We start from the raw sequence: 115,343 nt of genomic DNA, 5'->3' as shown, positions 1-115,343 counted from the left end.
TACTATTAATCTACATGACTCATTCAAGGCGTACGACGTGCGTGGCATCGTCGGCGAAACCATTACTGCAGAGACTGTTCGCGCTACTGGCGCGGCTTTCGTAGACGTTCTGGGCCTGGAGGGCCAGACCATCCTGGTCGGTGGCGATATGCGCCCCTCCTCCCCCGAATTCATGGATGCATTCGCCCAGGGTGCAACCGCTCGCGGTGCAAATGTTGAGAAAATTGGTCTGATCTCCACTGACGTTCTGTACTTCGCATGTGGCGTTGAGAACGCTGCCGGTGTTACCTTCACCGCTAGCCACAACCCCGCAGAGTACAACGGCATGAAGATGTCCAAGGCTGGCGCTGTTCCGCTGTCTTCCGAGTCCGGTCTGTTCGACATTCGTGACCTAGCTCAGAAGTACCTGGATTCGGGCGAGATTCCTTCGGTGGAGAAGGTCGGCACCGTTTCTGAGAAGGACGTTCTCAAGCCCTACGCAGAGTACCTGCGCAAGTTGGTTGACCTGTCTTCCATCCGCCCCCTGAAGGTTGTTGTTGACGCTGGTAACGGCATGGGTGGTATGACCACTCCCGCTGTTCTGGGCGACACCATCCTGCCGGGCCTGCCCCTGGAAATCGTTCCCCTGTACTTCGAGCTGGACGGTACCTTCCCGAACCACCCGGCTAACCCGCTGGAACCGGCTAACCTGGTTGACCTGCAGAAGGCTGTTGTTGAGCACGGTGCTGACATTGGTCTGGCATTCGACGGCGACGCTGACCGTTGCTTCGTCATCGACGAGAAGGGTGAGCCCGTCACTCCTTCCGCTGTGACCGCTCTGGTTGCTGAGCGCGAGATTACTCGTGCGAAGGCAGAGGGCAATGAAGAGCCCGTCATCATCTACAACCTGATCACCTCGAAGGCTGTTCCTGAGCTGGTTGAGAAGCTGGGCGGCCGCGCAGTGAAGACCCGCGTGGGCCACTCCTTCATCAAGGCTGTTATGGCTGAGGAGAACGGCGTTTTCGGTGGCGAGCACTCCGCTCACTACTACTTCAAGGACTTCTTCAACGCAGACACCGGCATGCTCGCTGCAATGCACGTGCTGGCTGCTCTGGGTGGTAGCGATGAGCCTCTCTCCGAGATCAGCGCGAAGTACTCCCCGTACGTTGCTTCCGGTGAGATTAACTCCGAGATTGAAGACAAGGCTGCCGCTGTGGACCGCGTGCGTGCACACTACGCTAACGCTCCCGTGGTTGTTGAGGACTCCGACGGCACCACCTTCACCAACACCGAAGAGGGTTGGTGGGTTAACCTGCGTCCTTCGAACACCGAGCCTTTCCTGCGCCTGAACCTTGAGGCACCGGATGTTGCGACTATGGAGCGCGTCCGCGACGAGGTTCTGGCTCTGGTTCGCCAGGGCTAAGCACTAGCTAGCTGCTAAAGATCCCGCCCCGCAGATTATTTCTGCGGGGTGGGATTTTTATTTTGAGTTCTAAAAACCCGGCTAGGTTCTCCTATCTCAAAGGAGAACCTAGCCGGGTTTAAGAAACCTAGCGGACGAGCCGACTTACGGGGTTTTTACGCCTCGCGTGCCTGGTCGTGGAGCATCCACTGGTCGGGGCCGAAGATCTCGTAGTTGATGTTCTTGCCGGGAACGCCTGCCTCCACCAGCGCGGAGCGTACGCCCTGCATGAAGGGCAGCGGGCCGCAGAGGTAGACGTTAGCATTGGCGGGAACGTCCAGCTTGGAGACGTCGACGCGGCCGGTGAAGTCGCCGCCCTCGCCCTCGATGAAGGATACGAGGCGTGCGTTGGGCAGCTTGCCGACGAGCTCGGCGAGCTCTTCGCGCAGGGGCCAGGTGTCCAGGCGGCGGTCTGCGTGGACCACGGTCACGGGGCGCTCGGAGCCCTTCTCAACCAGCTCGGAGAGGAAGCTGAGCATGGGGGTGGTGCCGATACCTGCGGAGAAGAGGTACAGCGGTGCCTCGGGGTCGCCGAAGCCTTCCAGGGTCAGGTCACCGTAGGGGTTGGAAAGCTCGACGACTGCGCCGACTTCCAGCTCGTGCAGGATGGAGGTCATCTCGCCGTTGGGGTCGAGCTTCACAGCAATGCGGCGCTGGTTCTTTTCGCTGGGCAGCAGGGTGTACTGGCGTGCCTGGCGCAGGCCGTCGCGTGCGGGAACGATGATAGAGATGTACTGGCCGCCCTTGGACTCGGTCATGGGGGTCTCGTCGGCGGGCTCGAAGGTCAGCACGACGACGTTCTCGCCGGTCTCCTTGCGGTCAACGAGCTTGAAGGGCGCGAACATGACGTCGTTTGCCTGGGAAGCGTACAGGCCCTTCTCCAGCTTGATGAGGGCGTTGCCCATGAGCCAGTAGACCTCGGTCCATGCCTCAACGATTTCGGGGGTAGCCAGGTCGCCCAGGTTAGCGGCGATTGCCTCGAAGAGGTACTTGTAGACGGTGGGGTACTCTTCTTCCTTCAGGCCCAGGGACGCGTGCTTGTGTGCAACGCGGGAGAGGACCTCGTCGGGGTAGGAGTCCGGGTTCTGGACGATGTAGGAAGCGAACACGGCGATGGAGCCTGCCAGTGCCTTGGGCTGGGTGCCTTCGAGCTGGGAGGAGCGGGAGAACATGCCGTCCATCAGGTCGGGGCGAGCGGCGAACATTCGACGGTAGAAGTCGGGGGTGATGTCGTTGATGCGCTCGGCAATGATGGGCAGCGTTGCCTCAATAATGGGGCGGGACTTCTCGGAGAGCATGTCTTGCCTTCTTCCTGTGTGGTCACCTCGGTCGTTGTGATGATGCCCTTGATATGTGTGATGCTGGGGCGTTCACTCGGACAGCTCAGTTGGTGACGGAGTGTTTATAAAGCACCCTTACCGTAGCATTTTGCGGGGTGTTTGCGCTGAGTGCAGGTCACTCCCTGGGGGTGTTGAGGGGTCTAGGCGAGACTTATGGTTCAGCTTGACTCAAAGAGAGAGCCCCGCGTCACACTATATATTTTCAGCACTGTTTTTGAGTTCGCCGGGTGACTAGCCCCGAAGTCTGCATAAAAATTCTGACATGAAAATATATTTACTACGGAAAGTATGCAATGTGATGCAAAAATGAATATGGTCACATTTTCTGCATTTGAAAAGCAAATTTGCAATATTCTGCATTTACTGCACAAATTTAGGACTCACGCGGGTTCCAGCAGTCACGCAAGCAGCGGCAAAATACTCCCCACTCCCCTCGAAAACCCTACAAGAAAGCCGAGAGACCCCCGCGCGAACCGCCCAGCAGCCCCGCATCAACCGCAGAAACACGCTAAACTTCGTGTTAAAAACTCTATGGAGCCTCCCACCGGAAAGCTCCACAGGTACCACGTATTCCTTTAGCGTGCAGGCTTAGCGCACAGGCAGCGCATTCTCCGGAGGCGCAAAGCCTAGCTCCACAAATACCGGACCAACGGGACGTGCACCGGCAGTCAGCTCGCTAATCACAACCGAGTCCACCGAAGCATAGAACGCCTCACGAGCCCTCGCCAGCACGTTGCGCAGGCGGCAGAACTTATCGAGGGGGCAGTGGCCGTTCTCATCCTCACACTCAATCATGGGGATATCGCCCTCAGTAGCGCGAAGAACAGTGCCGACGGTCGCAGAACGACCAGCGTCGGAAAGCATAACGCCACCGGCGCGACCGCGGGTCGAGTCCAGGTAACCCATGTTCACGAGGAAAGCCACAGCCTTTGCCACGTGGTTGTAGGGGGTGTCCACACCTTCAGAGATCTTCTGGGTGGAAAGCTTCTGACCGGGCTCCAGAGCAGACAGGAGCATCAGAACGCGGAGCGAGACATCCGAGAATGCTGTCAAACGCATGGATACTCCTTCTCATCTCTCGTGCCGCTACATATACATGCAGCAGCGGATATGCGCAGCTCGTGAAAGCTGTGAACATTCAAAAATCTTACATTGGAATTGTATAGGGGCGGCAAGAGAGGCAAGAAATTATGGATAACCGCTTCTGCACCAAACCACCCCGGCGAGGATTTTAAAGTATTTCTCAAGAGCAAGTGGACTGCATAGCCTTACACTCACACCTTTGCGAGAAAACTTATCACTCCCCCCAACTGACGAGGATTCAAATTTCCCCAAAACGGAAGGAAGGAGCGGAATCTCACCGAGAGATTCCGCCCCTTCCAAATGCTCAACCATACGGCTCAGCGAAGAGTTTTAGTTCCTTCGAAGGATTAGTCCTCCAGGGCCTTTGCCAGAGCGTCGCGCTGTTCGCGAACCTCAGCGGGCAGCTTGTCGCCGAACTTCTCGAGCCACTCGTCGATGCCGGGCAGTTCAGCAGCCCATTCTTCCTTCGAGACAGCCAGAGCAGCCTTCAGCTCGTCCTCAGAGATTTCCAGACCGCTCAGGTCCAGGTCTTCCTTGGTGGGAACGGTGCCCAGGAAGGTCTCCTGGCCGCCAGCCTTGCCGTCGAGGCGGTCGAAGATCCACTTCACAACGCGAGAGTTCTCGCCGAAGCCGGGCCATGCGAAGCCACCGTCGGGGGTGCGGCGGAACCAGTTGACGTAGTAGACCTTCGGCATGTTCTCAGTGCCGTGCTTCTTGCCCAGGTCCAGCCAGTGCTTGAAGTAGTCACCAGCGTTGTAGCCGATGAAGGGCAGCATTGCCATCGGGTCGCGGCGAATCACGCCGACAGCACCCTTAGCAGCCGCGGTGGTCTCGGAGGAGAGGGTAACTGCGCGGAAGACGCCCTGTTCCCAGCTCTCAGACTCGGAAACCAGCGGGATGGTGGTCTTACGGCGACCGCCCAGAACGATAGCGCTCAGCGGCACACCCTCGGGGTCGTAGTACTCGGGAGCGAGCATGTCGACCTGGGATGCGGGGGTGCAGAAGCGGGAGTTCGGGTGAGCTGCCGGGCGGCCGGACTCGGGGGTCCAGTCCTGACCGGTCCAGTCAATCAGGTGTGCGGGAGCCTCGTCGGTCTTGCCCTCCCACCAGACGGAGCCGTCGTCGGTCAGTGCAACGTTGGTGAAGATGGTGTTGCCCTTGGCGATAGCCTTCATAGCGTTCGGGTTGGTGGAGTAACCGGTGCCCGGTGCCACGCCGAACAGGCCAGCCTCGGGGTTGACCACGCGTGCCTGGTGGTTCTCGTCGAACTCGATCCATGCGATGTCGTCGCCGACCATCTCAGCCTTCCAGCCGTCAATAGTGGGCTCCATCATTGCGAAGTTGGTCTTGCCACATGCGGAGGGGAACGCTGCGGAGATGTAGCGAACCTTGCCCTCGGGGTTGGTGACCTTCAGGATGAGCATGTGCTCTGCCATCCAGCCCTCGTCGCGACCGATAACGGATGCGATACGCAGTGCGTAGCACTTCTTACCGAGCAGTGCGTTACCGCCGTAGCCGGAGCCGAAGGACCAGATTTCGCGGGTCTCAGGGAACTGGACGATGTACTTCTCGGGGTTGCAGGGCCAGGGAACATCTTCCTGACCGGGCTCCAGGGGTGCACCAACACTGTGCAGAGCCTTGACGAAGAAGCCGTTGGTCTCGTTCAGCTTGGCCAGAACGTCCTTACCGATGGTTGCCATGATGCGCATGGAGCAGACAACGTATGCGGAGTCGCTGAGCTCAACAGCAATCTTGGGGTTCTTAGCCTTCAGGGAGCCCATGACGAAGGGAATGACGTACATGGTGCGGCCGCGCATGGAGCCCTCGAAAAGACCGGTCAGGGTCTGCTTCATTTCGACGGGGTCACGCCAGTTGTTGGTCGGGCCTGCGCCTTCTTCAGTCTCGGAGCAGATGAAGGTGCGCTCCTCGACACGTGCAACGTCGTCGGGATCGGAGAAAGCTGCGTAAGAGTTCGGGAATTCGTGATCGCTGAGACGAACGAAGGTACCGGCGTCAACCAGTTCCTGTGCCAGGCGGTCATATTCTTCCTGGGTGCCGTCGACCCAGTAGATGTGTGCGGGCTGGGTCAGGGCCGCAACTTCGCGAACCCAATCCAGAAGGCCCTGGTGGGTAGTGGGTGCGCTCTGCAGCTCCTTTTCGAGCTCAGCAGAGAGAGTACGAGTTGAGGTGTCAGCCATTGACGTTTTCCCCTTCAATCGGTGGCCCGGATACTACGTTGATCCGGTTAGGTCTGCGGTAACAAAGAAGCAGTTAAACACTACAAGCGTGCAAATAATCGTGAATATGCACGCTTGGACAGTCTCCACTTCCTCGTGATGCTTACAGAATAACGCATTAATGGTCTGTAGAGCTTTCTATAACGCCATTTCTTACGTTCTGCGCATCACATTCTTAGAGTACGAGAGGATTTCTGTAAAGAATTTTTAGGGCTTACGGCGGGATCATCCGGGGGATTTCAGGGACCTGCAGCGCCGGTTTTAGGGTGCCGAGAAAATATTTTGAAAAAATTTTGCGAGCACAAAAACCCCGGAATCATGCGGTAAAACGGGGCACTTTCGATTCCTGCGGAGGGGATTTTGGGCAAATTTCGAGTTTTTCGGCTTGCACACCTCTAATGACATCCGTATAGTAGTACCTGTTGCCGCGACGGGTTGAAGAAATCCGAAGCGAGGAACATGCGCCTGTAGCTCAACGGATAGAGCATCTGACTACGGATCAGAAGGTTGGGGGTTCGAATCCCTTCGGGCGCACCACCGATCCCCGGTTCTTCGGAACCGGGGATTTTTTGTATGCCCAGAAGACATGCCCCGGAAGACACGCCCGGGAAGATGTCTTTGGGGAACAAGCGCGCAGAAAACGCTCAGCCACAAGCCCCGGGCAGAGCTCAAGCCACCGCGCAGTACGACATGTTGCAGTACGACACGCTACAGCACGACACGCCGCAGGCTCTAGCTAGGTGCAGCAAGGACGCTCCACCACCTGACGCTGCCCCATCCGTGCCAAAAACCGCATCCAAAAGCGCCCCAACCTGTGAATCCGCAGATTTATGCTCCCAGATGACGTGCTCCGGGGCACACCCGCCAAAAAACGCCTAGGATGGATAGAGGACCCTCCACGCATAGGTTGGAGAGTAGACAACGCAAAGGAGCACTATGGCACAGCTATCCATTCCGCAGTCCCTGATAGGTGCACTCATCGATATAGCCGACCTGGGAACACTCGACTACTTCCCGCCCACCGAACGATGCGCCCACTGGTCCCTCTACGACGCGCAGCGCCAGGAGCTCCTCTGCCCCTGCGCACCCGCCGCCAACACCACCGCGGAGAAGCTCTTTGAGGCCGCGGCGAGGATTCTCTACGAGAATTTCCCGCGATATATCGATTCGCCCGAGGAAATCATTCCTTATACTTCCCGACAGGAACTCGTTGCCGCCCTGCGTCGCGGTGAGAAAGAGCCTGTTGATGAGGAACAGGGTGAGCTGCAAGAGCAGTCAGCTGAAAATACTGTAGAGCCTACGACTGAGGTTGAAACTAGCCCCGTCGAACCTGCAGTAGTTGAGGACGCGGAAGTGAGCGCTTCTGTTGCGCCCAAGTCTGCAGCCCCGAAACCGGCGCCCTCCCCCGCGCTCTTTGCCGCCCGCGCGGCACAGGCACCCACCCCGGCTCCCAGCGTGCCGGAAGAAGCGCCTGTGGAGGCACCCGCAGAGGCGACTACAGGAGAGACGGTTCCGACGCCGGCCACGGTTGCTCCCGCAGCACCCCAGCCCGCTGCACCGAAACCTGCAGCACCCAAGCCCGCTGTGCCGAAGCCTGCGGCACCGACTCCCGGTGCTCCCTCCCCCGGTATGTTCCGCAAGTCCACGCTAACCTACCGACCGCCGCGCATCGAAGAGTACCTGGAGGGTCTGCGTGCCCGCCAACAGGCTGCCGAAGTCGCAGAAGCTACCCATATGGCAGTATCTAGCGAGCAGGCGCCTGTTGAGGAGTTGCCCGTACTCAGCCAGTCCCTACCGGGCGCACCCGCAGCTCCCAAGCCGAGCACGCCGAAGCCCGCTGCACCGGAACCGGGTGCATCGATGCCTGCCGCACCCGCCCCGAGCACTCCGGCAGCAGAACCGGTAGCCGCCGCACCTCGCTCCATTACCTCCGAGGACCGTGAACGCAGCTACCGACTGCGCCCGAGCCTGCGCGCCCGCCTCGAACGCGAAAACATTAGCGAAGAGCTCGTGCGCACCATCCTGCGCGAAGGCGAAGCGGAACGCATCAACGACTGGACCATCCGCTTCACGCACGACGACTACCGCGTTGATGTGAACACCGCCTCCGCAGAAATTATTACCGTCATTGACGAATACGACGCCGACTACAACGAGGCGGCACAGGCATCCCTGGCTCAGGGCGAATACACCTCGCTCAACGCCCTGGAACTCGAATTCAGCGAGCGCGCCCGCACCTTCCTGAAGAAGAACCCGCCGTTCGTTTTCGATCTAATGCTTCAGGCGCTGAGCAGCCCCGAGAGCGTGCGCATGGCTGAAGGCTGGACACGTATCTACGCGGCGCAGGGCCTGGAGATTGCGGTTTCGCCCGATGAGCGGACCGTTCTTGCCCTGGCGAAGACCCCGGATTTCCATGTTCTGCACGCGGAGAACCTGCGCAAGGTGCAGCTCGAGGAGCTCAGCAACACCCTGGCAAAGCAGGCGGAAGATAAGGCAGCCCAGGCAGAAAACACCACCGAGGAGGAGAAATAATGTCCGCTAAGCAGATCACCGTTCCTCTTGAGGTGTACGTTCGCCTGCAGGAGCTTGCCTCCCTCGCCGCCTATAGCTACCGGGATAATCAGGGTTCCGAAGAGAACAGTGCAAGCGATAAGCCGTGGGATTTGCTCTCCAAGGACGGCGCGTCCCTACTCGATGAGAACGGCGCGCTCAAGCCCGAAGCGGCAGAGCTCTACTTCACTCTCCTACCGCTCATTGCCCAGGAATTCATGGAGCAGCAGCAGGCACTCGTGGACGCATACCGTCAGGCGCCCAAGCCCGCCGCCGCACGCGCCAAGATTCGCCCCTCCAACCAGCGCCTCATTCCGCTGACCGAGGTGCCGCTGGAGAACCAGCGTATTGCCGCGCGCATCGAGAAAGAATTCTACGGTGACGTGCCGCCGCGCCGCCGCATCTACGGCGTGCTCCCCGGCGTGATGGATTACATGATGCGCCACGGGCTCACCTACGAGCTGCTACTGGACATCATCGAATCCCCTGTAAGCACAGTGGTTCAAGAAAGCGCGCAAGAGAACCGTTACGGCCGCGAAGTCACCCTCTACACGCATGAAGAGGAAGGCTACCAGGTGGTGCTCAACCCCCTGACCGCCGAGGTGCTCGCGCTACGCCCGCTGCAGGCTCTCGCTGGAGGCTACCAGCTCTCCCCCGATGCTCAGGCACAGCTGAAGGTACTCGGCCTGACCGGCGAGTACATTGCCCGCATCCTGGATGAGGCCGAGGACCGCCGCCCGATTCCCGGCAGTAGCCGCACCGTGTACTCGCTCAACGGCTATCAGGTGGAGTTCTCGCACTCCGACCAGCAGGTAATTCGTATTAGTCGCGGCACCGCGCCCAGCCGCAACCCCTTCGAGTCGCAGCCGAGGATGAGCGGTACAAAGAGGCAGCGCGGCCGCAAGATCCCGCACGATGTGGATGCGTTCGTGCAGCTGTTGCAGGAGCACGGCTTCACCATCACCATGGGCGGTAAGCACTACGACATTCGCCACGAGAAGCTGGCTCCGGGTCAGAAGGCGGTCACCTCCGTGACCCCCTCAGATTCGCAGCGCTGGCACCTGAACTCGGCACGCCAGATCCGCAATACCTTCGGTATCGACCTGCGCTACGCTGATCCGCGCGATAGTGTACGCGGTATTGTGCGCGGTTCCGGGCGGGCGGGTTCCCAGAACATTGAAAGCAACACCGAGAATCCGCCAGGTAACGACCCGCAGGAAGACTCAAACACGGCTGAGCAGAAGCCCGCAGAATAGCATCCCGCCGATACGTAGGCACTCTCACCTTCAACCGGTTCTTTATACTGCCCCCAGCATGTCTTTGCATCTGGGGGCAGTATTCATATTTGCCTATATCCTGCGTTATCAAGGATTTAAGAGGTAGACTAGGGACAATACAGACATGCTATTAAGCATAAAAATTAATATGCGTTCCCGTGATATGCGTGACGGTAGGGTTGGGAATGCACCACAAAGTACGGTGAATAACAGCCCCTACCCCTACAATAGAAACGCATCACTACAGAAGAAGGAGAACGCATGGGCGTAACGATTAAGGTTACTGACGAAGCAGGTGTAAACTACGACATTCAGTGGGAAGACCACCACACCCTCCTGGAAGCCCTCCAGGCTAACGGTGTGCCGGTCCTCGCAACCTGTGGCGGTAACGCATCCTGCGCTACCTGCCACGGCTTCATCGACCCCGAGCACTTCGAAGCTTCCGGTGAACGTACCGAAGCTGAGCAGGATTTGCTCGACATGGTTGACGATGTCGCCAACGAGTACTCCCGCCTGTGTTGCCAGGTCGAGTACGCCCCCGGTATGGATGGAGCAACGATTCAAATGCAGGCGGCGATGTAACTATGTTCAAATCGGCTCAGGTACTCGCATCAACCACCCTCCTCTGCTGCGTGCTCGCGCTCAGTGGATGCGGCGCGTCCCAGGCCGGTCAGGAAGCCGAAGGCACCTCGTCACAACCGAGTGCCTCGGCTTCGGTCAAACCCGGCACGATTCGAGTAGCCTCTGACGGGGCTACCTCATCGGTGACCCCGGGCTCCATTACCGTGGTGAACTCCCCCGAGGCGGAGAACCACGGCTCTTCCTCTGAGCACTCCGAGTCTTCTTCCCACACCCAGACTCGCGAGTCGAAGCAGAACTCTGACTCTCATTCTTCTGAGTCCTCCCACGAGGGTTCCGATCAGAACAAGTCAGACGACTCTGCAGATTCTCAGCAGGAAACTCAGAAGAGCTCGAACTCATCTTCACGATCAGGTTCTAACTCTTCGAGTAACTCATCGAATTCTTCCAATTCCTCGAACTCCTCGGGTTCCTCGGAGAAGTCCTCTAGGTCCTCCAGCAATACTGTTGCTGAGGGCCCGACCCAGTGCGATCTGGATGACCTGAACATTTCGGTTGCTGTGGGAGAAGGCTCCCCCGGCGCCCGAAACTACACCCTGTACTTCCAGAACTCTTCGGATTCTTCCTGCACCCTGCGCGGCTACCCGCGTGTGGTGCATGCGGGTCCTTCCGGCACCTGGGTTGGCCGTGAGGCTTCCACCTCCGGTGAGTACATGAACCCTGCGGGTGTGACCCTCAACCCCGGCGATAGCACCACCGCGGTACTGCGTTCGGTGTACCCGGCACGCTTCGGTGACGATTGCGGTAGCCGACCGGTTCAGGGCTTCCTGGTGGGTCTTCCCTCCGGTTCCGGTGGCGTGATCGTTCCGTTGGATACGGCCGCTTGCTCCTCGTCTGTTCCGCAGCTGTCGGTGGGTCAGTTTGGTGCTCGCTAACGCGGCGTTGCAGATGTAAATACTCAGGCACGTTGTGTGCACCTATAGTTCGCTTGTGCACATATAGTTCAAGGGCGGTTCCCCCGCGATGGGGAACCGCCCTCGAACTATCTATATAGCCTAAATCTAGGGTTTAGCTTTAGCTATACCGTAGCGCGCGCTCTTAGAGAGAGCGAGCAACCTCATCGTGGCTGAAGCGTGCACCGCGCGGGTATGCGGGAGCCTCGCCGTGGCCGATGTTGACGATTAGGAAGGGGATCTCTGCGTTGTCCGCGAAGAATTCCTTCTTGATGCCGGCGAAGTCTGCGCCGGTCATGGGGCCAGCGTCCAGGCCGAGGGCGCGGATTGCGGTGATGAAGTAGCCTGCCTGCAGGTGAGCGCTCAGCTCAGCGGCGGGGGTGGCAAGCTCCTCGGTGGTATAGAAGCCCTTGATGAAGCCGGCAGCGTTGGGGTTGAAGGTGTCGGCGTGCTCTACCCAGTTCGCGTCTGCGGAGAGGATTGCGGTCACCGGTGCCGCCTGGGTCTTAGCCTTGTTGCCGTCTACCAGGTGTGCGACGAGGCGCTCTCGTACCTCGGGGCTCTTGACCCAGGTGATGCGCAGGGGCTGGTTGTTGAAGGCGGTGGGACCGTAGAAGGTCAGTTCCTGGATGCGGCGCAGTTGCTCGTCGGTGACGGGTTCCTCGGTGAAGGAGGAGACGGTGCGCGGCTCGTGGAAGAGGCTGATGAGCTGTTCTTCGGTCAGGCGGGTCATGGTGAGGCTCCTTTGGGTTGTTCCCTCGGTCTATTACTTTACAAGTAAAACATTACATACTCTGTAGAGACACTGTCAAGCACATCTTCCTCCCCCAACCCCCAACAATTCAAGAGGCGCACACCATAAACCCCGCCATAATAGATACATGACCGACGCACTCTCCCACTTCTCCGCCCCCGTACGCGACTGGTTCCGCGCCACCTTCAGCGCACCCACCGCCGCCCAAGAAGGCGCCTGGGAGAGCATCCGCAACGGCAACAACACCCTCATCATCGCCCCCACCGGCTCCGGTAAAACCCTCGCCGCCTTCCTCTGGGCACTCGATGCCCTGCACCGCGAACACGAAGCCGGAACCGCAGGCGGCACGCGCATCCTCTACATCTCACCCCTCAAAGCACTCGGCGCCGACGTCGAACGCAACCTGCGCGCACCACTGACCGGAATCACGCGCCTGAGCGGAAACAACACGGGCGAACCGAACATCAGCGTGGGCGTGCGCAGCGGCGACACCCCCGCACGCAAACGCCGCCAACTCATCAGCAACCCGCCCGACATTCTCATCACCACCCCCGAATCCCTCTACCTCATGCTCACCAGCGCCGCCCGCAACACCCTCGCGGGCGTCACCACCGTGATCGTGGACGAGATTCACAACCTCGCCGCCACCAAACGCGGCGCACACCTGGCGGTCTCCCTCGAACGCCTCGACGCGCTCCTCGAAAAGCCCGCACAGCGCATTGGGCTCTCCGCAACCGTCGAAAACCCGGAGGCGGTCGCCCGGTTCCTCGGCGGCATTCAGCCGGTAACCATCATGAGCCGCCCAGTCGCCAAAGAATGGGACCTGCGCCTGAGCGTGCCCGTACCCGATATGGCGGCACTCGGAGGCGCCAACGACTACGGGCAAGGACTCTACGCCCCGTCAGAATACGCACCCTCGGAATACGCACCCTCGGAGGCGCCAGGCGGCGGGGCTGCACACTCCGCTTCTGCCGGCTCGCCGCAGGGCGCGGCACAGCCTATCTCTAGCGCCGTAGACATCCCGGCAAGCGCACCCTACACGCTCGAAGATGCCATTGGCGTATTCCCCGGGCAGGCAAACCCAGCACAGGAACCCGCGCAAGAAACCGGGCAGGCAAACCCGTTGCGACAGGGCGATAACACCGCACCCAAAAACACCCTCTCCATCTCGGAAGAGGCATTGCGAGAAGGGGCACTGCACGAAAAGACGTTGCGAGACACCCCCGATAGCGAGCGCCTCGAGACCTCCATCTGGCCGCGTGTGCAGGAGCACATCGTCGACCATATTGAGAACAACCGTTCTACGATTGTTTTCGTTAATTCGCGTGGACTAGCGGAAAAGCTCACCGCGGCACTCAACGATATTCACCTGCGCCGCTTCCTCACACAGCAGGGAATCGACCCAGAAGACTACACGGCAGGCATCTGCGACATCACCGAGGTGCCGCCGCTTGCCCGCGCGCACCACGGCTCCGTGTCCAAGGAACAGCGCACCCTCATCGAGGAGGCGCTCAAGGGCGGAACCCTGCGCTGCGTGGTCGCCACCAGCTCCCTGGAGCTGGGCATCGACATGGGCCACGTGGACCTCGTAATCCAGGTGGCTGCCCCTCCCTCGGTTGCCTCCGCACTGCAGCGCGTGGGCCGCGCCGGGCACCGCGTGGGCGAAATTTCGCGCGGATTCTTCTACCCCAAGCACCGCGGCGACCTGCTCGGCGCAACCGTCACCCTCGCCGGAATGCGCAGCGGAACCCTCGAGCCGCTTGCCATCCCCACCAACCCCCTGGACGTACTCGCACAGCAGACCGTCGCCGCCTGCGCATTAGGCCCCATCAGCGTGGACTCCTGGTACGAGGCGCTACGCCGCAGCGCACCCTACGCCGAACTGCCGCGCGCCCTCTTCGACTCCGTACTCGAAATGCTTGCCGGACGCTACCCCTCCGACGAGTTCGCCGAACTGCGCCCGCGCATCATCTGGGATCGCACCCCCACCGAACAGGCGCCCTCCGGCAGTATTGAGGGCCGCCCGGGTGCGCAACGCCTCGCCGTCACCAGTGGCGGCACGATTCCCGACCGCGGGCTCTTCCCCGTCTACCTGGTCAGTGGCGACGAGGAGCGCGGCCCCAAGCGTGTGGGTGAGCTCGACGAAGAAATGGTGTACGAATCTCGCGCCGGCGAGGTCATCACCCTCGGCGCGAGCAGTTGGCGCATCGAAGAAATTACGCACGACGCGGTGCGGGTCTCCCCCGCACCCGGTCAGCCCGCGCGCCTGCCTTTCTGGCACGGCGACCGCATGGGTCGCCCCTACGCCCTGGGCGTGCAGACGGGTACGTTCACGCGCGCCCTCTCCAGCCTGGACGCCACCGATAGCGCCGCCGCCCGCCTGCAGCTCGAACAGCTCGGATTGGACACCTGGGCGGTCGATAATCTGCTCGCCTACCTGCGTGAGCAGCGCGAATCCACCGGGGCGGTCCCTTCCGACACCCGCATGATTGTGGAGCGGCACCGCGATGAACTGGGCGATTGGCGCGTGGTCCTGCACTCACCGCTCGGCTACGGGGTGCACGCACCCTGGGCACTGGCGGTACGCGCCCGCATCGAGGAGCGGTACGGGGTGGACGCCTCCGTCATGGCGAGTGATGACGGCTTGATTCTGCGTCTGTCCGCCATGGAGGATGTGCCACCCGGCGCTGACCTGTTCCTTTTCGACCCGGATGAGCTCGAGGCGATTGTCACCGAACGCGTGGGCGATTCCGCACTTTTTGCGTCTCGGTTCCGTGAGAATGCGGCGCGTGCCCTGCTGTTGCCGCGCCGTGATCCGGGTAAGCGCACCCCGCTGTGGCAGCAGCGTCAGCGTGCGGCGCAGCTGCTGGATGTGGCGCGTAAGTACCCTGATTTTCCGGTGCTTTTGGAGACGGCGCGCGAGTGTCTGCAGGATGTGTACGATGTTCCGGCGCTGGTTCAGGTGCACCGTTCGTTGCAGTCCCGGGCGGTATCCATGCTGGAGGTTGAGACGAATGACCCTTCGCCTTTTGCACGAACCCTGCTCTTTGAGTACGTTGCCGAGCACCTCTACGACGGCGATGCGCCCGCCGCCGAACGTCGCGCCGCCGCGCTGTCGCTGGACCCGGCGTTGCTGGCTGAGTTGCTGGGGTCGAGCGGTCTGCGTGACCTGCTGGATCCGGCGGTTCTGGTGCAGACTCAGCAGCGTCTGCAGCGCACGGGTGAGCGTTACCGCGCCTGCGGCGTGGAGGGCGTGGCGGATCTTTTGCGTCAGCTGGGTCCGTTGAGCGCGCGGGAGTTGAGTCTGCGCTTGCGGGCTGACAACCCGCGGACTGAATCTGCGGCACACGGTTCTCAAGATTTCGGCGAGTCCGAGGATTCTGAAAACTACGGCGAAGAGTCCGGCGAGGAGTACGGCGCGCACGCCAGCACGACTGAGGCGCGTGAGCTGGCGGAAGAGCTGGTGCGCTCGCGCCGTGTGTTCTCGTTCATGGGAGCTGCCGACGGTTCCGCCGAGCCGCAGCTGTACTATGCGGTGGTTGAGGATGCCGCGCGCCTACGCGATGGGCTGGGCATTATGCCCGCCGCGGCGCTTCCTGTAGCCCTTTTGGAGCCGGTCGCGGAGCCTTTAGAGAATCTGGTCTCTCGCTATGCGCGCACCCATATTCCCTTTACGGCACAGCAGGCGGCGGAGCATTTTTCGCGCCTGACCCCGGTTGGTGTGGGCGTGCTGATTCCGGTGTTGCAGCGTCTTCAGCAGCAGCGCCGTCTGAGCTCCGGCGAGTTTCTGCCCGAGGTGCTGCGTGCTTTGGGGTCTGCCGGTGTTGAGTGGGTGGATGCGCAGGTTTTGCGCACGATTCGTGCCCGTTCTCTGGCGGCGTTGCGTGAGGAGATTGAGCCGGTATCGGCGCAGGTCTATGGCGCTTTCCTACCCTCATGGCAGAACGTTCGTTCTTTATCCGTGCGGGTTGCGCAGACCCTGCCGGAGGCGAGCGCCTACGGTGCGTTCATGCCCTCCCGCCGCGCCGCCACGGTGGTGGGCGAGAGGGTGGCGCCCCTCGGCTCGGCGGCAGAGGACGGAGCGGAACATACGGGACAAGATTCGGCCTCCGCCACGGAGGATCTGCTCACTGCTATCGACCAGCTGGCGGGTGTGCGCGTACCGGCTTCCGCACTGGAGACGCTGATTCTTCCGGCGCGCGTGCCCGGCTACCAGCCGCACATGCTGGACGAGCTTATGGCGAGCGGCAGGGTGTTCTTCACCGGCGCCGGGCAGCTCGGCGGCGGTAGCGCGCAGAAGTCTGACGGCTGGATTCGCCTGCATTTGAGCGAGAGTTCCTCGCTGACTCTGGGTGAGGACTACCCGGAGCAGCTGTTGCGCGTGGAGAACCCGGAGCTTTGGGAGGCGCTGCAGGATCCGGGCACGCTGGAGCACGCCATCTATGAGGCGCTGGCTCACGGCGGCCTGTTTGTGCCGGCTCTGCGTGAGCGGGTGGCGCAGCTGATGAGCGCCGCGGCACCTGCCGGTCAGGTGGTGACTTTCCCGGATGCGGCGGAGGTTTCGGCGGCGCTGTGGCGCCTGGTGTGGGCTGGTGCGGTGACGAACGATAGTTTCGCGCCGGTTCGGGCGATGCTTGCGGGCGTCCGCAGTGCGCATCCGACTCCGGCAGCCCCTGCGCGTCTGTCGCGGGTGGGTCGCCGCGGTGCGGGTCGTATTGCGGCAGCGCGCGCCTCCATGGGTAACGGCTTGGCGGGCGGTTACGGCGCTGATAGTTATGGTTCCAGCGGCTACTCTGCGCCTGCCGCCGGGCGCGGTCTGCGTTCCCTGCGAGACAATTCCCTCCGCGGCGGGTTCCATGGCGCCACTCCCGCCGTTGCCCCGCAGGATAGCGGTCGCTTCTCGCGCGTGGACACGCTCCTGCAGGAGCCGGTGGAGGCGACGGTTGCGGCGCTCGCACGCGCCGACCTGCTGCTGGACCGCTACGGTGTGCTGACTCGCGGGTGTCTGCAGGTGGAGGATTCTGCCGGCGGGTTCTCGCAGCTGTACCGGATTTATTCGGCGGCTGAGGATCGTGCGCTGGTGCGTCGCGGCTATTTTATTGAGGGTTTGGGTGCGGCGCAGTTTGCCGCCCCCGCGACGGTGGACCTGCTGCGTTCTACCGCCGATAGCCTCAGTGTTCCCGCAGGTCCACAGGGTTTTGGTGCGACACAGGGGTTTGGTGCCAGCGCCTACACACCGCAGCGTACCGATACGGAACAGGTGTACGGCACGTTCACGGTGACCCTGTTGGCGGCGACCGACCCGGCGAACCCGTACGGTGCGGCGCTGAGCTGGCCCGCGATTCCCTCCTTTGCACACGAGGGCGAGGGCACCGTAAAGCACCGTCCGGCACGCAAGGCGGGTGCCTGCGTGGTGCTGGTGGACGGCGCACCGGTGCTGTATGTGGAGCGTGGCGCGAAGACCCTGCTGGCTTTCACCACCGACCCGGTACTTCTGGAGGCGGCGGCCCCCGCCCTGGCGCGCCTGGTGTCCGCCGGTGGTGCGGAGAAGATTTCGGTGGAGAAGGTCAACGATGTGGAGCTTTTGGGCACCCACACGGTGAGCACATCCAAGCTGGGCGCATCCGGCGGCGAGGTTGTGGAGCATCCGGTGGAGGCGCTGCGTGCAGCACTGCAGGCGCAGGGGTTCTACGCGACGGTTCGCGGCCTGTCGCTGCGCCGTTCCATTTAGGCTGGGCAGAATCCTTAGACTGGGCAGAACCTCAAGCTTAGGCTCAGATTAAATTATTTCTTCAATCTCAACCTGAGCATCATAATGCCCCGCACCCTCACGGAAGGGGGGGGTACGGGGCATTATGTTTCCCTACTCACGAACCAGGTGGTGTTCCCGGAGTCCACCACGTCGCAAGCGGCATAGCGGAGGAATAACCGCCCGGATGTCCACGGCACCTTCGCCCTGGAGCACATAACCAAACATCGGAGCGGGAAGTCCTACGCTGACCTGTCACCTCTTGAGGCGGCTAGTAGCCGCCGGTGAGGGTGTCCACGGCACCCAGGCACAGGTCGATAGCTTCTTCGAGCCCGAGCCCGCGGGAGCGAACGGTGCGCTGATCGCGGGGGTTGAGCTGCACGACGTGCATGGCGAAGTAGTCGACGAGCTGCAACCAGCCTCCGAGGATGACGCGGGTGCGGTCATTAATCGGCATGCCGGTGCGTTCAAGCATCCATTCGAGGTAGTCGGTAGGGTTGTTCGGGAAGTCCTCCCCACCGGGGGTGGGAACGCCGGCTACAACGAGGAAGTACGTGCGTAGCGCATTGCGCAACGCCTCTTCGGGGTTTTCGTGATGCTCGCCCAGGGCCTCAAGGACTGCGTTGGCTTCGCGTCGGGTGACAGCGGCCGCCAGGGAGCCCTTGCCGGGGAAATAGTGGTAGAGCAGGGCGCGGGTAATGCCTGCATCGCGGGCGATAGCGCTCATGGAGGCACCGAGCACGCCGCGGCGAGCGAAATGTTCTGCAGCGATTTTCAGAATTTGCTCCTCGCGTTCGTGCGGCTCCATACGCAGGGCACCGGTGCGAGGCTCCGCATTCTTTTGTGAATGTTCCATAACCTCTCCTATCGCATTTTCCGGTGCTTTGGAATTGTCCGATTGCACCGCTGTATTTGGGAGTGTTCCTTTAACCTCTGCATCCTTGCGCTGTTTCTGCCCCATTTCGACCCATTCGTTCGAAATATCGAACTTCTGTGTCTTAATCGTACCGCTTTAAGGCTACTTTCAGCCTTTATTAAGGCGTTTATGACGTAGGGTGCCCAGGTTAGCATGTCTTTAATTGCTTTACATCTTTTATACTTAGAAAAACCAAAGGGGCTAAATTGAGGGTTATTGATTTATGATTTGACAGCATTTTCGAAAATACCGCACTTAAACGCTGTTTTTTGTAAAATTAATGTAGTTTTTTTAAATTAAATGTCCAATAATTTCAAAAATTTGTGAAGTTTTCGTTTTCTGTTCCACATATTCGCACAAACATTCATGAGTGTCAGACAAAACTGTCTTCCGCAACCCCACACCCAAGCCCACGGCAATATTTCTAGCCGCCCCATCCGGCAGGCGGTCCGGCTCAGCTTACCTCGATTCTAACCCCGCTCAGGCGATAGGGTTCAGGCGGTAGAGTAGAGCCATGCCCGCACAGAACACCGCACACCCACAACCCAGCTCACAGTCCAGCTCTCAGCCCAAAACACAGCAGGGAATACAGTCTGCTGCCTACCAGGCAAAACCTGCACGCCGCACGCATCGCCGTCTGCTGACCCCTCCGCTGGCTCAGAAGAACGGTATCGACCCGATTCAGCTGATTCTGCCGCTCGTGGAGGAACTCCCCGCCGAGCTCACCCCGAGCAACACTGCACCGAACAATACCGCCCCGAACAATACGGCTCCGGCAACCATTGCGGATTACCTGATTGCGCGCTTCTACCCGAACAACCCGCAGATTATTCACACCCGCTTCAACACCGGTGAGGTGCGCCTGGACGACGGCACGATTCTGACCGGCGATAGCCCCTATATGCCGGGCGAGCGCATCTGGTACTTCCGTGAGCTTGCCGATGAGCCGCAGCTACCCTCCGACATGCCGGTGCTCTACGAGGATGAGCACGTGCTGGCGATTGATAAGCCGCATTTTCTGCCGACCACCCCGCGCGGTTCCTATATTGCGCAGACCGCGCTGACCAAGCTGCGGGTGCGTGAGCAAAACCCCCTACTGATTCCGATTCACCGCCTGGATCGCCCGACCGCGGGCGTGCTGCTTTTTGCCAAGACCGTTGAGGCGCGCCGCCCCTTCCAGATGATGTTTCAGCACCGTCAGGTGTCGAAGACTTACCGTGCCGTGGCGCCGGTTCCTGCCGATGCTGCCGCCGCCGAGCAGGCGTTGAGTGCGGAGGGTCTGCAGGTGCGTTCGCATATTCAGAAGATTCGCGATCAGTTGCAGGTTCAGCAGCTTTCTGAGCAAGAGTGCGCGGCGCAGGGTGTGGAGCCGAATACGCTGACGACCGTGAAGATTCTGCGGACTTTGACCCCGAGTGCGCAAGCGGTTGAGGGGTGGCGTGCCGAGCCTATGCTGAACGAAAAACGAGAATGGGCGCTCTATGATTTGGCGCCTCACACCGGTAAGACGCACCAGCTGCGGGCGCATCTGAACCTTTTGGGCTCCCCCATTCTGGGCGATGTGCTCTACCCGCAGGTGCTGCCCGACGCGCCAGACCGCCCGGAGTACCCGCTGCAGCTGCTGGCGTACAGCCTGCACTTTGAGCACCCCATCACCGGCGAACCGGTGGATCTATACAGCGGGCGTTCGCTGGCTGCCGCCTCCTAACCGGTTTTTGAGTGGTGCTCACTCCGTTCCCTGCGGTGCATCTTCTCGGCGGGCTCTCGAAAAGGGGTCACACCCGAGAGCCCGCCCACAGCATCCGGGCGCTCAGAGGGCAAAAAATGGGATAATTTCAGACGTAATACTTCACCGCAACTACAGAGGGTCCATGAATTCCCAGCCGTCTTCCCACAACGAGCAGTCTCTGGAGTCGATGAGCGAGTATGCCCAGCGCACCTCCTCGCACGCCGCTGCCGCAGCCGACAGCGTCACCGACACCTTCGTGCACCGCATCCTCGGTATTCCCGGCGCCCTCATCGGTTCGGTGCAGGTTCCCGACCCGCGCCCGCTGAGCCAGCGCCTGAACGCGTGGCACTACTGGTGGCAGGCACACCTGCTGGACTGCGTGATTGATGCCGGTCAGCGTCACCTGCGCGAGGGCGATATTACTGCCGCCCAGGAGCAGTTGCACCGCGCCCGCGCGCTGTTGCACGGCATTAACGTGCGTAATTACGGCCGCTTCGCGAACGACTACTTCGACGATATGGCGTGGCTGACCCTCGCGGTGGGCCGCATGAATTCCTTCTGCATTGAACTGACCGGCGCTAATGATGTTGCCGCCCAGGATGCTGGCGCCGCCCTCTTCGAGCAGCTGGCGAAGGGCTTCTCCCCGGTGGGTGGCATGAGTTGGCGCAAGTCCAAGCGTGATTTTGTGAATGCTGCGGCAACCGCCCCGACCGCTCTGGCGTATGCGCGTGCGGGCGACCCGAAGACTGCTGCAGCGCTCATGGATTGGATGAACGAAACCCTCTGGGATGCAGAACGTTCGCTCTATATTGACGGCGTGAACGTGCGCGGCGACGAGTACGAGTACGAGTACGAGCGCAGCGAATTCACCTACAACCAGGGAACCGCCCTGGGCGCCCTGCTGAGCCTCGCAGCTTCCGGTGTGCCCTGCGAGGTGGATCCCGCAGAACGCGCCGAGCGCCTCATCGTCGGCATCGTCAAGCACATGACCGAAGAGGTGGAGTTCCTCTCCGGTGCGCGCCGCCGCATCCTCATCTCTCACGGCGACGGCGACGGTGGTCTGTTCACCGGCATTCTCGTGCGTTACCTGGGCATGGCGGCATCCTCGCCGCTGCTCAGTGATGAGGCGCGAGCGCTCGCCTCGACCCTGGTGTACTCGACCGCACGCGCCCTGTGGGAGGGCCGCCGCGAGTTCGACCCCAACCTGCCGATGAACGAGTACGGCATTGACCCGAATGAGATTCGCGGTAAGGCGCTCGTGCAGTTCTCCCCGCGGTTCACCGAGCCGATGAGCAAGGTTGTGAAACCCGGCGCGCCGGTGGAGCTGTCCGCTCAGGTGCAGGCGTGGACTATTTTTGAGACGGCGGCGCGTCTGGCGCATGCGCGGTACCTCGCCTCCCACAGTTTCTAAAGCGCGGCTTCTAAAAGCTACTGCGCTTTACCCCAGCCCTAATCTTCTTCCAGCGGTGCGTTCTCGCATCGGCGCATTCTCCCAGTAGCGCAGAAGGTTAGGGCTGGGTTCATTGCGGGGGCGTGCACACGGGCGTACGGTGAATTTTATGCTTGCTTCAGAATCACAACAGGTCACTGCCAGCCCGAACGCTAACACCATTTTCATGGTGTGGAAGTTCAAGGAAGGCATCAGCCAGGATGCGCTCATTGAGGGGTTCCAGAACCTCTGCGGGCTCGTCATTAACCTCAACCACACCGCCGCAAACCGCTACTCGCCCGAGAACGCCAGCATTGTGCTGGGTATCAGCCACAGCGCGTGGCTGACCCTGGATCTGCCCAAGCCGCTGCCGCAGGAGCTCGTGGAGTTCGAGGAGATTAGGGGCCCTAAGCATACCGCGGTGTCCACTCCCGGTGATTTGCACTTCCACATCCGCGCGACCCAGCCGTCCGTCGCCTACGATATGGCGTCCGCTATTACCGCGGCACTGCGCGATATTGCCGAGGTACTGGATGAGGTGCACGGCTTCCGCTACTGGGACGGCCGCTCCATCATCGGTTTTGTGGACGGCACCGAGAACCCGCAGACCCCCGCGGCACGCGAATACTTCGGCATCATCGGTGACAGCGACCCCATGTACAGGGGCGGCAGCTATCAGTTCGTGCAGAAGTACATCCACGACATGACCGCGTGGAACGCCCTGCCTGTCTCCGAGCAGGAGAAGGTCATTGGCCGTTCCAAGCACGACGACATCGAGATGAGCGAGGATGAGAAACCCGCCAACTCACACTCCGCTATCGCTAATATCGGTGACGACTTCAAGGTTATTCGCGACAACATGCCCTTCGGCACCGTGGGTAACAACGAGCTGGGCACCTACTTCATCTGCTACGCCAGCACCTTCTCGACCGTTCAGAAGATGCTGAAGAACATGTTCCTGGGAGTGGACGGCGCCAACTACGACCGCCTGCTGGATTTCAGCACCGCGGTGACCGGCACCCTCTTCTTCGTGCCGACCGTGGATATGCTCGGCGACTTCGCAGGCTAAGATCAGCTACCCTCAGCTAAATTCTCGTGAACCCCGCCTCCGGCAAGAGAGGCGGGGTTTTCCGGTAGGCTAGGGTGTAGACATTCAGACGGAAAGCAAACAATCGAGAGAAGAATGAGCGTTCTAGATAACTCTTTCCCCACCGAGGACTTTGGCTTCACCATCACCAGCCGCCTGGCGGACACCGCCTCCCCCAGCACTGAACGTGTAGAAGCTAACGGCGGACAGTTCCGCGGACGCGCCGGTATCATCACCACCCCGCACGGACAGATCCAGACCCCCGCCTTCACCCCCGTGGGCACCAAGGCAACCGTCAAGGCGGTCCTACCCGAATCCATGAAGGAGCTCGGCGCTCAGGCTCTGCTCTCCAACGCCTACCACCTGTACCTGCAGCCCGGCCCCGAAATCCTCGACGCGGCAGGCGGCCTGGGTGCCTTCATGAACTGGGACGGCCCCACCTTCACCGACTCCGGCGGCTTCCAGGTCATGAGCCTGGGCTCCGGCTTCAAGAAGGTAATCGATATGGGTACCGTCGCGGACGCTAAAGGTGCCGACGGTCGCCCCCTCGGTGACGACGACGTGGCAAAGGGCAAGGAACGCCTCGCCCACATTGATGACGACGGCGTGAACTTCAAGTCGCATATTGACGGCTCGATTCACCGCTTCACCCCCGAGGTGTCCATGCGGGTTCAGCACCAGATCGGTGCCGACGTCATGTTCGCCTTCGACGAGCTGACCACCCTCTACAACTCCCGCGGCTACCAGGAGGAGGCGCTTGAACGCACCCGCCTGTGGGCGCTGCGCTGCATTGCTGAGCACCAGCGCCTGACCGCAGAGCGCGTGGGCAAGCCCTATCAGGCGCTGTTCGGCGTCATTCAGGGTGCACAGTACGAGGACCTGCGCCGCAAGGCATGCCAGGACCTCGGCTCTATGCCCTTTGACGGCTTCGGCATCGGTGGTGCACTCGAGAAGGAAAACCTTGGCACCATCGTGCGCTGGTGCGCCGAAGAGCTGCCCGAATCCAAGCCCCGCCACCTGCTCGGCATCTCCGAACCCGACGACATCTTCGTCGGCATCGAGAACGGTGTAGACACCTTCGACTGCGTCTCTCCCACCCGCGTGGCACGCAACGCCGCCGTCTACTCCCCCACCGGCCGCTACAACATCACCAACGCGCGCTTCAAGGCGGACTTCTCGCCCATCTACGAGGGCTGCGATTGCTACACCTGCACCCACTACACCCGCGCCTACCTGCGTCACCTCTTCAAGGCGGACGAGCGTCTGGCGGCAACCCTCGCCTCCATCCACAATGAGCGCTTCATCGTGCGCATGGTGGACGACGCCCGCGAAGCCATCAAGGACGGCACCTACTTCGAGTACCGTGACGAGTTCCTCGGCAACTACTACTCCGGCAAGAAGCCCTAAACCCGCTCTTCAACCCGTTTAAGGAGAACCCTATGAGCATCACTCATGTTCCCGATGAGGAGCTTCTCGTCTTCGACCACGAGATCGCAGCCCCGGTCGAGGATGTCTTTGGCGCCTACCTGGACCCCGAACTGCTGGTCCGCTGGTACGGCCCCGCCGGCTGGCACGTGCGCCCCACCGACGTTGTCGTAGAGCCCGTCGTCGGCGGCATTCAGCGCCTGTCCATGATCAACGAGGTTGACCCCTCGGTATCCTGCATTCTGCAGAGCCGCTTTTTGAGCATTGAACCGTTCAAGGAGCTCGAATACGCCGAGCAGCTGCCCGACCACCTGGGCAACCCCGGTAGCGTGCTGGTGTACCAGCGTCACCGTTTCTTCCCCGAAACCGTGATTACCGCCGACGGCGTGGGTTCCGGTACCCGCATCGTCATTGAGATTGGTCCCATGCCCGCCTCGGTCCACGAGGAGGTGCGCACCACCTGGCGTTCGACCTTCGCCCGCCTGGATGACGTGCTCGCCGCCCGTGCCCGCGGAGAGTTCTAAAACCCGCCGCGCCAGCTGCTTGAGATAGCTTCGAGACACGAAAGCGCCGCGTTGACGAATCATTCGTCAACGCGGCGCTTGTGTTTAATACCCGTGCCTTGCGGGGGTGTTTCCTTCTGGGGTGTGCCCTGCCGGGTGTGAGTCGTAAACTAGTTGGTCAGCTTCACGGTAATGACGGTGCTGCCACCATCCAGGGACACGCACTCGGGGGTAGCACGATCCGCGCCGTCGCCCGGCTTCCAGTAGCAACGCGCCGACATGACGGTACGCTCACCATTCGCCTTATCGGTCACCTCGGCAGGGTTCTGCACCACAAACTGGCGGATCAACTCACGCGCAAACAGGCAATCCACCGCACCCGAGGTCACCTGAACCGTAGCGTTGTGCTTCAGGTAGCCGGTAGCGTCCATGCTGCCGCAGCTACCGCCCGCAGACTGAACATCCGAGCTGGACAAGCTTGCGGTGCTCGACGCGCTTGCCGAAGCACTCGACTTCGCCGAAGCAGAAGAGCTCGCAACCGCGCTCGCCTGCCCAGTCGCCGCGGGGCTTGCGGTGGTGATGGTTCCGGGGCTCACGGTAGCCGCCGCGGTGGGGGTGTGCACGGTACCGGCAGTCGGGGTGCTTTCAGTGACCGTTGCGGTGCGGGTGGGGCTGGCGGTTGCCTTCGCGCTCGTAGCGCTGGGGCTAGGGGTTGCGGTGGCACTCGGGGAAGCGGTGGTAGCGCCTCCGGAGCATGCCGACAGCGCCAGCAGGAGCGTAGCACCGAGCGCTACGGGGCTGTAGCGCTGAGCGGTGCGGAGCGTAGTAGAACGAGCCTGGGTAGAAGTCTGGTGCTTCTGTGCCGGATGCATGGTGACCTTTCTGCGTCATCGGTTCGGGTTCCTAACCAGTATTCTAAAGACGCTACCTGTGAGCCAGCTATACGGATATGACATCTCAAGAACTCGCGAGGCAGCCCCAAGAGCACGAAAGGAGGGGCTCCCCGGCATTGCGGGGAGCCCCTCCTTAGCTCTTCACAACTCATTGACTCTGGCGCGGGTGTTTAGCCTTCGTGCCTGCCACGCACCAGAATAGTGTGGCCGTTTCCGTCATGGCAGCTTATCGAGCTATTCTCAATCTCGCCGAAACAGGTCAGCTGATTACCATCAGCAGCGGGCACAGTCACCACATCCCAGGTGTGCATCATCTTCGTGTTTGCGGTGGTGGTTTCCGCGTGCAGAGCCGAGGACTCATTCGCGGTATTCACCTCGCTAGCGCCGGTCAGGAAGTTCATGCGAGTCACCTCCACCGGACCTGCAAAAGTACGACCGACCGCGCCGTTACCGGTCTTCAGGTAGCCCTTGCGTCCGATGTGTCCGCAGCGCTCGCCGGCGGAGGCGCGTTCAGCCTCCACCTTTTCGGGCGCGCGGGGAGTCTCAGCGGCGGTAGGGTTCGCGGCAGAGGTTGCCTTCGCCTCAGCGGGTGCGGAGGATTCAGACGCCTTCGCCTCGGCACTCTCTGCGGGGGCTGACACTTGGGTCTCGGTGACGGTCGGTTCGGTCTTCTTCGTCGGTGACGCGGTGGAGGAAGGGAGCGGGTACTGCGAGTGGTTAGCCGTGCTGGAGGGGCTGGGGCTCGACGAAGAGTTTTCGCTCTGAGAACCTCCAAAGCAGCCGGTCAGAGCAAGGAGCAGGGCGGCAGCGCATCCGGTGGCGCGCATCGTGCGGCACCCCCAGCTGGCGAGGCCTGCCTGAGTGTGGTGAAACGACATTGTTATCTCTCCCGGGAATGAACCTTTTGCACCCTTTGCAGAAGGTATTTAAAGCATACGCTTGACCCCGTTCAAGACCGGTTTATTACAGCGGAGCACCGGTATCTACCCCTAACTTCTGCGGCAGGTAGGAGCTCAACAGCTCACGCTGCTCGGGGCTCAGACGGGTCAAACGCCCCACAGCCGAATCCCAGAACGCCAGCACGGTAAAGGCACGCACGCATTCGCGGCCGTCCACCGGGGAGAGAATCGAGTAGCCAATACGCACGGATGCGGCGCTGACCTTCTCCACGCTCAGGCGCACCGGCACGGGCTCACCAGTGTAAGGCAGCTGAGCCAGGTAGCGGATGCCGTGCTCGGCAATAAGCGCCTGCACACCCTCGGCAACCAGGTCGAAAAGCGGAATCGGAGGCTGCGGTGCCACGGTGGGCTTCTGCCCGGAGGAGGGCGGCGGGCCGAAGAGCGCCACGCGGGCTTCTTCCATGACCGAGAGGATGGCAACGTTGTTGACGTGCCCGTAGGCATCCATATCGCCCCAGCGTGCGGGTACGTGCACCAGCAGTTCATCGGTGGTACCGACCTCAGAGGCGAGGGTCTTTTCAGGGGTGTTTTCGCGGTTCTTTTCCTGGCTTTGCATGGTTTTAACTCTACTCCCCCGCCGCTGTGAGGCGGCTATTCGTACGAATCCGCAAGGTACAGCAAATGAATCAGCTGATGATGATTCGGGGGCTAGAAATATATTTGGTAGTTAAAGCGATGAGGCTCGAAAGCTACGATGCTTTCGAGCCTCATCCAACACACAGACATTTGAACGCATACAAGATCATACGGTTCACTGTCTATGATAGACCCACCCTGAGGGCCAACTGCATTTTTACGGTTTTGTTACGAGGAATTCCAGAAATTTTCCGTATTTTTCGTTTATTACTGTGTTGGAGTCTCTGCAGGCCCCAACACCGACCCTCACGGCAGCCACAGAACCTTAACGGCCCAGCTTCGCCGCAGTCTCCAGGGCATGATCAGCGTCGTACTTCATGGTGTCGTACTCGGCAGTTGCCTGCTGAGCCTCCACAAAGGTCTGCTCATCAATCACGTGAGTGTGGCGGATACGAGCAAAGTACAGCAGGCTCAACACCACAAAGTAGCCCACACCCACAATTGCCGGAACCATAGAACCACGCACCATGAAGAGCGCAACCCACACCGCGAAGAGCAGCAAAACGCCAACCGCCGCGGTGAACTGGCCACCCCACAGGCGGAAACCATTGACTGCAGGCTCAACACGCTTGTACACGATGTAGGCGAACAGAATCAGAACCCACACGGTCAGCGCGCACACCATAATCACGAAAATCATGGAGAGGAACGCTTCCTTCGGGCTGTACAGCGCCAGCAGAATAGCAATGACCATGCCGCTGGTCGACGCCCACACTGCGCGAGCCGGAACGCCAGCACGGTTCACCTGAGCCAGCTGGCGAGGCGCCATGCCGTCAGCCGCCAGGGAGTGCAGCAGACGCGCACCCGCGTACAGGTTTGCGTTCGCGCTCGACAGTGCCGCAATCAGCACCACAAAGTTCACGAAGTGCGCCACGCCCTGAATGCCGAGCTGTTCAAAGACCAGAACGAACGGGGAAGCATCCACCGCATCGCCTATGCCCGAGGCCGAACGCCACGGAATGATAGCAACAACAATTAGCACCGCCAGCACGTAGAAAGTCGCCAGGCGAATCATCATCGCCTTCGCCGAGGAACGCACCGAACGGGAGGGGTCCTTCGCCTCCGCAGCAGAGATCGAGATCATCTCAATACCGCCGAAGGAGAACATCACAACAGCCAGCGACAGCCATACCGACTGGAGACCGTTCGGCATGAAGCCGCCGTCATTGAAGAGGTTCGCGGTACCCACCGCGGCGTGGCCGGGCAGACCGAAGAAAATCAGGCACAGGCCCACCAGCAGGAAGGCAACAATCGAAATGACCTTAATTGAAGACAGGAAGAACTCCAGCATGCCGAAAGACTTCACACTGGTCAGGTTCAGCACAATCAGCGCCACACCAAACGCGGCAATACCCGCCCACAGCGGAAGCTGCGGCCACCAATAATTCAGGTAAGTCGCCACCGACACCAGCTCAACGCCAGCAATCAGAACAGTAGCCGTCCAGTATGCGATGCGAGTCAAAAAGCCCGCGAAGGGGCCCAGATAGCGGGTAGCAATAGTACCGAAACCGCCGCGGACAGGGTAGCGAACCGCCATTTCACCGGTTGCCGCGCCAATCACCGAAGCGAGCGCAGAACCAATAGCGTAGGTGAGAATGACCGCGGGACCAGCCATCGCAATGGCGGTGCCCGAACCCAAGAAGAGGCCCGTACCGAGCGCGGAACCCATCACGATCATGGTCATCTGTCCGTGAGACAGAGAACGCTTCAGGGTGCGCGATCCGGCGGTCCCCGCTGCAGCGTGGCTGCGGGTATCGTCGTTGTGGGACACGAAGGTGCCTTCCGTCAGTACGCCTTAGGGGCGTGATGTGCAATGTGTGCTCGCACCCGGCGTCTGCGGCTTCTAGCCTCGTTGATGGGTACGAATAGTTAACTATTCTACGGGCACACTCACACCGCTCAGAACAGCGCCTTCTAGGGTACAAAAGCGAAAAGGCACCGAACGGGGGTGCTCCCCCCATCCGGTGCCTTTTATGTTTTAGCCTCGCGAGGCTTTCACGCTATTTAGTGCTGTGCCACGCTGGTGTTCTCGTCGGCATGCATAGCGTCCAAATCGGGGCGCTTGTAGCCGCCCTGAACCTTCGACGAGATGGCGTAGCCAATAGAAATCAGCACGAAGAAGACGATGCCGACCATGATCGATTCCTGAACACCCGAGCCGGGCAGCATGAACATTGCCGCCAGGGTCGCCAGAACACCCGCCAGGGCAAGACCAGCGGTGACGCGGCCACCCAGCACGATGAAAGAGGAGGCGTCCTTCTGGTCTTTCTTGTACGCCTGGTAGGTCAGCAGAATCATGATCCACACAATCAGGATGCACAGGGTCACCAGCGCCATGAGCAGGGCAAAGATGTCGCCAATCTTGGCAACAGCCATCACGGTTGCCACGACAACGCCGGTGAAGGAGATGAGCAGAGCCACGACCGGTACGCCGCGCGAGGAGGTGCGGGCAGCCACTGCGGGAGCCATGCGGTCAGAGCCCAGGGCGTGCAGCAGGCGGGTTGCCGCATACAGGGAGGCGTTAGCGCCAGAGAGCGCAGCAACGAGCACCACAAAGTTCATGATGTCCGCTGCGAAGGGGATACCCAGTTCAGAGAAGACGAGCACGAACGGCGACTCGGTCAGCTCCGAGTTCTGTGCGGCGGTCTGCCAGGGCACCAGGCACAGAATAATTGCCATGGACACCACGTAGAAGGTGGACAGGCGCCAAATCATTGCCTTCACGCTGGTTGCCACCGAGCGTGCCGGGTCCTTCGCCTCCGCTGCGGAGAGGGAAATCATTTCCACACCGCCGAAGGAGAACATGACAACAGCCATCGAAATCCAGATGGATGCCGGGCCGTTAGGCAGGAAGCCGCCGTCATTCACGAGGTTTGCGGTACCCACCGCAGTGTGACCGGGCAGACCCACGAACACCAGCAGTACACCAATCACCATGAACACGATGACGGCAGAAACCTTAATCGAAGAGAGCAGGAACTCCAGGGCGCCGAAGGACTTCACGCTCACCAGGTTCAGCACCAGAATAATCGCACCGAAGAGAGCAACGAACACAGCCAGGGGAACGTCCGGGAACCAGTACGCCATGTAGTGGCCAACCGCCACCAGCTCAGCACCAGCCAGCGGCACGGTGCACGCCCAATACGCCCAGCGAGTCAGGTAGCCGCTAAAGGGGTTCAGGTATCGGCTCGCAATGGTGCCGAAACCGCCCTGGACGGGGTGACGCACGGACATTTCGCCCGCGCACGCAGCAATGGTTGCCGCAATCATCGAACCAATAGCGTAAGAGAGGATTGCGCTGGGGCCCGCAATTTTAATGGCGGAGGAGGAGCCCAGGAACAGGCCCGTACCCAGCGCCAAGCCCATCGCAATCATGGTCAACTGGCCGTGGGAGAGGGAACGATTCAACGAGTCGTTCTTCTCCGACTGCTCGGGGGTGTTCCCCTGCAGTTTAGACATAACGTATCTCTTTCTTAGACATGCTGTGTATTGAATAAAGCTGAAATGGCAATGCCGCCCGGTCGTTAGGCCGGGCGGCTCTGCACATCAGCTGTCAGGAGGTTAGCTTATGCCACGTACTCGAGTTCGTGACGTTTGAACCAACCAATGATCGGGTAGCTGATCGGCATGAGGATCACCTCGACCAGGCACTTGTAGATATAGCCGATCAGTACGTAGTTGATGAATGCTTCCATGGTGGAGATGCCGAGCACCGGTGCCGCAATGGAGCAGAAGATGACGGTATCGAGCAGCTCACCGACCAGGGTGGAGACGATCATGCGCAGCCACAGGAAACGGCCCTTGCTTGCCTTCTTCATTGCCACCATGACCCAGGCGTTCAGGGTCTGACCGAAGAGGTAACCGAGCAGGGAGCCCGCAAAAATCTGCCAAACCGGGCCGAGAACCTGCGCGAACGCCTCCTGGCCGGTGTAGAAGCTCGCAGCGGGCAGGTGCACGATCAGCAGGAAGCACAGGGCAGCAAAAGCGGCTGAGGCGAAGGAGGCCACAATCGCGCGGCGGGCACGCTTGAAGCCGTACACCTCAGAAAGAAGGTCGCCAATAACGTAGGCGAGAGGGAAAAGGAAGAAACCACCGTCGGTGACGATGGTGTTACCAATGAGGGGCAGTTCGAAGGGCAGCGGACCGAACTCCACGCCCTTGGTTGCACCAATATTCGAAATGATCAGGATGACGCAGGATGCGCCCAGCAGCAGATCAAAGTAGCCGCGGCGACCAGCCCAGGGCACCGTAACGGTGCTCGTCTGAGCCTTAGATTCGCTAACGGGTTTAGCCATTACTTTCCCCAAGTCTTTCTTCATGCGATGTGTTTCTTCACGTAAGGTACGAGCCCTCACGCGTGGTGGGTGAGCACGCTATGCAGGGCGCTACTCACCGGCTCGTCTGCCACCCGAGCCTATCTAATAGTACCTATATGCCGTGCCGGCGGCAGGTTTGTGGGCTTCGTTCAAGAGTGTGGACGCTATATCCGTCCGGCTATCCGGTGCGGGTGCCTGCGGACCCTCCTCATCCCGGCGGCAGTAGAACCCCCGCACCTACAATGGAGATATGAAGAGTCTGATCCGCAGAGTTCACCGTAGCGGAGCTCACCGTACCGGCGCTCACCATACCGGGCAGGTGGCGTCCCCGCTGGAGGCGGGGCGTGCGCTGCGTGCCTCGGTGCGCCGCTCGATTCGGGGCTCTATACGGCGAGCGCGGAGGCGGCGGCACCGTAACCAGCGGCGGCTGAGCGCGCATATTCCGCGTCTGCATCCGCTGGTCACCTATGCGGCGCAGGCTGTGCGCACCGGTCTTTCCCTGTTGGAGCCGATGTTTCTGGCTTCGTCTGAGCTGCTCGGCTACCGGTCGTTTACGCATCGCGGGCGCAATATCTACTATCGGGTCGACAACCTGCACCTTCTGTCCGAGTCTGAGTCTGCGCCCGGTGTGCTGTTCTATTTTGATGGCGACCATCTCTCCCGTGTGGGTAGCCGCCTGTTGCGCCGTGACTCCCCGTTGCGTACCGAGTTGGCGCAGGTGGCGGCTGAGTTCAACTTGCTGTCGGTGCCGGTGCTGTCGCCGGGTAGTTTGCGGGAGCCGCGGCTGGCCGATGGTGATTCTTATGCGCCTCCGCTGACCTATAACTGGTGGGTTCGTGCCCGCTCGAACGGCAGGATGGTTCGCGCCCTCATTGAGGAGATTGCCCTGGCGTACAAGGTGGATATGAGCCGCGTCTGGCTTGCGGGTTATTCGGGCGGTGCGGAGTTTCTCAGCTACGAGCTGTTGTCGCACGATATTGACTGGATTCGAGGAGGCGGCGCGACCTTCATCGGTGGAGGCGGTGCTGACGGCGTGCCGGTTCGGGTGCGTGAACGGGCTGCGCTGAATCCTTCTTCGCATGCGCATCTGTTGATGAGCTGGCATGTGGGTGTGCTGGATGGGCGTTCGCCGTCGGGTCGGTGGCGTATGGCGACGAGTTCTGAGGGGAGTTGGTCGGCGCGGATTGCGGTGCAGGAGGGTAGCGCGTTCTACGAGGGTTTGGGGGCGCGGACTTTGTTGCAGGTGACTCCGGGGCGTGGCCATACGGGGTATCCGATTGCGTCGTTGGTGGGTGCTGATTTGGCGGCGGCTACGCGTTTGGGCTTCTTGTAGTGCCGGTCGTTCTGTCATATTTGTGAAAATTCGCATGGATTGGGCAAATTTCTTGGTGACACATTCGATAAATTCGTCATTTGCTGACGATTTGGGGTAGAGTGTCACTATGCCCCGTATTTCTGCAGCAACCAACGCCGCCCAGCGCGAAAACACCAAGCGCGCCATCCTCAACTCCTTCGGCGAGATCCTCTACAACCGCGGCCTCTCCGGCCTGACCATGACCGACGTCGCCAAGAACGCCGGCATCGGCCGCACCGCGGTCTACAACTACTTTGCCGACATGGGCGAACTGCTGGTCGCCTACGCCCTGGACGAGACCGAACGCTTCCTCAACGAGCTGCGCGTCGGCCTGGAGGGTATCGAAAACCCGATTGACCAGCTCGCGGTCTACATTCGCTTGCAGATCAACGACCTGGCGCGCCGCCACCTGCCTCCGGGCCCTGCGATGCGCTCCATGCTCTCCCCCGAGTCCTACGCGAAGCTCGGCAAGCACGTTCACGAGCTACAGATGGTGCTCGCGCATATTCTTTCTGCCGCCATTGCCGAGAACTACATTCCGAAGAACGACATTCGCGAACTGGCGATGCTCGTGCACGGTTCCCTCTCTTCAAGCGCCGGTCGCGCCGAGGATGCACCGGATGAGGAAACCCGTGAGCGCCAGATTCTGAATACTATCCGTTTTATTCAGATGGGTCTGGGTGCACGTTTCGATGCCGAAGGTAACCCTGTTCGTCTGGACTCCGAGGAGTCTCTGCCTGAGCAGTCTCCGGTGCAGGAGGCAAACCTGAAGGTCGCTTCCTAATGGTTTAGCGGGCTGAATAGCGACATATAATGCCGCGGACCTGATGCTTCTCGCATCGGTCCGCGGCATTTTCTGTATTCGGGTGGGTTTTTACGCGCCGGGAAACAGTGCCGGGGAGATGGAGTCCAGGTCCAGTACGCGCGCGTACATGACGGCGCGGCAGTGCAGGGCGTTACGCAGTGCGCGGTGCACGCCGTCTTCGAGGTAGAGTTCGCCTCCCCATTTGACCACGTGCGGGAAGAGGTCGCCGTAGAAGGTGGAGTCTTCGGCGAGTAGGGTCTCGAGGTTGAGGGTTTTTTGGGTGGTGATGAGGGTGTCGAGGCGTACCTGCTGCGGCGGGATTCCTCCCCAGTCGGCGTGGGTCATGCCGTGCTGGGGGTAGGGGCGACTGTCGCCTACTTTTTTGAAGATCATGGTGGTGCTTTCTGCAGGTATGGGGCGCCTCGGCGGCACGTGTAACCGTGAGGTTCTGATGTAACCGTGGGGTTCTGAAGAAATAGTACCAAGGGGGTATAAAAAATCCCCGGTCTTAGAATCTAAGACCGGGGATCGGTGGCGGAGGATGGGGGATTTGAACCCCCGAGGGCTGTTAACCCAACACGCGTTCCAGGCGTGCGCCATAGGCCGCTAGGCGAATCCTCCAGCTATGTTTTCTACGCATTGCGTAGGCAACGAATAAAACTTTACTACGCTTTTGCGAAGCATGCAAGCCCTGGATGGGAAAAGTAACAGAAAGCACATTTATGGATGCTCGTGCCCCTGTTTTTGGGCGGAGCGCCAGCGGAGCGGGCACGCAGTGCATAGACGGGTGCATGACTATGTAGTTACCCGTTTTTTGGGTAAAAAAGACCTCCTACGCACCCGTCATAGCTCGAATACCCTTGCTACCTTCCGGTCCTGGGGGAGTTTTCCAAGATAACGCCACGTAAGAGGCAAGAACCAGTGTACCGGATTTTTGGGTTCTTGGGAATTCGGCGCGTCCGCGGTATTTCTGTGGGCGTACCTTGCCACCCGGGTAAGCGTCCATGGTAGGCGTCACGGTGGCGGTGGTGTGGTGGCGTGTTCACCGGTGACTGTCGGCCACTCGGGCCGGGGGTAAAGCGTCTAAAATGGTAGGGATTGTCCTATCCGCACCCCCGAGTTGAAGAGGTTGCCGTGAGCACTGCCCTTTATCGTCGTTATCGCCCCGAAACCTTTGCTGAGGTTATCGGGCAGGAGCACGTGACCGAACCTCTTATGGTCGCCTTGGAGAAGAACCGTGTGAATCACGCGTACCTGTTTTCGGGTCCGCGTGGTTGTGGTAAGACCACGTCGGCGCGTATTTTGGCGCGTTGCTTGAACTGTGCGCAGGGTCCGACTCCTACTCCGTGTGGTGTGTGCGATTCGTGCCGTGAGCTCTCGCGTGATGGTGGCGGTTCTCTTGACGTGATTGAGATGGATGCGGCGAGCCACGGCGGTGTGGATCATGCCCGTGATTTGCGTGAGCGCGCTACTTTGGCACCGGTCCGTGACCGTTACAAGATCTTCATTATTGATGAGGCGCATATGGTGACCCGTGAGGGTTTCAATGCGCTGCTGAAGATTGTGGAGGAGCCGCCGGAGCACGTGAAGTTTATCTTCGCGACGACTGAGCCGAATAAGGTGCTGGGTACGATTCGTTCGCGTACTCACCATTACCCGTTCCGTCTGGTTCCGCCGGAGGTTCTTCTGCCGTTCCTGCAGGGTCTGTGCGATCAGGAGCAGGTGCCGGTTGAACCGGGTGTGTTGCAGCTGGTGATTCGTGCTGGTGGCGGTTCGGTGCGTGATTCGCTGTCGATTCTTGATCAGCTGATGGCTGGTGCGTCTTCGCAGAACGGTATTGAGTATGACCGTGCGGTGGCGCTGCTGGGTTATACCCACGCGCAGCTTCTGGATGAGGTCATTGAGGCATTGGGTGCGAAGGATGCGCCGACTCTCTTTGGTGCGGTATCTCGTGTGGTGGCTACCGGTCAGGATCCTCGCCGTTTTGTGGAGGATCTGCTGGAGCGTCTGCGTGATTTGATTGTGGTGAAGGCTGTTCCACAGGCTGCCGGCCAGATTTTGCAGGGTGTTCCGCAGGATCAGTTGGAGCGTTTGGCTCAGCAGGCTCAGGCTTTGGGCGAGCGTGAGCTGACGGTTGCTGCGGGTACGGCGAATGAGACTCTGAATGGTATGACGGGTGCGGCGAATCCGCAGCTTCAGCTGGAGTTGCTGTGTGCTCGTCTGCTTCTGCCTGCTGTGGAGGGTTCTGCCGGTGGTGCGGAGGTTGCGGCGTTGGCTTCTCGCCTACAGGTTTTGGAGCGTCGCGTGGCTTCTGGTACTGCTAGTTCGGTTCCGGCGGAGGGCGGCATGTCTGCTGCTCGTGCGGCGGGTATGGTGGCGGCTGGCCTGACTCCTAAGACCCAGGCGCCTAAGACCCCGGCTCCTCAGATTCAGGCGCCTAATGCGCAGACTCCTAGCGCCCCTGCTCAGGAGGCGACTGCCCCGCATTCTGCCCCTCAGCAGGACAGTTCTCAGCATGCCAGCCCGAGTGCTCCCCCGCTGGCTGGCGCACCCCTTAGCGCCGCCCCCTTGGCACCGACCGCGCAGGCCCCTGCAACTCAGGCACCTGCAGCTTCGGCTGGCGCTCCCCTGGCGGGTAACGCCCCGGCGACACCGGATACCCCCGCTTCTTCTGTAGCTGATGCCGCTGCGGCGGGTACCCCCTCCGCACCTCTGAAGCTTAACCCGAACGATCCGCTGGCAGCGGTTCAGGGTAATTGGCGTGCCATTCTTAACCGAATGAGCGTTCCGGGTGCGGCGGAGCAGCTGATGAAGGTTCGCCCCGCCCGCATGGACGGCGCGACCCTGTACGTGAGCGCCGACATTGCGACTTTGCGCGCGGTCAAGGGCTTTGTGCCCGAGCTGACCGCCCGCGTGAGTGAGTTCCTGCGCCGTCAGGTGACCATTCACGCTCAGGTGGCGAAGCCCGGCGCACAGGTCAAACCTGCAGCGCCCGCGGCACAGCCTGCGGCTCCGGCGGCTCCCGCCCCGCAGGCGCCTCAGCCGCCCGTTCAGCAGACTCCCCCGTACCCCGCTCAGCCGGCGCCTCTGGCTGATGGTCCGCGCGGCGGTGAGGATGCGTGGCGTCGCCACGGTCAGCCGCTGACCGGTGCAAACACCCCCGAGTCCACGAGCGTGGATGCGCCCCTGGGCGCGTGGGAGGTTGCCCCGATTCCGCAGAGCGCCCCCGAGGAGGCACCTCAGCAGGTTGCCCCGGCTGCACCGGCTGCGCCGCTGGCTCCGGCTGGTCCGCTTGCGCCTGAGCCCCCGGTTACTCCACAGGTTCCGGCAGGTCAGCAGGTTCCGACTGCTCCGGCGGGCGGTTTTGGTGAGCGTGATTCCTTTGCTGCCTCCGGTAGTGGAGTTCCGCAGCAGGAGGGCGTTCCTGAACCCCAGCAAGCACAGGAACCCCCGTTCTCGCAGGAGCCTCCTCACGCGGAGGAACCTCCGTATGAGGAGGAGCCCCCTTTTGAGGATGAGCCTGCCTACACTGAACCGGTTGAGGCACCTGCTGCGGCCGCAATGCCGACTGCACCCGCAATGCCCGCTGAGCCTGTAGCACCGGCAGGTCCCCTCGTTACTCCGGTTGCCCCGGTGGGCGCCCTCGCACCGGCTGGTCCGTTGGCAGAGGTACCGCAGGCAGCTCCGGCCGATACTGCTCCGGCAAGCGATGAGAAGCCGGCATCGCAGGCTTCTAACGCACCTGCCACACCGACTCCTAGCGCACCGGTGGCACCGGCTCGCCCGGCACGCGCCGCATCCGATGAGGACTACGTCTCTGAGGATGATGAGAAGGTCGAAAACAGCACCTTCATCGGTCTGCGCGCTATCGAAAAAATTATTGGTGGCACCGTCATCGATGAACGCCCCCTGCACCAGCCCTAATCCGGGGTTGTAGGTGCCGCGCCCGCCATCGCACCGATGGCGGGCGCACTCATTCCAGCCGCATACTCGCTACGCGATACGCCCCTAAACTGTCAGGGGTTGGGTGCATACTCATAACGTCGCCCAAGAACAGCGCACCAACGCACCAGCACAACGCACCGCATCTGAAGGAGAAGCCATGTACGAGGGAGCAGTTCAAAACCTCATTGACGAGCTCGGCCGCCTGCCGGGTGTGGGCCCCAAGTCGGCTCAGCGCATCGCTTTTCACATTCTGAATGCGGATGCTGTCGATATGGCGCGCCTAGCCAACGCCATTTCCACGGTGAAGACCAGCGTCAGCTTCTGCGAGGAGTGCGGTAACGTCTCCGAGACGAAGCTGTGCACAATCTGCCGCGATGAGCGCCGCGACCCGTCCGTGCTGTGCGTGGTCGAAGAATCCAAGGATGTGGTGGCGATTGAGCGTACCCGTTCTTTCACCGGCCGCTACCATGTGCTCGGTGGTGCTATTAACCCGCTGGCGGGTGTGGGGCCTGAGCAGCTGCGTATTCGTGAGTTGGTGTCCCGCCTGGCGGATGAGCGTATCCAGGAGATTATTCTGGCGATGGACCCGAACCTTGAGGGCGAGGCGACCGCAACCTACCTCTCGCGCATGCTCGTGCCGCTGGGTGTGCGCCTATCGCGTCTGGCGTCGGGTCTTCCGGTCGGTGGCGATCTGGAGTACGCGGACGAGATTACCCTGGGCCGCGCGCTGGAGGGCCGCCGCGTCATTAGCGAGGGCACGGCGGTGGCTCATACTGCCGCCGAGGATTTTGAGCGTGTGAACCGCGAGGAGGAGCAGGAGCGTGAGCAGGCGGCTCAGGTTCAGGCTCAGGAGGCGAAGCAGAGTCGTCGCCGCTGGAATTCGAGCATGTTTGATGACCTGGATTCTGAAGATTCTGCCGGCTCCCGCACGGAGGCGCCCGCCGCTGAGGGTGTGCAGGGCACGGTGGATGAGCAGCTGATTGAGCAGGTTCTGCAGGAGGCTGAGAAATCAGGCGACAAGGAATCCGGTAACGAGGAATCCCGCCGTGAGGGCTCCCCCACCGATTCCGATGCGGGCTCTACACTTGAATCCGCAGAAGCAGAAGCAACCCCCGACCTGGGTGAAGACTCCGGCGAGGAGGCTCCGGCGAGCGCCGCCTCCGAACCGGTTGAGGCACCCGTAGCCGAGCAGGCAGATGATGCGCCGGAGGTGTTCCGCACCCCGGACTATGAGGAGAAGATCCGCTCGATTCAGAACGCCCCGTTGCGCACCCCGAAGCCGGATGTTCCGCCGTTGCCGGGTGTCACGTACGTGAACCCGTGGACCTAAAAACTAGCCTCCGCGGGCGTGCTGTGCCCGCCTCAGCATCCCGCGTCACCACCGCGTAATACTACGTAATATTTCACGGGGCAATACATACGGGTGCACAGTTCGCCGCTTGCACTGAACGCCGTCTACTATAAATGAGGAGCCGGCGTCTGCCGGTGGCACACAAGTAACTGACCTGGAGAATTCTATGAGCCTGATCGTCCAAAAGTTCGGCGGTTCCTCCGTAGCGGATGCGGAGGGTATTAAGCGCGTTGCCCGCCGCATCGTGGACACTCAGAAGGCAGGTAACGATGTGGTCGTCGTGGTGTCCGCTATGGGTGACACCACCGATGAGCTGCTCGACCTTGCCGCAGAGGTCACCAGCAATGTCACTCCTTCCCGTGAGCTGGACATGCTGCTGACTGCCGGTGAACGCATTTCGACTGCCATCCTGTCGATGGCTGTTAACGACCTGGGTGCTAAGGCCCAGTCTTTCACCGGTTCTCAGGCTGGCATGATTACCGACGGCGTGCACGGTTCTGCACGTCTGGTGGAGGTCAACCCGGAGCGTATCCGTGAGTCGATTGAAGCTGGCAATATTGCGATTGTTGCTGGTTTCCAGGGTGTTCACCGTCAGAGCGGTGATATTACGACTCTGGGTCGTGGCGGTTCTGATACGACCGCTGTTGCTCTGGCTGCTGCTCTGAAGGCTGATGTGTGCGAGATTTACTCGGATGTGGACGGCGTGTTCACTGCCGACCCGCGTATCGTTCCGACCGCGCATAAGCTGGATACTGTCACCAGTGAAGAGATGCTGGAGATGGCGGCGAACGGTGCGAAGATTCTGCACCTGCGCTGTGTCGAGTATGCTCGCCGTTTTAATTTGAAGCTTCACGTGCGTTCTTCGTTCTCGAACCTTGAAGGCACCATTGTAATCCCGGAGGACTCCGCGGAACTGACCCCCACCCATCTGAAGGAGATTCCCTTGGAACAGCCCCTGATTTCTGGTGTTGCACACGATCGTAGCCAGGCGAAGATTACCGTTGTTGGTGTTCCGGATGTTCCCGGTTCGGCAGCGAAGGTGTTCGGTCTGCTCAACGAGGCGAAGGTTAACCTGGACATGATTGTTCAGAACGTGCCGACTGACCGCCCGAACGTGACCGATATTTCCTTCACTCTGGATCAGGCTCAGGGCGATGCTGCGCTGAAGGCGCTGAAGGCTGCGCAGGCTGAGCTGGGCTTCCAGGAGGTTATTTACAACGAGTCTGTGGGTAAGCTATCGCTGGTTGGCGCGGGCATGAAGACTAACCCGGGTGTTTCGTTCACTTTCTTCGATGCGCTGTCGACTGCTGGCGTGAACATTGACATGATTTCGACGTCTGAGATTCGTATTTCGGTGATTACTGAGCTGAGCAAGCTGGATGAGGCTGTTCGTGCGGTGCACACTGCGTTCGGTCTGGATGCTGAGGGTGAGGCTACTGTTTACGGTGGTACTGGCCGCTAGGGTTTAGCTCGTTTGTGAGCTGTACGCTTCGGGAGGGGCGGTGCTGGTTTGATCCGGCGCCGCCCCTCCCTTTTGTCTGTGTATTTGTGGGCGTGCGGGTGCTCTACCCTAGAAGCATGAGTAGTGTTGTTTTTTCCCAGGTGATGGATGCCCGCCAATGGCGTGCCGCAGAGGCAGCACATGAGGCGTGTGCCGGCCGCTACGCCGACCCGTTTGCGCAGCGTCGCGCCCGCCACGAAGTGCACCCCGTGGAAGACTTCCTCTTCACCTACTACACACTCAAGCCCGGCCAGTTCAAGCGCTGGCATCCCGGCGCCGGTGTCATTCTGCTGGATGCGCCCGAGCGCGCCTCCTGGCGTTTCTACCGACCCGCAACCGAGCAGGAGCTCCTTGACGCAGGCTGCACCCCCGAGGTTGCGCGTGCCCAGGCGGACGCCGCATCCGCCGTCACGGTGGACGTCACCGATTTTGTGGAGCGCCGCGCTACCGCCCTCGCCTTCACCCACGAGATCCTGCGCAACACCGCGGCAAAGAAGGGTCAGTTTGGTTGCTTCGGCATGCACGAGTGGGCGATGGCGTACAAGTCGGTGGAGAACAATATCCGCCACGACTACCTGGAACTGCGCCTGGGTGCGGAGGGTACGGACCGCGTGGTGGAGGAGCACCGCATCCGTTGCTCGCACTTTGATGCGTTCCGTTTCTTCATGCCGCAGGCTGCGCCGATGAACGAGCTGCAGCCGACCCGCGAGACGCAGCGCGTGCTGGAGCAGCCCGCGTGCCTGCACGCGAATATGGACGTGTACAAATGGGCGTATAAGCTGCTTCCGCTGGTTGATTCGACTCTGGTCATGGATTGTTTCGACCTGGCGTGGGATGCGCGCGAACTGGATATGCGCGCAGCCCCCTACGATATTCGCGACTGGGGATACGAACCGATTCCGGTGGAGACGACCGAGGGTAAGGCTGAGTACGTGCGGATTCAGCGTGAGCTGTCGGAGCGTTCGATTGAGCTGCGTGAGCGCCTGTTGCAGGTGTGCGAGCGCTACCTGCCGCCGCTGATTAGTGAGTAGGCTGTGCGGTGAGTAGCTGGTTGGTGGCGCGGGCTGATTGCGTTTTTGGCGCTGTGGCCTGTGGGTTTGGTGCCCAGTGCGTGAGAAAAGGGTGACTTGGGGCTCTCTATTTGGTAATTGGTGGTCTCGTCATCTCACTTTCCGCTGTACTGGGGTAGAATGAGATACGGCTCATACAGAACCCACGCACCCAAGGAGTGCCCACACATGGCCCGTATTGTTGTTGATGTTATGCTCAAGCCCGAAATTCTTGACCCGCAGGGTAAGGCTATTTCTCACGAGCTGCCCCGTATCGGCGTTGATTCCTTCGTTGATGTTCGCCAGGGTAAGCGCTTCGAGCTGACCGTCGAGGGTGAGGCAACCGAGGAGCACCTCGCGGCTGCCCGCAAGGCTGCTGAAGAGTTGCTCTCGAACCCCGTCATCGAAGACGTTGTGAACGTTTCGGTTCTGGAGGACTAATACCTATGGCAGAGTCCCTCGCACCCACTGAAGTCCCCCTGGTTGGCGACTTCTCTAGCTATTCCCCGAACCCCGCTTTCGCTGACGCACGCGTTGGCGTGGTGACTTTCCCTGGCACCCTGGATGACCGTGACGCTGCGCGTGCTGTCCGTCTGGCTGGCGGTACCGTCGTTGAGCTGTGGCACGACGACGCTGATTTGAAGAACGTTGATGCCGTCATTATTCCTGGCGGTTTCTCCTACGGTGACTACCTGCGTGCTGGCGCTATTGCTGCGAAGGCTCCCGTGATGCGTTCGGTGATTGATGCCGCTAACGCTGCTGGTACCTCCGGTTCCGCTCCCCTGCCTGTTCTGGGTATTTGCAATGGTTTCCAGATTCTGACTGAGTCTCACCTGCTGCCCGGTTCGATGATTAAGAACGATCACCGCAAGTTCATTTGCCGTGACCAGGTTCTGCGCATTGAGAATAACTCCACCTCCTGGACGAGCGATTACGCTACTGGCCAGGAGATTGTTGTCCCTCTGAAGAACCAGGACGGTCAGTATGTTGCTGACCCGAAGACTCTGGAAGCGCTGGAGGCTGAGGGTCGCGTGGTGTTCCGCTACGTTGGTTTCAACCCGAACGGTTCCCGTAATGACATTGCTGGTATCAGCAATGAGCGCGGTAACGTGGTCGGTCTGATGCCGCACCCGGAGCACGCTGTGGAGCCTGGCTTCGGTCCTTCCTCTTCCGGTTTTGGTGAGGTTTCTCTGCGCGGTGGCGCCGATGGTCTCGGCGTGTTCACCTCCGTTCTTGCCAACCTGATTAACGCCCGCTAACGCACGACAAGGATTCTAAGAAGTTATGAGCGAAAAGCAGTTTAACCTCGACACCGTCGAGCACGCGGCGGCAACCCCGGACACCGAACTCCCCTGGGCTGAACTGGGTCTGAAGGAGAACGAGTTCGAGGACATTAAGGAGATTCTTGGTCGCCGTCCTACCGCGGCTGAGCTGGCAATGTACTCGGTCATGTGGTCCGAGCACTGCTCCTACAAGTCTTCTAAGGTTCATCTGAAGCAGTTCGGTGCGAAGGTCACCGATGAGATGAAGAAGGACCTGATGGTCGGTATCGGTGAGAACGCCGGTGTGACCGATATTGGTGACGGCTGGGCTGTTACCTTCAAGATTGAGTCCCACAACCACCCCTCGTACGTGGAGCCCTACCAGGGTGCTGCGACCGGTGTGGGCGGTATTGTGCGTGACATTATTTCCATGGGTGCACGCCCGATTGCTGTGATGGATCCGCTGCGTTTCGGCGCGATTGATCACCCGGACACCGCCCGTGTTATTGGCGGCGTGGTTGCCGGTATTGGTGGTTACGGTAACTCCCTGGGTCTGCCGAACATCGGCGGCGAGGTTGAGTTCGATTCCTGCTACCAGGCAAACCCGCTGGTCAACGCACTGGCTGTGGGCATTATGCGTCACGAGGACATCCGCCTGGCGAACGCATCGGGCGTGGGCAACAAGGTTGTCCTCTTCGGTGCACGCACCGGTGGCGACGGCATCGGCGGTGCGTCGGTGCTGGCGTCCGAGTCTTTCGATGACACCAAGCCCTCGAAGCGTCCTGCCGTTCAGGTGGGCGACCCCTTCGCTGAGAAGGTTCTGATTGAGTGCTGCCTGGAGCTGTTCAAGGGCTCCGTGGTTGAGGGTATTCAGGATCTGGGTGCTGCGGGTATTTCCTGTGCAACCAGCGAGCTGGCTTCTAACGGTGAGGGCGGCATGCACGTCGACCTGACCAAGGTTCTGCTGCGTGACCCCACCCTGACCCCCGGCGAGATTCTGATGTCTGAGTCTCAGGAACGCATGATGGCTGTTGTCTCCCCCGAGAACGTGGAGCGCTTCGAAGCAATCATGAACAAGTGGGGCGTGGAGTACTCCTTCCTCGGTGAGGTCACCAACTCTGGCCGCCTGGTCATCGAGTGGGACGGCGAGGTCATCGTGGATGTTGACCCCCGCACCGTTGCGCACGACGGCCCGACCTACGAGCGTCCTTACGCACGCCCCGAGTGGCAGGATGACGTTCAGGCTAACCACTTCACCGGTTCGGCTGCCGACGATTCCCGCCCGCGCGGTAAGGAGCTGGGCGAGGCAATCAAGGCGTTCATGGCGTCCCCGAACATGTGCTCCAAGTCCTGGATCACCAACCAGTACGACCGCTACGTTCAGGGCAACACCGCCCTGTCCATGCCGGACGACGGCGGCGTGGTGCGCGTGGACGAGAACACCAACCTCGGTGTTGCTCTGGCGACCGACGCCTCCCCGCGTTTCACCTACTTGGATCCGTACGAGGGTGCTCGCGCGTCCTTGGCTGAGGCGTACCGTAACGTTGCGACCGTTGGTGCACGCCCCGTAGCTGTGTCTGACTGCCTGAACTTCGGTTCTCCCGAGGATCCGGACGTCATGTGGCAGTTCGCTGAGGCTGTTCGCGGCCTGGCTGATGGCTGCATGGAGCTGGGTGTTCCGGTGACCGGCGGTAACGTGTCCCTGTACAACCAGACCGGTGGTAAGGCTATTAACCCGACCCCCGTGGTGGCGATGATGGGCGTGATGGATGACGTCACCCGCCGCACCCCGTCGGGTTGGGCTCCTGAGCATGACGGTCAGGCTATCTACCTGCTGGGTACCACTCGCGATGAGCTGGACGGCTCCGAGTGGGCTCGCTTCAAGGGTCACCTGGGCGGTCAGCCGCCGAAGGTTGATCTGGCTCTGGAGCGTCAGCTGGGTGACATGCTGGTGAACATGTCTCGTGACGGCATGATTGATGCCGCGCACGACGTGTCTGCTGGTGGTCTGGCTGCTGCTCTGTCGGAGGCTTGCCTGCGTTTCAACACCGGTGCCCGCATTGGTCTGGGTGAGGTTGCTGAGCGTGACGGCGTGGACCTGTTCACCCTGCTGTTCTCGGAGTCCCTGGGCCGTGTTGTGGTTTCGGTTCCGCGTTCTGAGGAGGTGCGCTTCAAAGATATGTGCACCGCTCGCCAGTTCCCCTTCGCACGTATTGGTGTGGTGGATGCTGAGTCGAACGCTCTGGACTTCCAGGATGAGGTTTCCATTGACCTGGATGAGCTGCGTGCAGCTCACGAGGGTACTCTCGCTTCTTACTTCGGTGAGGTTGCGAAGGGCTAGTTTTCGACTAGTTTGAGACTAACGCCGAAAGGGGCGGATGCTTGTGAAAGCATCCGCCCCTTTTGTTATGCCCGCTGGCTTGTGCCAGCGAACTTGTGCCTTGAGTGTTTAGGCGTTGAGCGTTGAGGTGTTCGGTGTTTATGCCTCGGCGACCTTGCGGCCCAGCTGTGCGAACAGCGAGGCGTTGATGCGGAAGCCTTCGATGCATTCTTCGATGAGGGCTTCGCGCTGTTCGTCGGTCAGGGGTGCGTTGTCGAGCAGTTCGCGGTAGCCGTCCTTGAAGACCTTGGGCTTGGGCAGTTCGGTGAAGCGGTACATGCTCAGTGCTTCTGCGGGGATGCCGTAGTGGCGGGTGACGAGCGCTGCGACTGCCTGGCCGCCGGAGAGGTCGCCGAGGTAGCGCAGGTAGTGGTGTGCGAGGTAGCGTTCGGGGGAGTTGATGGTGGCGCGGATGCGCTCTACGTATTCTGCGGTTGCGGGCAGGGGCGCGTCGATGTCACCTTCCTGGCCGAGTGCGCGGATGTCTGCGCGGATGTATTCTGCTCGGTCGAGGCCGGGGTGGGTGAAGGGTTCGGTGATGGGGCTGGGTTCTGCGCGGTAGTGTTCGGAGACTGCTTCGAGTGCTTCGTAGATGTGCACGTACTGGTTGATGAGGCGCAGGTATGCCTCGGTGTTGAGGGAGCCGCCCATGAGGTCTTCCATGAAGGTGGAGTGTTCGGCGTTGTCATGGACATGTTTGGTGCTTTCCTTCAGGCGTGCGGAGAAGCGTTCCTGGGTGGTTTCGGGGGCGGTCACAGTCATGGTGAGTTCCTAAAGTGGCTTGTGGGTGAACAATAAATGTTTTAGTGACACGATGTCACCAAAACCTGTTAATGACATATTGTCACCAAAAACCGGTTTTGGCAATAGCTCTCACAAAAAATTTGCTAAGGTAAACCTCATACACAAGTCACCCTAGGCATTAAGTTACACAAACATAGGCTAATAGGGCTAGACTTGATACGAACACCACAATCACAGAATCCAAGGAGACACCGAATGTCTACCCCCTCTCTCACCAAGCGCACTTGGGCGTTCTTGGCTTCAGCAACCATCGGTCTCAGCGGCGTCGCTGGCGTACCCGTAGCCTTCGCAGCTGAAACCAACTCCCACGTCAGCGCCGGTGAGGTAACCGCAGCTTCAGAGCAGAGCCTGCAGGACGTCACCGTCAACTGGGGCCTGAAGAAGTCCTTCCGCTCCTACATCAACGGCGCCTTCTCCCAGGGCTCCCAGGAACTGACCGGCGTCACCACCAACGAAGACGGCTCCTACCACTTCACCTCCGCCAAAGGCACCGTAGCTAACGGCGAATACTCGGTCACCTTCACCGGCTCCTCGATTCACTACACCGCTCACCACGGTCTGCTGGAAGTCATCATCTCCGACCTCTCCGTCACCATTAAGGACGGCGTGGGCACCGTGCGCGCCAACGTTCAGTCGCGCCCCTACAACGGCAACACCACCCCGAACGACCTGGTCGAAACCAAGAACATGACCCTCGGCACTTTCAACGCCTCCGGTCTGAAGGTTGAGGGTAACACCATCACCCTGCCCAGCGTTGACGAGGAAAACGGCACCCGCGTCAAGCTTTCCGAAGAGGCAACCGGCGCCTTCGCGGGCTTCTACAAGGCAGGTCAGGAGCTGGATGCACTCGGCTTCTCCGCAACCATCGTGACCAAGGAAGCACCCGCGCCGAGCCCTGAGCCCAGCACTGAACCCAGCGCCGAGCCGAGTGCTGCGCCGACCGCAGAGCCTTCCTCCGCACCGACCAGCGAGGCACCCAAGCCCGCAGAGCCCACTTCTGCAGCACCGAGCGCAGCTCCCACCTCCACAGCTCCCTCCTCCCCCGCCGCAACCACCGAGCCCAAGCGTGAAGAAAAGGTCACCGGCAACGTCGTCGAGTCCGGCACCCTCAGCTGGGATATCCGCGAGTCCTTCCTGAAGTACCTGACCGGCTTCGCGCACGGCTCCGTGAACGTTGAGGGCATGGAGAAGACCGCGGCTGGCGGCTTCAAGTACACTCAGGCATCCGGCGTGTACAACCCCGAGACCAAGACCGGTCAGATCAACTTCGCGGGCACCGCAGAGTTCACCGGCCACAACGGTCAGCTCAAGAGCACCATCAAGAACATGCGCCTGGTCGTCGTCAACGGCAAGGGCACCCTGGTTGCTGACGTTGACGCGCTGACCCGCGACGGCAAGTCCGTTTCTAAGACCGGCCTGGCTATCGCCGAGGTGGACCTCTCCGGCGCGAGCGTGAAGGACGGCGTCTTCTCCGCACAGAACGCAGCAGTCGCGCTCACCGCTGAAGGTTCCGACGTGCTCTTCGCCGGCCAGTACCGCGGTGCCGACAACGCCATGGCACCGCTGAGCTTCTCCGTAAAGCTCAGCGAGCAGACCGCGGAGAACACCGTTGAGGTTCCCCGCGTCTCTGAGAGCAAGTCCTCCGATAACAAGGGTTCTGAGAACGGCTCCTCCGATAACAGCTCCTCGAACGCCTCCGGTAACTCCGGCGCTAACGGCTCCGGTTCTAATGGTTCGGCAGGCACCTCCGGCAGCATTTCTAACGGCGGTTTCTCCTCGAACAGTTCTGTCAGCAACAACCCGGCACAGCCTGTCTGCGTACCCGTCACCCGCACCCGCGAGGTGCAGGAGCAGGGCGCATCCGACGGCACCATTAAGAGCGCAAACCTTGGCTGGGGCGTGCGTGATTCCTTCCGCAACTACGTGCGCGGCGGCATCGCGAACGGTAGCTGGGAGCTGAACGGCACCTCCTACTCTTCGGATGCGTTCAACTGGTCTAACGGCACCGGCACCTTCAAGGGCGGTAAGGGTTCCATCTCCTTCAGCGGTTCGGTTCGTTTCACCGGTCACCACGGCATTCTGGACACCACCATTGCGAACCCGCGCCTTGAGATTAACGGTAATTCCGGCACTCTCTACGCGACCATGAACAGCAATGACCCCTCCGGCAAGGCAACTAACTACGGTGAGGTGGCACTGCTGAAGGTGGATCTTTCGGGTCTGCAGAGCTCCGCTGACGCTGTGAGCGTCAACGGTGCGGCAACCACCCTGACCGCTGAGGGCGCGAAGGCGTTTGCTGGCTTCTACGACGCCGGTAAGGACATGGCTCCGCTGAGCTTCTCCGCGGCGATTAACGGCGCGAAGACCACCACCAAGACCGTGTCCGAGACCGTCTACGAGGGTGAGGGTTGCGACCCGGTCACCGGCAAGCCTCTGGCTTCCACCGGCGCCTCCGGTGTTGAGGGCACCCTGGTTGCAGGCTTCATCGCTGTTGCAGCCGGCGCGGGTACCGTCATGTACACTCGCCGCCGCAAGAAGGCATAACGGCACCTCACGAGGATGCCCACGCTGTCGGCTTGCCCGTGAGACTCAACCATAAGGTTCACCGGTGAGCCGACACGGCCCATGCGGGGGTGCAGATTTTCGTTGCACCCCCGCTTCAGGTGCCAGGTTTTACCCCGGCGCCTACCCCAGTTTTTCTAGCTCCCTTTTTCTGTGAGACGACGATGTTTTCTTCCCTTTCTTCTTCTGCCCTGAACCGCCGCGATGCAGTGAAGTATACGGCGTTCTCCATCACTTCCGCGTTCCTGCTGAGCTCTTGCGGTGTGGGTACTCATAACCCTGCCGCTTCTTCAAGTACTTCGCAGGCTGTGGTGGATGAGCAGAGCACCCGCACCGTTTTGGAGAACCTTGCCGATCAGCTGCGTTCTTCTATTGCCCCAGATCAGAAGGCTCTGCGCGGCCCCAATAGCGCCGCGGATACCCCCGAAATTCAGCCGATGGTCGATACCCCCACTCCGGCTTTCCCCGTGACGTTCAAGGATTTCAACGGCACTGAGGTGACCGTTAAGTCCGCTGACCGTGTGCTGGCACTGGACCTGTACGGCACTCTGGCTCAGCAGATGATTGCGCTGGGCCTGGGCGGTCGTCTGGTTGGCCGTGTCACCTCCTCGACGGAGCAGTCGCTGGCTCACCTGCCGCTGGTGACCCAGAACGGTCACGACCTGAACGCTGAGGCGATTCTGGCGACCTCCCCGGACCTGGTGCTGTGGGATAAGAGCAACGGCCCGATTGAGATTGTGGATCAGCTGCGCGCAGCGGGCGTGACCGTGGTGGTCTTCGATCATGAGCGTCGTATGGATAAGATCATTCCGCAGCTCAAGGCTGTTTCGCAGGCACTGGGTGTTCCGGAGGCGGGCGAGCAGGTTGCTACCCGCGTGCAGCAGGACCTGGATTATGCCCTGCAGGTGCTCAAGGACGTCGCCCCGAAGGGTACACAGCAGGTGTCGTTCGCGTTCCTGTACGTGCGCGGTACCGCTGGCGTGTTCTTCGTGCTCGGCAAGGGTTCGGGCGCTGACGATTTGATTCAGGCTATTGGCGGCAAGGATGTGGCGTCTGAGCAGAACGCGACGAATATTATTCCGGCGACCAGTGAGGCGCTGGTGAAGCTGAACCCGGATGTCATTCTGACCATGAGCGGCGGCATTAAGTCCACCGGCGGTTTGGATGGTTTCTTGGCTCGCCCGGGTGTGGGTGAGACGACTGCTGGTAAGAATAAGCGCATTATTGATATGGGCGACGGCCAGATTCTGTCCTATGGCCCGAATACTCCGGCGGTGTTGCTCTCGCTGGCTAAGGCTGCGTACTCGACTCCTGCGGGGGCCCAGTAGTGGCTGCCGTGAAGAGTGCTACGGGTGCGCGGGATTATCGCGCTTCGCGTCGGCGTCGTGCCGGTCTGACGTTTACGTTTTTGGCGGTGGCGCTGTGCGTTGTGATGGTGCTGTCTGCGGGTTTGGGTCAGTACAATATCCCGATTGATCAGGTGGTTGCTTCTGTGGGCCGCCGCCTGGGCCTGGCACCGGAGAACCCGGCGATGCAGCTGGCGGATAGCACTCTGTGGAATATCCGTTTCCCGCGTGTGCTGTTGGGCGTGCTGGCGGGCGCCGCTTTGGGTACCTCCGGCGCGGTGATGCAGTCGGTGTTTGGTAACCCGTTGGCTGAGCCGGGCGTGATTGGTGTTTCCTCAGGTGCGGCGGTTGGCGCGTGTTTGTCGATTGTGTTGAACCTGCAGTTCTTCGGTATTTTCACGACTCCTGCATTCGCGTTTGTGGGTGCGTTGGCGGCTACTGCGCTGGTGTATTTCCTGTCGCGTTCTTCGGGTCGTGCGAAGGTCCTGTCGATGATTTTGACGGGTATTGCGGTGACTGCGGTGGCGAATGCGATTATTGCGTTCCTCATGTTTATTGCTGATACGACGAGCCGCGATCAGATTGTGTTCTGGCAGATGGGTTCGCTGAACGGTTCCACATGGAAGGCTGTGGCGAGCGTGTGGCCGGTTATTCTGATTGGCTTGGTGGCGTGTTTTGTGATGGCTTCTTCGCTGGATGTTCTGGCGTTGGGTGAGCGTGCGGCGCAGCATTCGGGTGTGAACGTGGAGCGCCTGCGTGCGGTGTCTATTGCGGCGACGGCTTTGTTGACGGGTGCTGCGGTGGCGTATGCGGGCATTATTGCGTTTATTGGTCTGATTATTCCTCACCTGTTGCGCATGATTTTGGGTCCGTCGAATCGTGTGTTGTTGCCGGCTTCGGCATTGGGCGGCGCGCTGTTGATTGCGCTGTCTGATTTGGGTGCGCGTACGCTGGTACCTTTTGCTGATTTGCCGATTGGTATTTTTACGGCTTTGGTGGGCGGCCCGACGTTCTTCGTGTTGTTGCGTCGTTCCCTGGGTCAGGGCGGAGGTGCTTCGTGAGTGAATTGTTGAGCCTGTCCGGTGTGTGTTTTAACGCTGGTGGGCGTCAGATTTTGAATGATGTGTCTTTGTCTGTTGCTGCGGGCGAGGTTGTGTCGCTGATTGGCCCTAATGGTGCCGGTAAGTCGACTCTGTTGGGTGTGATTGCTGGTGATATTGCCCCCAGTGGCGGTGAGATTCTGTTGGATGGCGCCCCTCTGGGTTCAATTCCTGCCCGTCAGATGGCGCGTCAGCGTGCGATGCTGTTGCAGAAGTTGAATGTGGCGTTTTCGTACACGGTGCATGAGGTGGTTCAGATGGGCCGCACCCCGTGGAAGGGCACGGAGCGCGCTGAAGAGAATGACGCAGTGGTTGCTTCGATGATGGAGCGTACGTCGGTGACTCATTTGTCGGATCGCGATATTACGACTCTGTCCGGTGGTGAGAGTGGCCGTGCGCATTTGGCGCGTGTGTTCGCTCAGCAGACCCCGCTGATTCTTTTGGATGAGCCGACTGCGGCGTTGGATATTACGCATCAGGAGCAGACGTTGCGGGTGAGCCGAGAGTTGGCTGCTGAGGGTGCTGCGGTGTTGACGGTGCTTCATGACTTGGATGTGGCGGCTGCGTATTCTGACCGTATGGTGTTGTTGCGTGGTGGTGAGGTGGTTGCTTCGGGCGCCCCTGAGCAGGTGTGTTCGGCGGAGTTGTTGTCTGAGGTGTATCAGCATCCGATTGAGGTGTTGAGGCATCCGGTGACGAATCGTTTGTTGATTCTGCCGGAGCGTTGATTCTGCTGACGCGCTGATTTTATGGGGCGTTAGCGAACCATCCCGCAAACACTTTCCACCTCAAAATATGCCAGTATTCGCATATATTAAATCTCCGTTCTGGAATGGCTGTAAATATTAGTTCATTACAGGGCGGAGATTATCTTTATCCCCTCCTGCACGGATACACTGAAAGGTAATGTCCGCAATACTGAACTCTATTCAGTTCAGCATTCCATCCATTCGAGAAAGAGACCCCCGCATGGATCCTCAGCAGAAAACGGCAGCGCCTGCCGTTGCCGGCTACATTCCCGAATATTCTGAAACACCGCATAGCGGATCTTTCGATATTGCCCAGCACGGTTTGAGCAGCGATGATGTTGCTCGCCTGACTGCTGAGGGTAGGGTCAATACCCAGAATAATAAGTCTTCTCGCACGCTGTGGAGCATTATGCGTGCGCACCTGTTCACGGTCTTCAACTTTGTGTTGGGTGCCTGTGGTGCCGTGGTAATCATGTACCAGCGTTGGGCTGATCTGCTCTTCCTGGCGGCTGTTATCGCTAACGTGGTGATTGGTTTTGTGCAGGAGTACAAGGCGAAGCTTGAGCTGGATCGCATCTCCCTGCTGGACCGCTCCCCCGCTACTGCCGTGCGTGACGGTAAGAGCGTTGAGGTTCCGATGGAGCAGCTGGTTGAGGGTGACGTTGTCATCCTCAAGCGCGGCGATCAGGTTCCGGCGGATGCTGTTGTGCTCACCTCCGATTCTTTGGAGCTGGACGAGTCCCTGCTGACCGGTGAGAACGACCCGATTGCTAAGCGCCCCGGCGATATGGTGCTGTCGGCATCGAGTGTATTGGGTGGTACCGGCCGCGTCCTGCTCTCTCACGTGGGTGCGAATTCTCGTGCAAGCAAGATTTCTGATGAGGCGCGTCAGTTCTCGCGTATTCAGTCTGAGCTTCGTGATGCACTGAACCGTGTGGTCCGCTGGATTACGGTGGGTCTTGCGGTCATTATTCCTGTGGTGTCGTGGGGTCAGATTCAGGCCGCTGGCGGCCTGGAGACCGTGCAGCAGAACCACCTGTGGGAGCAGGTTTCTATTGCGGTGGTGTCTTCGGTTGCTTCGATGATTCCGCAGGGCCTGGCACTGATGACTACTCTGGCGTTTGCGGCGGCGGCTGTGGCGCTGGGTCGTAAACACAACATCCTGGTGCAGGAGCAGCCTGCGGTTGAGGTTCTGGCTCGTGTGGACGTGGTCTGCTTCGATAAGACCGGCACTCTCACCGAGGGTGGCGTGATTTTTGATTCGGTGCGCCCGCTGGACACCGTTGCTGAGGCTGAGGGCCCCGATGCTGACTCGGCTGAGCACACTTCCTGGCGTGCTTCTCTGCCCGCCGGTTGGAATGAGGCGCTGGCGTGGTTCGGTCACGATGAGAACGCGAACCCGACTGCGGCGGCTCTGACCGGCGGTTTCCCGGATGCTTCCTCGGCTTCGGTGAGCGGTATTGTGCCGTTCTCGTCGGCGCTGCGTTTTAGCGCGATTGAGTTTAAGGATTCGGGTGCTTGGCTTCTGGGTGCTCCGGAGGCACTTCTCGCCAAGGGCACCGCTGAGCGTGAGCGTGCCGCTGAGCTGGCGGCGCTGGGTCTGCGCACGATGGTTTTGGCGCATGCTTCTGCGGTGGTTCGCAATGAGAAGGATGAGCCAATCCAGAAGATCCCGTCGGATGCTGCCCCGGTTCTGTTCGTGATTTTCCGTGAGAATGTGCGTGCGGATGCGCCTGAAATTGTGGAGTATTTCCACCGTCAGGGTGTGACTCTGAAGGTCTTCTCGGGTGATAACCCGTTCACTGTAGCTGCGGCTGCGAAGACTGCGGGCATGGATACGTCTGCGGGCGCGGTTGATGCGTCGACTCTGCCTGAGGACGGTCCGGAGCTTGCTGAGGCTGCGGTTACTCACAATATTTTCGGTCGTGTGTCGCCCGAGCAGAAGAAGAACATGGTGATTGCTCTGAAGGAGCGCGGCCATGTGGTGGCGATGACCGGTGACGGCATTAATGACGCTCTGGCGCTTAAGCATGCAAGCTTGGGTATTGCGATGGGTAACGCTGCTCCGGCGACGAAGGCTGTTTCTCGCCTGGTTCTTCTGGACGGTAAGTTCTCGTCTCTGCCGGCTGCGTTGGAGCAGGGCCGTCAGGTCATTACGAACATTGAGATGGTGGCGAACCTGTTCTTGACGAAGACTGGTTTCGCGATTCTTCTGGGTGTTCTGTTCAGTATTTTCGGTTTGACCTTCCCGTTCTTGCCGCGTCAGTACTCGACTGCGGACTTCTTGATTGTGGGTGCGTCGTCCTTCGCGTTGACTCTGCTGCCGAATTCGCGCCGTTACGTGCCGGGCTTCTTGCGCCGCGTGCTGAATTACACGGTTCCGAACTCGATTATTGTGGTTGCGATGCTGTTGGCGGTGACGTTCACGGCTCGCGGCATGGGTGTTGAGGATATCCGTCAGATTCAGACGGCTTCGTTCATTACCCTGGTGATGATGGGTCTGTGGAACTTGGCTGCGGTGGCTCGTCCGTTCAACCGTGCTCGTGTTCTGCTGTTTGGCGCGTTGCTGGCGGTGTTCTTCGCGGCGCTGTTCGTGCCGATTCTGGTGGAGTACCACCAGTTCGTTACTGTGCTTCCGCATCTGCTGTGGACGTCTCTGGGTGCCGGTGCTCTGGGTGCCGCGCTGATTGAGGTGAATGCGCATCGTAATCGCCGTTGGCAGAAGCGTAATTACCCTGAGCTGGAGGTTGCTCCGCTAAATTTCTTCCCGACTAAGTAGCTAGTCGGAAAGGTAGCTGCTTCGGTAGCGTGTGGGCCCCGTATCCTGTGGATGCGGGGCCCTTTCGTGTCTTCGCAAGCATCCCCTCCGTAGTGTTCCGGAACCAGCCGGAGTACTCCTACTAGCAGCACCGAGGGTGTGTCCCATCTATCACTTGGGTGAAATATTTAACAGCTTCTGATAGCTTTTGCCTCTCACCTTGCTCTTAACCTGGGAAAACCCTTAGAGTTACAGGGAACTATTTGAGAAGGGAAACCTTCTTCAGGGTTGTTACTGGTTTGGCAGGCAAGACCTGAGTTACTCAACACCGTATGGGACGGCAGCATATATCTGCCGAGAATCCCCTCTATTTGCTGTACCGAAGCTCCATAGTGGGCACGAGTGTAGTGCTTCCGGTGGTCGAGAGACTCGGGTCTTTTGTGTTTTCTGGACGTGTTTTCCGGGGCTTTCTCGGCTACCGCAACGTCAGGTAGGCACAGCCTCCGGCAGCAACCGTATAGACATTGACCGCATATCTAAGGAAGTATCGTGAATAACCGCGAACTTGGCGAGAAGATTCTTGACGGCCTGGGTGGCCCCGAGAACATCGCGCACATTACTCACTGCGCAACCCGCCTTCGTGTCACTCCTGTGTCTAACGATGCAGTGCAGAACAAGAAGATTGAGGGCCTGCCCGGCGTTCTCTCTGTGATTGAGCAGTCCGGCCAGACTCAGGTTGTTCTGGGCGAGCGCGTTGAGGCCGTGTACAACGAGATCAACGCTCTGCCCGCTATGGCTGGTCACACTGAGGGTGACACCAAGGTTGAGGCTGAGGGCAAGAAGTCCGGTTGGCTTACCAACGTCTTCGACGTTCTATCTGATTCCTTCCGTCCTCTGCTGTGGGCACTTCTGGGTACCTCGATGATTCTGACCCTGATTGTGTTCATGCAGCAGCTGGGCTTCTTCGGCCAGTACACTGACTTGACCGGTCAGAGCGTGAACATCGACATCATTAACGGTGCTCGTGTGGCTGACCCGGAGGCTGCTAAGGCTCTGAACACCCAGTGGATGCAGCAGTTCGCTTTCTGGTACATTCTGAAGGCTGCTTCGCTGTCGGTTCTGAACTTCATGCCCATCATGCTGGGTGCTACCGCTGCTAAGCGTCTGGGCGCGAACATGTGGGTTGGTGCGGCTATCCCCGCTGCACTGATGACCGGTACTTTCACCGATCTGACTGCTCTGGCTGACAAGACCACCAAGGTTCTGAACGTTCCGTTCTTCGGTCTGGATCTGCCGCTGTACGCATTCAGCTACACCGGCCAGGTCTTCCCCCCGCTGCTAGCTGTTGCTCTGCTGGCTCCGCTTGAGCGCTTCCTGAAGAAGGTTATTCCTTCGATGCTGCAGATGGTGTTCGTGCCGATGATTTCGGTCATGATTCTGGTTCCGGTGACCGCGTTCCTGGTTGGCCCCATCGGTATCGGTGTGGCTATGGGCATCTCTGACTTCCTGAAGATGATTAACGATGTTGCTCCGGCTCTGGTTGGTGCTCTGATTGCTGGCCTGTACCTGTTCATGGTTCCGCTGGGTCTGCACTGGCCGCTGAACGCTGTCATGATTAACAACCTGCAGACCATGGGTACTGACTTCATTCAGTCCCCGATGGGTGCATACAACTTCGCTGTGTTCGGTCTGGTCACCGGTGTGGCTATCCGTGCGAAGCATGACCGTGAGCTGCGTCAGACCGCTATCGGTGCGTCGATGTCCGGTCTGCTCGGTGGTATTTCTGAGCCGTCGATGTACGGTGTGGTACTGCGTTACAAGCGCGTGATCCCGATTATTCTGGTTCCCGCTGTTATTGGTGGTGCTACCATTTCCTTCCTGGGCGTTAAGTCCTACGCGTTCGCGTTCACTTCGCTGCTGTCGATTCCGGCTATGCAGCCTTCCTACCTGTACGTGATTGGTCTGGCTATTGCGTTCTTCGGCGCTATGACCGGTGTCCTGCTGTTTGGTTATGAGTCGAAGGCTGACGCTGTAAGGCACGCTGCGGAGCGTAAGGCTGAGGATGCTGAGGCCGCTCCTAAGGCGGAGGCTGTTGCCGCTAAGGCTGTTCCGGCTGCTGCCGCTACTGCGACCGCTGCTGCTGCACCCGCTGCTTCCGCTGGTGAGGTCATTGAGTTGCACGCTCCCATTGAGGGTACTGCTGTTGCTCTGTCTGATGTTCCGGACCCGATTTTCGCTGCTGGCAAGCTGGGCGAGGGTGTGGCTATTGAGCCGACCGGTACCACTGTTGTTGCTCCTGCAGCCGGTAAGGTTGCTGCAACCTACCCCTCGGGCCACGCTGTGGGTCTGAAGCTGGAGAACGGCATTGAGCTGCTGATTCACGTTGGTCTGGATACCGTGAACCTGGACGGTAAGGGCTTCAGCGTGAAGGTTGCTAAGGGCGATGTTGTTGCTGCTGGCGACGCTCTGATTGAGTTCGATCCTGAGGTTATCAAGGAGGCGGGTTACCCGCTAATTACCCCGGTTATTGTGACCAACACCCGCAAGTTCGCTGAGGTTAAGGGTCTGCCGGGCGTTGCTCACCAGAACCTGAGCACTGTCCTGAAGGTGACCACTAAGTAGTTCGCTTTCTAAGCTCTAAGGGGCCCCACCATTGTGGTGGGGTCCCTTTCCTTATGCTCCCTTTCCTCTATACCCCCTTTCCCTTATGTCCTGTTTCCTGATGTGCTGGTTCTTTGGACAGGGTTTGCTAGACCGGGTTTGCTGGGGTTTAGGCACTAGCCGGGGGGGTATTTATGCTAGTGTAAGAATACGCCCAACAAGGAAGTTCTCAAGTGATAGGGAATACGATGATGTCTTCTGATACTAGGACATGGGATACCGAGGTGTGGGAAGAGCAGCAAAAAGAGCTACGCGCTCTTTCTCCTGTTCGGCGGCTGATGCGCCGGCTCAATCTTGAGGCGCTCGTCTACGAGTCAGCGCCGTTCCCGGTTCTGCTGCGTAAGCTCTCCGCGCTGATTCCAGCCTGCCTTCTGTGGTGGGTTATCTACGAGCCGCACCGGCTTGCTTCCTCCACCAGCCTCCCCGAGGGTACTCACGCTATTACACTGCTCCCCGGAGCCTGGGGTGACCCCGCTACGAGGGCTTATGGAGGTCTTCCTGAGCTGCCTGGGGTCCTCGTGCGCTGGGTGCTGTGCATCGCGGCAATGGTAGCTGTCGTTCATCTCTGCGGCGTCAAGGCTAAGGGTCAGAGCTTCACCATTCCTCACGATGCGCGTTCACGGTTGATTGCTCTGATGCAGGCTCTGGGCATTTTCGGTGCCTTTGCGCTGGCCGTCTGGATTGAGTACATGATGACTCCGCTGACCCTCATGTTTGAAACCGTGTACGCTGGCCCGACCGCCGTCTATAGCGGTGACGGCATGATTCCCCTGCACCTGTTCCTGTCCTCGTCGTTGAGCGCTATTTTCTTGGGCTATTTTTGTGTGAACATTCTTGCCTCGCTGAATATCCCCGGGTACCTGGGCATCCCCGCAATTATTTACGTGGGGGCGCTCCCATGGGCTCAGGCGGAGCGGCACCAGTTCACGTTGGCACTGGCGTGGGTCATTGCGGTAACGCTGGTGAGTTGGCTCGTGCGCGGCATGTGGGGCACTCTGCTCGCCTGCGTGGGCTATTCTCTCTGGATTGTGCTGGTGGCAACCAGCGGTGATCCTTTTGACCTGTCCGCTAATATGAGCCGTGTGCTCGTGATTTTGGGGTTCCCGCTGGCTTTCATTGTTGCTGGAGGCGGCATTTACCGTATCTTCTATCTGCGGCAGAACCCGAAGATGTTGAGGTACCTGCAGGAGCGCGCCCTGTACCTAGGTGAGTGGTAGCAACCGGTTAGGGCGGTATTAGGGCGGTGTTCCCCTCCCCTTCGTTTTTGTAATTACATATCCCGCTAATGTATCCAGCTAAAGGACGCAGAACAAGCGGGACAGAAAAATCCCGGGCACTCTCTGTATGAGAGCACCCGGGATTCTGTTGTCCTACAGGACGGCTAGAGCGTTACCGCAAGCGGTACTACTCCTGCCAGCCAACGTTGACCCAGTAGTCAGCACTGGTGTAGCTCTGCTTGAACAGGGACGGACCGTAGTTCGCAACCTTAGCCTTGACAGCGGCGTACATCGGGCCGTTTGCGTAGGGCAGGTACACTGCGACCTTCTCGTAGTAGAGCTTCTCCGCCTCGTTAGCGATCTTGATGCGCTCGTCTTCCTTCTCGGTGTTCTGCAGCTTCTCGATGAGCTTATCAACTTCGGGGTCACCGACTCCGAACACCTCGGTGGTGAAGAAGTAGGGTGCCGAGGAAGCCAGGTCGGGCAGAACGCCCCAACCGGTGAAGATTGCTTCGTAGCTCTTCTGGCCAAGCACGGAGTTGGAGTTCGACTGCGGCTGGTTGTCAGCGCTCAGGCGGATACCTGCGGACTTCAGCTGCTGCTCCAGAATCTGGTAGACCGCCTGGTAGACAGCCTCGGAACCGAAGGAGGTCAGCGCGAAGCCAGCAACCTTGCCGTCCTTAGCGTAGTAGTCGCCGGACTTGGAGTAGCCTGCGGCCTCCAGAATCTTGCCAGCTGCCTGTGCACCGGTGTCACCAGCGTAGTTGTTCTGGTAACCCTTCTGGAACGGCATTGCGATGATGGAGCCGGGCAGCGGCTCGGTCCAGCCGAGCTGCGAGAAGTATGCCTTAGCAATCTGCTCGCGGTCCACAGAAGCGAGGATTGCGCGGCGCAGTGCCAGGTCCTCGATGCGCTTGGGGTTCAGCTGAATGATGTTGACGTTGGTGTTCTGGCTCTGGCGAATCTCGGTGCCTGCCTGGCCCTTCACAGCGTTGTAGCTGGTTGCGCCCACGAAGGTAAAGGCGTCCAGTTCGCCGTTCTTGAAGCTTGCACGGATTGCTTCGGAGTCCATCTGACGCCAGATGATGCGGTCCAGCACCGGCTTCTCGCCCCACCACTTGTCGTTCTTGACCAGGGTGAGAACCTTCTGGGAGGAGTTCCACTCGCCAACCTTGAAGGGGCCAGCCCAGTACTGGTCGAGGGGCTTGTCAACGAAGCCTTCGTTGAAGAGGTTGACGTCTTCCAGTGCGGGGTGGATTGCGAAGGCGCACAGACCCTCGGAGGGGTAGTACGGAGCCTTCATGGTGACCTTGACGTGGAAGTTGTCTCCGTCCACAGCCTCGATGCTTTCAACCTGCTGCCACATGGTGTTGTCGGTGATGTGGTAGGGGTTGTCGGTGACTGCGCGGTAGACCTTCCACATGGCGCGAACAGCGTTCACGTCCATGGGGGTGCCGTCGTTGAAGGCAGCCTTGGGGTTGATCTTGAAGGTCGCGGTCTGCACGCCATCGACGGTCTCGGTCTTGTGCTCGGTGCAGAACTCGGGGTTGAGGGTGCCTTCGCCTTCGGGGCTCATGGTGTAGAAGCCCATGACAGCAGCGATGTTGCAGGGTGCCAGAGCGTCCAGGTTGCTGGAGGTGTAGCCGCTCTGGGTCTGCAGGTTGAAGTTGGGGCCCAGGGCGGTAGCCGCGAGGGTCAGGGTGCCACCCTGCTTGAGGGAGGAACGGTCCTGCTTGTTGACCTGAAGGTTCTTCAGAATATCTTCAGCGTTGTTAGCGGCGCTACCGCCAACCTTTTCCTTCGAGCTGCCGCAGGCAGCCAGTAGACCAACGGTGCCGAGGGCAACGGTGCCGGTCAGGAGGGTACGGCGAGAGACAGACATGCTCTTCATGGAATTTCTCCTAGAGTATTCGCAGTGTTGTGGAGGCGGTACGCGAACGGTGCGTAACCCACACTCCAACCCGGCGGGAGGACAGTCTCTGCCGGGGTTGCGGGCAGAATGCCCACATTTGTTTTAAGTATATCCGTGCGACTCTCTTAGGAACGGGAAAGCGGCGTGCTACAGAAGGTTTTAATCCTTTTGTAACACGCCGCTGTAGCGCTTTTACCCCTTATGGAGTGTGTGAGCGGTGCTCAACGCTTAGTTTTGCTTCTCCCAACCGACGTTGATCCATACGTTCGGGTTGTAGTAGGGCAGGCCGAAGAGCATGGGGCCGTAGTTCGCCAGGCCCTTACGGCACGCCTTGAAGTTCGGGCCGTTGTGGGTGGGCACGTAGATGGCGACCTCGTCCAGGTGGCGCTTCTCCAGCTCGTTCATGATCTTGAGCTGTTCCTTCGGGTCCTCGGTGGACATCATGGTTGCTGCCAGCGAGTCCAGATCCTTACCGTGACCGTTGTTGGTCTCGGAGATGTAGAAGTAGTTCGCCGCATCCACCGGGGAGGTGGTGATGCCGTAGCCACCGGTCTTAATCGCGAAGTTCTTCGAGGAGATGATGCTCGACATTTCAGAGGCACCGTGGTTCTCGATGGTCAGTTCAACGCCGATTTCCTTCATCTGCTGGACGAGGAACTGCGCGGTGGAGCTGACAACCGGGTCGCTACCGAAGGTGATGACCGGGTAGGAGACCTTAGCGCCGTCCTTGGTGTAGTAGTCACCGGACTTGGTGTAGCCTGCGTCCTCAAGGATCTTGGTAGCGACGTCCTTGCCGAGCTTGGTCGGGTAGTTGTCCTGGTAGCCTTCCTGCATGGGCAGCATGCACATGGAGCCGGGCAGGGTTTCCTTCCAGCCGAGCTTCTCGTAGCGCAGCTTCTGCAGCTGCTCACGGTTGAGGGCTGCAACGAATGCGCGGCGGACGGGCAGGGGCACCTTTTCGGGGTTGATTTCGTAGTTGCCCACGCTGAGAGCGCTACCCTTGCGAATGTCGGTGTTTGCCACGCCGGAGAGCTCGTTGTAGGAGCTGAGGGTGCTGGCGTCCACGTAGTCGATTTCGCCGTTCTTGTAAGCTGCCTGCTCTGCCTGGGAGCTCATTTCACGCCAGGTGATGCGCTCAAGAGCGGGCTTCTGGCCCCACCACTTCTCGTTGCGGACGACGGTGAGCACCTTGGAGGAGGAGTTCCACTCGCCGACCTTGAAGGGACCTGCCCAGTACTGGTCGAGGGGCTTGTCGTTCAGGCCGTCGTTGAAGAACTTGGGGTCGGCGAATGCCGGGTGCAGGAACGAGGTGAAGCTGCCTTCGATGGGGTACCAGGGCTTGGACATGGTGACCTTCACGTGGCGGGTATCGCCGTCCACAGCCTCGACGCTTGCGACCTGTTCCCAGATGGGCGAGGGGGTGATCTGGTAGTCCGAACCGGATGCCGCGGCGGTGTAGATGGTCTGGTAGCTCTTGACGGCGTTCACGTCGATGGGGGTACCGTCGTTGAAGGCTGCCTTGGGGTTGATCTTGAAGGTCACGGTCTGCACGCCGTCAACGGTTTGCGCCTTGTATTCGGTGACGTAGTCCTTGTTCATGTGCGACTCGCCGCGGAAGTCAGCGTAGAAGCCGCCGGTGAAGGCAGAGTTGATAGCCGCCTGAATATTCAGGTTACCGGCGGTGTAGCCGTTGGTGTTGAGGATGTTGAAGTTCGGGCCGATGCCATCAGCGCTCAGTCGCAGCTCGCCGCCGTCCTTGAGGGCGGAGCGATCCTTCTCGTTGTAGGAGACTGCCTTGGACAGGTCGTCACCGGCAGAGAGAGCGCTGGTTTCGTTCTTGGAGGAGTTGCCGCCGCAGGCTGCGAGCAGGCCGACGGTACCCAGGGCAACGGTGCCGGTGAGCAGGGTACGACGGTTGAGAGTGAAAGTGGTCATTAGTTTTCCTCGGTTAGGTGAGATGCTGAATTTTTGTACGCGGGGGAACACAACCCGCACATCTTTGTGACAGCACGCACATTTTGCATTGAGATTAGTATACACACATTTCCCACGCACTATGACCTAGTTCACCGTTTTAGGGAAAATATTTCAGCCAATCCCCGAAACCACCCCACCACAAACCCCCCCATCAAAAACACAGAAAAGCCCCGCAGTACCCCGCCGCTGAGGCGGAATACCGCGGGACTTTGCCCTCCGGAGTCTTATGCCGGCGCCTCCGAAAATTCAGAAACTACCGAATAGGAATCCAGAAAATTAACATGTGGCTTTAGTTCTGCCAACCCACATTGACCCAGCGCTTGGGGTCGGTGTAGCTGGTTGCGAAGAGGGAAGGACCGTAGTTAGCCAGCTTCTCCTTCACAGCTGCGTAGCTGGGGCCGTTAGCGTAGGGGAAGTAAATAGCAACCTTCTCCATGTGCTGCTTCTCAGCCTCAGCAGCCATCTTCAACTGCTCCTCGTGGGATTCCTTCTCGTAAATGGAGGCAATGTACTTATCCAGCTCAGGATCGCCCACACCCTCGTTAATTTCGCTGGTGTAGAAGTACTGAACGCTGTCGGCGGGGTCAGCACCAATGCCCCAACCGGAGAAGGCGCAGTCGTACTGCTTAGCACCCATCACGGAGTTGAACTGGGACTGCGGCTGGTTGTCCTGCTCGAGCTTAATACCCGCTGCCTTGAGCTGCTGCTCGAGGTTCTGGAACTGAGCCAGGGAGGTTGCATCCGAACCGAAGTAGGTGATGGAGAAGCCTGCAGTCTTGCCGTCCTTGGCGTAGTAGTCGCCGGACTTGGAGTAGCCTGCTGCTTCCAGGATCTTTGCCGCAGCCTCGGCGCCGGGGTTGGACGGCATGTTGTTCTGGTAGCCCTTCTGGAAGGGCATAGCAATCAGAGAGCCGGCCAGGGGCTCTTCCCAGTTGATCTGGCCGAACTTGACCTTAGCCAGCTGGGAACGATCAATCGCTGCGAAGACTGCACGGCGCAGGGCAGTGTCGGTCACGCGGGTCGGGTTGAACTGAAGGTTGACGACGCCGAGGCTCTGGCCGGTACGAATCTGGATACCGGGCTGCCCCTTGACGGCGTTGTAGGTTGCCAGGCCAGCAAAGCCGATGCTGTCCAGCTCGCCATTCTTGAATGCTGCGCGCTCTGCTTCGTCGCCCATTTCACGCCAGATGATACGGTCCAACAGCGGCTTCTCGCCCCACCACTTGTCATTGGGTACGAGGGTGAGGGTCTTAGCCGAAGAGTTCCACTCGCCAATCTTGAAGGGGCCGGACCAGTACTGATCCATGGGCTTGTTCACGAAGCCGTTGTTGAAGAGCTCCTTGTCGGTCAGTGCGGGGTGCAGACCGAGCAGGCCGAGGGTCTCGGCAGGATACATCGGCTTGGTCATCACGATCTTGACGCGGGTCTTGTCGCCATCCACGGGGTCGATGGACGCTACCTGCTGCCAGAAGGGAGTTGCGATGACGTTGTAGCCGTCATCGGGGTTGCGGTAGACGGTCCACGCGGCGCGGATTGCCTCAACGTCAACGGGGGTGCCGTCGTTGAAGACAGCCTTGGAGTTGAGCTTGAAGGTAATGGTCTGAACGCCGTCAACAGTCTCAGCCTTGTAGTCGCTGACGTAGTCGTCATTGAGGCTGTATTCGCCAGCGGGGCTCAGGGAGGTGAAGCCGATAGCGGAGGGGATGTTGCAGGGGCCACCGAATGCGGTGAGGTTCGCGGTGGTGTAGCCACTCTGGGTCAGAATGTTGAAGTTCGGGCCGATTGCGGAGACGCTTGCGCGGAACTCGCCACCCTGCTTGAGGGAGGAGCGGTCCTGCTTGTTGATTTCGAGGTTCTTGACGATTTCCTCGGTGCTTGATGCAGCCTTACCGCTGATCTTCTTGTCAGAGCCGCCGCCGCATGCAGCGAGCAGGCCGACGGTACCCAGGGCAACGGTGCCGGTCAGCAGGGTACGGCGATTAATACGTAGATGAGTCATGTATTCTCCTCATACCGGAGGGCTCAGGTGCTATTCGATAAGCGCACCGTGTTGTGCGCCGATTTTTCGGGAGCGCCGAAGCTCCCGCCCATCACCTTTGTGAGAGCCCCCACATTGTTTGTGGTTGAAACACAGTATACCCCCAAAAGAAGCGACGCAGACCACAGTCCAATCCGTGGAAGAACTATACACCGTCTAAAAATCACGGGTTCAGCGCCTGAACCCGCATCATCACGCGGAAGCCGCATGCGAAAACTAAAAAATGAAATATTATGTCGCATTGGCGCGCGAGCGCGTCACATCCGGTGCTTTGAGAGTCGTTACAAGTTACAAGCACAGCGTCGGGGCAGCTAAAGCGCGCTGAACCCTCCACAAGAAAAAAGCTCCCCACCCCTATACGACACTGCGAAAACGTATAGGGGGCAGGGAGCTTAAAACTGCGGCTTATGCCATCCAGCCGACGGTAGACCAGTCGAGGCTCTTGAAGAGGAACGCACCGTAGTTAGCGAGCTTCGGGCGGCATGCCTTGAAGTCCGGGCCATTGAGGAAGGGAATGAAGAGGCAAACCTCGCTCATGTGCTTCTTCTCAATCTCGTTGCACTTCTCGGCGCGCTTAGCGTCGTCGAGGATGGTGACCATCTCGTCGACCATAGCGTCAATTTCGGGGGTGCCGACGCCGTTCCAGTTCTTGGAGTGGTAGAAGTACTCGGCAGCGCTAGTCGGCTCGGAGCTCAGGCCGAAGCCCGAAATGCTCACGTCGTACTCGCGGTTACCAACAACCTTCGAGAATTCGGACTGTGCACGCGAGTCGAGCTCGAAGTTAATGCCGACTTCCTTCATGCTCTGAATGAAGGTCTGTGCCTGGCCCTTGGTGGTGGCGTCATCACCGAAGGTGGTCAGCTTCAGGGTGATGGTCTTGCCATCCTTCGCGTAGAAGTCGCCAGACTTGGTGTAGCCTGCCTTCTCCAGGACCTTGCGTGCTTCCTCCGGGTTACGTGCCGGGTAGTTGTCACGGTAGTACTGGGAGGAACCCATCAGCATCATCGAGCCGGGAACTTCTTCTTCGTAGGGCAGACCCTGGAAGCGAATCTTTGCCAGAGCACCACGGTCGATACCCAGGAAGATTGCCTTACGCACGGCAGCATCAGTGATATGCTGTGCGTTCAGGTTCATGCCACCAGCGAAGAGGCGGTGACCGCGGCGGATTTCAGAGTTTGCAACGTCCTTCATCTCGTTGTAGGCGCTGAGGGTACGTGCTTCCACCGCGTCCAGTTCGCCGTTCTTGTATGCGGCACGAGCTGCGGGGTCTGCCATTTCACGCACGACGATGCGGTCCAGCTTGGGCTTCTCACCCCACCACTTATCGTTGGGGACTGCGGTGAAGGTCTTCTCGGAGGAGTTCCAGCCGTTGGGTGCCAGGGTGAAGGGGCCGCAACCGAGTTCGGGGTGGGGGTTGTCGACGAAGCCTTCGTTGAAGAGGTTTACGTCGAGCATCGCCGGGTGCAGGATTCCGCTGAAGAGCAGACCCTTGACGGGGTTGTGTGCAGTCTTGAAAACAACGCGTGCGTGGTAGCGGTCGCCGTCGATAGCTTCAACGCTTTCGATGAATTCGTAGATACCTGCTGCGGCAATCTTGTATTCACCGTCGGGGTCACGCTGGATCTGCCAGGTTGCCTTGAAGGCGTCGATGTCGATGGGGGTGCCGTCGTTGAAGACTGCCTTGGGGTTCAGGCGAACCTCTGCGGTGATCTTGCCGTCTACTTCCTTAGCTTCGAAGCCGAGGCAGTAGTTGGGGTCGAGCTCGTCTTCACCCTTGAAGGTGCTGCGCCAGATGCCGGCACCGGCGATAATGCCCATGGTTTCGGAGACGGAGATGCTGGAGCCGTTCTGGGAGAAGCGGTTGAAGTCCGGGCCAAGGGAGTAGGTGCTCAGGTTCAGGGTACCGCCCTGCTTGAGCTTCGAGGGGTCCTGCTCGTTGATTTCATAGAACGGGGTTTCGCTTGCCTTGTGCTCGGTCTTGGAGGACGAGGAGCCACATGCGCTCAGTACGCCGGCAGCAGCGACGGCGGTTGCGCCGCCGAACAGTACGCGGCGGCTCATGATCGGGTTGAATCCGGAGAGGGAGGGGATGGGGTGGGGGCTCATGATGGGCTCCTTGTGGGTGTGGACTGCACTGATGCAGTGTTTGCAGTGTAGAGTGGGTGGCTCGCGTGCTCTGGAGGCGGGGTTTCCGTCTGCAGGAGCGCCTGCTATCTGCGGTGATGGGCGGGCAGGTCAAGCCATGCAAAATAATGTGACCTAAAGCTATGTTCTAAGCCACATTTAATATTTTTAGTAGTGTACACCACACACATCACTACAGGTGTGCAACACGATAAATATTTCTAAATTATTACGCCCGGCCCTAATGCAGCGGGCCTAAATCCATACCGACGTAACCCCACCATCCTTCGCGCAACACCCCTCCCCCACCTCCAGAAATAGCCAACGGGCACAGCAAAGCGGGCCGAACGCGCATATACGCATTCGACCCGCTTATAGGGTAGGAACCTCTAGGAGTTCATCCAGCCCGCAGCAGTCCAGTCCATCGACTTGTACAGGTGCGGACCGTAGTTAGCCAGGTTCTTCTTGACCATCACAAAATCAGGACCGTTCGTAATGGTACCCAGAAAGGCGAACTCAGCCATGTGCTTCTTCTCAATCTCGTTGCAGGCAAGGTTACGTTCCTTGTCATCCTCAATGAGGGTCATGGCGTCGATGAGGGCATCGATTTCCTTGCTGCCGATACCTTCGTTGTTCTCGGAGTAGTAGAACTGCTTGGTACCCTCGGTTGCGTCAGCAGAGACCGAGTAGCCGCTGAAGGAAATATCGTAGTCCCAGTTGCCCAGAATGGTGGCGAACTCACTATCGGCGTGCTGATCGATCCGGATCTCAATGCCGACATCCTTCATCTGCTGAGTGAAGGTCTGAGCCTTACCCTTGTTGGTCGGATCGTCACCGAAGACCACCACTGCACAGCCAGCCTTCGTGCCGTCCTTCTCGTAGTAGTCGCCGTTCTTGGTGTAACCGGCGGCCTCCAGAATCTTCTGCGCCTCCGAAACGCTGTTATTCGGGGTCGGGTAGGAATCCTGGTAGTAGGGTGAGAAGGGCATGTGAATCATCGAACCGGGGATGGTTTCCTCGTAGGGCAGGCCCTGGTACTGAATCTTCGCGAGTGCTTCACGGTTGGTGCCGGCGAAGATTGCCTTACGCAGGGCAGCATCCTTGACGCGGCGGGGGTTGATATCCAGACCACCGGCGTAGAGGCGGGTACCCTTACGCAGTTCGGTACCTGCCACGTTCTTCACCTCGGTGTAGGTGGAGGAGGTGCTTGCACCGATAGCGTCAATTTCGTCGTTCTTGAACGCGGCACGTGCAGCGCTGGACTCCATCTGGGTAAAGACGATCTTGTCCAGCAGGGGCTTGGTGCCCCACCACTTGTCGTTGGGCACGACGCTGAAGGTCTTTGCGGTGGAGTCCCAGCCCTTATCCGCCAGGGTGAAGGGGCCAGCCCAGTACTCGGGGTGGGGCGCATCCACGAAGCCGTTGTTGAAGAGCTCGACGTTTTCCAGTGCGGGGTGCAGAATCTCAGAGAAGAGGCTCTGCAGCGGGTAGAAGGGCTTGGAGAAGGTGACGGTTGCGCTGTAGTCGTCTTCGCCCTTTTCTACGGATTCAACGAATTCGTAGATGCCGCTGGAGACAATGTTGTAGCCGTTATCCAGGCTCTTGAAGATGTTCCAGGTGGACTGGAGCGCCTTGTAGGTGATGGGGGTGCCATCATTGAAGACAGCCTTGGGGTTGAGCTTGACGGCAACCTGAATCTTGTCGCCCTTCTTGCTGTGCTCGAAGGAGACAGCGAAGTCAGTGTTCAGCTTGTAGGTGCCATCAAAGTCGAGGTTCCACATGCCAGCCTGACTGATGGTGCTCATAACGTTGACGTTATCGCTGGTGTTACCGCTCTGGGTGTAGAAGTTGAAGTTCGGACCGATGGATCCGGCGGGCAGGCGCAGGATGCCACCCTTCTTCAGGCTGTTCACGTCCTGGGCGTTGATGTCGTAGAGGTCTTCGATCTTGGCACCGGCGCCGGCAGCCTTGGTCTTTTCAGAGCTTGCGCTGCCGTTGCCGCAGGCGCTGAGCAGACCTACAGCTCCCAGAGCCGCGGTGCCGCCAATGAGGACGCGGCGGCTGAAGCTGTTCTTGGTCGCTTCGTGGCTACTCGCGGTGTATGCGGTGTTGGCGGTCATGGGAGTGGTTTCCTTCTATCTTGTGCGGGCGGGTGTACCCCGTATTCCCGAAGTAATGATTATTTATGCAGAGCACTGCATAACTTTGTATGACTTCACTGTAGCGCACCTCGAGAGCGAAAACCAAGCATTTTCACAATATTTCTTAATATTTATCGTGTTTTTTGAATATTCATACTATGAATACCCTGTTTTTGCGCGAATTCTTCAGATTTTTCCGGATAGCTATACCCCCGCTCCCCTGCATCGGTACATAAAAGCACCCAAAGCACCCCCTCCAGAAATGCAAAAAGTGTCCACCCGGATAATCCGGGTGGACACTTTCAATAGCTCTAGGCTATTCACCTAGGAGGTGAAGGGATGAGGACTTACTTAGCCCAACCAACCTTCTCCCAGTGAATGCCGGTGCCCTGGAAGAGGGACACGCCGTAGTTGCGCAGACCCTTCTTCACGAACTTGTACTCGGGGCCGTTGATGAGCGGAATCAGCACTGCGAACTCAGCCAGGTGCTTCTTCTCGATCTCATTGCAAGCCTGGTTGCGTTCCTTGTCGTCAGCAATGAGCTTCATCTTTGCAATCATCTCATTGATCTCATCGGAACCAGCTTCCTCAGGCTTACGGCGCATGTAGAACTGCTCGGTAGCCTCGGTAGCATCCGGGGAGCTCGGAGCGAAACCGGAGGAGGTTGCGTCGTAGTCCTTGGAGGCCATGGTCTTGTTGAACTCGCTAACAGCACGGGAGTCGAGCTCAGCATTAATACCTACGGACTTCAGCTGCTGAACCAGGGTCTGACCGACAGCCTTGGAGGTGGGATCCTCACCGAAGATGGAGAACTTGAAGGCAGCCTGCTTGCCGTCCTTCTCGTAGAACTCACCGTTCTTGGTGTAGCCTGCATCTTCCAGAATCTTGGATGCAGCAGCAGCATCGTTGTTCGGGGTCGGGTAGGTGTCCTGGTAGTACTCGTTGAAGGGCATGTGAATCATCGAGTTGGGAAGCTTCTCTTCGTAATCCAGGCCCTGGAAACGAACCTTGGCGAGAGCCTCACGGTTCAGACCAGTAACCACAGCGCGGCGCAGAGCAACATCCTGCATGCGGGCGGGGTTCATGGTCACGCCACCGGAGAACAGGCGAGAACCTCGGCGGATCTCGATGTTAGCAACGTCCTTGAGCTCCTTGTATGCGGAAGCGGTGGTAGCACCAATCGCATCAAGCTCATCGTTCTTGAATGCCGCGCGCTCAGCAGCGGGATCCATCTGACGGAAGACAATGCGCTCCAGAACGGGCTTCTCGCCCCACCACTTGTCGTTGCGGGTCAGGGTCAGGGTCTTCTCGGTCGAGTTCCAACCACCTTCAGCAATGGTGAAGGGGCCAACCCAGTACTCGGGGTGCGGCTTGTCAACGAAACCAGTGTTGAAGAGTTCCTTGTCCAGCAGAGCCGGGTGCACAATGCCAGCGAAGAGGGTATTCAGCGGGTAGTAAGGTGCGGAGAAGGTTACCTTCACCTTGAAGTCATCACCGTCGCGCTCCACGGAAGCAATGCTGCTGTAGATGCCGCTGCTTCCGACCTTGTAGTCACCATCGGTGCTCTTGAGGATGTTCCAGGTAGCCTGCAGAGCCTTGTAGTCGATGGGGGTACCATCGTTGAACTTAGCCTGGGGGTTCAGCTCAATGGAGACGACGGGCAGACCGTTTTCTTCGGCGACATCGAAGCTCTTCGCAAACTCGGGAGCCAGAGTGCGCTTACCCAGGGGGTCACCCTGCCACAGGCCTGCGTAAGCCACGGGGCTCATAGCGGTCTGAGTGTACAGGGAGTTGCCGTCCGCGCTGAAAAGGTTGAAGTCCGGACCAATACCCGGAACAGCCAGGCGCAGAGTGCCGCCATCCTTCAGCTCAGAAACAGCGGCCTCAGCAAGGTCATAAAGCTCCTTGGCATCGGTGCCCACGGTTGCACCCTTGGTGGTTGCCTTGGAGTCCTTGGACGAGCCGCACGCAGCCAGTACGCCCACGGTACCCAGTGCTGCAGCGCCACCGAGAACGGTACGACGGTTCAGGATGAAATTCTTCTCCATGAGAGTGTCCTCTTATACGTTTGACCCTCAATAATCCTGCAGGAAAGCGTCAAGGATTCCCTGCTCATGCGCCGCAATAGGGTGCGGTGAGCGATGAATTAGTGCCGGTCTATGAATGTGTTCCTTGAGGTACGCCCCTAGCGGCGCACCCACAGGCTTAATTATGGCTTACTGCCAGCAGGAAAGCTCTTCCATAAATATTCATATCTTGAATGGTGAGAAAGGTTACGCCTAGTCAGTGCAGTTTTTCCTGTTTTCTTGGTGGTTTCAGTGCCTAGCGCCACATTCTGCGGCTCGCACCGTCTCACTAGGTGACAATCTCGAACAACGTACAGCCCACCAATACCGGGCATAAAAAACCCGAGGGGCGAATATTCAACGAATATTCGCCCCTCGGCACACATGCGACTTATTCAGCCGACTCTAGAGCTACACCGTAGCGGCCTCAGCCTCAGGGTAGTAGCAAGCATAACCGTGATCCTGGCCCTCAACGGGGGTCAGTTCCGGCATCTCCTCCAGGCAACGACGCTTCTTGTCCTCAGGCAGCAGCTTGAAGACCGGGCAACGGCTCGAGAAGCCACAACCCTTAGGCGCGTTCACCGGAGTGGGCAGGTCGCCCTCAAGCATAATGCGGTGGCGCTTTGCCTCAACCTCGGGATCCGGAACCGGAATCGCCGAGAGCAGTGCACGGGTGTACGGGTGAATCGGGTTGTCGAACACCTGGTCGACGTCACCGATCTCAACAATACGACCCAGGTACATCACTGCAACGCGGTCGGATGCGTGGCGAATCACCGCGAGGTCGTGAGCAACCATCAGGTAGCTCAGGCCCAGGTTTGCACGCAACTCCTCCAGCAGGTTGATCACACCAGCCTGGACGGACACGTCCAGTGCGGACACCGGCTCATCCAGAACCACGAGCTTAGGGTTAACGGCAAGCGCACGAGCAATACCGATACGCTGACGCTGACCGCCAGAGAACTGGTTCGGGAAGCGGTTCACGTGGTCGGGCTGCAGACCCACAATGTGCATCAGCTCGATGACGCGCTTCTTGATGTCTGCCTTGTTCATGCCCTGGTTTTCCAGGGGCTCAGCCAGCACCTCGTAAACGGTGAAGCGCGGATCCAGAGCACCGGTGGGGTCCTGGAACACCATCTGCTGGTTCTTACGCAGCTCAAGAATCTCACCTGCGGACTTGCCGTCCTTGGTGGAGGTTCCGTTAATCAGAATCTCACCGTCGGTGTTCTTGTTGAACTCCATGATTTCCAGCAGGGTGGTGGTCTTACCACAACCGGACTCACCCACGATGGAGAAGCACTCGCCCTCGCGAATGTCGAAGGACAGGCCGTTCACAGCCTTCACAGTGCCCACGCGGCGCTTAATCAGCGCACCCTTCATGAGCGGGAAGTGCTTCTTGACGTTGCGGACCTCCAGGACGGGGGCACGCTCCTCACGCGGAATGCCGTCGTACTTCGATACCGGGGGCTCCGGAACCGGGTACAGCTCGTCAGCGGTCTTACCGACCAGCTCTTGAGAGATGGTGCAGGAGGAGTAGTGGCCCTCGCCAACGCCTTCCAGCAGCTGCAGATCGGGCTCTCCGCTGGAGTCCTGGCAGCACTGGCCACCGCTCTTAGCGATGGGGCAACGCGGGCGGAAGGAGCACGCGGTCACCGGGTTAATCAGGTTCGGAGGGGTACCCTCAATCGGAACCAGGGAGACCTTCTCGGAACGGTCCACACGCGGGACCGCACCCAGCAGACCGATGGTGTACGGGTGGGAGGGATGCTTGTACAGGTCTTCTGCCTTCGCAATCTCCACCGGCTTACCGGCGTACATCACCAGAATGTCGTCAGCCATACCAGCCACAACACCGAGGTCGTGGGTAATCATAATGGTCGCTGCGCCGGTCTCTTCCTGAGCCTTCTGCATAACCTCCAGCACCTGCGCCTGAATAGTCACATCCAGTGCGGTGGTGGGCTCATCGGCGATGAGCACGCGGGGGTCATTCGCAATCGCCATAGCGATCATGATGCGCTGACGCATACCACCGGAGAACTCGTGCGGGAAGGAACGCAGGCGGTCAGCCGGCGAAGGAATACCCACCATACGCATCAGCTCAATGGAGCGGTCCTTGATAGCCTGCTTGCTCATTCCCTTGTTGTGGACCTTGAGCACCTCGGCAATCTGGTCACCAATGGTGTACACGGGGGTCAGCGAGGACAGCGGATCCTGGAAGATCATAGAGATCTCCTTGCCGCGGTATGCGCACATTTCCTTATCGCTCAAGCCCAGCAGCTCGGTGCCGTTGTACTTGACCGAACCGGTGATGTCAGCGGTAGTCGGGTGCAGACCCATAATCGCCATGGAGGCAACGGACTTACCGGAACCGGACTCACCCACAATACCCAGGGTCTTACCGGGGTACAGGTCAAAGTTCACACCGCGAACAGCATGCACGATGCCATTCTCAGTGTTGAAGCGGACGTTGAGGTCCTTAACGCTCAGAACGGGAGAGGTACTCATTAGTTCTTCGCCTCCTTTGCAGCGGCAGCAGGTGCCTCTGCCTTCTCGTTCTTCTTGGACTTCTTGATCTTACCGACCGACATCGAAGTCGGGTCGAATGCGTCACGCAGACCGTCGTTCATGAGGGCCAGCGGACCAACCAGCAGGAAGAAGAACAGAACCGGGAACCAGAACATGTGCGGCAGGGTGTTAATCTGCTGCGAAGCATCCGAAATCAGCGAGCCCAGCGAGTAGTTGGGGTACTTAATACCGATGCCGATGAAGGAGTAAGCGACCTCAGAGAGCACAGCGCCCATGATGCCGCTGGTGAAGTTCAGAACCAGCAGGGAGCCAATGTTCGGAACCAGGTGGCGCATCACAATCTTGAAGGGGTGCACACCCATGTAGCGTGCAGCCTTCACGAAGTCGCGGTTGATGAGGGACTGCGCCATTGCACGAATAACACGGGCGCTACCCATCCAGCCGAAGGCAATCAGCACTGCAGAGAGCAGAACCCAGGTGGGGACGCTCTTCTGAATCTGCTTACCAACCTGACCGTTGATCAGAATTGCCAGAATCAGCAGCGAGGGAACCATGATCAGGGTCTCGAGGATGAACAGCATAATCTTGTCAATCCAGCCACCGAAGTACGCCATCACACAACCGTAAACTGCGGAGATGAACACAGTGGCCAAACCGACGACCACACCAATCTGGAGAGAGGTCCAGACGGCCTCAGACATCATGGCGAACACGTCATTACCCGCGATGGTGGTACCGAACCAGTGCTCGGCCGAGGGGCCTTCACCCAGCGCCATGTAGTCAATGTCGTTGGGCTTGTACTTGGTCAGGTACTTACCGAACAGACCGAACAGACCCATGCCGATGAACACGCACAGACCGAAGACTGCAGCCTTGTTACGCAGGAAGCGGCGCAGAATAATAACGCTCTTGTTGATGACCTTGAAGTCACCGTTCTCCTGTACCACCGGTACGGAGGAAGTTGCAGTTACCTGACTCATGAGATCCTCACTCGGGGGTCGACGATGGTGGTAGCGATATCAGCGATGATCGCACCGACAGCGAACAGTGCAGAACCGTACGCGAGGGTCACGGTCGCAGCGTTCACGTCCTGCGCGGAAATGGAGTCAATCGACCACTTACCGATACCGGGCCATGCAAAGACGGTCTCGGCGAAGAATGCACCCGCAAAAATCATCGGAATCTGGTACGCGATGGACTGTGCCACGGGGATGAAGGAGACGCGCAGTGCGTGGCGAGTAATCGCCTGGTTACGGGTCAAGCCCTTAGCACGAGCGGTACGCACGAAGTCAGCGTTCACGTTATCGAGCAGGTACTGACGCTGTGCAATCTGGTAACCAGCCCAACCGAAGATGGTCATACAGAAGGTCGGCACGACGTAGTGCGCCGCCATATCCATGGTGATTTCCCAGAATCCGGTCAGACCCGGAGTCGAAATACCGGTCACATAGAAAATCTTCTCTCCACCATTAGCAACGGCGATGTTGTTGATAGTGGTCGCGCCCTGCTGCACCACGAAGTAAGCAACGGGAGCGGGGATGATGTAGACCAGGTAGGAGTAACCGGTGATAACACGGTCAGAGAACTTGTACTGGCGAGCTGCCGAGTACACACCCAGGGCAATACCAATCACAATCGAGAGAATGGTAGCCACCAGCAGCAGGCGGGTAGAAACCCACACGCGCTGGCCAAATTCCTGGTTAATGTACGCGCCGTTGGGGCTACGGCCCCAATCGAACTTGGTGACCACATTGGTCAGCCACTGAACGTAGCGGTCCCAGGGGTTCATTTCGGGATCGAGACCCAGGGATGCGAAGTTACGGTTCACCTGCTCGGGGCTAGGCTTCGGAACCTTTTCCTGCTCCAAGAGGGCAGGCTTCAGGGCAGTAACCGCTGCAAAGTAACCCATCGTGGTCGTAATAAAGACCATGACGAGGTACGTCAGCGATCGCTGGAGGATGTACCTAAACATGGGACGGTTCCCCTCCTTGTGTAGATGTCGGTGTTAAGGCATGTGTGTCATGCTGTCCTAGCGCACTGCTTCGTGATGACTGTCACTAGGAGCATATGTACTTTATCTTATATAGCCTGTAACACTTCCACCAAACCCACATTGGGCACTTTCACCCCTTAGAACAGCCTGTATGCAAGCTAAAAGGGAGCTGGGTAAAAAAATGCCCCGGAATACCGGGGAAAAGGGGCGGATTAACAATTTTTACGAAAATTTTACATCGGAAACAATTCTCTCGACATAGGGACGTAATAACCTTTTCGATAAGCGCTTTACTGGGGCAAAACACCACGTAAACCCACTATTTAAGGGACTAAACCAACACTTCCAACCCCTAAACCAAGCACTAAGGCACACCTCTTAAGCGCACTGGTTAAGGCAACTCAGCCAAAAGCGGCGCCCCGGCACGAGCACACGACTCGCACCGGGGCGCCGCTTATATAGGAAGGCAACGCCTCCGGCGCGCACCTTTTCGTTATCCCTCGTTCTAGGAACGCGAGGAGCCGCCATCCTCCGAAGAGCCCGCCTCATGCGAAGCATCCGAGCTCACTGACTCAGCAATCGTCCTGCGGTTAGGACCCTGCATGCTCTTCAGAGCCTGCGCATCCTTCGCCGCCATCTCCGGAGTAATCACCGGAATCGCACCGGTCGCCGCACGGGCAATATCAACAGCCGGCTCAGTCTCCAGGGTCGTCGCCAGCGCATCCTCACGAATGAAGAACAGAAGCAGCGTAGACACCAGGCCCAGCGGCACCAGGTACAGGAACAGCGGAATCAACGCATCGTTATAGGCATTCACAATGATGCCGTGCACCGGCTCCGGCAAAGACGCCACAAGCTCAGGAGTCAGAGACGAAGACGCATGGCTACCTGAAGACTGCAGCGCCTGCTGAGGCATACGCTCAGAAATCAGCGAGGTCAGACGCGAGGTAAACAGACCACCCACCAGCGAGGCACCCACAGTAGCACCCACCTGACGGAAGAAGTTATTCGACGCCGTCGCGGTACCAACCACACTCACCGGGAACGCATTCTGAACAATCAGAGTCAAGAACTGCATAGACATACCCAGACCGGCACCCATCACCGCAAGGTATATACAGAACAGCCAGGTCGGAGTCTCAACAGTCACAGTCGACAGCAGGAACAGGCCCAACGCCACAACCGCGGTACCGGTCGTCACGTAACTCTTATAGCGACCGGTCTTCGACACCACGCGGCCCGTCACAATCGACACCACCAGCATGACACCCATCATCGGGATCATCAGCAGGCCAGCCACCGTAGCACTCACGCCCAGCGCCATCTGCAGATAGGTCGGGATGTACTCCACCGCACCGAACATCGCCACGCCCAGCGCCAGCGAAGCACCCAGAGTCAGCAGGAAGTTACGGTTCTTGAACAGGTACATGGGCATAACCGGCTCAGCCGCACGGTTCTCCACCGGGATGAACACCAGCGCAGCAACCACCGAGAAAATCAGCAGACCAATAATCTGCGGCGACGTCCACTCGTACTGGTTACCGCCCCAGATCGTAGCAAGCACGAGCGCACTCGTACCCGCCATCAAAATCAACGAACCAAGGTAGTCGATGCTGTGCTTCTCACGCTCACGGAACGGGCGGTGCGGCAGCAAGAAAATCACCGCAAGAATCGACAAAATAGCCAACGGCAGATTCAGCCAAAACGCCCAACGCCAACCCGGGCCCTCAGTAATCCAGCCGCCAATCAGCGGACCAGCCACCGACGAGAACGCGAAAACGCCACCGATAATACCCATGTAGCGGCCTCGGTCGCGAGGAGGGATCACGTCAGCAATCACCGCCTGAGAAAGAATCATCAGGCCACCACCGCCCAGACCCTGCAGGGCGCGAGCAAAAATCAGCCAGTTCATGTTCTGCGCGAGCGCGCCAACAACCGAACCCGCCATGAAAGCGACAATCGCAAAAATCAGGAAGGGCTTGCGTCCGAACTGGTCAGAAAGCTTGCCGTAGACCGGCATCGTAATCGTCGACAGCAGGATGAAAATGGTAATCACCCAGCTCATGTGCTCCACGCCGTGAAGCTCACCGACGATCGTGGGCAGCGACGGCGCCAGAATCGTCTGGTTCAGCGAGGACATGAGCATCACAATGACCAGGCCCAGGAACATGGCGCGGATGCGGTTTTTACTTTCCTGCTTAGTCTCACCGGCTGGCGGCTGAGGTAGCTTCTTTTCCTCTGTACTCATCGTTTAATCCTTAGTTACGTTCTATATGTTTCTGTTATGTGTCCGCCAGGTTCTTGATTCGGTTGCTCGAATCGGTCGCCCCGATTTGGTTCCGGCGGGCTTTTGTCATTTGTAGCAGTGAACCGCCGCTAGATTGCCGGTCGACTCTGCTCAAAAAGCAGGAACTGGAAGGTCTTCACCGTCTGGCGAATACCGCGGGCGATATCCTCTTTGTCTTCCAGGTCGCGGGCAAACTCCAGCTGACGAAGCACCGCGGAGGCAAGCTGGACCTTTGCGCGCGATCGCTCGCGGAAGTGATCGGTCAGCGGGTCAGCCGGGTTTCGGCGCGGGAAGGGGCCGCGGCGACCAGCAGCATCAAAAGCCACCCAGTCGATGGTGTTCAGGTACTCGGTGAGCACCTGTTCGCACTTCATGTAGTGCATCTTCATTCGTTTCGCGGACTCGGGGAACTCCTGATAGGGAGCTCGAGGGTCCTTGCCCTTGGCGTAGTGGAAGCTCTGGAAAATGACCTCCCAGAGAAGATGGGTTACACGAATAATCGTGTTGTCATCCTCGTGGGCGCGGTCTGTTTCGAGGATTTCTTCGCTGACCACCGGTTCGCGCAGACCCAGGACGGCATCCTCTTTGGAGGGGAAGTAGTTGAAGAAGGTACGCGGGGAGACGCCCGCCTCTTGGGCGATTTCTTCAACGGTGGTTCCGCGCATCCCGTGTTCGCGGACGCGTTTGAGGGCTGCTTCGTGGATTGCCGTCCAGGTTTGTTCGCGGCGGCGTTCGCGAAGGCTCTGTTCCTTTTTCTGCATAACTGCAATTATTTCATCACTGCACACAATGCTCAAGTGCATTTTTGGCGTTAAGGCCCACAGCATAGCCAGCTAAGCTCCAGCCCCACACAAAACATCGGCATAATAGAGGGATGAACTTGTTTGCCCCCGCCTATCTCGATTTCCTGCCAGACTGGCTACGCCTCGCACTCGGCATCGCCGATATCCTCATCCGACTCGCAGCCCTCTGTTGGCTCCCCTACAACCGCAAACCCGTGGTTGCCCTGGGCTGGCTCATGGCCATCTTCTTCATCCCCTTCGTAGGGTTCATCGCATTCCTCGTCTTCGGCTCCTCGCGCCTGCCCGCCTACCGCCGCGCACGCCAACACGCCATGAACGACTTGATCCGCGAAGTCAGCGAGAACAAGCCCTTCCTCACCCGCACCGACGACCTCTCCGACCCCGCAAAGGCAGCCAGCCAGCTCAACTACACCCTGGGCTCACTCCCCCTGGTCGGCGGCAACCAATTCACCCTCCACACCGACAACCACGAGGCAATGGTCGCCATGGCGGAAGAAGTCGACCGCGCCACCAAATACGTGCACTTCGAGTTCTACATCACCGCCTACGACGAGGCGAGCGCAGTCCTCTGGGACGCCCTCTTCGCAGCCCACGAACGCGGTGTACAGGTGCGCGTACTCCTCGACCACATCGGCTCCCGCAAATACCCGTCCTATAAGAAACTCGTGAAAATGCTCAACGACTCGGGTATGCAGTGGCGCCTCATGCTGCCGCTCAAACCGTGGAAACTCAAGTGGCAGCGACCCGACCTGCGTAACCACCGCAAGGTCCTCGTCGTGGACGGACGCGTCGCGTTCTCCGGTTCGCAGAACGCTATTCACCGCTCCTACGACATGCCCGAAAACATTAAGAAGGGCTTGGAGTGGAAGGACCTGACCTTCTCCTGCACCGGCCCCATCGTTGAAGAGCTCAACGCCGTTTTCGTCTCCGACTGGTACTCCGAAACGAACCAGCTGATCCTGGCAGAAATTAACACCAATATCCCCTACTACAAGGATGGGATGCGCGCCCAGGTTGTGCCCTCCGGCCCCGGTTTTGAAACCGAAAACAACCTGCGCCTCATCAACTACTTGATCTACAATGCCGAGCGGCGTATCACCATCTGCTCACCCTACTTCGTACCCGAAGAGACCCTACTGCAGGCACTCACGAACGCCGCATACTCCGGTATTGAAACCACCGTGATTGTGTGCGAGAAGGGCGACCAGTTCCTGCCGAACATGGCGCAGCGTTCCTACTACGAGCAGCTGTTGCAGGCGGGTGTGCGTATTCTGCAGTACCCCAGCCCGACCGTGCTGCACTCCAAGTTCATGATGGTCGACGACGAAATCGCGTTCATTGGCTCGTCCAATATGGACCCGCGTTCCTTCTCGCTGAACATGGAAGTGTCAACGTTCGTCATTGACCGCAAAATGGTGGCGATGCTGGATGAAGTATGCGCCGAATACGAGCAGGTCTGCACCGAGCTGCTGTACACCCAGTGGGCGGAGCGCCCGCGCCGCATCAAGATGACGGAGAACCTCTGCCGACTGTGGTCATCGCTCCTCTAAATAAAACTGCCCACCCGGATAACCCCGGGTGGGCAGTTTTATTGTATGAGGCGCTATCGCAGGATGCACCGGGCTACAAGCTAGAGCACGGATACGTACTAGAGCAGACCAGGGGCTATATCGGTTCGCCCGGGCCCACCAAACCGGCGGAGTGCATCCACCACACGAAGAGCGCCACTGCAATGTAGAGAACCGTGCACAGGCTCAAAGTGATGATGTGGCGACGGCGAGTAATACTCAAATACCCAATAAACTCACGGATAAAAGCATTCACCGCAAAATACAGCTTCGTACGAGCCCCCGCACCCCAGCATTCCAGACCCAGCGAACGTGCCAACAGCAACGCACGGAACAGGTGGTAGCTGGTTGTTACCACAGCAACTTTCGGGGTTTTACCCTCGGCAACCTCCGGCATCAAGGCGTAAGAGAAGAGCAGGTTCTCGCGGGTGTTCACCGCGCGGTCCTCCACAATAATGTCCGCCTCGGGAATGCCGCGGGATACAGCGTAGCGAGTCATCGCCACACCCTCAGGAACCTCTTCATCCGCGCCCTGGCCGCCAGATATAATCAGCTTCGAGCCGGGGTTCTTACGGTAAATTTCAATGCCTCGATCGATACGACCCGCCAGCAGCGGAGTCACCTGGTCACCAATGAGACCCGAACCGAGCACCACCACATAGTCAGCCTGCTGACGGAAATTCACCAGGTTCAACACTGCCGACACAGTAAAGCCCACCGCGTAGATGGTGAAATAGGTCAGCACCAGCGAAAAATAGAAATAAATAGTGCCCCACACGCCGCCCAACGGAGTGTTCTCCGCCGGACCGGGAATAAAGAACGGACCCACAATAAGGGCAATACCGGCAGCTAATGCCAAAGAATTAGTGAGCGAAAAACCCTCACGAACAATAAGACGCACACCGCTATATAGGAAAAGACCGGTCAAACCCAAAGGCGTAAAAATCGAAAGGATCGCCGGAACGATAACAATGAGGAACGCCAACACCAGCAAAATCTGGTTCTCTGCCACAATCGCCGTTACGCCCAGGCTCGTACCCAGCAACCCCACGGTCGCAATCAGCAACCAGCCGACAAACACACTACGGCGTTCCCGCAGGTAGAGGCAGATAAAGAGCACCAGCGAAAGCGCCGTCAGCGCATACAGCACCACCAGCGGAATATATAGAGGAGAATCAGGAGGAGGGAGAAACTGCATAAATTGGGTCCCAAAAAATAGTGTGCACCCGCTAAAAATCGGGAGAATCGAAAAATTCTTCACACAATTCTATCCCCGCCACTGTGCATCTATCGCTGCAGACCCACCGCACACAAGCACACACAGAACAAGCACACACACAGAAAAAGGGCAAAAAGAAACACGCGACACCTCCGACATCGCATACCTTCGTATGCGGCGAATGCATCGCGCGTTCATTTCTACCCTGGACTAGTTTAGCGCCATAAACGGTTTCCCGTGTGGATTGAAGAAGGTTTAATCTGCAACCACTCCGGCGCAAGCAGGCGAACAGCCTTCGCACAACCTGACAAAGCAGTAATAATCGACTCGCAACGCTGATTAAACTCGCTCTGATGACGCTTATCCACAATCTGCCCCGGAAAATGGCGATGCATCTTCGACACAGAGTCGCTACTCTCCTGCAAACCGTGGCCCGTATGGCCCGGAACATGCTTCACCAGCACACGCTTCTCGCGGATCGCCTCCGTCAAAGCACGCATCTGAGCCACCACGCGCTCATCCTGAATACCCTCAGAAACCCACGCCTCAAAAGCCCAACGGCTATGCGCCAAACGCAACACAAATGTCAACGCACCCAAAGAATCCGTATGAATAATCAGGCGGCGCGAGCCACTATGGAACACCGTATAAGCCGCCAACATCGCAGACAGCTCACCGGTCATAATATTCACGCCATCATAGTGGGCATGAAAATAGAAGCCGTCCTCACTCACGCCGGCGATGCCCATACGGCCGCCACGCTGATACTTCTTATTGTGAGTCGAACGGAACGAACAATCCGTGAAAACGCTATAGTCCTGCAGCTGATCCAGCGGTCGAGGGGTCAGCGCCTCCTCCACCATCTCATCCACGACGGTACGTGCTGCACACACCTCAGCCTGCATCCGCTCATACGCGGGCGTGCCAGCAAGCTTCACATGCACTTCACCCAAAGAATGGTTATCGTACGGGTCCAGCACCTTCTCAAAGGCGCGGTACTCCATGATCCCCTTCAACTGGTCGCAATCACGGAAAAGATGCTTCAGATTCTTACGGTCAGCAGCAATCGTCACCAGGTTCTGACGGTACTGCTCAGGAACCACATCCCACGCCGAAAGCACGGCACGACCCAGCAGGCAAGGATGCACCTCATCGCAGCACTCCATCAGGGAATGAACGTGAGTGAAAAGCATCGGCTCCTCATTCACCACCGTGCGGGTGCCGTCCTGCTTAGAAATAAAAACCACCGTCGACAAGGCCGAATAACAAAAACCCTGCGCCGTACGATGCTCCTGAGCCACCGCAATCACAGCAACACCCTGATCCGTGTACCCGGCAGGGTACGAGGCGCTATAGTCGGGCGCCTCCCAGGTCAGGGTGCATCGTTTGATGTGCGCCGGTGAAAATCCCATGAGTGTCACCCCCCATGCGTGCCATACCGCTTCTCCTTCCATTCATGCGGTGTATCGTCCTCATTCTTTTATAGGTCGAAAAGAAAGGGGCACGCAAATATAAAACACCTTTTTTACAGTTAGCGAATGGATCACCCGCAACTCCTCTCACACACCGCCACAACGCAAACCCCAGCACAGAACACAGCGCACAACACAGCGCGAGAAACCCCCGCGCATACCTCACCGAGGCGCGGGGAAAGGTGTACGGTAAAAGAGTCATATACGACGCGGCAACCGCCGCACCACCCCACAAGGAGAGCCCCATGATTGGTGTTTACGCCGGAGTATCCGTCAAGCCCGAGCACGTCGAAGAATTCCTCAAGACCATCGAACCGCTCGTGACCGCAAGCCGCCAGGACGAAGGCAACGTCAGCTACGACTTCGGTGCTGTCTCCGACACCGACTTCGCATTCATCGAGCGCTGGGAATCCCAGGAACTGCTCGAAAAGCACATGGGCACCGAACACTTCCAGAAGGCTGTCGCCGCATGGGAGCCGCTGCTCTCCTCCGAGCTGGACGTTCGCATCGTCAACTTCCGCTAAACGACGTTAAAGACCGAGGTGCCCGGCACCCCCTATGTGAGGGGTGCCGGGCACCTTCGCATGTCAGTTATGGAGGCGAGCGCGGCAACTCGCAGCGCGCCTTTATTCTCGGTTTAGCGGCGCTCTCGGCTTATCGGCGCTCTATGCCAACCTCCACCGAATCAAGAGTGAAACCACTCGTCGCGCTCACGCAATGCACCTTACCGGTATTCACCGACTTGCAGGTGTAACCGTACGCAGTCACCACCTGACCAGCCGGCAGCGCAGTAATGCCCTCGGTCTTCACCGGTTCCGGGGTGGCGCTCTGACCGACCAGGCTCGCCTCGGGAGCCTGACCCTGCACCATGTGCACGCGCTGCTGCGCCTTACCGGAGGCGGCATCCCAGCCCTCCAGGGTCACACCAACCAGCGCCTGGCAATCCACACCCGACGGGGTCACCGAGCACGCGACCTTAGAGTCCGGGCTGGTGAAACGCAGCGCCTCAACAGTCTTCGCTGAATCGCCCTGACCGAAAGTTCCGCCGCCGTAGACTTCAGCGAAAGTCAGCGTACCCGAGAGCATGCGGGTCTGCGCCGGAATCAACGCCAGGCGCGGCTTCTCAACGCCACCACCCTGCGTGAAGCAGGCACCCGTAATGTAGTCGCGACCCTGCACCTTCGTAGCGCACTGGTACCACTCAACACTCGCCGAACCGTCCTGGTTCTTGCGGCTGTTGAACAGACGCACCGCCTCCTGAGCCTTCGCACAATCCGAACCGTCATACACGTAAATACCGGCGGAACCACCCAGCAGGCTCGTCACACCGCAGCGGGTGCCCGCATCAATAGTGTTCGCGGAACCACTCGCCGAGGCGTATGCCGCCTCGTACTCGGCGTCGGTGCTCGGCTCATCGGCCGGGGTTGCTACAACATCGAAAGTTGCCGGCGCGTCCAGGCCGGCAGAGATCTGCACAGTATTCGGCTTCCAGGAGCCATCCGCCGATTTAAACAGGGTCTTCGCATCAACGGACGCCGAGGAAGTCGCCACCATCATCGGGGTGGTTTCAGACTCCTCAGCCTGCGGCTGAGCAGAGCAAGAGCTCAAAGCGAGCGCACCGATGCAGGCAAGAGCCGTCAGGGCACGACGAGTAAAAGCACGCTGTGCGCGTGCGGGCAAGGTAACCATGAATACGTCCTTGTGAGGGTTGCGAATTGCGTTGTGTTTGAGTGGTTGTGCTGAGTCGGTGAAGCGGGTACCTAAATACCTTCTTACACCCTACTGCACCGCAACTGACAAGGCAATACGCCGCACCGGGTATCCCACGACGGCAGACAAAGACGCGGACAAAGAACAGCGCCCCGCCCGCAGAAAAACCGCGGAACGGGGCGCCAGCCCATCAGGGCAAGATATTAAATTCTCACACGATACGTGAGGGGCTTATACGTCCTCGGGCAGGATGCGTACGCCGCCCTTATCAGCCGAAGCAGCCAACATACCGTACACCTTCAGGGCGTTCGATACCTGACGCTCACGCGGCTTGGTCGGACGCCACGGTGCGGCACCCTTCGCCTCGCGGCGAGCAGCCAGCTCCTCATCCGAAACGTTTACACGCAGGATGCGGTTGTTCACGTCAATCTCAATCTCGTCGCCGGTCTGCACCAGGCCGATTGCGCCGCCAGCAGCCGCCTCCGGGGAGACGTGACCGATAGAAATACCGGAGGTACCACCGGAGAAACGACCGTCAGTGATCAGCGCGCACTTCTTGCCGAGGCCCAGACCCTTCAGGTAGGAGGTCGGGTACAGCATCTCCTGCATGCCGGGGCCGCCCTTCGGGCCCTCGTACTGGATGACGACAACGTCGCCTTCCTTCACATTCTTCGACAGGATCTCGTACACAGCCTCGTCCTGAGACTCGACCACGAAGGCGCGACCCTTGAAGTGGAACAGCTCCTCATCAATACCTGCGGACTTGATGATTGCGCCGTCCTGGGCGATGTTGCCGTACAGGACGGCCAGGCCGCCGTCCTTGGTGTACGCGTGCTCGACCGAACGGATGCAACCGTTCTCAGCGTCAGTCTCGTGGGACTCGTACTTGTTGGCGGTGGAGAACGCGTGGGTGGTGCGCACGCCGCCGGGAGCTGCGAGGAACAGATCCTTCGCCTTCTCGCTCGCCTTGCCGCCGCGGATATCCCACTCGTCCAGCCATTCGTCCAGCGAATCAGCGTGAACAGAATGAACGTTCTTGTGCAGCAGACCGGCACGGTTCAGCTCACCCAGCAGGGCGGGAATACCACCGGCACGGTGCACGTGCTCAATGTGGTACTTGGTGGAGTTCGGGGCAACCTTCGCCAGGCAGGGAACCTGACGCGAAATGCGGTCAATATCCTTCAGGGTGAAGTCAGCACCCGCCTCGTGCGCAATCGCCAGGGTGTGCAGCACGGTGTTGGTCGAACCGCCCATCGCCACATCCAGCGCCATAGCGTTCTCGAACGCCTCCTTGGTCGCAATGGAGCGGGGCAGAACCGACTCGTCATCCTGCTCGTAGTAGCGCTTAGCCAGCTCAACGATGCGGCGGCCAGCGTCCAGGAACAGCTCCTTACGAGCAACCTGAGTAGCCAGGGTGGTGCCGTTACCGGGCAGAGCCAGACCAATCGCCTCATTCAGGCAGTTCATGGAGTTCGCGGTGAACATACCCGCACACGAACCGCAGGTCGGGCACGCATTCTTTTCAACCTGAGCGAGCGCAGCGTCACTGACGCTATCGTCAACAGCCATCACCATGGCGTCAATCAGGTCGAGGCGGTGCTCAACAATACCCTCAATGCCCTCGCCGGACTCCATGGGGCCGCCAGAGACAAAGATGGTGGGGATGTTCAGGCGCATAGCCGCCAGAAGCATACCGGGGGTGATCTTGTCACAGTTAGAGATGCAGACCAGCGCGTCGGCACGGTGCGCGTTGACCATGTACTCGACCGAGTCAGCGATCAGATCGCGGGAAGGCAGCGAGTAGAGCATACCGTCGTGGCCCATCGCAATACCGTCATCAACAGCGATGGTGTTAAATTCCTTGGCGACGCCGCCAGCCTCACGAATCGCGCCGGCGACCAGCTCACCCATGTCCTTCAGGTGCACGTGGCCGGGCACGAACTGGGTGAAAGAGTTCGCGATAGCAATAATGGGCTTGCCGAAGTCGTCATCGCCCATGCCGGTGGCACGCCACAGGGCGCGGGCACCAGCCATGTTACGGCCGTGAGTTGAAGTACGTGAACGCAGTTCTGGCATTGTTTTACCTTCCGTAGTGATGCAAGTACTGATTTTACGCGCGGCGTCCAACGCTCTTCAGCTCAGGGTCACTTTGGTTTCATGCATCGAAACGCGCACGAGCCTGCAACCGCCTATCGGTGGGAGTGTTGAGGCCACGGGGTTGTGCCGGATCTGCGGCAGAATTGCCCCCTTTGGGGTAGATGGGGGACATCACCCCATTATGCCCCCTAATCTGGAATGAGCCCAGGTTGCGGGCGGCGATATTCAGTCGGCGAACGCACCGGGAGGCGGCGGGCTGCCGTGCCTGCCGCGTACGGGCCTCGCTGCGCATACGTAGCACCACATGTAGCACCGGCGCGGTTCGTTTCCAACACACTGATTTATACACGCTTTTATACACACTGAACGCTGCATACATTTCAGAAGGTTTCTATGACACAGGCACCCACCGCATCGCTCACCCTCACGCCGGTAACCAGCCCGGCAGGCGGTAAAGATTTCGCGTCCTCCGTCATCTACCAGGTGTACCCCAAGTCCTTCTACTCCTCGGCGGGTGGCGTCTACGGCGACCTGCGCGGCGTCATCGAGAAGGTGCCCTACATTGCTTCCCTGGGTGTGGATATGGTGTGGTTCAACCCGTTCTTCGCCTCCCCGCAGAACGACAACGGCTACGACATCTCCGACTACTACGCCATTAACCCCGACCTTGGCACCATGGAGGACGTCGAAGAGATGATTGCTGCCCTCGCCGAGCACGGTGTGGGCGTCATGTTCGATATGGTGCTCAACCATGTTTCGACCGAGCACGAGTGGTTCCAGCGTGCGCTCGCCGGTGAACGCGAGTACTGGGATTACTTCTACATTCGCCCCGGCAAATACACCGAGGACGGTCAGCTGCGCGAACCGACCAACTGGGAGTCGAAGTTCGGCGGCTCCTGCTGGTCCCGCTTTGGCGAGTACACGGATGAGCACGGCACTCCCCTGTTCTATATGCACCTGTACGACCGCACCCAGGCGGACGTGAACTGGTACAACCCGACTGTGCGCGACGAACTGTTTAAGGTCGTGAATTTCTGGTACGAGAAGGGTGTGCGCGGTTTCCGTTTTGACGTCATTAACGTCATCGGTAAGGACGAAGAGCTGCTCGACGCCCCCGAAGGCACCGTGGACAAGGCACAATACACCGACACCCCGATTGTGCACACCCGCATTCAGCAACTGAACCGCGCCTCATTCGGTCAGCATGATGACACCGTGACCGTGGGCGAAATGTCCTCGACCAGCATCGAAAACTGCGTGGGCTACTCCAACCCGGTAAACCACGAGCTGGACATGGTGTTCAGCTTCCACCACCTGAAGGTGGACTACGAGAACGGCGAGAAGTGGTCGAAGGTGCCGTTCCGTTTTGCCGAGTTGAAGCAAATCCTGAACGATTGGGCGCTGGGTATGCAGGCCGGCGGCGGCTGGAACGCGCTGTTCTGGAATAACCACGACCAGCCGCGCGCGCTGAACCGTTTTGGTGACGTTGAGCGTTACCGTGCCGAGTCGGCGACCATGCTAGCGACCGTAATTCACCTGCTGCGCGGCACCCCGTACGTGTACCAGGGCGAGGAAATCGGCATGATTGACCCGGTCTACTCCTCAATCGAGCAGTATGTGGATGTGGAGGCGCACAACGCCTACGCGATGCTGCGTGAGCGCGGTCTGAGCGAGCAGCAGGCCCTGGAGATTGTAGCCTCGAAGGCTCGCGATAATTCGCGTGTGCCGATGCAGTGGACCGCGGATTCGGCGACTGCCGGTTTTGGTTCCACGTCGCCGTGGCTGGTTCCCGCCCCGGTACGTGACGCGGCGACCGGTGCCGGCATTTCGGTGGAGGATGAGGAACGCGACGGCGTGATTCTGCCCTACTACCGCAACCTGATTGCCCTGCGTAAGCAGTACCCGGTCATCTCTGCGGGTTCGTACGCGCCCTACGCGCTGGATCACGAGCGGGTGTTTGCGTACTTGCGTGAGCTGCCCGCTGAGGCTAGTGCTGAGAACGGTAGCCCGGCGCAGCGCCTGCTGGTACTGACGAACTTCTACGGTGAGCCGACCGAGGTTGAGGTTCCGGCTGAATTTGTTCGTTCCGGTCGCGTGCTGGTGTGTAATTACAAGAATTCTACGGTCGATTCCGCTGCGGCGGATTCTGCTGTATCTGATTCAGCTGAGACGGTGACGCTGAGCCTGCGCCCCTACGAGGCTCTGGCGTTGCTGATTGAGGGCTAAAAGCTACTATATGCCCCTCCCCTAACGTGTGGGATAAGGGCAATATAAACCGACCTGGCAATATTCTATTTCTAGAATATTCCCAGGTCGGTTTTGTTTATAGACATTCCTATAGAGGAATTAATATGGAATATCAGGAAGAATCTTAGAAGCCGTGCTCGTTCAGCCAGGTAGCCGCCGCCTGCGCGGGCTCCTGCTTAGAGGTACCCGAAACACGGTCATTCAAAGTACGCAAATCAGCGGTAGTGAGCTTCGCCGAAACGCGGTTCAGAACCTCCGCCGCAGAGTCGGGAACTCGCGACGTATTGATAATGGGCAGCACCTGCTGAGCCAGAATCATGTTCTTCGGATCCTCCAGCACCACCAGCTGATTCTGCTCAATTGCGGGGGTGGTCGAGTAGAGGTCAACCACCTGCACGGTGTCATCCAGCAGAGCCTTGACGGTCAGCGCGCCGCCGCCATCCGAGAGGGGCACAAACTCGGCGGGGATGCATCCGTACTTCTCTTTCAGACCCGGGATGCCGTAGGCGCGCTCGGCAAACTCCGGGGCGGCGCCAAGCTTCAGATTCGTGCAGCGGGAGGCGAGGTCTTCAAGGCTTCGCAGACCGTACTTCTGGGCGGTCTGCGCGGTAACGACCAGGGAATCCTTATCCTCCGCCTCGGAGGCGTTGAGGGCGCGGATTTCAGCCCCGGAGCCACCCGTGGCAAGGGTTCTGAGGGCGGCGGGTAGCGCCTGCAGAATCTCCTGCGCAGTGTTAGCTGTAGCCTTCGGGTCAAGGTAAAGCAGCAGGTTTCCGGAGTAGTCCGGGATAACGTCCACCGCACCGGAGGCGAGTGCCCCCAGATACGCCTCACGGGCACCGATGCTCAGCTGGGTGCGGGCATTGAATCCCGCCCGGGTGAGGGATCCAGCGTAGATTTCGGCAAGGATTTGGGATTCGGCGAAGGCCGCTGAGCCAACGATGATTCCTTCGTGTTCGCCGCTGAAAACTTTGTCGCCACTGAGCCCGCAGGCGCTAAGAATACCCGCCATGCCGAGCGCTCCGGCTGCGGTGAGGGCAGTGCGACGAGATACGGTACGGCGTGCGAAGGTTTGAGGCGTCTGATTCATCGGGTTCATGCCTTCTTCCGGTTGATGGTGAGCCCCGTGGGGGTGAGCACACGCTGCACAAGGCCCATGAGCGCGTCCACAGCGAAGGCGAGAAGCGCCACGAGCAGGGTTGCGACGAGCATGCGCGGGTAATCGCGCACAGCGAGCCCATCGAAGAGGTACCTGCCGAGGGTTCCGCCGCTCAGGTAGGCGACGATGGTCGCGGTTGCAATGACCTGCACGAGTGCGGAGCGGAGCCCGCCGAGCATCATGTTGGCGGCGAGCGGGATTTCGAGGCGGGTCAGAATCTGCCATTCGGGCAGGCCTTGGGCGCGGGCTGCGTCCACGAGGTCTTCGGGTACGGCGGCGAGGCCTTCAAGAACTCCGGCGAGCAGGGGTGCTGCCGCAATAATAATGAGCACGATGAGGGCGGGCAGGGTTGAGACACCCAGCCAGAGCGCCAGAATGGTGAGCAGACCGAGCGCGGGTAGCGCGCGGGTGGCGGCTACGGTGCTCATGAGCAGGTTGCTGCGGCGACGGTTAGTGCCGTCGGAGGGTCGGTGGTGTCCAGCCCAGAGGCCCAGGGGCACGACGATGAGTGCCGCGCAGGCGGTGGCGAGGGCGGTGACGCTCAGGTGTTCGAGCAGACGCACGAGGATTCCGCCGCTTCCCTGCCAATTGGAGCCGTCCATGAGGTAGGCGAAGGTTCGTTCTATGACGTTCACGGGTTATGCCTTCCTTTCGGGGCTGTGGCGGTTCGTAACCGTAGCCGCCTGCCAGGGCGTAAGTGCCCTCGTCAGAAGGATAAGGAGCAGGTCGAGGACCAGTGCCAGCAGCAGGCTAAGGATTACGCCAGCCAGGATCTCCGAAGGGATATTGCGCGCGAGTCCATCGGTGAAAAGCGTACCGAGCGAGGGCACACCGATGAGGGCACCCACGGACACCATCGCAATATTTGCCACGGTTGCCACACGGATTCCCGACATAATGACGGGTGTAGCAAGGGGCAGGTAGAGCTCCATCAGCGCCTGTCGGGGCGTGTATCCGAGGGCGCGTGCAGATTCGTGCACGCTATCGGGTACGGAGTCGAAGGCATCCACACCGGAGCGCACCATGAGCGAGAAGGAGTAGACGCTCAGGGCGACGAGCACGTTCAGCGGGGAAATAATGGAGGTTCCCAGAATGAGCGGCATCAGCACGAACAGTGCGATGGAGGGGATGGTGTAGAGCAGCGAGGAGAGCTGCATGAGGGTTCGTGCACCGATGCGGCGTTCGGAACCGCGGTCACGGCGACGGCTCGCGTAGTAGGCGACCGGCAGCGCGACGAGAGCGCCAATCGCGACGGGTACGACGCCCTGGTAGAGGTGGCTGAGGGTCAGCTCTAGGATGCGCTGACTATTGGTGGCTACCCATTCCCAGTGCATATCGCTTGCGGCGAGGGGTGATACCACTAGGGGCTGCGCGGCGAGAGGTGGTGCCGCGAGCACACTATTTCTTAGAAGACTCATTCGCTTTTCTCGCCTTCTACCGCACCGTTCTGCGCTTTTCGGGAGGCGGCAAGTCGGCGTGCGCGCGCCTGGCGCACCGTCTGCTCATCCAGCAGACCGGCAACGGAGCGGCTCACGAAGGAGTGCACAAAATCATCGGCGGGGCTGTAGAGAATCTCTTCTGGAGTACCGAACTGTGCGAGGCGGCCGCCCTCCGCGAAGACGGCGATTGTATCGCCGAGCAGAAGCGCCTCATCAATGTCGTGGGTGACGAACACAATCGTCTTGGCGAGTTCCCCCTGTAGGCGTAGCAGCTCTTTCTGCAGGTCGGTGCGCACTACCGGATCCACTGCGGAGAACGGCTCGTCCATCAGCAGGACGGGCGCATCGGCGGCGAGAGCACGTGCCACACCAACGCGCTGCACCTGACCGCCCGAAAGCTGGGAGGGGTAGCGCTTGGCGTACGAAGAATCCAGACCGACCACGTCGAGCAGTTCGAGGGCGCGAGCTTGCGCCTCCTTGCGGGAGGCACCGAGCAGACGCGGCACGGTGGCAATATTCTGCGCGACGGTACGGTGCGGCATGAGCCCGCCCTGCTGCATCACGTAGCCAATGCCGCGGCGCAGCTCGTAGGGGTTCTTCTCGTGCACGTTCACGCCGTCAATGGTGATGGTGCCATTATTGGGTTCAACCATGCGGTTAATCATGCGTAGACTAGTGGTTTTACCGCATCCGGAGGGGCCGACGAACACGGTAATCTGACCGGCGGGAATGTGCAGATTCAGGTTCTGCAGTACCGTGGTGGGTTCACCGGTTCGGCTCGGGTAGCTCTTGGTGATGTTCTCGAAGCGGATTCCGCCCGCCTGAGCACTATCGACAGCAGCATTTTTTGCCCACGGAATTTGGGGTGAGTCCTCCAGGCGTTGGTGAGTTGAATTTTGTGCGGCTGAATTTTGGGCGGTCATGGGTGCGGTGGGGCTTTCTAGTGTGGGCGTGGCATTGTTTCCATATACAAAAAGGCGGCATCTCAGGGTTTTATTCCCAAGATGCCGCCTTTTCGACGGTTTTGCAATATCTGGAACCGCAAAGTTTTTTAAAAACAAAACCCGCCCCACTGTAGAAGCCTGGAGGCGGATTTCGTGGCTCCGACCGGCGTCGATCCGGTGACCTTACGATTTTCAGTCGTACGCTCTACCAACTGAGCTACAGAGCCTTGCGTATTTACTTTTAGATACGCAATGACCGCGTCTTCGGATGAATAATCATCTGAACTTACGCGGCCAGAGCGACCCCGACGGGACTTGAACCCGCGACCTCCGCCGTGACAGGGCGGCGCGCTAACCAACTGCGCTACGGGGCCTTGTTGGAATCAACAGAAGTAAACTCTATATCATCTAACTTGGCTTTGCAAATCGTGAGATTTGCAAGTACCCCCAACGGGATTTGAACCCGTGCTACCGCCGTGAAAGGGCGGCGTCCTAGGCCGCTAGACGATGGGGGCCTAGTCGATCGAACAGGTTCCGTTTTCTTCATCCCGTCGTTCGAACCTCCACTAGTCTATGACAGGTTTGCGGAGGCGTGCAAACCGTTTTGTTCGATTTTGCCCGATTTTGACCCCCATTTTCGACCATTTATAGCCTGGCACATATGTGTTTAAGCTTGTCAATGAGGATTCAGAAAAACTTCAAAAAATTTTAAAATTTCTTCACAACACCCCAAATCAGGGACTTTTGGGAGGTTTTTAGACACGTTTAGGCACCTACAGGGATCCAGAGAAAGACTTTTTCGCCACCTCCATTTCTACAGATTTTCTACAAACTCCTCCGAAACTCCTCCGAAATTTTGTTTCGAAGATGCCGGCATCAGTCCCGCAAGAATTCCGAAAACCCACCTTCACATCTCTTATACACCCCTCTTATGCGCATCGCAGCGGCCAAAAAACTCCACAATATCTCCAAAAAATTTTCGACAACTTTCTACGCGCTTATATAGGACATGCAGGCAAGACGCTACCCTGGGTGCAAATATCTGCAAGAGAGTGCACAGCAACACCTCTCTAGAGGGTTCACCCCAGCCTCCCCGGAGCCCTCAAAAATGTGCCGCGCAAAGCAACTACAGGCCAGAATGCACGTAGATGCAAATATTCACTCTTGGGAATACAATAAACCGGCTTGTCAGACGCTTATTTTTCTCTCAGTGCAGATATCTACGCAATTATGACGACGCAGAAATATAAAGATTTGATAAACCTCTAGCGATTGACAAGGAGAGATGAAAGTCAGCTGAAAATACCCCCTGAATTGGCTTGAAGCCCCCTCTTTGAGCACCGTACTATAGAGGGCGTGAGGTCACTTCCGGACCTTGCACGGGGCCACTTCCGGAGCCCCAGACGTAAAGTCACCGCACATTACAGCACCGATAAACCGCATAGAGATCCAAAGGGGGATCCAGTGTCCGCAACGATGAATCGCCGCACGGCATTCCGTGCACTCGGCGTAGGCACCGCAACCATCGCTCTCGGCTGTGTAGCTGCACCCGCAGCGCAGGCACAGCAGATGGCGCACCCGCAGAAGGCAATGACTGCCGACCAGCAGCTCAAGCTGATTCTGCGCCGCCTAGAGCAGGTACCTGCCCGTTTGAAGTATGCGAAGCCTGGATCCTCCAACCGCGTTAATAGCGGCATTGAGAGCGCACTGGGCAACCTGACCACCGTCCAGGGCACTGACGCAGGCCGTCAGATTGCAAGCGCTAAGGCCGCTGTTCGTAAGTCTGATGGACGCGCCCACGCAGCGCTCTCCCCCGTTGGTGTTATTGCCTGCGTTGTCAGTATTGCAAAGTTTGTCATTCAGCTGGGCATCGCCATTTACAAGCTTATTAAGGCACTCGTTAACGCCTTCAAGCAGTGGAAGACCTTCAAGAACATCGTGAAGGCCGTCATTTCTGGTGAAGCCCGCAAGAAGCTGGGTACTGAAACTGAAACCGTACTCAAGGCCATTTTGGGCATTGAAGACGTCCTCAAAAAGTGTGCATAGTCTACACACCGTACGGCTATGCGCTTGTTTAGAGAGCTAATCTTGGTGTTTCTTTAGCTTTCTAGACCCCGTTAAGGGATGCGCCGCACGTGGAGTCACTGCATGGGCTCGTTGCGCGTCCGGGTAGCCGGAGGGTATGTCCTCGAGTGTCTTCGGCACCTACCCAGCCCACCCCGCATGACCTCATGGTGCGGGGTGGGTTTCTTTAACCGCTCTTTCGATAACTCTTCCGGGCGAGCACTTTCCGAGAGCCCTCCCCGTTACTCCCCCGCCTCCTTATATATAGGCAAAAATCGACCCCGCACCGATTCACGGTACGGGGTCGATTTCTATGTTCTACGTACTCAACGTAAGGATTACTCGCCGCGGGAGATGTTGATCATCTCGTCGCGGTCCACAACCTTCACGCGGGCGCGAGGCTCACCGGCTGCATCCTTGGATGCGGCGCCCAGTGCCTTCTCGTGGTCGTCCAGGCGGTGCCAGCCTTCCCAGGTGGTGTACTTGATGCCCTTGGAGTCCAGGTAGGCGCTGAATGCCTCTGCTTCCGGCTCGGGTGCGGTGTAGAGGTTCTCGCGGTCCTCGAGCAGGTGGGTGATGGTCTCGAGTGCGTCAGACTTGGTGGAGCCGATCAGGCCGACGGGGCCGCGCTTAATCCAACCGGATGCGTACAGGCCGGGAACGACCTCGCCGTTCTCGTCCACGACGCGACCCTCAATGTTGGTGATGACGCCGCGCTTGTCGTCGTAACCGATTTCGGGCAGTTCGGAACCGAAGTAGCCGATTGCGCGGTAGACAGCCTGTACGGGGTAGTCCACGTACTCGCCGGTGCCGATGATGCCGCCGTTGCCGTCGAGCTTGTTGCGTTCCATGCGCAGGCCCACGACCTTGCCGTCTTCGCCGAGAATCTCGTGCGGGGACTGCAGGAAGTGTAGGTGCAGGCGGCGGGATGCGGTCTGCTCGTTGGTCTTCTGGTCTTCCAGCCAGCCGCGCAGGGTCTTCATCATGACCTTGGTCTGTGCGTTCTTCTCCATTGCTTCTTCGGAAGCAGCGTCGAACTGGAAGTCCTCTTGGTACAGGACGATGTCCACGTCGCGGGAGTGTGCGAGTTCGCGCAGCTCGAGCGGGGTGAACTTCATCTGTGCGGGGCCGCGGCGACCGAAGACGTGCACGTCGGTCACGGGGGAAGCCTTCAGGCCCTGGTAGACGTTGTCGGGGATTTCGGTGACGAGCAGGTCGTCAGCGTGCTTGGAGAGGATGCGGGAGACGTCCAGGGCGACGTTGCCGTTACCGAGCACTGCAACCTGCTCAGCTTCGAGCGGCCAGGTGCGGGGGTAGTCGGGGTGGCCGTCGTACCAGGAGACGAAGTCTGCTGCGCCGTAGGAGCCGTCCAGGTCGATGCCCTTAATGTTCAGGGGTGCATCAAAAATCGCGCCGGTTGCGAAGATAATGGCGTCGTAGTGTTCGCGCAGGTCTGCGAGGGTCAGGTCCTTGCCGTATTCAACGTTGCCGAAGAAACGGATGTCGCCGCGGTCCAGGACCTTGTGCAGCGCGGTGATGATGCCCTTGATGCGGGGGTGATCCGGTGCCACACCGTAGCGGATCAGGCCGAAGGGGGCGGGGTAGCGGTCGAAGATGTCGATGGCGACCTCGACGGCGCCGGTGCGGACCTCTTCAGACTTGGTGAGGATATCGGCGGTGTAAATACCGGCGGGACCTGCACCAATAACGGCGACGCGCAGGGGGCGTGCTGCTTCAGACACGAAAATCTTCCTTTCGAAGTTCACCGTCCGGCGCCCGGTGCGGCGCGAACAGGCGGTGAGCTTAGTGTTCACTTCTTGCCTATTTTACCGGGGATTGACGGGTGTTCGGGGGCTTATATGTCTTCGCCCACTAAATAGGACAATTTTCTGTCACCTAATCCAGGCAGCGCGGCGCGTTCGGCTCCAGGTGCCTCCGCGCGCAGCGGGCATAGAACTGCCCCACCCTCCGAGGTGCAGGAGGGCGGGGCAGGGTAACGAAGACTAGAAAGCAGGGGCTAGGAGGCGGGTACCGCCTCAAAGGTCACGACCAGTTCCTCGCGTTCACCGAAGCGGACCAGGTGGCGGTCCAGCACATCCGCCAGACCAGCAGCCAACTCGTCGCTTTCAGCGCGCACCTCCATGACGAGTGCACCGTCGGTTTCGCGCAGGTCACCGTAGCCGCGGAAAATACCGTCGCGGTTGAAGGTGAGGCGCAGACCGTCGGGCAGTTCTGCGGTGCCGAGCTTGCGACCCATGTGCGAGCCGAGCTGCTTAATGTATCGGGCGGGGCGGTCGGTTGCTACGACGGCGCGCTGGCGTACCGGCAGGGATTCCGCGGCGGGATAGTTCTCAGCGGTGTTTTCTTGGGAAGTTTCAGTCACGGTGGGCTCCTTCTTATCTATGCCGAATTCTCATCTATGCCGAAAAAGGCTCACCACACGGAACCTGGCATCCGGCGACGCATGTTTCACCTTGAATATAGCAGAAACTTAGGGTCTACTAACCTAACGCACTATCATTGTTCGCGCAGAGGCGATAAACAACCCGTTCTATACGCACCTACCTCTTGAGCTTAATCTCAGCAGCAGCACCCAAATGTGCCGAAGTCACCGCATCATTCAAACGCTTAAAATCCGACCGGTCAGTATACGTAATCGTCAAAACAGCCTTCTGCCCATCACACAGAAGAGTCTGGGAGAATTCAACATTCTTCGCAGTCGAACGAATAGCGTTAAGCTCTTCAGTCCGCGCAAGAGCTTGCTGCACATCCTCCGGTGAAGAAGCTGTTGCACAAGCCGGAGTACTGGTCGAATACTCATTCAGCCATGGCTCAAAAGCTCCGCCCCAGTACAGGCCCAGAAGAGCACCAACAAAGACCACGCAGGATGCTAGAACGCCCACCACTTTTCGCGGCAGATGCCGCAATCCATTCTTTTGAGGGGCATCGCTTCCTGAATTTTCCGGCGCACGATCATACTCATCACGAGCTAGGGGGCTCCTGGTCGTCATGATTTATTCTCCTTCCGATGAGGATTTACATTTACATCCACTAATCCCGAATCGGGAATTCTGGTAGGGGCTTCAAGACGGCATAGCCTATCGCAGGCGGTCATCATATCTGCATCATGAGTCGCCACGATAACTGTGGCTCCACGCCGAGCAGCAGAGCTCAACAGCTCAACAACCAATGCCCGGTTCTCAGCATCAAGACTTGCCGTCGGCTCATCCGCAAAAATGTAGCGCACACCCTTGTGGATTGCCCGAGCGATACCCACCCTCTGCTTCTCACCACCACTCAGCAGGGCAGCCGAAGTACGTTCCTTCCCTTCAAGACCAATGACGTTCAAAAGCTCGCGGCTCTCATCCGTAATACGAGCACGACCAAAGGTCTTACGATCAAGCAGAATATTCTCGATAACGCTCCATTCCTCAATAATTCCGTAATCCTGAAAAACGAAGGAAGCTTCATCAGCCCAGAACGCAAGACGCTCCTTCTCGCGAGCACGTTCCATATGCCGGCCCCCAATAACAACCTCACCCTCATGAGGCGGCATCAGCAGACCCAACACATTCAAAAGCGTCGTTTTACCGCATCCGCTCGGACCCACAATGCCAGTTACTTCCCCCGCATATGCCTCAAAGTGAGGACTCTGGAGAATGGGCTGCCCCTGCGCATACACCACAATGTCGCGGGAGGCGATAGTTACCTCAGGATGTTCCACATTGCCAGAGGGATAAACAGTATTCCTCATCATTCACTCCTATACGTGACGACGGTGAACCGTCGCGGTGAAGATACGGTTAAAACTCAGTCTCAGCACCAGCGCCAGAATAGTGCCGTACAACAGCGGTGCCGCCATCGCTGAAAAGGCGTACTCTGCTCCCTGCACCAGAAGAAGTACCAACCCAGCAGCAGAGCAAAGGCACACAATGCAGGTTTCCTTCAGAAGGTACCCACTAAAAATTGTTCTGAGAGGCAGACCAGCAGTACGTAAAACAAAATCATTACGAGCACGAGCCGCAAGGGTAATGTACGTATTAATTGCTGTGCCAATAATGAGTGCCGCACAGAGAATTGCTAGGCCCACTAGATGCGCAACATACTGGTTACGTTCCAGCTGCGCGATGTAAAGGTGTTCCTCTCCCGCGCGGTCCACAGAAAGTAGGGTCTGCCCAATTTCCTCAGCGTTGTAGGCAGCCCGTACAGACGCAGGCTGAGAGACCATGACGTTACCGGTAGTCAAGGCCGCAGAAATAAAGGAAGGTTGTAGATTCTGCGTCGCCGATTCGGTTACCACAAGAACAGGCTTTTTATAGTTCAGAAGCCGTGAATCCTGAGAGCTCAAAGCAGGCACCTTTACCCCCGACGAGTTGGTTTTATCCTCCACAGTGAGCAGAGTAAATCCGCGATCCTCCCGGTCCTTCTGGTGGAAAGAATACTCTGCACGCAAAGACTGAGATCCAGGGAAGTTGCTATCCTCAACGTTCTTGAACGACAAGCCAAGACGTTGCTGAAGAAGGTCCACATAGGCGCGGTTCACCATAAGGGCGCCATCGTATTCGCTACCCTCCAAACCCTTAACGTTTTCCAACGCATAGGACAAGAGGACACCGTTCCGTGATTCAAGAGAACCTAAAGCACGCACTGTGGCCTGGTCGTAGGAGGCGAGCGCCTGTTCATCCCGTATCGTCGATTCAGGCACGTTCACTCGTAAGGTGTACTGGTCAGAAAGAAGAGACCAGCCAGCCGCCGAATCGCTCCTACCCAAACTCACTTGAGCACTTGAGACCAGACCCGGAATAGTGCACGCCACTAAAACCACCACAGCATACTTAGCGATTGCACTCGGAACTGTAAAACGTCGATACGCCGGTTCCCTACGTCCCACAGCATTAACGCTTGGCCAAGTCATGAGGTTGATCAGCAGTAGAGCAACCAGCATGAGAGCGGTAAACACGGCAAAGATTAGCGCTGTAACCCCCATCAGTTGAGGAAGATGCGCCACACCGTACACGAACCCCTCTACGCATCCCATGCACAATGCTGTTACCGCTGCAGGAGGTAGCGCCAGGAGCAGGAGATCTTGTGCATCCCTTAGCTGCAGACGACGCGGGGAGTATCCGTTTAGAAGCAGAATATTCTGAGTTCGCGAACGGACCGACAACCACCCCATGATTGCGGTACAGAAGAGCACAGCCAGGCAGATAAGGCTCGTCAAAGAGCCCGAAGAAGTAACAGCCCCGTAGACAACACGCACCGGGTTAACGGAGGTAACTTTAACATCCATGCCTTGTTCACGGGCAAGGTTTTCAAAAGCACGCACAAATTCTTGGCTACCCGCTAGCGCGTATTGGCCGTCAAGCGAAGAATCCCCGAGTGCTCGTGATGGATATTTTTTCCCGTGCTTATCCGGGTCGAACCAATCGATAGTTTCACCGTCAGAGCTCAGTGAATTTGCCCCAAAAACGTAGATGGATTTTCCGTGCCAGAAATCTTCGGGGTCGGCGACCACCTTGAGTAGCTGGGCACCATCGGCAGCGTAGCGATCCACCAAGGTATCAAAGTTCTGAATCAGCTCAGACTTAGACTGCTGCGAAGAACGCAGAGAAAGCTGTACCTGTGCATTGGTGCCCAGAGGAGCCTGCGTCTCCAGGACAGAGATGAGGGCGCTACCCAGCAGAAAGGTCAGAACCGTGCACAATACTGCGCACACTCTCAGAGCATTTTTCATCGTTGAACTCCGGTAACTGACGTAATTTTGTACAGTGGGCGGACGCTTTTACAGCGCCCGCCCACGTATCCGTTTATGTGCCTACAGGTTTAGCAGACACGGTAGTGATAGGAAGGGTGATGGTACAAGAACAAATTTCCCCAGGTCCATTTCGATGCCCGAGAAGTTTCACCAGCACGAGTATCTACGGAGCGGACAGTCCCGACCACAGTAGTAACAGTAGAACCATGACAACGATCGTTATGGTGATAATCAGAGAAGGCACGGTTACCGACCCACTCAACCCCATAATTCCAATCGCCGCCCTCATGCGGCTTCTGAGTACCGGCCAGGGCGGCTGCCCCAACACCAGTTGCGAGTGCCCCCGACATGGCGAGCACAGCGAGTGATTTCATGACTTTCATAGTCTTACCTTTCGGTAGAACTTTCCCCTTTGCAGGAAATATATTTTGCTCTTCCGTCCTGTGTGTGGTAACAATACTAGCACTACAGTGAAGAAAATAATATAGTTTTTCAGAATATTTAGATTTAAAACATATATTTTTTTACTAGTCAGCGGATTTTAGAGTTTTTACCCTGCCTTAATCAGGCTTCCTGAACGAAAGCTGGGAATTTCCTGGATTAACGCTTAGAGAAACTTTAACCGTAGAATATTTCGGTAACAACAGTGTCACCTCCCCAACACACCGGGAAGTGACACTTTTTTATGCGGGATCGGAACCCCGAACCCCGCCCCGACTATGAGTATCTACGGATTTTCACGAATGTCTTCTGAGAACACCGCGGCTCCCCAGACCCCCAAGGCAGAAGCCAAGGGCACACTGGACCGTTACTTCAAAATCACTGAGCGAGGCTCCACCATCGCCGCCGAATTCCGCGGCGGCCTCGCCACCTTCTTCGCGATGAGCTACATCGTCGTGCTGAACCCCCTCATCATCGGCCTCGGCAAGGACGCATCCGGCAACGACCTCGGCGTACCGCAGGTCGCAGCAATGACCGCACTGGTCGCAGGCGTCATGACCATCCTCATGGGCGTCATCGCCAAGCAGCCCTTCGCCATGGCGGCAGGCCTCGGCGTGAACGCGCTACTGGCAACCACCATCGCCTCCACCCCCGGACTGACCTGGCCCGCCATCATGGGTCTCGTCGTATGGGCTGGTGTGCTGATGACCATCCTCGTGCTGACCGGCTTCCGCACCGCAGTGTTCAACGCGGTCCCCGAATCGCTCAAGGTCGCAATCGTCGTCGGTATCGGCTTCTTCATTGCGTTCATCGGCCTCGTCAACGCAGGTATCATCCGCCGTATGCCCGACGCAGCAGGCACCACCGTGCCCGTCTCCTTCGGCGTGAGCGGCCACCTGCTCGGCTGGCCCACCCTCGTCTTCCTCTTCGGCCTGTTCCTCACCATTGCGCTGTTCATCCGCAACGTGAAGGGTGCAATCCTCTACGGCGTGCTCGCCTCCACCGCCCTCTCCATCATCCTGGAGAAGGTCGTGCCCTCCGGCAGCTCGCTTCAGTCCCCCACCGGCTGGTCCCTGAACGTCCCCGTCTGGGACTCCAACACCAGCAAGCTGCCCAACTTCTCCCTGTTCGGCTCCGCTGACCTGTTCGGTGCCTTCGGCACCCTTGGCGGCATGGCTGCAGTTCTGCTGATCTTCACCATCCTCATCTCCGCGTTCTTCGACGCAATGGGCACCTCCGTCGGTCTCGCAACCGAAGCAGGCACCATCAAGGACGGTCAGATCGAGAACGTCGACAAGGTCCTGCTCGTGGACGCCCTCGGCTCCGTAGTCGGCGGTGGCACTTCCTCCTCCTCCAGCCAGATTTTCGTGGAGTCCGCAACCGGTATCGGCGCGGGCGCACGCACCGGGTTCGCGAACGTCGTCACCGGCGCGCTGTTCCTCGTCGCAATCTTCCTGTCCCCGCTGGTCACCATCGTGCCCTTCGAAGCTGTTGCACCCGCAATGGTGTTCGTTGGCTTCCTGATGATCCGCCAGGCAGTGAACATCGACTGGAACGATTGGGGTCTGGGTATCCCCGCGTTCATGACCATCATCTTCATGCCCCTGTCCTACTCCATCGCGGACGGTATCGGCGCAGGCTTCCTGTCCTACGTCTTCATCCGCCTGGTGCAGGGCCGCGGCAAGGACGTGCACTGGCTCATGTACGTGGTTTCCGCAGTGTTCCTCATCTTCTTCGCTAACGGCCTGATTACCGGCTGGATGCACTAAATACATCGGGTGCCGAACCCTCCACACGTGGAGGCGCAGGCACCAGCAGGGCGGGGTATCGGCACCTTTGGTTGCCGGTACCCCGCCCTGCGCTATTCTTTCCCCTGCAGCCGATCTGACTATAGGAGCGGGGAAACACCACATCACCGACTGAACCACCGCACACAACGCGTTTCAACGGCACAAGCTACGCGGCGGCGCCTACAATGGTTGAACCATCGTGGCGCCCAACCCGGGAAATGCACCCGCGAAATTTACCCGCGAAACCGGCGGCGCAACAGTACACACCGAACAACATCAACGGATCCTCACATGTCTGAACCCCAGAAGGCGGCAGCGCCCACCAGCGCACTCGACCGCTACTTCAAGATTTCCGAACGCGGCTCCTCCATCGCCGCAGAATTCCGCGGCGGCCTCGCCGCATTCTTCGCCATGAGCTACATCGTGGTGCTGAACCCCCTCGTCATCGGCCTCGGCAAGGACGCTTCCGAACGCACCCTCGGTATCGCACCCGTCGCGGCTGTGACCGCGCTGGTTGCCGGCGTGATGACCATCCTCATGGGCGTTATCGCCAAGCAGCCCTTCGCCATGGCGGCTGGCCTGGGCGTGAACGCGCTGCTCGCATCCACCATTGCCACCACCCCGAACCTGACCTGGGCAGACATCATGGGCCTGGTCGTTCTTGCCGGTCTAATCATGACCGTTCTGGTGCTCACCGGCTTCCGTACCGCGGTGTTTGAAGCGGTCCCCGAGTCGCTCAAGACCGCGATTGTGGTCGGTATCGGCTTCTTCATTTCCTTCATCGGTCTGGTCGACTCCGGCATTATCCGCCGCATGCCTGACGCAGCCGGCACCACCGTTCCGGTGACCCTCGGCGCGGGCGGTCACCTGCTCGGCTGGCCCACCCTCGTCTTCCTCTTCGGCTTGTTCTTCACCATCGCCCTGTTCATCCGTAACGTGAAGGGTGCGATCCTGTGGGGCGTGCTCGCCTCCACCGCGCTGTCCCTGATTCTGGAGGCGGTTGTCCCCTCCGGTTCCGTGAAGGAGGCGGCGACCGGCTGGTCCCTGAACGTGCCTTCCCTGGCGGACATGAAGTTCACCACCCCGAACTTCTCCCTCATCGGTTCCGCTGACCTGTTCGGCGCGTTCACCCATATCGGTCCGCTGGCTGCTTCGCTGCTGGTGTTCACCATTCTGCTGTCCGTGTTCTTCGACGCGATGGGCGTTTCGGTTGGTCTTGCCGCCGAGGCTGGCACCATGAAGGACGGCAAGGTTGAGGACATCGACAAGGTCCTGCTCGTGGACGCTTTTGGTTCCGTTGTTGGTGGTGGCGCGTCCGGTTCGGCGAACCAGATTTTCGTGGAGTCCGCTACCGGTATTGGTGCGGGTGCACGCACCGGCTTTGCGAACATTGTGACCGGTGTGCTGTTCCTACTGGCGATTTTCATTTCGCCGCTGGTCACCATCGTTCCTTTCGAGGCGGTTGCTCCGGCGCTGGTCGTGGTCGGCTTCCTGATGATTCGCCAGGCCGTGAATATTGACTGGACCGACTGGGGTCTGGGTATTCCGGCATTCTTGACCATTATTTTCATGCCGCTGTCGTACTCAATTGCGAACGGTATTGGTGCCGGCTTCGTGGCGTACACTTTCATTCGCCTGGTGCAGGGCCGCGGTAAGGACGTGCACTGGCTGATGTACCTGGTGTCCGCGGTGTTCGTGATCTACTTCGGTATGGGCATCATTAACGGCTGGACTAGCTAAATCCGACAGTCTACATATTTGCTGAAGGCAGGTTCCTGATGCGGCTGAGAATGTAAGTTTTCAAGCTGCCGAAGGGCCTGCCTTTGGCGTATCTGGTTCGCTCTTACATGTTCCTTATCGCTCCCAGGTGCGAGAAAATCATGGCAGAATCATTCCGTTCTCGGTATGATTCTGCCATGATGTCCGTTCAAGAGTATGCTCAAGAAGCTAAGGTTTCAGAGCGAAGCGTGCGCGCCCGCTTAGAACGTGGAATGCTCCAAGGTCGTAAATTGGGAAGCCGCTGGGTTGTCGACGCTCTTCCCGCTGCGCACCACAGTCATGCTGGCCGTCCTATTTCCTTCGATGCATTCAACGCTTTGGCGCGTTACTGCGATGGTCAGTCATCTGTTCTATCTGCTGAGGAACGCCGCAGGGCAAAAGAACGCGCCTCAGCAATTCAGGTGCAAGGACCTGCGTCTGTTGAGCGATACCGAGCCCGCCGCGGTTTGAAAGTGCATCATCTGCAGGCTCCTCCCGCTGAAATTCCTGCAATTTTGGAAGACCCTGCATTGTCGCTTACCGGCATTAGTAGCGATATTTCTCAGGTGTACGGCTCAATGGTTGATGCATATGTTTCAAGCCAGGATTTAGAGAACATCATTTTTCTGTACAACCTGCTTCCAGCGTCTGTAGATTCGGCGAACATTATCTTGCGTGAATGCGATGAGCCACCCCATATTCTGCCTTTGCATGTGGCGGTAGATCTTCTAGATTTGGCAGATCCGCGAAGCTACGCTGAGGCAGAGCGTATTCTTCAAGATTCTGTTTTCAAGAAAGCGTCTTAGTCATGACCGCATCCCCTATTTTGATTCCTGCTATTGGGGGCAGAGCGTGCCTCTTGGCTTGGTCTGACTGATATCTCAGGCTAACTTTGAAAATCTTCTAAAAGACAGAAGCTAACTAAAACAAGGAATGGCAGAATCGTTCCGTTTTCGGAATGATTCTGCCATTCCTTCCATGCCCACACTCTACACGTACGAGAGGCAGGGAAAGTTACGAGATTTAGCGGACGTCTCCATCCACATAGAACCAGGTGCCGCCCACCTTCTCAAAGCGCGACAGCTCATGCATGCTGCCCTTCACCCGCTCCTCCGCAGGAACACCCGGCACCGAACGGTAATACGCAACAAACTCCACCGTACCGGACGCATCAAACGGGCCACCCGAAGCACCCAGAATATCCAGGCGATACCAGCGGATGTCGTCCTCCAACTCCAAGGCTGCCGGGCGAGTGCTCGGATGCCAGCTCGCCAGCAAGTACGCCGCATCCCCTGTCGCAAACGCGGTAAAACGCGAGCGCATCAGCTGCTCCGGCGCGGGAGCAGTCAACGTGCCGGAGGCGGCAAACTCGCCCAGGAACCTGCCGCAGCAGGCGCCGTACACCTCGCCGCTCGAGCAGGGGCAGCGGTCATCATGGTTAAGTTCAACCTGGTTCAGTTCAGTCATGCCACCCAGTATAAAGAAACGCCCGCTCTGCCGGGGATACACATCCTCAGCAGAACGGGCGTTCTTGTTTTCAATCGTTAAGTTTGAGCGAACCTACACGGTACGCATCAGCGGCAACGCTTATTCAGCGATTGCGCGAGCCGGGGTGTCAGCAGCCGAAGGCTTACCCACGTATGCGCCGCGGTACTTAGCAGCCGGGTGGCTGTCAGCAACCTTGGTGTGACCCTTACCGAAGATGTTCTCACGCAGGGTGTTGCCCTCGTACTCGGTGCGGTAGCGGCCGCGCTTCTGCAGCTCGGGAACAACGTACTCGATGAAGTCCTCGAAGGAGCCCGGGGAGACGTGGTATGCCAGGTTGATGCCGTCCAGGCCACCCTCGTCGATCCAGCGCTCAAGCTCGTCAGCAACCTGAACCGGGTCACCAACAATGACATCGCCCATGCCGCCGAGGGTGGTGTGCTCAGCGATGGCCTTGCGGGTCCACTTCTTGTCCTTCGCCTGCAGAGTGAAGGGGGTCAGGAAGGACTGAATCGACTCGGTCTGCACGTAGTTCAGGACCTCGTCCTCGTCGAACTGGGACAGGTCAACACCGGACCAGCCGCCGATGATAGCCTGTGCAGAGTCGAGGTTGATGTACTTCTTGTACTCCTCGTACTTTGCCTTTGCCTTCTCCTCGGTCTCATCCACGATGACGGAGAGCATTGCGAGGATCTTGACGTCGTCGCGGCTACGGCCCTGCTCCTCGGCAGAGGCACGGATACGGTCGGTCACAACGCGGGTCAGGTCCGGGCGCAGAGCGCTGATGAACACAGCCTCAGCGTGCTTACCGGAGAACTTCTGGCCGCGGCTGGATGCGCCAGCCTGGAAGATCACGGGGGTGCGCTGCGGGCTCGGCTCAGTCAGAGAGATGCCGGGCACGGAGAAGTACTTGCCCTTGTGGCCAATCGGGTGGACCTTGGAGGGGTCAGCGTAGATGCCGCGCTCGCGGTCCTTGACGACTGCGCCGTCTTCCCAGGAACCTTCCCACAGCTTGTAGCAGACGTCCAGGAACTCGTCAGCGATTTCGTAACGCTCGTCGTGCGGGATCTGGGTGGGCAGGCCCTGGTTCTCAGCAGCCGAAGGCAGGTAAGAAGTCACCACGTTGAATCCGACGCGGCCCTCAGTGAGGTGGTCGAGGGAGGCGTAGCGGCGAGCCAGGGTGTAGGGCTGCTCGAAAGTAGCGGCAGCAGTCACACCGAAGCCGAGGTGCTCGGTCACTGCAGCCATTGCAGAAATCTGGGTTGCGGGGTCATTCACGGGAACCTGAGCGGCACCCTCAATGGCGGGAGCGGCAGAGTTCTTGTACACGTCGTAGATGCCGACCACGTCAGCGATGAACACGGCGTCGAACAGGCCGCGCTCAAGGGTCTTAGCCAGGTCAGTCCAGTACTTGATGGTGTTGTACTCGGTTGCGCGGGAGCGCGGGTGACGCCAGAGGTCGAAGCTCTGGTGACCAATGCAGGTCATCTCGAATGCGTTAACTACGATGCGCTTCTTCTGCTCAGCCATCGATTTTCCTTTCGCGAATGATCGGGGACGATCGGGTTTGTACCCTGCACCCCGCGCGCCGCCTCCTTCTTGCCTTCTGCGTTCGGTGGTGGCCTTCGTGCAGGTGGCGCGTTCGCGCCGTACTTGCCTCTTTTCGTTGAGGCCAGATCATCATCTGGGGCACCCCGCTACGGGAGAGGGTTGCCGCCCGGCTAGCCAGAGCTTCGCGCCGGGACTCATGATCTCGTGGTTTGAGTGTACGGGGCGCGCGGGAGGGAGGTCACGTTTGTGACGAAAAAATCTTTTTGTGACGTGGAACCGAAATATTTCGTGATAAATGCGAAATATACGGTCATAGAAATTCATACGCGCCCGCCGGGTTGATTGAGGCACGCCACAGCCCATAGGGTGGGAGAAGCAAACCATCCAGAGCGACTGAGAGACCTGGCTCCACGACGTCGCAGCAACCGGCACGGATTCTTCCGCCCCCGGTGCTAACGCCAGGAACGATGGAAGTGACATGACACTCAACAGTGCAGTAACTGACGTACCCACCAGTGAAAAGAACGGCCACCACGCCGTATCCACCGCCGCCGTCCCCTTGAGCTTTGAAGGCGTCGGACAATCTTTCCCCGTGCCCGGCGGAACCCACGAAGTTCTTCGCGGAGTCTCCTTCACCGCAGCCCCCGGCGAGATTATCTCCGTCATCGGCTCCTCCGGATGCGGCAAATCTACCCTCCTGCGTGCAGCAGCAGGCCTGAACCGCATCACCGCAGGTACCGTGCGTATCGGCGAGAAGGCAGTGACCGGCCTCGACCCCCGCGTAGCTATCGGCTTTCAGGAACCGCGCCTGCTCCCCTGGCGCACCGTCGCCGACAACGTGGCGCTCGGACTGCCGCAGGGCACCAAAAAATCTGAAGGCGCAGCATCCGTAGCGCGTCTGCTCGACCTGGTCGGCCTGGGCGAATACGCAACCCACCGTCCCAAGGAAATTTCAGGCGGTATGGCTCAGCGCGTTTCCCTGGCGCGAGCGCTCGCACGCAACCCCGGCGTGCTGCTGCTCGACGAGCCCTTCGGTGCTCTGGACGCGCTGACCCGCATCAACATGCAGGATTTGCTGTTGGACGTGCACCGTCAAGACCCGACTACGATTCTGCTGGTCACCCACGATGTGGAAGAGGCGCTGTACCTCTCTGACCGGGTGATCGTCCTCGGTAAGGACACCCCGGAGGCGCCCGCCACCATCCAGCGCATTGTGACCGTTGACCGTTCTCACCCGCGTGACCGCGCCGATGCAGAGATCACGGCGCTGCGTAGCGAACTGTTGGCTGAGCTCGGCGTGGAAGATAACGCCTAAAGCCGCCACGCAACACATTTCTCACACATCACATCATCATCTTCAGAAGCGAAAAGATTTCATCATGACTTACTCCCCGTCTCGCCGTACCACCCTCAAGTCCCTTGCCGCAGCCGCCGCTTTTGCTACTCTGCTCAGTGCCTGCGCCGGTGAAGGTTCCGGTTCCGCTAACGCCTCCGGCGCTGCCGGTGGTGGCGATCAGAACACCGTGACCATTGACTACGCGACCTACAACCCGCTGTCCCTGATTATCCGCAAGAAGGGTTGGCTTGAAACCGCCCTCGCCGCCGAGGGTAAGAAGGTTGAGTGGGTCAAGTCGGCCGGTTCGAACAAGGCGAATGAGGCGCTGCGTAGCGGCAATATTGATGTCGGCTCGACCGCCGGTTCGGCGGCGCTGCTGGCACGCGCTAATGGCTCCCCCATCAAGGTCATTAGCCTCTACTCGCAGCCGGAGTGGTCGGCTCTGGTGACCCGCAAGGATTCGGGCATCACCAAGGTTGCGGACTTGAAGGGTAAGACCGTTGCCGTGACCAAGGGTACCGACCCGTACTTCCTGCTGCTGCAGGCACTCAAGCAGGAGGGTATCTCTGCTTCGGACCTGACCATTCAGAACCTGCAGCACGCCGATGGCCGCACCGCCCTGGATAACGGTCAGGTCAACGCGTGGAGCGGTCTGGACCCGATCATGGCTGCCGCCGAGGTGGAAAGCGGCGACGTGCTCTTCTACCGCAACCTGAACTTCAACACCTACGGCTTCCTGAACGCGACCGAGAAGTTCATTCAGTCCAACCCGACCGCCGCACAGACCATCGTGGACGTGTACGAATACGCTCGCGCCTGGGCTAAGAAGAACCCCGAAGAGGCTGTGAAGATTGTCGAGGAGGAGTCCGGCATTAAGCACGAGACCGCTCAGGTCGTCATGGAGCGCACCCACCTGGATATCGACCCGGTTCCGGGCGCTAAGCAGGTTGAGGTTCTCAAGGGTGTCGGCCCGATCCTGGTGGAGTCCGGCGACGTTCCCTCCCAGTCCGACGTGGACAAGGCACTGAACAGCATTGTGGACGACCAGTTCGCAAATAAGGCTGACAGCGCAGCCGTCGAGAAGATCGCAAAGGTGGTTGAGAAGTAATGACCGCCGCAACGATTACCGCCGCCTCCAGCGCTCGCGCTGAGCGTGCCGAGAAGCGTGTCTCTTCCGTGAAGCTGCCGTCGAACCCGTTCGCCGGTAAGCAGTACCTGGGCCTGGTTCTGCCCCTGGTGCTGATTGCCCTCTGGTACATTCTGAGCACGAACGGCGTGTTCACCCAGGTTCAGCTGCCCTCCCCCGACCGTGTGCTCAGCGCCGGTGTTGAGCTGGCGCAGCGCGGCGAGTTGGGCCGCCACGTGGCGATTTCTACTCAGCGTGTGCTGATTGGTTTCGGTATTGGTGCCGTGCTCGGCCTAGTGCTGGGTGCCTTGATTGGCTTGTCTGCACCGGCGCGTCTGATTGCCGCGCCGACCATTGGTGCGCTGCGTGCCGTGCCGTCCCTGGCGTGGGTTCCGCTGCTTCTGCTGTGGATCGGTATCGGCGAGAATTCCAAGGTAACCCTGGTTGCTATTGGTGCATTCTTCCCGGTGTACACCACGGTTTCTGCGGCTCTGGCGCACGTTGACCCCAAGCTTGTGGAGGCGGCACGCGCCTTCGGTCTGAAGGGTCTGCGCCTGTTCACCACGGTTCAGCTTCCCGCGGTTCTGCCGTCGGTCGTTTCGGGTCTGCGTCTGGCGCTGGCTCAGGCGTGGCTGTTCCTGGTTGCCGCTGAGCTGCTGGGTGCATCCATGGGTCTGGGTTACCTGCTGACCGACTCGCAGAACAACGGCCGCACCGACCGCCTGCTGCTGGCTATTGTGGCGCTGGCGGTGCTCGGTAAGATTACCGACGCGCTGGTGGGTGTTTTCGAGCGCTGGGTGAAGGCGAAGTACCCCAGCAACTAGCACCACAGCTATACGCAACACTCAGCACGCGCTGAGTTTTAGGAGAGATGTCCGCCGCATAGCTGCTCCCGAAGGTGAGCTAATCATCGCTACGCGCCGGAGAAAGAAGTCGGCGGGGGAAACCTGTCGCCTACTGAATGATGATGATGAATCCCGCCCCGCGCCCCACAGCAGTGAGCGCGGGGCGGGGTCTTTAAATATGTCGTTATATTACGAACTGGTACTCACCATGCCGAATATGACGGTCCCCTTTGCGTCCACCCCCTCGAGCGCGCTTTACTAAGAAGGCAAACCATCCAGAGCGACCGAGAGACCTGGCTCAACGACGTCGCAGCAACCCCCTCGCCAACGCACACACAGACCCCACGGTCACACAGACAGCGGCACGGTGAGCAAGGGTGCTAATGCCAGCAACCGATGGGAGAATAATGGGACTGCCCACCCCCTACTCGTTCACCGACCCGCTGAGCCCCACCCCGAACCCCGCCCACGAATCTGACGAGGCGCGCGTCGCGTTCTGGGAGAAGCAGGCGCAGCGACTCACCTGGGCTGAGCCCTGGCACACCGCGCACCGCTTCGAGAAGCCGAAGTCCCTCGGCTTCGACGAGGACGGCATCGAACAGTTCAACATCCCCGAAATTAAGTGGTTCGAGGGCGGTAAGCTCAACGTCGCCTACAACTGTGTAGACCGCCACGTCGAGGCGGGCCGCGGCGACAAGGTAGCCCTCTACTTTGAAGGTGAACCCGGCGACCGTGAGGCCATCACCTACGCAGAGCTGCAGCACCGCATCGCGAAGGCAGCGAACGGCCTGCTGTCCCTGGGCTTGCGCAAGGGTGACCGTGTGGTCATCTACCTGCCCGTCATCCCCGAAACCATTATTTTCACCCTCGCCTGCGCGCGTATTGGCGCGATTCACTCCCTCGTCTTCGGTGGTTTCTCCGCCGAGGCGCTGAAGTTCCGTGTGGAAGACACCGGCGCGAAGGTTCTCATCACCACCGACGGTCAGAACCGCCGCGGCAAGGTCGTTCCCGTGAAGGTGAACGCCGACGAGGCATGCTCCGGTGAGAACAATATTGAGCACGTCATCGTGGTGGATCGCACCAGCGCCTCTGACCCTGTAGAGCACGCCGCTGTGCCGTGGACTGAGGGCCGCGACGTCTGGTACCACGACCTGGTTGACGATCAGCCGGATACTCACGCCTACGAACTGCACGACGCAGAAGACCCGCTGTTCATTATTTACACCTCCGGCACGACCGGTAAGCCCAAGGGCCTGGTGCACACGATGGGCGGCTACCTGGTGCAGACCGCGTACACTCACGCGCTGCTGTACGATCTGCTGCCGGATTACGTGGACGAGAACGGCGTGCTGCGCCCCGACGAGCTGTCCGCGGTCAACGACCCCGAGAAGGTTGAGTCCACCGTTCACTGGTGCACCGCCGACCTCGCTTGGGTGACCGCACACACCTACGAAATCTACGGCCCGCTGGTTAACGGTGTCTCCGAGGTGATTTACGAGGGCACCCCGAACACCCCGCACTACGGTCGCCACTTTGAGGTCATCGAACGCTACGGCGTGACCAACTACTACACCGCCCCGACCCTGATTCGTTCCCTCATGGGTGCGTTCCCGAACGGCCCAGAGCCCGGTAAGTACGACTTCTCGACCGTGCGTCTGCTCGGTTCGGTGGGTGAATCCATTAACCCGGAGGCGTGGCGTTGGCTGCGTCAGCACGTGGGCGGCGGCACCGCGGCGTTCATCGACACCTGGTGGCAGTCAGAGACCGGTTCGACCGTGTGCTCCCCGCGCCCCCACGACCCGGCATTCGCGCCCGAGGGCACCTACCCGGAGGGCACCCCGCACTGCACTCCCCTGCCCGGTTGCGCTACCCGCGCCGTTCCAGGCGTATCCACCCGCGTGGTGGATGAGCACGGCGACCCGGTCGAGCCCGGCAAGCAGGGCTTCATCGTGGTCGATAAGATTGGCCCCTCGATGGCTCGTACCGTGTGGCAGAACCCGCAGCGTTACCTGGATTCCTACTGGCGCCACTACGGCGAGCGCGGCTGGTTCCTCGCTGGCGACGGCGCGAAGGAAGACGAAGAGGGTAACGTGTACATCCTCGGCCGTATTGATGACGTGATTAACATTTCGGGTCACCGCCTGTCCACCATTGAGATTGAGTCGGCACTGGTGACTCACCCGGCTGTGGTTGAGGCTGGCGTCTGCCCCGTGGAGGATGAGCTGACCGGTCACCAGGCGGTTGCCTACGTGACGCTCACCGATGAGGGTAAGGACCTGACTGAGGATGAGTTGAAGGCAGCGCTGACCGCGCACGTGCGTGAGCACATTGGCCCGATTGCTAAGCCGAAGGATGTTGTGGCAGTTGCTGATATCCCGAAGACTCGTTCGGGTAAGATTACTCGCCGTCTGCTTGGTGAGCTGTACCAGGGCCGTTCTTTGGGCGATGTTTCTTCGCTGCAGAACGAGGAGGCGCTGGGCCACATTGCGCAGGTGCTGGTGGATACCGGCCGCGTGAGCTAGGATGTCTAGGCTCCACTGCTGGTCTGAACGCTGAGCCGAAAAGCTGCATAGAGTAAAGGTGCGGATACCGAATGATGATTCGGTATCCGCACCTTGCTATTTTACCGAGCTGACAAGGCTCTCAACCGGCGGCGTGCCGCCTTCAGCCTACTTGATCAGGCCCAGCGAACGAGCGTGCTCGGCGGTAATGCCGCTCGGTTCAATGTGCTCGGGGCCCTTGTCCTTCTCAGGGTGCTCGGTCGCCTGGAAGCGGATCATCTTCACATCGCTTGCCGCGCCCAGGTTCGTGATCATGCCGTCACCGTTGAGGTCCACGGACACCGGCTCGGTGTCGATCTTACCGTTACCGTTGAAGTCAATCGGCTGGTTGGCGGGCTTGCCCTTGTACAGGAAGCCAGCCGCGCGGGGACCGAAGCCGCGCGCCTCGTACAGCTTCGCCTCGTTGAGCATGCGGTATTCGGCGGTGGAGTAGCCGAAGTAGCGGCTACCGTCAGCCATGGGCACGCCGGTGAGGGTGTACTGGTAGTTCATGACGCTGTAGTAGTTGGGCTTGTAGTTGATTTCGTCCCAGCCGCCGTGGCTCAGGGCGAGGTTGTGGCCGAGCTCGTGCACGAACACTGCCACGCGGATGTCGCTGGTTGCCTTGCCCCAGAAGTGCGGGCCGACGGTGACCATGAGGTTGCGGCCGCCGAAGTTAGCAATGCCGGAGGAGGTGCTGTTGTCGTAGTAATCGCCCCAGATGACGTAGTGGAAGGTGCCTTCGCGGGCGGGGTTGAACTTACCTTCGGTCGCCTTGATGCGGTGGAGTGCCTTGAACTCGCTGTCGAGTGCCTGGTAGCTGATTTCGTTGCCGCCGCCCAGGTTGTACTTGGCGCTGCGGGCGTCACCTGCGTCCAGGTGGATGTTCACGCCGTGGGTGCCGTCGGGGTTGCGCAGGGGCAGGTCGGCGTAAATCTTGGTGATGCGGTCCAGTTCGTCTTCGCTGGGCAACAGGCCTGCCATGTAGTCCATCTCGACGAAGATGTCCTTGTGGTTGGGGTCTGCGCCCATTGCGGGGAAGTCGACGTCGATTTTGCCGTCGCCGTCAGCGTCGTAGCCCTTCAGTTCCCAGGTATTGGGGATGCCGTCGCCGTCGATGTCGGGGCTGTAGGCGTTTGCTGCGGGGGCTGCGATAGTGCCCAGGCAGAGCACTGCGAGGGAGGCAAGCGTGACGCGTGCGCTCTTCAGAAATGCCATGTTGTGTTCCTTAGTGTGTGGTGACCGATAATGTTCCGGTGGTGTTTCGATGGAGTTTTCCGGGAGGGCGTTCTCCTCGGTTTCCATGATGCTCCCGTTTCACGTGTTAGGTGAGCTGGGTGCCGCAATGTTCATACATTGAGGTAAAAGTTGAGATAATTTTGAAGATGAGCTGAATTACATTAGAGTATCAGTAATTCAAATCACATGCATCACCACATTCTTAATGACAAGAGAGATCCCATGACTTCTTCCTCGAACACCACTAACGGTCTGAACCGCCGCGCCCTCATCAAGGGTGCCGCGTGGAGCACCCCCGTCATCGCAACCGCAGCGGCGGTACCCGCCTACGCGGCGTCCACCGATGCGCAGGAAACCCCGACCATGAAGTTCGGTGTCTTCACTCAGGCGTTCAACTCGAACCCCGCCAACGACTTTGATACCCGCTACGGCCTGGACTCCTACACCGTGCAGGTACCCAACATCACCGCAACCTCCACCACCCCGCAGAGCCTCGGCGGCGGCACCTTCACCCCCGGCGGTAGCGTCGGTGCCGGCCTGTACGGTGGTGCGGGTCTGTGGATTTCCGCACCCGTTAACTCCAAGGGCGAGTTCCAGGGCAGCTCCTGGCTGTACCCTCAGGCGCACCTGCAGGTGACCTTCGAGTTCACCTTCCCCACCGCCGAGGATGTCACCGACCCGCTGCTGTGGGATGTCGATAACGACGTTGAGATCCCGGCACTCGCTAAGAGCGAGGGCGGCGCAAAGACCAACAACCCCGCCGTGGCGGCGTTCAACGGCATCGCATACACTGCGAAGTTCTACGAGCCGACCATCGAGGACAACGTCTGGACCGGCGTACTGGACATCCGCACCTCCGACTACCTGGAAGCCACCGCGAAGGACGGCGTGAGCTACGCGCAGGTGCTGGCGTCGCTGGTTCCGGTGTACTTCACCAAGGTGACCTCCAGCTACACCCTGACCACCACCGCTCAGATCACCAGCGGTAACG

80 protein-coding genes, 5 tRNA genes, 1 other RNA gene and 2 riboswitches (2 of these 88 running past the window's edge) are annotated in these 115,343 nt (G+C 59.2%); of the genes, 40 read left to right on the top strand and 46 right to left on the bottom strand.

What is annotated here, in order from left to right; all coding sequences use genetic code 11:
• A protein-coding gene (locus tag HMPREF2779_RS06520) for a phosphomannomutase/phosphoglucomutase (RefSeq protein WP_070685319.1) crosses the window boundary here: on the top strand, nucleotides 1-1,402 show its 3' portion. Its footprint begins 5 nt before the window's first position; 1,402 of the gene's 1,407 nt are visible here — the last part of the coding sequence; its start codon lies beyond the left edge, outside the window; its stop codon occupies nucleotides 1,400-1,402.
• Nucleotides 1,403-1,557: 155 nt separating this feature from the next.
• Here the strand turns inward: HMPREF2779_RS06520 and HMPREF2779_RS06515 are convergent, their stop codons facing one another.
• From HMPREF2779_RS06515 to HMPREF2779_RS06505, 3 genes are all read right to left on the bottom strand, one after another.
• A complete protein-coding gene (locus HMPREF2779_RS06515; RefSeq protein WP_070685317.1) occupies nucleotides 1,558-2,739 on the bottom strand; it encodes an FAD-binding oxidoreductase in 1,182 nt (393 codons plus the stop codon).
• Nucleotides 2,740-3,369: 630 nt separating this feature from the next.
• Nucleotides 3,370-3,840: an RrF2 family transcriptional regulator gene (locus HMPREF2779_RS06510; protein ID WP_070685315.1), complete on the bottom strand. Its 471-nt coding sequence runs from the start codon at nucleotides 3,838-3,840 to the stop codon at nucleotides 3,370-3,372.
• A gap of 371 nt (nucleotides 3,841-4,211) precedes the next feature.
• Nucleotides 4,212-6,062 carry a phosphoenolpyruvate carboxykinase (GTP) gene (locus tag HMPREF2779_RS06505; protein WP_070685313.1) on the bottom strand — a complete coding sequence of 617 codons (1,851 nt, stop codon included), beginning with the start codon at nucleotides 6,060-6,062 and terminating at the stop codon, nucleotides 4,212-4,214.
• 500 nt (nucleotides 6,063-6,562) lie between these two features.
• On the opposite strand from HMPREF2779_RS06505, the gene HMPREF2779_RS06500 reads away from it, so the two are divergent.
• The 5 genes from HMPREF2779_RS06500 (at nucleotide 6,563) to HMPREF2779_RS06480 (ending at nucleotide 11,442) form a co-directional block, all read left to right on the top strand.
• A tRNA-Arg gene (locus HMPREF2779_RS06500) sits at nucleotides 6,563-6,638 on the top strand.
• 399 nt (nucleotides 6,639-7,037) lie between these two features.
• Nucleotides 7,038-8,633 (top strand): DNA repair protein, encoded by a 1,596-nt coding sequence (locus HMPREF2779_RS09315; RefSeq protein ID WP_105361125.1) that lies wholly within the window; start codon nucleotides 7,038-7,040, stop codon nucleotides 8,631-8,633.
• Nucleotides 8,633-9,907 carry a cell wall biosynthesis glycosyltransferase gene (locus HMPREF2779_RS06490; RefSeq protein WP_233992304.1) on the top strand — a complete coding sequence of 425 codons (1,275 nt, stop codon included), beginning with the start codon at nucleotides 8,633-8,635 and terminating at the stop codon, nucleotides 9,905-9,907. Before HMPREF2779_RS09315 ends, HMPREF2779_RS06490 begins: the two co-directional genes overlap by 1 nt.
• Nucleotides 9,908-10,189: 282 nt before the next feature.
• Nucleotides 10,190-10,510 carry a 2Fe-2S iron-sulfur cluster-binding protein gene (locus HMPREF2779_RS06485; RefSeq protein ID WP_070685307.1) on the top strand — a complete coding sequence of 107 codons (321 nt, stop codon included), beginning with the start codon at nucleotides 10,190-10,192 and terminating at the stop codon, nucleotides 10,508-10,510.
• A 2-nt stretch (nucleotides 10,511-10,512) separates the two neighbouring features.
• Nucleotides 10,513-11,442, top strand: coding sequence for a DUF4232 domain-containing protein (locus HMPREF2779_RS06480; protein ID WP_070685305.1), 930 nt, complete (start codon nucleotides 10,513-10,515; stop codon nucleotides 11,440-11,442).
• Between the two features lie 163 nt (nucleotides 11,443-11,605).
• Here the strand turns inward: HMPREF2779_RS06480 and HMPREF2779_RS06475 are convergent, their stop codons facing one another.
• Entirely contained in the window at nucleotides 11,606-12,193 is a 588-nt protein-coding gene (locus HMPREF2779_RS06475; RefSeq protein ID WP_070685303.1) for a malonic semialdehyde reductase, read from the bottom strand.
• Nucleotides 12,194-12,341: 148 nt separating this feature from the next.
• Between HMPREF2779_RS06475 and HMPREF2779_RS06470 the strand changes: the two genes are divergently transcribed.
• Nucleotides 12,342-17,945, top strand: a complete 5,604-nt coding sequence (locus HMPREF2779_RS06470) for a DEAD/DEAH box helicase (protein WP_105361124.1) — start codon at nucleotides 12,342-12,344, stop codon at nucleotides 17,943-17,945.
• 289 nt (nucleotides 17,946-18,234) lie between these two features.
• On the opposite strand, the gene HMPREF2779_RS06465 is transcribed toward HMPREF2779_RS06470, so the two are convergent.
• On the bottom strand, nucleotides 18,235-18,819 hold the full coding sequence (locus tag HMPREF2779_RS06465) for a TetR/AcrR family transcriptional regulator (RefSeq protein ID WP_070685299.1): 585 nt from the start codon (nucleotides 18,817-18,819) through the stop codon (nucleotides 18,235-18,237).
• A gap of 574 nt (nucleotides 18,820-19,393) precedes the next feature.
• On the opposite strand from HMPREF2779_RS06465, the gene HMPREF2779_RS06460 reads away from it, so the two are divergent.
• From HMPREF2779_RS06460 to HMPREF2779_RS06440, 5 genes are all read left to right on the top strand, one after another.
• Nucleotides 19,394-20,587 (top strand): pseudouridine synthase, encoded by a 1,194-nt coding sequence (locus HMPREF2779_RS06460; RefSeq protein WP_105361123.1) that lies wholly within the window; start codon nucleotides 19,394-19,396, stop codon nucleotides 20,585-20,587.
• 163 nt (nucleotides 20,588-20,750) lie between these two features.
• Nucleotides 20,751-22,019: a glycoside hydrolase family 76 protein gene (locus HMPREF2779_RS06455; RefSeq protein WP_105361122.1), complete on the top strand. Its 1,269-nt coding sequence runs from the start codon at nucleotides 20,751-20,753 to the stop codon at nucleotides 22,017-22,019.
• A gap of 148 nt (nucleotides 22,020-22,167) precedes the next feature.
• A complete protein-coding gene (locus HMPREF2779_RS06450; RefSeq protein ID WP_070685295.1) occupies nucleotides 22,168-23,106 on the top strand; it encodes a Dyp-type peroxidase in 939 nt (312 codons plus the stop codon).
• Between the two features lie 114 nt (nucleotides 23,107-23,220).
• Nucleotides 23,221-24,531, top strand: coding sequence for a tRNA guanosine(34) transglycosylase Tgt (gene tgt / locus HMPREF2779_RS06445; protein WP_070685293.1), 1,311 nt, complete (start codon nucleotides 23,221-23,223; stop codon nucleotides 24,529-24,531).
• 32 nt (nucleotides 24,532-24,563) lie between these two features.
• Entirely contained in the window at nucleotides 24,564-25,073 is a 510-nt protein-coding gene (locus HMPREF2779_RS06440) for an SRPBCC family protein (protein ID WP_070685291.1), read from the top strand.
• A 149-nt stretch (nucleotides 25,074-25,222) separates the two neighbouring features.
• Here HMPREF2779_RS06440 and HMPREF2779_RS06435 read toward each other — a convergent pair whose 3' ends face one another.
• The 6 genes from HMPREF2779_RS06435 to HMPREF2779_RS06410 all read right to left on the bottom strand — a co-directional run bounded on the left by HMPREF2779_RS06435 (nucleotide 25,223) and on the right by HMPREF2779_RS06410 (nucleotide 31,835).
• Nucleotides 25,223-25,924: a RodZ family helix-turn-helix domain-containing protein gene (locus HMPREF2779_RS06435; RefSeq protein ID WP_105361121.1), complete on the bottom strand. Its 702-nt coding sequence runs from the start codon at nucleotides 25,922-25,924 to the stop codon at nucleotides 25,223-25,225.
• Nucleotides 25,925-26,115: 191 nt separating this feature from the next.
• On the bottom strand, nucleotides 26,116-26,823 hold the full coding sequence (locus HMPREF2779_RS06430) for a hypothetical protein (RefSeq protein ID WP_105361120.1): 708 nt from the start codon (nucleotides 26,821-26,823) through the stop codon (nucleotides 26,116-26,118).
• Between the two features lie 85 nt (nucleotides 26,824-26,908).
• Nucleotides 26,909-27,460: an acyl-CoA thioesterase gene (locus HMPREF2779_RS06425; RefSeq protein ID WP_083311148.1), complete on the bottom strand. Its 552-nt coding sequence runs from the start codon at nucleotides 27,458-27,460 to the stop codon at nucleotides 26,909-26,911.
• A 345-nt stretch (nucleotides 27,461-27,805) separates the two neighbouring features.
• Nucleotides 27,806-29,311, bottom strand: coding sequence for an amino acid permease (locus HMPREF2779_RS06420; RefSeq protein WP_105361119.1), 1,506 nt, complete (start codon nucleotides 29,309-29,311; stop codon nucleotides 27,806-27,808).
• A 233-nt stretch (nucleotides 29,312-29,544) separates the two neighbouring features.
• Nucleotides 29,545-30,999 carry an amino acid permease gene (locus tag HMPREF2779_RS06415; protein WP_070685283.1) on the bottom strand — a complete coding sequence of 485 codons (1,455 nt, stop codon included), beginning with the start codon at nucleotides 30,997-30,999 and terminating at the stop codon, nucleotides 29,545-29,547.
• A 107-nt stretch (nucleotides 31,000-31,106) separates the two neighbouring features.
• Complete coding sequence (locus tag HMPREF2779_RS06410; RefSeq protein ID WP_070685281.1) at nucleotides 31,107-31,835, bottom strand: queuosine precursor transporter; 729 nt, start codon at nucleotides 31,833-31,835, stop codon at nucleotides 31,107-31,109.
• A 271-nt stretch (nucleotides 31,836-32,106) separates the two neighbouring features.
• On the opposite strand from HMPREF2779_RS06410, the gene HMPREF2779_RS06405 reads away from it, so the two are divergent.
• Together HMPREF2779_RS06405 and HMPREF2779_RS06400 are read left to right on the top strand one after the other, a co-directional pair.
• The gene (locus HMPREF2779_RS06405) at nucleotides 32,107-33,189 is read left to right on the top strand and encodes a hypothetical protein (protein WP_105361118.1); all 1,083 of its coding nucleotides are present in this window, start codon (nucleotides 32,107-32,109) and stop codon (nucleotides 33,187-33,189) included.
• 109 nt (nucleotides 33,190-33,298) lie between these two features.
• Nucleotides 33,299-33,994, top strand: a complete 696-nt coding sequence (locus HMPREF2779_RS06400) for a TetR/AcrR family transcriptional regulator (protein WP_049340301.1) — start codon at nucleotides 33,299-33,301, stop codon at nucleotides 33,992-33,994.
• Nucleotides 33,995-34,084: 90 nt separating this feature from the next.
• Here the strand turns inward: HMPREF2779_RS06400 and HMPREF2779_RS06395 are convergent, their stop codons facing one another.
• The 3 genes from HMPREF2779_RS06395 to ffs all read right to left on the bottom strand — a co-directional run bounded on the left by HMPREF2779_RS06395 (nucleotide 34,085) and on the right by ffs (nucleotide 34,932).
• On the bottom strand, nucleotides 34,085-34,408 hold the full coding sequence (locus HMPREF2779_RS06395; protein ID WP_070685277.1) for a type II toxin-antitoxin system VapB family antitoxin: 324 nt from the start codon (nucleotides 34,406-34,408) through the stop codon (nucleotides 34,085-34,087).
• Nucleotides 34,409-34,547: 139 nt separating this feature from the next.
• Nucleotides 34,548-34,636 (bottom strand) — tRNA-Ser (locus HMPREF2779_RS06390).
• Between the two features lie 199 nt (nucleotides 34,637-34,835).
• An RNA gene (gene ffs / locus HMPREF2779_RS06385) (signal recognition particle sRNA small type) lies at nucleotides 34,836-34,932 on the bottom strand.
• 217 nt (nucleotides 34,933-35,149) lie between these two features.
• Here ffs and HMPREF2779_RS06380 point away from each other — a divergent pair.
• The 7 genes from HMPREF2779_RS06380 (at nucleotide 35,150) to purL (ending at nucleotide 45,464) form a co-directional block, all read left to right on the top strand.
• Entirely contained in the window at nucleotides 35,150-37,939 is a 2,790-nt protein-coding gene (locus HMPREF2779_RS06380) for a DNA polymerase III subunit gamma and tau (protein WP_070685275.1), read from the top strand.
• Nucleotides 37,940-38,117: 178 nt separating this feature from the next.
• Complete coding sequence (gene recR / locus HMPREF2779_RS06375) at nucleotides 38,118-39,290, top strand: recombination mediator RecR (RefSeq protein ID WP_070685274.1); 1,173 nt, start codon at nucleotides 38,118-38,120, stop codon at nucleotides 39,288-39,290.
• Between the two features lie 187 nt (nucleotides 39,291-39,477).
• Entirely contained in the window at nucleotides 39,478-40,773 is a 1,296-nt protein-coding gene (locus HMPREF2779_RS06370; RefSeq protein ID WP_070685273.1) for an aspartate kinase, read from the top strand.
• A gap of 116 nt (nucleotides 40,774-40,889) precedes the next feature.
• Nucleotides 40,890-41,843: a 3-methyladenine DNA glycosylase gene (locus HMPREF2779_RS06365; RefSeq protein WP_105361117.1), complete on the top strand. Its 954-nt coding sequence runs from the start codon at nucleotides 40,890-40,892 to the stop codon at nucleotides 41,841-41,843.
• A 207-nt stretch (nucleotides 41,844-42,050) separates the two neighbouring features.
• The gene (gene purS, locus HMPREF2779_RS06360) at nucleotides 42,051-42,302 is read left to right on the top strand and encodes a phosphoribosylformylglycinamidine synthase subunit PurS (RefSeq protein WP_005507194.1); all 252 of its coding nucleotides are present in this window, start codon (nucleotides 42,051-42,053) and stop codon (nucleotides 42,300-42,302) included.
• A gap of 5 nt (nucleotides 42,303-42,307) precedes the next feature.
• Entirely contained in the window at nucleotides 42,308-43,120 is an 813-nt protein-coding gene (gene purQ / locus HMPREF2779_RS06355; RefSeq protein ID WP_105361116.1) for a phosphoribosylformylglycinamidine synthase subunit PurQ, read from the top strand.
• A gap of 25 nt (nucleotides 43,121-43,145) precedes the next feature.
• Complete coding sequence (purL, locus tag HMPREF2779_RS06350) at nucleotides 43,146-45,464, top strand: phosphoribosylformylglycinamidine synthase subunit PurL (protein ID WP_070685267.1); 2,319 nt, start codon at nucleotides 43,146-43,148, stop codon at nucleotides 45,462-45,464.
• A 138-nt stretch (nucleotides 45,465-45,602) separates the two neighbouring features.
• Here purL and HMPREF2779_RS06345 read toward each other — a convergent pair whose 3' ends face one another.
• On the bottom strand, nucleotides 45,603-46,265 hold the full coding sequence (locus HMPREF2779_RS06345) for a biliverdin-producing heme oxygenase (RefSeq protein WP_070685265.1): 663 nt from the start codon (nucleotides 46,263-46,265) through the stop codon (nucleotides 45,603-45,605).
• 237 nt (nucleotides 46,266-46,502) lie between these two features.
• On the opposite strand from HMPREF2779_RS06345, the gene HMPREF2779_RS06340 reads away from it, so the two are divergent.
• The 7 genes from HMPREF2779_RS06340 to HMPREF2779_RS06310 all read left to right on the top strand — a co-directional run bounded on the left by HMPREF2779_RS06340 (nucleotide 46,503) and on the right by HMPREF2779_RS06310 (nucleotide 58,700).
• Nucleotides 46,503-48,851 (top strand): HtaA domain-containing protein, encoded by a 2,349-nt coding sequence (locus HMPREF2779_RS06340; RefSeq protein WP_105361115.1) that lies wholly within the window; start codon nucleotides 46,503-46,505, stop codon nucleotides 48,849-48,851.
• 182 nt (nucleotides 48,852-49,033) lie between these two features.
• Nucleotides 49,034-50,197, top strand: a complete 1,164-nt coding sequence (locus HMPREF2779_RS06335) for a heme/hemin ABC transporter substrate-binding protein (protein ID WP_105361114.1) — start codon at nucleotides 49,034-49,036, stop codon at nucleotides 50,195-50,197.
• Nucleotides 50,197-51,276: a FecCD family ABC transporter permease gene (locus HMPREF2779_RS06330; RefSeq protein ID WP_070685259.1), complete on the top strand. Its 1,080-nt coding sequence runs from the start codon at nucleotides 50,197-50,199 to the stop codon at nucleotides 51,274-51,276. The genes HMPREF2779_RS06335 and HMPREF2779_RS06330 overlap by 1 nt, the downstream gene beginning before the upstream one ends.
• On the top strand, nucleotides 51,273-52,043 hold the full coding sequence (locus HMPREF2779_RS06325; protein ID WP_105361113.1) for a heme ABC transporter ATP-binding protein: 771 nt from the start codon (nucleotides 51,273-51,275) through the stop codon (nucleotides 52,041-52,043). Before HMPREF2779_RS06330 ends, HMPREF2779_RS06325 begins: the two co-directional genes overlap by 4 nt.
• Nucleotides 52,044-52,284: 241 nt before the next feature.
• Nucleotides 52,285-54,843, top strand: coding sequence for an HAD-IC family P-type ATPase (locus HMPREF2779_RS06320; RefSeq protein WP_105361112.1), 2,559 nt, complete (start codon nucleotides 52,285-52,287; stop codon nucleotides 54,841-54,843).
• Between the two features lie 528 nt (nucleotides 54,844-55,371).
• Nucleotides 55,372-57,444: a glucose PTS transporter subunit IIA gene (locus HMPREF2779_RS06315; RefSeq protein WP_105361111.1), complete on the top strand. Its 2,073-nt coding sequence runs from the start codon at nucleotides 55,372-55,374 to the stop codon at nucleotides 57,442-57,444.
• 227 nt (nucleotides 57,445-57,671) lie between these two features.
• Nucleotides 57,672-58,700 carry a dihydrodipicolinate synthase gene (locus HMPREF2779_RS06310; protein WP_233992303.1) on the top strand — a complete coding sequence of 343 codons (1,029 nt, stop codon included), beginning with the start codon at nucleotides 57,672-57,674 and terminating at the stop codon, nucleotides 58,698-58,700.
• Between the two features lie 187 nt (nucleotides 58,701-58,887).
• Here the strand turns inward: HMPREF2779_RS06310 and HMPREF2779_RS06305 are convergent, their stop codons facing one another.
• The 11 genes from HMPREF2779_RS06305 to HMPREF2779_RS06255 form a co-directional block, all read right to left on the bottom strand.
• Entirely contained in the window at nucleotides 58,888-60,591 is a 1,704-nt protein-coding gene (locus tag HMPREF2779_RS06305) for an ABC transporter family substrate-binding protein (RefSeq protein ID WP_105361110.1), read from the bottom strand.
• Nucleotides 60,592-60,840: 249 nt separating this feature from the next.
• A complete protein-coding gene (locus tag HMPREF2779_RS06300; protein ID WP_049346618.1) occupies nucleotides 60,841-62,547 on the bottom strand; it encodes an ABC transporter family substrate-binding protein in 1,707 nt (568 codons plus the stop codon).
• Between the two features lie 331 nt (nucleotides 62,548-62,878).
• Nucleotides 62,879-64,588 carry an ABC transporter family substrate-binding protein gene (locus HMPREF2779_RS06295; protein ID WP_105361109.1) on the bottom strand — a complete coding sequence of 570 codons (1,710 nt, stop codon included), beginning with the start codon at nucleotides 64,586-64,588 and terminating at the stop codon, nucleotides 62,879-62,881.
• A 444-nt stretch (nucleotides 64,589-65,032) separates the two neighbouring features.
• On the bottom strand, nucleotides 65,033-66,733 hold the full coding sequence (locus HMPREF2779_RS06290) for an ABC transporter family substrate-binding protein (RefSeq protein WP_105361108.1): 1,701 nt from the start codon (nucleotides 66,731-66,733) through the stop codon (nucleotides 65,033-65,035).
• 407 nt (nucleotides 66,734-67,140) lie between these two features.
• Complete coding sequence (locus HMPREF2779_RS06285; RefSeq protein WP_105361107.1) at nucleotides 67,141-68,871, bottom strand: ABC transporter family substrate-binding protein; 1,731 nt, start codon at nucleotides 68,869-68,871, stop codon at nucleotides 67,141-67,143.
• Nucleotides 68,872-69,239: 368 nt separating this feature from the next.
• Entirely contained in the window at nucleotides 69,240-70,940 is a 1,701-nt protein-coding gene (locus tag HMPREF2779_RS06280) for an ABC transporter family substrate-binding protein (protein ID WP_105361106.1), read from the bottom strand.
• Between the two features lie 429 nt (nucleotides 70,941-71,369).
• Nucleotides 71,370-73,463 (bottom strand): ABC transporter ATP-binding protein, encoded by a 2,094-nt coding sequence (locus tag HMPREF2779_RS06275; RefSeq protein ID WP_105361105.1) that lies wholly within the window; start codon nucleotides 73,461-73,463, stop codon nucleotides 71,370-71,372.
• Nucleotides 73,463-74,464 (bottom strand): ABC transporter permease, encoded by a 1,002-nt coding sequence (locus HMPREF2779_RS06270; RefSeq protein ID WP_005507216.1) that lies wholly within the window; start codon nucleotides 74,462-74,464, stop codon nucleotides 73,463-73,465. Before HMPREF2779_RS06270 ends, HMPREF2779_RS06275 begins: the two co-directional genes overlap by 1 nt.
• The gene (locus HMPREF2779_RS06265) at nucleotides 74,461-75,456 is read right to left on the bottom strand and encodes an ABC transporter permease (protein ID WP_005507218.1); all 996 of its coding nucleotides are present in this window, start codon (nucleotides 75,454-75,456) and stop codon (nucleotides 74,461-74,463) included. The genes HMPREF2779_RS06270 and HMPREF2779_RS06265 overlap by 4 nt, the downstream gene beginning before the upstream one ends.
• A gap of 526 nt (nucleotides 75,457-75,982) precedes the next feature.
• Nucleotides 75,983-77,725, bottom strand: coding sequence for an MDR family MFS transporter (locus HMPREF2779_RS06260; protein ID WP_105361104.1), 1,743 nt, complete (start codon nucleotides 77,723-77,725; stop codon nucleotides 75,983-75,985).
• Nucleotides 77,726-77,853: 128 nt separating this feature from the next.
• Nucleotides 77,854-78,525, bottom strand: coding sequence for a TetR/AcrR family transcriptional regulator (locus HMPREF2779_RS06255; protein WP_233992302.1), 672 nt, complete (start codon nucleotides 78,523-78,525; stop codon nucleotides 77,854-77,856).
• 113 nt (nucleotides 78,526-78,638) lie between these two features.
• On the opposite strand from HMPREF2779_RS06255, the gene cls reads away from it, so the two are divergent.
• Nucleotides 78,639-80,117, top strand: coding sequence for a cardiolipin synthase (gene cls / locus HMPREF2779_RS06250; protein ID WP_105361102.1), 1,479 nt, complete (start codon nucleotides 78,639-78,641; stop codon nucleotides 80,115-80,117).
• Nucleotides 80,118-80,232: 115 nt separating this feature from the next.
• Here cls and HMPREF2779_RS06245 read toward each other — a convergent pair whose 3' ends face one another.
• The gene (locus HMPREF2779_RS06245) at nucleotides 80,233-81,333 is read right to left on the bottom strand and encodes a YdcF family protein (RefSeq protein ID WP_233992301.1); all 1,101 of its coding nucleotides are present in this window, start codon (nucleotides 81,331-81,333) and stop codon (nucleotides 80,233-80,235) included.
• Between the two features lie 236 nt (nucleotides 81,334-81,569).
• Nucleotides 81,570-82,766, bottom strand: a complete 1,197-nt coding sequence (locus HMPREF2779_RS06240) for an RNase H family protein (RefSeq protein ID WP_105361100.1) — start codon at nucleotides 82,764-82,766, stop codon at nucleotides 81,570-81,572.
• Nucleotides 82,767-83,071: 305 nt separating this feature from the next.
• On the opposite strand from HMPREF2779_RS06240, the gene HMPREF2779_RS06235 reads away from it, so the two are divergent.
• A complete protein-coding gene (locus tag HMPREF2779_RS06235) occupies nucleotides 83,072-83,350 on the top strand; it encodes a putative quinol monooxygenase (protein ID WP_044150828.1) in 279 nt (92 codons plus the stop codon).
• Nucleotides 83,351-83,480: 130 nt separating this feature from the next.
• Here HMPREF2779_RS06235 and HMPREF2779_RS06230 read toward each other — a convergent pair whose 3' ends face one another.
• Both HMPREF2779_RS06230 and ilvD read right to left on the bottom strand, forming a co-directional pair.
• Nucleotides 83,481-84,515 (bottom strand): 2-oxoglutarate dehydrogenase, encoded by a 1,035-nt coding sequence (locus HMPREF2779_RS06230; RefSeq protein ID WP_105361099.1) that lies wholly within the window; start codon nucleotides 84,513-84,515, stop codon nucleotides 83,481-83,483.
• 252 nt (nucleotides 84,516-84,767) lie between these two features.
• On the bottom strand, nucleotides 84,768-86,612 hold the full coding sequence (ilvD, locus tag HMPREF2779_RS06225; RefSeq protein WP_105361098.1) for a dihydroxy-acid dehydratase: 1,845 nt from the start codon (nucleotides 86,610-86,612) through the stop codon (nucleotides 84,768-84,770).
• Between the two features lie 414 nt (nucleotides 86,613-87,026).
• On the opposite strand from ilvD, the gene HMPREF2779_RS06220 reads away from it, so the two are divergent.
• The gene (locus HMPREF2779_RS06220; protein ID WP_070685226.1) at nucleotides 87,027-88,859 is read left to right on the top strand and encodes an alpha,alpha-phosphotrehalase; all 1,833 of its coding nucleotides are present in this window, start codon (nucleotides 87,027-87,029) and stop codon (nucleotides 88,857-88,859) included.
• Nucleotides 88,860-89,004: 145 nt separating this feature from the next.
• On the opposite strand, the gene HMPREF2779_RS06215 is transcribed toward HMPREF2779_RS06220, so the two are convergent.
• The 7 genes from HMPREF2779_RS06215 to HMPREF2779_RS06185 form a co-directional block, all read right to left on the bottom strand.
• Nucleotides 89,005-89,970 (bottom strand): ABC transporter substrate-binding protein, encoded by a 966-nt coding sequence (locus tag HMPREF2779_RS06215; protein WP_070685346.1) that lies wholly within the window; start codon nucleotides 89,968-89,970, stop codon nucleotides 89,005-89,007.
• A 5-nt stretch (nucleotides 89,971-89,975) separates the two neighbouring features.
• On the bottom strand, nucleotides 89,976-90,674 hold the full coding sequence (locus HMPREF2779_RS06210; RefSeq protein ID WP_105361097.1) for an ABC transporter permease: 699 nt from the start codon (nucleotides 90,672-90,674) through the stop codon (nucleotides 89,976-89,978).
• A gap of 3 nt (nucleotides 90,675-90,677) precedes the next feature.
• Complete coding sequence (locus tag HMPREF2779_RS06205; protein ID WP_105361096.1) at nucleotides 90,678-91,457, bottom strand: ABC transporter permease; 780 nt, start codon at nucleotides 91,455-91,457, stop codon at nucleotides 90,678-90,680.
• Nucleotides 91,454-92,401, bottom strand: a complete 948-nt coding sequence (locus HMPREF2779_RS06200) for an ABC transporter ATP-binding protein (protein ID WP_105361095.1) — start codon at nucleotides 92,399-92,401, stop codon at nucleotides 91,454-91,456. Before HMPREF2779_RS06200 ends, HMPREF2779_RS06205 begins: the two co-directional genes overlap by 4 nt.
• 175 nt (nucleotides 92,402-92,576) lie before the next feature.
• Nucleotides 92,577-92,649: transfer RNA gene (locus tag HMPREF2779_RS06195), tRNA-Phe, on the bottom strand.
• 73 nt (nucleotides 92,650-92,722) lie between these two features.
• Nucleotides 92,723-92,796, bottom strand: a tRNA-Asp gene (locus tag HMPREF2779_RS06190).
• A gap of 68 nt (nucleotides 92,797-92,864) precedes the next feature.
• Nucleotides 92,865-92,937 (bottom strand) — tRNA-Glu (locus tag HMPREF2779_RS06185).
• Nucleotides 92,938-93,886: 949 nt separating this feature from the next.
• Between HMPREF2779_RS06185 and HMPREF2779_RS06180 the strand changes: the two genes are divergently transcribed.
• The gene (locus HMPREF2779_RS06180; RefSeq protein WP_005509222.1) at nucleotides 93,887-94,468 is read left to right on the top strand and encodes a hypothetical protein; all 582 of its coding nucleotides are present in this window, start codon (nucleotides 93,887-93,889) and stop codon (nucleotides 94,466-94,468) included.
• Between the two features lie 356 nt (nucleotides 94,469-94,824).
• Here the strand turns inward: HMPREF2779_RS06180 and HMPREF2779_RS06175 are convergent, their stop codons facing one another.
• The 6 genes from HMPREF2779_RS06175 to HMPREF2779_RS09345 form a co-directional block, all read right to left on the bottom strand.
• Nucleotides 94,825-96,228, bottom strand: a complete 1,404-nt coding sequence (locus HMPREF2779_RS06175; protein WP_105361094.1) for an FAD-dependent oxidoreductase — start codon at nucleotides 96,226-96,228, stop codon at nucleotides 94,825-94,827.
• Nucleotides 96,229-96,503: 275 nt separating this feature from the next.
• On the bottom strand, nucleotides 96,504-96,869 hold the full coding sequence (locus HMPREF2779_RS06170; RefSeq protein ID WP_070634282.1) for a DUF2218 domain-containing protein: 366 nt from the start codon (nucleotides 96,867-96,869) through the stop codon (nucleotides 96,504-96,506).
• A gap of 178 nt (nucleotides 96,870-97,047) precedes the next feature.
• A complete protein-coding gene (locus HMPREF2779_RS06165) occupies nucleotides 97,048-97,497 on the bottom strand; it encodes a hypothetical protein (RefSeq protein WP_233992299.1) in 450 nt (149 codons plus the stop codon).
• Nucleotides 97,494-98,243: an ABC transporter ATP-binding protein gene (locus HMPREF2779_RS06160; protein ID WP_105361093.1), complete on the bottom strand. Its 750-nt coding sequence runs from the start codon at nucleotides 98,241-98,243 to the stop codon at nucleotides 97,494-97,496. Before HMPREF2779_RS06160 ends, HMPREF2779_RS06165 begins: the two co-directional genes overlap by 4 nt.
• A gap of 6 nt (nucleotides 98,244-98,249) precedes the next feature.
• Nucleotides 98,250-100,220 (bottom strand): hypothetical protein, encoded by a 1,971-nt coding sequence (locus HMPREF2779_RS06155; protein ID WP_105361092.1) that lies wholly within the window; start codon nucleotides 100,218-100,220, stop codon nucleotides 98,250-98,252.
• An 89-nt stretch (nucleotides 100,221-100,309) separates the two neighbouring features.
• Nucleotides 100,310-100,615 carry a lactococcin 972 family bacteriocin gene (locus HMPREF2779_RS09345; protein ID WP_105361135.1) on the bottom strand — a complete coding sequence of 102 codons (306 nt, stop codon included), beginning with the start codon at nucleotides 100,613-100,615 and terminating at the stop codon, nucleotides 100,310-100,312.
• Nucleotides 100,616-100,984: 369 nt separating this feature from the next.
• Between HMPREF2779_RS09345 and HMPREF2779_RS06145 the strand changes: the two genes are divergently transcribed.
• From HMPREF2779_RS06145 to HMPREF2779_RS06135, 3 genes are all read left to right on the top strand, one after another.
• Nucleotides 100,985-102,451, top strand: a complete 1,467-nt coding sequence (locus HMPREF2779_RS06145) for an NCS2 family permease (RefSeq protein ID WP_105361091.1) — start codon at nucleotides 100,985-100,987, stop codon at nucleotides 102,449-102,451.
• A gap of 312 nt (nucleotides 102,452-102,763) precedes the next feature.
• The gene (locus tag HMPREF2779_RS06140; protein ID WP_105361090.1) at nucleotides 102,764-104,212 is read left to right on the top strand and encodes an NCS2 family permease; all 1,449 of its coding nucleotides are present in this window, start codon (nucleotides 102,764-102,766) and stop codon (nucleotides 104,210-104,212) included.
• Between the two features lie 140 nt (nucleotides 104,213-104,352).
• Nucleotides 104,353-105,036, top strand: a complete 684-nt coding sequence (locus HMPREF2779_RS06135) for a hypothetical protein (protein ID WP_233992298.1) — start codon at nucleotides 104,353-104,355, stop codon at nucleotides 105,034-105,036.
• A 217-nt stretch (nucleotides 105,037-105,253) separates the two neighbouring features.
• Here the strand turns inward: HMPREF2779_RS06135 and HMPREF2779_RS06130 are convergent, their stop codons facing one another.
• A complete protein-coding gene (locus tag HMPREF2779_RS06130) occupies nucleotides 105,254-105,697 on the bottom strand; it encodes a YchJ family protein (RefSeq protein WP_070691781.1) in 444 nt (147 codons plus the stop codon).
• A gap of 120 nt (nucleotides 105,698-105,817) precedes the next feature.
• Entirely contained in the window at nucleotides 105,818-107,245 is a 1,428-nt protein-coding gene (locus HMPREF2779_RS06125) for an LLM class flavin-dependent oxidoreductase (RefSeq protein WP_105361089.1), read from the bottom strand.
• 114 nt (nucleotides 107,246-107,359) lie between these two features.
• Nucleotides 107,360-107,468, bottom strand: a riboswitch (SAM riboswitch).
• 175 nt (nucleotides 107,469-107,643) lie between these two features.
• Nucleotides 107,644-107,740: riboswitch (SAM riboswitch) on the top strand.
• A gap of 4 nt (nucleotides 107,741-107,744) precedes the next feature.
• On the opposite strand from HMPREF2779_RS06125, the gene HMPREF2779_RS06120 reads away from it, so the two are divergent.
• From HMPREF2779_RS06120 to HMPREF2779_RS06105, 4 genes are all read left to right on the top strand, one after another.
• Nucleotides 107,745-108,581, top strand: coding sequence for an ABC transporter ATP-binding protein (locus HMPREF2779_RS06120; RefSeq protein ID WP_070685210.1), 837 nt, complete (start codon nucleotides 107,745-107,747; stop codon nucleotides 108,579-108,581).
• Nucleotides 108,582-108,645: 64 nt separating this feature from the next.
• A complete protein-coding gene (locus tag HMPREF2779_RS06115; RefSeq protein ID WP_105361088.1) occupies nucleotides 108,646-109,710 on the top strand; it encodes an aliphatic sulfonate ABC transporter substrate-binding protein in 1,065 nt (354 codons plus the stop codon).
• Entirely contained in the window at nucleotides 109,710-110,552 is an 843-nt protein-coding gene (locus tag HMPREF2779_RS06110; protein ID WP_105361087.1) for an ABC transporter permease, read from the top strand. The genes HMPREF2779_RS06115 and HMPREF2779_RS06110 overlap by 1 nt, the downstream gene beginning before the upstream one ends.
• Before the next feature lie 428 nt (nucleotides 110,553-110,980).
• The gene (locus HMPREF2779_RS06105; RefSeq protein WP_105361086.1) at nucleotides 110,981-113,095 is read left to right on the top strand and encodes an AMP-binding protein; all 2,115 of its coding nucleotides are present in this window, start codon (nucleotides 110,981-110,983) and stop codon (nucleotides 113,093-113,095) included.
• Between the two features lie 147 nt (nucleotides 113,096-113,242).
• Here the strand turns inward: HMPREF2779_RS06105 and HMPREF2779_RS06100 are convergent, their stop codons facing one another.
• Nucleotides 113,243-114,331 (bottom strand): zinc metalloprotease, encoded by a 1,089-nt coding sequence (locus tag HMPREF2779_RS06100; protein WP_105361085.1) that lies wholly within the window; start codon nucleotides 114,329-114,331, stop codon nucleotides 113,243-113,245.
• 243 nt (nucleotides 114,332-114,574) lie between these two features.
• Here HMPREF2779_RS06100 and HMPREF2779_RS06095 point away from each other — a divergent pair, with 243 nt between their 5' ends.
• On the top strand, nucleotides 114,575-115,343 hold the 5' portion of the coding sequence (locus HMPREF2779_RS06095; RefSeq protein ID WP_105361084.1) for a transcriptional initiation protein Tat. The gene runs 83 nt beyond the window's last position; only the first 769 of its 852 coding nucleotides appear in the window; its start codon is at nucleotides 114,575-114,577; its stop codon lies beyond the right edge, outside the window.

It is taken from the genome of Rothia sp. HMSC069C03 (assembly GCF_001811075.1).
In the GTDB taxonomy this organism is placed as follows: domain Bacteria; phylum Actinomycetota; class Actinomycetes; order Actinomycetales; family Micrococcaceae; genus Rothia; species Rothia mucilaginosa.
The sequence above is the reverse complement of the archived record's forward strand: the minus strand, read 5'-3'. Positions and strand labels throughout refer to the sequence as shown.

Bases quoted from the DNA above. Each gene is read 5' to 3' on its own strand.
- HMPREF2779_RS06515 (WP_070685317.1), bottom strand. From the start codon at position 2,739: ATGCTCTCCGAGAAGTCCCGCCCCATTATTGAGGCAACGCTGCCCATC.
- HMPREF2779_RS06510 (WP_070685315.1), bottom strand. From the start codon at position 3,840: ATGCGTTTGACAGCATTCTCGGATGTCTCGCTCCGCGTTCTGATGCTC.
- HMPREF2779_RS06505 (WP_070685313.1), bottom strand. From the start codon at position 6,062: ATGGCTGACACCTCAACTCGTACTCTCTCTGCTGAGCTCGAAAAGGAG.
- HMPREF2779_RS09315 (WP_105361125.1), top strand. From the start codon at position 7,038: ATGGCACAGCTATCCATTCCGCAGTCCCTGATAGGTGCACTCATCGAT.
- HMPREF2779_RS06490 (WP_233992304.1), top strand. From the start codon at position 8,633: ATGTCCGCTAAGCAGATCACCGTTCCTCTTGAGGTGTACGTTCGCCTG.
- HMPREF2779_RS06485 (WP_070685307.1), top strand. From the start codon at position 10,190: ATGGGCGTAACGATTAAGGTTACTGACGAAGCAGGTGTAAACTACGAC.
- HMPREF2779_RS06480 (WP_070685305.1), top strand. From the start codon at position 10,513: ATGTTCAAATCGGCTCAGGTACTCGCATCAACCACCCTCCTCTGCTGC.
- HMPREF2779_RS06475 (WP_070685303.1), bottom strand. From the start codon at position 12,193: ATGACCCGCCTGACCGAAGAACAGCTCATCAGCCTCTTCCACGAGCCG.
- HMPREF2779_RS06470 (WP_105361124.1), top strand. From the start codon at position 12,342: ATGACCGACGCACTCTCCCACTTCTCCGCCCCCGTACGCGACTGGTTC.
- HMPREF2779_RS06465 (WP_070685299.1), bottom strand. From the start codon at position 18,819: ATGGAACATTCACAAAAGAATGCGGAGCCTCGCACCGGTGCCCTGCGT.
- HMPREF2779_RS06460 (WP_105361123.1), top strand. From the start codon at position 19,394: ATGCCCGCACAGAACACCGCACACCCACAACCCAGCTCACAGTCCAGC.
- HMPREF2779_RS06455 (WP_105361122.1), top strand. From the start codon at position 20,751: ATGAATTCCCAGCCGTCTTCCCACAACGAGCAGTCTCTGGAGTCGATG.
- HMPREF2779_RS06450 (WP_070685295.1), top strand. From the start codon at position 22,168: ATGCTTGCTTCAGAATCACAACAGGTCACTGCCAGCCCGAACGCTAAC.
- tgt (WP_070685293.1), top strand. From the start codon at position 23,221: ATGAGCGTTCTAGATAACTCTTTCCCCACCGAGGACTTTGGCTTCACC.
- HMPREF2779_RS06440 (WP_070685291.1), top strand. From the start codon at position 24,564: ATGAGCATCACTCATGTTCCCGATGAGGAGCTTCTCGTCTTCGACCAC.
- HMPREF2779_RS06435 (WP_105361121.1), bottom strand. From the start codon at position 25,924: ATGCATCCGGCACAGAAGCACCAGACTTCTACCCAGGCTCGTTCTACT.
- HMPREF2779_RS06430 (WP_105361120.1), bottom strand. From the start codon at position 26,823: ATGTCGTTTCACCACACTCAGGCAGGCCTCGCCAGCTGGGGGTGCCGC.
- HMPREF2779_RS06425 (WP_083311148.1), bottom strand. From the start codon at position 27,460: ATGCAAAGCCAGGAAAAGAACCGCGAAAACACCCCTGAAAAGACCCTC.
- HMPREF2779_RS06415 (WP_070685283.1), bottom strand. From the start codon at position 30,999: ATGTCTAAACTGCAGGGGAACACCCCCGAGCAGTCGGAGAAGAACGAC.
- HMPREF2779_RS06410 (WP_070685281.1), bottom strand. From the start codon at position 31,835: ATGGCTAAACCCGTTAGCGAATCTAAGGCTCAGACGAGCACCGTTACG.
- HMPREF2779_RS06405 (WP_105361118.1), top strand. From the start codon at position 32,107: ATGAAGAGTCTGATCCGCAGAGTTCACCGTAGCGGAGCTCACCGTACC.
- HMPREF2779_RS06400 (WP_049340301.1), top strand. From the start codon at position 33,299: ATGCCCCGTATTTCTGCAGCAACCAACGCCGCCCAGCGCGAAAACACC.
- HMPREF2779_RS06395 (WP_070685277.1), bottom strand. From the start codon at position 34,408: ATGATCTTCAAAAAAGTAGGCGACAGTCGCCCCTACCCCCAGCACGGC.
- recR (WP_070685274.1), top strand. From the start codon at position 38,118: ATGTACGAGGGAGCAGTTCAAAACCTCATTGACGAGCTCGGCCGCCTG.
- HMPREF2779_RS06370 (WP_070685273.1), top strand. From the start codon at position 39,478: ATGAGCCTGATCGTCCAAAAGTTCGGCGGTTCCTCCGTAGCGGATGCG.
- HMPREF2779_RS06365 (WP_105361117.1), top strand. From the start codon at position 40,890: ATGAGTAGTGTTGTTTTTTCCCAGGTGATGGATGCCCGCCAATGGCGT.
- purS (WP_005507194.1), top strand. From the start codon at position 42,051: ATGGCCCGTATTGTTGTTGATGTTATGCTCAAGCCCGAAATTCTTGAC.
- purQ (WP_105361116.1), top strand. From the start codon at position 42,308: ATGGCAGAGTCCCTCGCACCCACTGAAGTCCCCCTGGTTGGCGACTTC.
- purL (WP_070685267.1), top strand. From the start codon at position 43,146: ATGAGCGAAAAGCAGTTTAACCTCGACACCGTCGAGCACGCGGCGGCA.
- HMPREF2779_RS06345 (WP_070685265.1), bottom strand. From the start codon at position 46,265: ATGACTGTGACCGCCCCCGAAACCACCCAGGAACGCTTCTCCGCACGC.
- HMPREF2779_RS06340 (WP_105361115.1), top strand. From the start codon at position 46,503: ATGTCTACCCCCTCTCTCACCAAGCGCACTTGGGCGTTCTTGGCTTCA.
- HMPREF2779_RS06335 (WP_105361114.1), top strand. From the start codon at position 49,034: ATGTTTTCTTCCCTTTCTTCTTCTGCCCTGAACCGCCGCGATGCAGTG.
- HMPREF2779_RS06320 (WP_105361112.1), top strand. From the start codon at position 52,285: ATGGATCCTCAGCAGAAAACGGCAGCGCCTGCCGTTGCCGGCTACATT.
- HMPREF2779_RS06310 (WP_233992303.1), top strand. From the start codon at position 57,672: ATGATGTCTTCTGATACTAGGACATGGGATACCGAGGTGTGGGAAGAG.
- HMPREF2779_RS06305 (WP_105361110.1), bottom strand. From the start codon at position 60,591: ATGAAGAGCATGTCTGTCTCTCGCCGTACCCTCCTGACCGGCACCGTT.
- HMPREF2779_RS06300 (WP_049346618.1), bottom strand. From the start codon at position 62,547: ATGACCACTTTCACTCTCAACCGTCGTACCCTGCTCACCGGCACCGTT.
- HMPREF2779_RS06295 (WP_105361109.1), bottom strand. From the start codon at position 64,588: ATGACTCATCTACGTATTAATCGCCGTACCCTGCTGACCGGCACCGTT.
- HMPREF2779_RS06290 (WP_105361108.1), bottom strand. From the start codon at position 66,733: ATGAGCCCCCACCCCATCCCCTCCCTCTCCGGATTCAACCCGATCATG.
- HMPREF2779_RS06285 (WP_105361107.1), bottom strand. From the start codon at position 68,871: ATGACCGCCAACACCGCATACACCGCGAGTAGCCACGAAGCGACCAAG.
- HMPREF2779_RS06280 (WP_105361106.1), bottom strand. From the start codon at position 70,940: ATGGAGAAGAATTTCATCCTGAACCGTCGTACCGTTCTCGGTGGCGCT.
- HMPREF2779_RS06275 (WP_105361105.1), bottom strand. From the start codon at position 73,463: ATGAGTACCTCTCCCGTTCTGAGCGTTAAGGACCTCAACGTCCGCTTC.
- HMPREF2779_RS06270 (WP_005507216.1), bottom strand. From the start codon at position 74,464: ATGAGTCAGGTAACTGCAACTTCCTCCGTACCGGTGGTACAGGAGAAC.
- HMPREF2779_RS06265 (WP_005507218.1), bottom strand. From the start codon at position 75,456: ATGTTTAGGTACATCCTCCAGCGATCGCTGACGTACCTCGTCATGGTC.
- HMPREF2779_RS06260 (WP_105361104.1), bottom strand. From the start codon at position 77,725: ATGAGTACAGAGGAAAAGAAGCTACCTCAGCCGCCAGCCGGTGAGACT.
- HMPREF2779_RS06255 (WP_233992302.1), bottom strand. From the start codon at position 78,525: ATGCAGAAAAAGGAACAGAGCCTTCGCGAACGCCGCCGCGAACAAACC.
- cls (WP_105361102.1), top strand. From the start codon at position 78,639: ATGAACTTGTTTGCCCCCGCCTATCTCGATTTCCTGCCAGACTGGCTA.
- HMPREF2779_RS06245 (WP_233992301.1), bottom strand. From the start codon at position 81,333: ATGCAGTTTCTCCCTCCTCCTGATTCTCCTCTATATATTCCGCTGGTG.
- HMPREF2779_RS06240 (WP_105361100.1), bottom strand. From the start codon at position 82,766: ATGGGATTTTCACCGGCGCACATCAAACGATGCACCCTGACCTGGGAG.
- HMPREF2779_RS06235 (WP_044150828.1), top strand. From the start codon at position 83,072: ATGATTGGTGTTTACGCCGGAGTATCCGTCAAGCCCGAGCACGTCGAA.
- HMPREF2779_RS06230 (WP_105361099.1), bottom strand. From the start codon at position 84,515: ATGGTTACCTTGCCCGCACGCGCACAGCGTGCTTTTACTCGTCGTGCC.
- ilvD (WP_105361098.1), bottom strand. From the start codon at position 86,612: ATGCCAGAACTGCGTTCACGTACTTCAACTCACGGCCGTAACATGGCT.
- HMPREF2779_RS06220 (WP_070685226.1), top strand. From the start codon at position 87,027: ATGACACAGGCACCCACCGCATCGCTCACCCTCACGCCGGTAACCAGC.
- HMPREF2779_RS06215 (WP_070685346.1), bottom strand. From the start codon at position 89,970: ATGAATCAGACGCCTCAAACCTTCGCACGCCGTACCGTATCTCGTCGC.
- HMPREF2779_RS06205 (WP_105361096.1), bottom strand. From the start codon at position 91,457: ATGAGTCTTCTAAGAAATAGTGTGCTCGCGGCACCACCTCTCGCCGCG.
- HMPREF2779_RS06200 (WP_105361095.1), bottom strand. From the start codon at position 92,401: ATGACCGCCCAAAATTCAGCCGCACAAAATTCAACTCACCAACGCCTG.
- HMPREF2779_RS06165 (WP_233992299.1), bottom strand. From the start codon at position 97,497: ATGACGACCAGGAGCCCCCTAGCTCGTGATGAGTATGATCGTGCGCCG.
- HMPREF2779_RS06160 (WP_105361093.1), bottom strand. From the start codon at position 98,243: ATGATGAGGAATACTGTTTATCCCTCTGGCAATGTGGAACATCCTGAG.
- HMPREF2779_RS06155 (WP_105361092.1), bottom strand. From the start codon at position 100,220: ATGAAAAATGCTCTGAGAGTGTGCGCAGTATTGTGCACGGTTCTGACC.
- HMPREF2779_RS09345 (WP_105361135.1), bottom strand. From the start codon at position 100,615: ATGAAATCACTCGCTGTGCTCGCCATGTCGGGGGCACTCGCAACTGGT.
- HMPREF2779_RS06145 (WP_105361091.1), top strand. From the start codon at position 100,985: ATGTCTTCTGAGAACACCGCGGCTCCCCAGACCCCCAAGGCAGAAGCC.
- HMPREF2779_RS06140 (WP_105361090.1), top strand. From the start codon at position 102,764: ATGTCTGAACCCCAGAAGGCGGCAGCGCCCACCAGCGCACTCGACCGC.
- HMPREF2779_RS06135 (WP_233992298.1), top strand. From the start codon at position 104,353: ATGGCAGAATCATTCCGTTCTCGGTATGATTCTGCCATGATGTCCGTT.
- HMPREF2779_RS06130 (WP_070691781.1), bottom strand. From the start codon at position 105,697: ATGACTGAACTGAACCAGGTTGAACTTAACCATGATGACCGCTGCCCC.
- HMPREF2779_RS06125 (WP_105361089.1), bottom strand. From the start codon at position 107,245: ATGGCTGAGCAGAAGAAGCGCATCGTAGTTAACGCATTCGAGATGACC.
- HMPREF2779_RS06120 (WP_070685210.1), top strand. From the start codon at position 107,745: ATGACACTCAACAGTGCAGTAACTGACGTACCCACCAGTGAAAAGAAC.
- HMPREF2779_RS06115 (WP_105361088.1), top strand. From the start codon at position 108,646: ATGACTTACTCCCCGTCTCGCCGTACCACCCTCAAGTCCCTTGCCGCA.
- HMPREF2779_RS06110 (WP_105361087.1), top strand. From the start codon at position 109,710: ATGACCGCCGCAACGATTACCGCCGCCTCCAGCGCTCGCGCTGAGCGT.
- HMPREF2779_RS06105 (WP_105361086.1), top strand. From the start codon at position 110,981: ATGGGACTGCCCACCCCCTACTCGTTCACCGACCCGCTGAGCCCCACC.
- HMPREF2779_RS06100 (WP_105361085.1), bottom strand. From the start codon at position 114,331: ATGGCATTTCTGAAGAGCGCACGCGTCACGCTTGCCTCCCTCGCAGTG.